Genomic DNA, 115,343 nt, shown 5'->3' with positions numbered 1-115,343 from the left:
TCTATCAAAACAACATGCCTATTATTTTTCTTAAGATAACTGGCTATCAGTCTAGGTACCTTGGAGGCGCCTATGATGAGGATCCCTTCTGACTTTTCCAAGAACACCCCGAGCAATTTGGCCATGAACCTTGCTGTGGATGCATTGAGAAGTACGGTTCCCAATACAATCATAAAGACCAAGGGTGTAATATATTCCGCTCCAGGTTCCCCCCGCAGAATTAATTTGGAACCAAATAATGAGGCAATCCCTGCCGCAACGATTCCCCTGGGGCCAACCCAGCTAATAAATAATTTTTCCCTAAAATTAAGATTGGAACCCATGGTACTCAAAAATACCCCCAAAGGCCTAACCACAAAAACAACAATGGCAAAAAGTATCAAGGTATTAGGGCTGTATAATAATTCCAGCTCGGGTAAATTCATACTTGCCGACAGCAAAATGAAAAGCATAGATATTAAAAGTATACTTAGCGACTCCTTAAAATAGAGCAGCTCCTTAATATTGGGCAACTGTGTATTTCCCATGACCATTCCCATAACCACCACTGCGAGCAGCCCGGATTCATGTGCAAAAAGTTCGGAGATAACAAAAACCGAAAGTACCACTGACAAGGATACCACATTTAACAAGTAATGAGGTACGTAATTCTTTTTGATAGCCAAGGTTAAAGCATGGGCAAAAGAGAATCCAAAGGTGAAGCCCAATAACAATACTTTTACAAACTCCAAAAGTCCGGTTTGGGTATATCCTTGACCTTCCCCAATACTGATAAACTCAAAGACCAGTACAGCTACAAGGGCACCAATGGGATCAATCAAAATACCCTCCCATTTCAATACTGCCGAAAGATCTTTTTTCAAAGGTATATTTCTAAGGATCGGGGTAATTACGGTTGGACCTGTAACAATTATGAGCGCCGAGAACAAAAAAGAGATTTGCCAAGGCAAATTAAATATAAAATGCGCAGCTGTCCCCGCTAAAAAAAAGGTAACTGCACTACCCAAGGTTATCAACTTGGTAATAACCGGACCCACTCTAGTTACCTCAGAACGTTTCAAGGTAAGTCCGCCCTCAAATAGTATAACACCTATAGCCAGGGAAACAAAATGATAAAGGCTCTCCCCTAGAAACAAGCCCTCTGTCTTATTCCATATAGGCCTTATTAGTTTGGTGCCGTCCTCTGTAAACAACGTAGAAATAGGCCCTACCAATAAACCTATGATAATAAGAGGCAAAATGGCCGGTAATTTAAAGCGCCAAGCCACCCACTGTGCAATGATACCAAGAACAATTATTCCCGCTAGTTCTACCATAAAAAAATTTAAAGCAATATAAGTTTTAATATAGAAAAAATCCATCTAAGGCAAAAAAACCTTGGCTCCTTATTAAAAAATACCCATTTTACCGTTACAGAAAAGGCTATTCATTTTAAAGATTACAACAAAAAACCGCCTGGAAGGCATAATAATTCAAAATCTCCCATTGCTTTGGGATCTACCATCTTTTAGTTATTGATCATCGGATTTTCACAAAATTTAATAATTCTATGGAGGAATAACCTACTGCGACCATTGGCGATCGCAAGGATTAAGGGACTCTGGCAGAACGCGTGGGTTCCCCTGCATTTAAAGCCAACTATTGATAGGGACCCTACGGGGTCTCGCCTTATTGCCCCTACTGGCAATTTAAGAGCACCTAACCCTTTTGCTGGAAGTGGGGATACAATAAGGTCTGTATTGGAACGGAAAATTACATGGACATTATAAAACCCATGGAAAGAATAGATTAGCCCCAACAGATAAACGCAAAGAAAAATTGGTGATAAAGTGTTAAAAAACCTCTAATAAAATCAAGTTTAAAGAAATATCCCTAGTCCTTTTGTTAATTTGCACCTTCTTTACGCTAGGTTATCTATGAAATTATACCCTATTGAATCTGGAAATTTTAAATTGGATGGAGGAGCCATGTTCGGTGTGGTACCGAAATCTATCTGGAACAGGACCAATCCTGCAGATTCCAATAATATGATAGATATGGCCGCAAGGTGTCTATTGATCGAGAATGGCGATCGGCTTACCTTGATAGATACTGGAATGGGCAATAAACAATCCGATAAGTTCTTTGGTTATTACTATAGGTGGGGGGACCATTCTTTGGATAAATCCCTTAAAAAATACGGCTTTCACAGAGATGATATAACAGATGTTTTCCTGACCCATTTACACTTTGACCATTGTGGGGGAAGTATACAATGGAACAAGGATAGAACCGGATATGAACCTGCTTTTAAAAATGCCATCTTTTGGACCAATGAGGACCATTGGCAATGGGCCACAAAACCCAATCCACGGGAAAAGGCATCCTTTCTGTCGGAAAACTTAATGCCCATGCAAGAAAGTGGTCAATTAAGATTTATTGAAAGAACGAAAGAGACTTTCATGGAAAAATCGGAATTGGACTTTGGAATTTTATTTGTGGACGGTCATACGGAAAAACAAATGATACCCCATATTGCATATAAGGGCAAGACCCTGGTATTTGCGGCAGACCTACTGCCCACCGCAGGTCATATTCCTCTGCCCTATGTTATGGGTTATGATACAAGGCCGCTATTAACGCTTTCTGAAAAAGCCCAGTTTTTGGAAAAAGCCGTAACAGACAATTACCATCTGTTTTTGGAACATGATGCCCACAATCAAATCTGTACCCTTCAAACTACGGAAAAGGGAATACGTTTAAAAGAAATACATAACTTTGCCCAGCTTTTTGAATAATATGATCAATAGTAGACTCCCATACATAGCAGGTCAAGACTGCACAGCAAGCTTTCATGCAAAATTACCTGGAAATCCAATTAATAAGACATTTTAATCTAACACTGTAAATATAATGACACTAACATTGAACAGATCTATTTTAGCCATCTCGGCCTCTATTTTACTTTATGGCTGTGGTAGTACTGCCCTAGTTTCCACCCCAATTGAGAATATTGATACCCTACCCCTAAAAATATCGGAATTAACCGATGCTGAAAAAAAGAATTGGGGACATGCCGATTTAATTACCGATACCATTCCAGGAATGAGTGTAGACAAGGCCTATACCGAAATAATCAGGAATAAAAAAGGGGAAAAGGTAGTCGTGGCGGTATTGGATTCAGGAATGGACCTTACCCATGAGGACTTGGTAGACGTCCTTTGGGTGAATAAGGGAGAAATTCCAGGAAACAATAAAGACGATGACAACAATGGCTATATAGATGACATACATGGTTATAACTTTTTAGGGGAGTCCTATAATGAGCAATTGGAAATGGCAAGAATTGTAGGCAAAAAATTAGGGGATGCCTCCCTTCAGGCCAAGGCCAAAAGCGACCTGGACAAAGACTACCAAAAAGCACTTCAAAACAAAGGGCAGTACGAACAAATATTGCAAGCAGTCCAAAATGCGGATGCAGAGGTCAAGGAACTCCTAGGAAAGGATAACTATACCCAAAAAGACTTGACCGAAATTAAATCGGATAACGAGACCATGCAGAGAAATGTTAGTATTCTAATGCAAATGTTGAGCATAAAGGATACTATTCCAGCAGTAATTTCAGAACTAAAGGATGGTATAAAACATTTTACCGATCAACTGAACTATAATCTAAATGTGGATTTTGACGGTAGAAAAATAGTTGGGGATGATCCTTATAATTTTGACGATAGGGGCTACGGAAACGGTAATCCTAAAAACAGGGTTGATGATGAAAGTCATGGAACGCATGTGGCGGGCATTATAGCAGCAAAAAGAAACAACGGACTTGGAGCCAATGGGGTTGCGGACAATGTAGAAATTATGAGTATCAGGGCAGTGCCCAATGGAGATGAATACGATAAGGATATTGCTTTGGGCATACGTTATGCCGTAGACAACGGGGCCAAAATTATTAACGGAAGTTTTGGAAAAGCCTACTCGCCAAACGCGGAATGGGTTTATGACGCCATTAAATACGCAGCAGACCATGATGTTCTTTTTGTGCATGCAGCAGGAAATTCGGGCGAAGATCTTGATGACCCCAATAACCCCAATTTCCCCAACGATCAAATCAATAACGGTCCTGAAATGGCTGATAATGTGATTACTGTAGGAGCTTTAACAAGTAAATACGGTTCTGAAATGGTAGCCTCATTTTCTAATTATGGCCTTATAAACGTAGATATTTTTGCCCCTGGCGATGATATCTATTCCACAATGCCCAACAACGAATACGATTTTCAGGGAGGAACTTCCATGGCCGCACCGGCTGTTGCAGGAGTTGCTGCCCTTGTTAGATCTTTTTATCCAAAATTATCAGCTTCCCAGGTAAAGGCAATTTTGTTGAATTCCGGGCTTACCACCAAATCCAAAGTAGTGGTTTCCGGGGATTCTTCTATGGCATTGGATTTTCAAAAAATCTCTAAATCAGGTAAAATGGTCAACGCCTATAATGCCTTAATTATGGCCGATGCCGTATCCAGAGGGAAAATAAAACTATAATGGAATACTTCTCATGGGTTAGCCTCTAAACATTGGCTGCCCTTGACCTGTAATAAATAGATGCTACAAATTAAAGGTATGGAACATAACAAAGGACTTTTTTTTGGTTTAATGATTGCCGTTCTAAGCTTAACAGCACAGATGGAAGCACAAAACAATACTTCCTATTGGCAACAGCATGTGGATTATTCCATGGACGTAAACGTGGACGTTGAAAAATATCAATACAGCGGAACCCAAAAATTGGTGTATACCAATAACTCCCCCGATGAATTAAGTAGAGTGTACTATCATCTTTTTTTCAATGCCTTTCAACCTGGCAGTGAAATGGACATGCGTTTACAAAGTATTGCCGACCCGGACGGTAGAATGATGGCAGACGGGAAAAGCAGGATTGCAAGTCTTAGCCCTGAAGAAATAGGATATCTTAGGGTTACTTCCCTAACTCAGGACAACCAAGCCGTTTCCTATTTGGAAGAAGGTACCATTTTGGTGGTCGACTTAAATAAACCTATTCCCGCTGGTGGGAAATCCACCTTTGAAATGACCTTCAACGGGCAAATACCTTTACAAATAAGGCGAAGCGGTAGAAACAGTAGTGAGGGAGTAGCGCTCTCCATGAGTCAGTGGTACCCAAAATTGGCGGAATACGATTTTGAAGGCTGGCATGCCGATCCTTACATTGCCCGCGAATTTCATGGAGTATGGGGCAATTTTGATGTGAAGCTCACCCTGGATAAAAAATATGTGGTTGGGGGTACAGGATATTTACAGAACCCCGAAGAAATAGGCCATGGTTATGAAACCCCGGGATCCAAAGTAAAAAGGACCAAGGGCAAAACCCTTACATGGCATTTTAAAGCTCCAATGGTCCACGATTTTATGTGGGCTGCAGATCCGGACTACCTGCACGATACCCTCCAAGTAGAAAATGGGCCTATGCTCCATTTTTTCTACAAAAACGACAAGGAAATTATAGAAAATTGGAAAAAGCTTCAGCCTAAAACGGCCGAAGCCATGCAATTCTTCAATAGCAATATAGGCGATTATCCCTATAAACAATACTCTGTTATCCAAGGAGGCGATGGTGGTATGGAGTACGCCATGAGCACACTGATCACCGGTGGTAGAAACTTTGGAAGCCTAGTAGGTGTTATGGTACATGAAATGGCGCATTCCTGGTTTCAACATGTACTGGCCAGCAACGAATCCAAACACGAATGGATGGATGAAGGCTTTACCTCTTTTATCTCCAGTCTATGTATGGACCAGATCATGGATCAAAAAAAAGAAAATCCCTTTGCAAGTTCCTATCAAGGTTATTACAATTTAGTGGCTTCCGGTAAGGAACAGCCACAAACCACCCATTCCGATAGATATGAACTCAATTTTGCCTATGGGATTGCAGCCTATAGCAAAGGAGCTATCTTTCTATCACAATTGGGCTATATCATAGGGCAGGATAAGCTAATGGAAACCCTGAGAAAATATTATCAGGATTTTAAATTTAAACACCCTACCCCTAACGATATCAAAAGAACCGCCGAAAAGGTTTCCGGGATGGAATTGGACTGGTACCTTACAGATTGGACCCAAACGACAAATACCATAGATTATGGAATTAAGGCGGTTGAGGCCGATGGACAAAAAACCAAGGTAAGCATGGAGCGTATTGGCCTTATGCCAATGCCCATAGACATTTTGGTGCTTTACAATGATGGTACCCAAGAAACATTTTACGCGCCCTTGCGTATGATGTATGGTGAAAAAGAAAACCCATATCCCCATTTAAAAAGAACCGTATTGCTCGATTGGCCCTGGGCACATTCCAACTACGATTTTATCTTGGATAAGGAGCTGAATAACATTAAGGCCATTGTATTGGACCCATCCCAACTAATGGCAGATATAAATGAGGAAAACAATGTTTGGCAAGCCCAGGAATAAAAGGTATTAAACTTCAGGACAGGCCTGCCTGCCGACAAAGGCAGGCCCTGAACCCAATAATAGGAATCGACCCTAGGGTCCAGGTATTGAACCGAGATTCCGCCGAAAAAGGCGGGATTAGTTCAACTTGCAATTTTTAGTGCATCCTACTGACTTCCCAAAATTGAGTTTCACTAATAAAAAATAAGATCATGACCAATTGTTGTGTTTATGAAAAAAAGGGATTAATTTGATCAGTCGTTTTTTTTTTTGATAAATAGTTTTTATTAATAGGTGCGATTTAGTAGAACCAATGATTAAATTATTCTTTCATTTTACTCAATTGGGTGTTATTGTTTTTTATCGGATTTCGTGAATCTTCGATTTCTTTGCCTGTCCAATGAAACCGACGTAAGAGGTTCATGAATACCTTATTACAAAATAACCAGCCATGAGCTAAACAAACCTGCCTTCCGGCAGGCAGAAGAAAAGACCCTTCTTCGCTAGGTGGTCCCTAAAATCTCTGGTTTTTAATAATGGAAAAAGACTTATCCCCACATGAAGGTTGACGGAACGTAAGGACCGGCCTATTTTCAATTTACTTAAGTGGTTATTATTGCCTGCCTTCGGCAGACAGGTTTTTTATAGGTTTTCGTGAATCTTCGATTTCGTATTAAATCAAGTGGTTTCCACATTGGGTTCAGGTAGCCGTCCAAAGAGCATTTCACCATAGTGAAAGCGGCCTGGACGGCGCGGCTGTGGAAATTGCGTAGATTTAAAGAAATTTAAAATCAGCTTGGCCATGGCTACAGCTGGCTCCTCCTAACCAAGGTACACCGTACCTTGGTTATTCGGCCCTGGTCGTTTTTTATTCATCGGCTGGTCTATTGATTTTTAATGGTATTCATGAATGCTACGCATTTGGGCGATGCAAAAAATGAACAGGACACAAACTTGAGGTAGTAGATTATATCTTTTTGTAATTCACACGCAACTTTTGGGATTGATCCAAAAAATATTAGACGTTTAAATCCGTTTTAGATGGCATACCATTGCTGTTTTAAACGGATTTTTTATGGCTATAGGACCAAGGTGGAACATGTACCTCGAAAATAAGGGGGATCCTTCCCTAATTTTATAGCATGTAATACTCCCATAAACCCCTTATTTAAAGTTTTGTAAAAAACATAACCGTAGGTAATGGCCAAATGGATTTTGAACTATGGTGATTGTCATATCCAATAACTGTGGTTTTTATTTTACATTTACAGCAAAATGTCATTTAGCTTCCCAAAAAAAGAAAAACTAAAGAGCAAAAAACTAATTGAACAGTTGTTTGCGGAAGGGATTGGTATTACCAATTATCCCATAAAACTTGTTTATCTAAAAACCAGCTTTGAAGATAATTCCAAATGCAAAGTGGGGGTAACAGCATCCAAAAGAAATTTTAAAAGTGCCGTAAAAAGAAATAGAATCAAGAGATTGATGCGGGAGAGCTATAGGTTGAACAAACACCTAATTTTTAACAACATAGAGGGTAACTTTGCGTTTATGTTTTTATACCTTGGTAAGGAGATGCCCAAGCAATCCAAAATAACAGCTGCCATGATTCCTTTAATGCAGAAATTTGTCGTTGAAATTGCCAAAACAGGCAAATAATTTGTGAACAGATGAAAGAGATAGTAAAAAAAAGGGTGCTTATTCCCATTATCGCCATTGCCCTACTTATTGCAGGAAGTAGTTTTAAGGGCGATTTTTTTGAAATTGCCAAACAGATCGAAATTTTTACAACCCTGTTCAAAGAGCTGAACATGAACTATGTGGATGAAACCAATCCTGCGGAATTAATGGATACGGCAATTAAGAATATGTTGGAAGAGCTGGATCCCTATACCAAATTCCTTAATGAGCAAGACGTTGAATCCTTTAAAATAAATAATGCGGGCGAATATTCAGGTATTGGGGCGGTGGTACGGAGCTACAAGGATAAAATAGTTATTGTTGAACCTTACAAAGGTTATCCAGCAGATAAGGCTGGCCTTAAGGCCGGGGATGAAATTATTAAGATCGGTGACATTAACATTGCGGACATTACGGATGACGCCGATGAACTTTTAAAAGGGGCCAATAACACCAGTGTGGACATTACCTACCTTAGACAGGGAGAAACCAAATCTACAACGGTGAACAGGGAATCTATAGAAGTGGATGCCGTTCCCTATTACAAAATGATCAAAGGGAACACCGGTTATATTGTCTTGTCCAAATTTAATAAAAAAGCTTCTGAACAAACCAAGGAGGCACTCCTTAATTTGAAAAGCGATGGCGCCGAAAAAATTATTTTGGACCTAAGGGATAATCCTGGTGGTCTTTTGACCGAAGCCATTAATGTAACCAATCTTTTTATTCCAAAAGGAGAACTTGTGGTAACCACCAAGTCCAAGGTCAAAAAGTTCAACAGGGAATATAAAACTACCAAACAACCCGTAGATACAGAAATACCCTTGGTAGTATTGGTTAATGGCAGAAGTGCTTCGGCCAGTGAAATTGTTTCTGGAAGTCTACAGGATTTGGACCGGGCCGTTATTGTGGGTGCAAGAAGTTTTGGAAAAGGACTGGTACAACGCCCTTTAAAACTTACTTATGGTACCCAATTAAAGGTCACTATCTCCAGATATTATACAGCATCCGGAAGATGTATACAATCTTTGGATTATTGGAATAGGGATGAAAATGGAAATGCCGTTAAAAACACCCAATTCAGGGATTTTAAAACCAAAAATGGGCGAAAAGTCCAAGATGGTGGTGGTGTTTTACCAGACATAGAAATTGCTGCTGCCAAAACAAATACACTTACCCAAGCTTTATTATCGGACAATATTATTTTCGACTTCGCCACCGATTTCTATTATAATAACAAGATAGAGAATGTATTGGACTTCCATTTCAAGGATAGTGATTTTGACTCTTTCAAAACTTATATCTCCAAAAGTGATTTTGCTTTTGAGACCAAGGCGGAAAAAGCCCTAAAAGAGGCCATGTCCGGAGAAGACAGTACCATATTTGGCAATGAGGTCACGGAACAATATAAAGCGCTGCTGTTGGAGATGGATAAAAACAAACTTATGGCATTGGATAAATACAAAGCGGAAATCCAAAAGAATTTGGAAGATGAAATTCTTAAACGCTATTTCTACAGGGAAGGCCTTTATGATTACCATTTACAAAATGACGAAGCCATTAAAACTGCTACCGTTCTGTTAAATGACCATGGCAAATACGCCAATATTCTAAAATAACGGGATTCCGGCCAAATAGGGCCTCGATATTGAAACTCTAAATCTTAAAGTAAACCTTCTTCTGATCCAAAAAGTAGGTAATATACCAAAACATAAAGAGCACAAACAAGGAGTTTATTACCAATATTAATCCTTCCTGTACGCCTAAGGGAGCCAAGATTCCTTCGGTAAAAATAAGACCAAAACCTCTGAACCATTGGGATCCTACTGTTTCCGCAAACAAATAAATAAAAATGGAATTGGTCCCCACGACAGAAAAGACCTTCAACCATTTGTTCTTGTGGTCCTTAATGTCTATCCACCAATAAAACAAAGCTAAGACCAACAAGGCCCACCCCCCTGAAGCCAAAGTAAAAGAGGTTGTCGCTATTCTTTTAATTATAGGTGTTATACCCAGCAGATCCATCCCGTAGCCCAACAAAAGTAGGGCCGCTCCCCACATTAATAAGGGGTTTAACTTCTCCTTAGCGGATTTGTTGGAAAGTAATATTTGACCACACATTACACCCATTACCGTGTGTACGGCAGTAGGTAAAAAGTTGATGAAAACCCATCCCCCACCATTAATTTTACCCATTACCAACATATCTATCCAAGATCCAAAACTTTGTCCTTGATTATACGGATCCTGTGGATTATAAACCCGGTAAAGGATTTCGGTCAGTATTAATATTCCAAGACAAATTATAATTTGGGTACGATGGGGAAAGTTCATTACGGCGTAAGCAATAAGTATTGTAAAGGCCAATTGAACCAAAACGTTCCAGAGTTCCCAAACCAGTGCATGGCTATATACGCAGTGCAGCAATACCCCAAAACTAAAGAGTAAAAAACACCTTCTTAAAATATGCCTGGTAGCGGCCTTTTTGTCTCCGGTAGCCAAACGTTTTCTCAATGAAAATGGCATTGCCACCCCCACAATAAACATAAAAAAAGGCTGGATAAGATCCCAAAACCGCAACCCGTTCCAAGGGTGATGGTGCAATTGTTCCGCCAAAGGATGAAAAAAGGCGTTGTTTTCTGTATAGTCTCCGAAACTACCATGAAACCCGGCAGCTTCCGCAATTAATAAAAACATGGTCAATCCCCGAAATACATCCAAGGAAAACAACCTCTTGGAAAGGTTGGTAGATTCGATTGTCATTTTGTAAGTGGTTGATTATTTTGGAATAACAATGTAGTGATTTTCTATATACATTCATAAAATATTATGAACGATGGCGCATTGTACAAACTCTATTTAAGGCCATTCCATTTTTTGCCCACTAAGAGAAATTTGGATGCCCCAACGTATGTCTTTGTAAGTAAACGGGCCTGTCATGGGATATTTTCTAAACAAAGATTTCGACACTATAATTCCATTACCTTTCTAATTAATTTTATTACTTTTCGCTTTTGAAACCCTCAAACCCATGATAAACAAATTTTACTACTTATTAACCATATGTGTTTTTCTCTGCCTGGGATACAAACCTAAAAAGCCCAAAATTTTGATAATAGGCGACTCAATTTCCATAGGATATTTTTCAAAGGTAAAAGAAGCCCTGGCCTCTAAGGCAATAGTAGTGCACAATCCAGGAAATGCACAACATACCGGAACGGGATTGGAGAAAATTGGGGAATGGGTAGGTCAGGAAGATTGGGATATTATCCAATTTAATTGGGGCCTATGGGACCTTTGTTACAGACATCCAGATTCCAAGGTATATGGAAATAGGGATAAAATTAAAGGAACCATAACCCATGACCTTCAAACCTATAAACACAATCTGGAAGAGTTGGTTAGTTTCCTTAAGGCACATACCTCAGCAAAGTTAATCTTTGTAACTACCACCTATGTTCCTGTTAACGAGGCAGGAAGATTTTCTGAAGATGTAGCCAAATACAACGCAGTTGCAAAATCGGTAATGAAAAAAAACGGGGTTATTATCAATGATATCTACAAAAAATCCATTGCCATCCACCACAAAAATGGTTTGGGGGATAATGACGTACATTATAACAAGGAAGGATATAAGGAATTGGGAGAACTCATTGTTCCTGTGCTCAATAAATCCTTGAAAAAATTATCGTATAAATAAAAGGTATTAAACCTCAGGGCTAGCCTGTCTGCCGACAAAGGCAGGCCCTGAACCCAATAATAGGTATCGACCCTGGGGTAGAGGTATTGAACCTAGATCCCGCCGAAAAAGGCGGGATTAGTTCAACTTGCAATTTTAAGTGCGTCTTTCTGACTTCTCAAAATTGAGTTTCACTAATAAATCCTTGAAAAAGTTATCGTATAAATAAATATTATTTTAGCAAACCACTTAACTTTTGTTGAACTTGAATTGTTGAGGAATAGAAGGATCATATCCATGTCCGGGAATACAAGATTTTAGTACTCAGCAAAATAACACCAAAGTTCTTTAAAAATTAATTAATTTAAGCGATAAAACTACCACCAATGTCGCTTAAAACCAGAAAGCATTTATCAATAATAACCATTGCGGCCATTTGTTTATATGGTTGTAACCGTGATAATTCCCCCAAAACAGACTTCAATAAATACACCACTTGGAACTCTTATTTGGGCGGACCCGATCGCAACCATTACTCCACTCTATCACAAATTACCTTGGACAATGTAACACAGCTTAAGGTAGCCTGGTCCTACTCTGCCCCTGACAGCGGCCAAATGCAAATGAACCCCATTGTGGTGGACACAATCTTATACGGAGTTACGGCGGCTTTAAGGGCCGTGGCACTCGACGCCCGTACAGGAAGGGAAATTTGGCGATTTGGCGATTCACTAAATCTGGAGAATTCTACCAGTAGAGGTGTAGCATATTGGTCAAGGGACAAGGATAAACGTATTCTGTTTACCCAAGGTGCCCATCTTTTTGCCTTAGATGCCAGTACAGGAAAACCTATTTCCTCCTTCGGTGAAAATGGAAAAATTGATCTCCACTCTGGATTGCCAACAAGCGCCAAAAATAAATTTGTCGTCTCCAACACTCCAGGAACCATTTACACGGATTTAATTGTAATGCCTATTCGTCTTTCCGAAGGTAAGGGTGCGGCACCAGGCGATATCATGGCTTTTAATGTAATTACGGGGAAGCTGGAATGGGCATTCCATACCATACCCTATCCAGGAGAGCCCGGTAATGAAACATGGGAAGATCCGGATAGTTATAAAAGCGAAACTGTTGGTGCTGCCAACAACTGGGCCGGTATGTCTTTGGATGAAGAAACTGGAATCCTATACGTGCCAACAGGGTCTGCAGCTCCCGATTTTTATGGTGGCCAAAGAAGGGGTAGTAACCTATATGCCAATACTTTATTGGCTTTGGATGCACAAACGGGAAAACTCCTTTGGCATTATCAATTTACGCATCACGACTTATGGGATAGGGATCCACCAGCACCCCCTAACCTTTTAACTATTACAAGGGCAGGGGAGAAAATTCCTGCCGTGGCACAAGTAACCAAACAGGGATATGTCTTTCTTTTTAACAGGGCCACGGGAGAACCTTTATTTGATATAGAGGAATTACCAGTACCTAAATCCAATTTAAAGGGTGAAAAAACATGGGCAACCCAACCATTTCCAATAAAACCAAGGCCTTTTGCCAGGCAATCCAATCTTTTAACCGATAAAGACCTTAGTCCCTATGCCGAAAACAGGGAGGAATTATTGGCCCAGTTCAATGATGCGGATAAAAGAATTTATGCGCCTCCAAGTGTGGATCCGGTTCTCCTTTTACCAGGATATGACGGCGCTGCGGAATGGGGTGGTGCAGCAGCCGATCCAGATGAAGGTATTATTTACATAAACTCCAATGAAATGGCCTGGTTTCTTCAAATGAAAAAAGACAGCTTGGATACAAGCCTGCCATTGGGAAAACGTACCTATAACAAATATTGCGTTGTATGCCATCAAAAAGACCGAAAAGGTCTCGTGGCAAGTGGCTATCCATCCCTTGTAAACCTAAAATCGACCCATGGCAAAGAAACTGTTGCCCGGACCATAAAAAAAGGAAAGGGCATGATGACAGGTTTTCCCCAACTTGAAAAAGCGGAAATGGACGCTTTGCTTCAATTCCTGTATGGAGAAGAGATTGAACAAACTATTGCCGAGAACGAAACTAAACCTATAGAAACCACCTATAAGCATACCGGCTACAAAAAATTCTTGGACAGCAATGGACTACCGGCCATTTCCCCGCCATGGGGCACATTGCATGCCATTAACCTAAATAGTGGTGATTACCTTTGGTCTGTTCCGTTTGGGGAAACCATGACTCTCAAAGAGAAGGGCTTTCCACAGACAGGCTGCGAGAATTACGGAGGCCCCGTTGTCACCAAAAACGGATTATTGTTTATAGGGGCCACAAAAGATGGGTATTTTAGAGCTTTCAATAAAAAGAACGGTAAGTTACTGTGGGAATACAAACTCCCCGCACCAGCATTTGCAACCCCTGCCATGTATGAAGTAAATGGCAAGCAATATATTGCCATAGCCTGTGGTGGAGATAAATTAGGAACCGAAAAAGGAAACCAAATTATGGCTTTTGCTTTGGAATAAACGATTACTAAATTGTATAAACAAAAAATATGAACAAGTTAAAAACCCTTGTTGTTGGGTGTGGAAATATGGGAATTTCCCATGCTAGGGCCTATCACCATCTTCCTGAATTTGAAATTGTGGGACTGGTAAGCCGCAAACCTCAAAGCAGGGAAAAGTTATCCCAGGAATTGGGAGGCTTGCCAACCTATGCCAGTTTTGATACAGCCTTGACCAACTCCAAACCAGATGTGGTGTCTATTAATACCTATCCGGATACCCATGCCGACTATGTTAGGAAAAGTCTAAATGCAGGTGCCCATGTTTTTGTTGAAAAACCACTGGCCCTCACGGTAGAGGAGGCAAAAGAATTAGTGGCTTTGGCAAAAGCAAAAAACAGGAAAATGGTAGTGGGCTATATACTTAGGGTACATCCATCATGGACCAAGTTTGTTGAGGTTGCCCGTACCCTTGGGAAACCCTTGGTAATGCGAATGAACTTAAACCAACAAAGTTCTGGTAATATGTGGTATACCCATAAACAGTTGATGAATTCCATGTCGCCCATAGTGGATTGTGGTGTTCACTATGTAGATATTATGTGTTTAATGACCCAATCCAAACCCATTAGTGTTAGTGCCATTGGCGTTAATTTGAGCAATGAAATTGATGCTAAAATGTACAACTATGGTCAATTGCAGGTGCGTTTTAAAGATGGTTCGGTAGGATGGTACGAGGCCGGATGGGGGCCTATGATGAGCGAAACGGCTGTTTTTATCAAGGATGTGATTGGCCCAAAAGGAGCTGTTTCCATTTCGGACAAACCCAAAGATAGTTCACAGGATATAGAGGGGCATACTAAAACAGGAAGTCTACAGCTTCATTACAGCGAATTAAACAAAGATGGTGATTTTGCAAAGAAAGACATCTTTATAAAAACCGAAGGAGAGCCGGATCATGACGGACTTTGTTTATTGGAACAGAAGTATTTATTGAATGCCATTGTTAACGACCACGATCTTTCATCCCATTTATTGGATGCTATCAATAGCCTAAAAATCGTATTGGCAGCCGACGAATCGATAAGAACTGGAAAAACTGTTATACTTTAATTAAATATCTTAAAAAAATGAGAAATTCTAAAAATTCATAACAATTAGTTATATTTAATTCCGAATTGGATTATAGAATACAAGGCCAGGGAAAAGGCTTTGATCTACATAAAGACCAACCAATAAATAATACAAACTATTTCCAATATACCCAACAAGAGCCCGTAGGATTTATAAATACATTATGAAGGAACAGCTTATTATTGAAAAGATTGAACTTTTTAAAGTCCCGCCAAGATGGCTTTTTGTTAAAGTGACCACCAAAGAAGGAGTTATTGGTTGGGGCGAACCCGTTGTGGAAGGGAAAGCAGATACGGTTGCCGCCTGCGTAATGGAACTCCAGCAATACCTCATTGGGAAGTCGGCCTCAAATATTGAAGACATATGGCAAATACTCTATCGTGGAGGGTTTTACCGTGGTGGTCCCATACTTATGAGTGCCATTTCAGGTATAGATCAGGCACTTTGGGATATAAAGGGAAAATCTCTTGGTGTTCCTGTCTACGATTTATTGGGAGGGGCCGTACGCCATAAAATGAAAATGTACTGCTGGATCGGTGGAGACCATCCAGAGGTATTATTGGAACAGGCGCACGAAAAGGTAAAGGAAGGTTTCCAAGCGGTTAAAATGAACGCTACTGGCGGCATGGACTGGATTTCAACCTTAAAGGATGTAAAACAGGTATCCAATAACATACGATTATTAAGAGAGGAATTTGGAAACGATTTGGACATAGGTCTGGATTTTCATGGCCGGGTACATAAAGGCATGGTAAAAAGGCTCATAGATGAGCTTGCCCCTTATGAACCCATGTTTATTGAAGAACCGGTACTTAGTGAAAACAATGATGCCTTAAGACATATCTATACTTATACCAGCATCCCTATTGCTACTGGGGAGCGGATGTTTTCGCGCTGGGATTTTAAAAAAATTCTGGAAGAAGGCGTGGTAGATATTATACAACCAGATCTTAGTCACGCCGGGGGTATTTCCGAGGTTAGGAGAATAGCAACTTTGGCCGAAGCCTATGATGTAGCATTGGCCCCCCACTGTCCGTTGGGACCCATTTCCCTGGCTTCTGCTTTACATGTCGACTTTGTCTCCGCCAATGCCTTTATACAGGAAAACAGCATAGGAATCCATTATAACCAAGGATTTGATTTATTGGACTATGTTCTGAATCCAGAAATTTTTGATATCAAAGATGGATATATTGATCTATTTGAAAAGCCTGGATTGGGAGTTGAAATGAACGAAGAAAAATTAAGGGAAGCTCAAAAAATTGGCCACAATTGGTCCAACCCTATATGGCGCGGACCCGATGGAAACTTTACCGAATGGTAAGTATAACAATTTAATAACACCAATAACCAACCAAACAACCATGACTTACCTTATCGCCTTAGTACTGTCCCTTGCCTTATTGATCATAGGCATCATCAAATTTAAAGTGCATCCCTTTTTTGTGCTCCTTTTCTCTGCCATCGCCTACGGCTTTATGACGGGTATGGATATAGAAGCCATCATCAGTTCCATAAATAATGGTTTTGGGGATATTATGGGTAAAATAGGGCTCATAATCTTATTTGGGGTTACCATAGGCAAGGTTTTGGAAAAATCTGGTGGCGCTTTTGTCATCGCCACCAAAATTTTACAACTAATAGGTGCAAAATCCATCCACCTGGCCATGCTCCTTACAGGGTATATACTTTCAATTCCAGTATTTGCCGATAGTGCACTTTTAATAATGAATCCATTAAACAAGGTGCTTTCCTCCAAGGCAGGTGTTTCCTTTGCTGGTACCACTGCAGCCCTGGCATTGGGATTAACAGCTTCACATACCATGGTGCCACCTACCCCTGGACCTATTGCCGCTGCCGGTATTTTGGGGGCAGATTTGGGAAGTGTTATGATTTGGGGCTTGATTATCAGTAGTATTTCATTAATAGCCTGTTATTTCTTTGCAACCAAATTCGCATCCCGAATCCATGTTCCTATAGTCCTCGAGCCTGTGACTACCAAGCAGGAACAACCGGCCCTATGGAAGTCTTTATTGGCCATAGTAATCCCTATTGTACTCATTATCCTTAAGTCGGTCATGGATTATCCAGAATTCACTTTTCAACCATCTATATTTAAAACAATTATATCATTTTTGGGAACTCCTGTAATTGCCCTTTTGGTAGGGGTCTTATTGTCCCTGGTTTTACCGAAAAAGTTAGACGAAAAGATTTTCTCCTCCACGGGTTGGTTTGGAGAATCCTTAAGGGAGGCCGCCCCTATTATTTTCATTACCGGGGCTGGCGGTATTTTTGGAAAAATGTTGCAAAACTCGGGCATTGCCGATACCATCACCTCAGAATTTACGGGAATGGAATTAGGTTTGTTCCTGCCCTTTCTATTGGCAGCCTGTCTTAAGACCACCCAGGGATCCTCAACTGTGGCCTTGGTAACCACCGCATCCATCATAGCCCCGTTAATGCCAGCTTTGGGCCTTAACGACCCCTTCATGGCTACTATGACCGTTTTATCTATAGGTGCAGGAGCCTCAGTAGTTTCACATGTAAACGACAGTTTTTTTTGGGTTCTTACCCAGCTCACAGGAATGAACGTTAAGCAAGGTTATCAAATTCAATCGGCCGGCACATTCGTACTTGGGGGCACAGCTATGACCGTCATTACTATAATTGTTAAAATAATGCACTAAAATGAAAAACTTGATATATACAATTACAGCTGCCATTCTACTTTTTGGGACCTCCTGTAAAGAGACCGGTAAAAATACAATACCCATAGCAACTAATACTTCTGAATTTTCCATTGAAATACTGGATGATGAAGCTCTTCAAATTATTGATCCGAAATCTAAAATTGAAATTCTCGCCAGTGGCTTTGCCTGGACCGAGGGACCTTTATGGATAAAAGAAGGCAATTATTTATTATTCTCAGATATCCCAAATAACAAAATCTATAAGTTGGATCCAAAAAACAACGATACAATCACCTACTTGCATCCCTCAGGATTTTCAGGAACCGATTTTACTGGTGAAGAACCGGGTTCCAATGGTCTATTGCTTAGTAAAGAGGGTGAATTGGTTCTTTTACAACACGGGAATCGCCAAATAGCCAAAATGAATGGACCGCTAAGTTCTCCTTTATCTGACTTTACTACCCTTGTTGATTCCTATATGGGAAAGAAATTGAACAGCCCTAATGATGGCATATTCGACAAAAATGGCAACCTCTATTTTACCGATCCTGCCTATGGACTTCCGAAAAGAATGGATGATGAAGCCAAAGAATTGGATTTTCAAGGGATTTATTGCCTTATGGCTAGCGGGGAATTAATATTGCTCGACTCTATATCCCGTCCCAACGGAATTGGAATATCACCGGATGGAAATGTCCTTTACGTTGCCAATTCGGATCCGGAACATGCCGCGTGGTACCAATATAACCTTCCAAAACCTGGAAAAGTAAGCGGTAAAAAGCTTTTTTATGAGGTAACTCATCTAATTGGAAAAGAAGGTCAACAAGGGCTGCCCGACGGATTAAAAATAAACAATAGTGGAATCTTATTTGCCACTGGACCCGGTGGTGTTTGGATCTTTAATGCTAATGGGAAAGTTTTGGCAAGAATACATACTGGACAGGCTACGGCCAACTGTGCTTTTGATACAGATCAGAAAAGACTCTATATGACCGCAGATGACTTTTTAATGGCCGTGGACCTAAAATAAGTCCACATTAGTCCTTAAAAACAGGGGTTTTTGCCAGTTCTATCAATCCGTCCTTAGATTCCTTAAGATAGCGATTGGATCGTAAATATCTATTGAAGTTATACGCATCAAAATTTGGAGCTTCTTTGTCCATACTACTTATATGCACCCTTCCTGCAGAATGGATAAATTCATTGTTACCTATCCACATCCCAACATGGATTACACGTTCCTTGGTGGTATCTGTTGCCGGTTTTCCAAAAAACAATAAATCTCCTGGCTCCAACTTCCCAAAATCCCTAACCGCATCTATCTCCTTTCCTGTATGTATTTGCTGGGAAGCATCCCTTGGTAGAACAATTCCGTTTAAAAAATAAATGGTTTTGGTAAATCCACTACAATCCACTCCTTTAGTAGAGGTGCCCCCCCACAAATAAGGGACGCCCATTAAGGTTTTGGAAGTACTCACCAAGGATTCCTGATTGGGATCCAATGCTGCCAGCCAACGGTCATAATCCATGGCCTCGGTTTTGGGAACATAAGCCTTTCTTCCATCCGGATAAAGCACATAATAAAAATCCTTTTCCTCTCCTATACGCTCCAATACACCTCCGGCAACCATATCGGATATGACTTGGGTATCCTTACTAGGCGCTGTATAGGAATGACCAATAGTATTCGTATATATAACTTTTGGCGTTGATTTCCAATCCGTATATTTTTCCGTTGATAATGGCATTATTCCCCCACTATCTACCCAGGACAAATACTTATCAGGAGTCTGAATCAAATACCAACTATCTTCTACCTTTAAAATCTTGACAGGGGTTCCCAAAGTAGCCTGTGTAACCAATTCCGCCGAATGGGCGGGCCTACCACGTAAATTAGCCACGGATATAGTAATAAGACCTTGGGTAAAACCATTTAAATTGGAGGATGGCAATAATTGAATACTATCTAAATAATATATATTTTTCCCTGCCAGTTTTTGCTTAAAGCTGGCAACCGCCTCAGGTAGGTTGGACTCTCCCTTAAGAATGGTTTCATTTCCTTTCCTACTGTATTCTATGTTAAACAGGGCGACCCTTTTGTCCGGGGCAAATTCCTGTTTTATATCATCCATCACTGCAGTGATGGTAAGCTTATCCTTATCCACCCTTTGTTCGCAGGAAATGAATAGAAAGACAGTTGCAATAAATATAAAAACTATTCCTTTTCGATAGCAATTCATATAAAACATCTATGATTGTTAATACAAAATTTTATTTGAAACTTGGAAAATTATAAAAATTTAAGGAATACATCAGTAGCGCAGTTGCCAAATTTAATTTTATAATTTCCTTTTTTTGTATTGCACTCCCCCAAAGAAATACTCTGTAAGAGGGTCCCGGACATATACTTGGCCTTATGATTTAATAAAAGGTATTACACCTCAGGGCAGGCCTATCTGCCGAAAAAGGCGGAATTAGTTCAACTTGCAATTTTAAGCGCGTCTTACTGACTTCCCAAAATTGAGTTTCACTAATAAAAGACTTTCCACACCAGCACCTTCTAAAACGAAAACTACTTTAAATTTTCCCATCCAACTTAATCCACCACGACCAATTACAATTCTCCATTCCATTTTATATCATTTCCACAAAGCACATTAATTTGTTAAAATCTATTTAAATATCTGTTAATCAGCGTATTTATTTGCTTTTAATCGATTTTTTTCGTAAATTACGATTATGATAAAAACTGAAAAATCAGCAAATGAGGAGTTCATAAAGAAGTCCATTTCCCACTTGGAAGCGCACGGTTTTGAAAAAATCAAGGCGGATATTGAAGGTTATGACTGTCCTAAGTCCTATTTAAAAAAAGGTAGCGACACCAAAATTACCCCTGATATTGTGGCTTTAAAAAATGGTAAAAAATACTATTTCGAGATTAGTTTAAAGTCCGACAGGCCATTGTTATTAAAATCCAAATGGTTGTTTTTGGATACCCTAAGCCGAATGAATTCCAATCGTTTTAAAATTATCACCACTAAAGGACATTATAAATTTACCGACAATATGTTGGAGGATATAAATTTAAGTGATAAAACACCTATTAAAATATAAATTGGAATACTAATATCACATACATTGGGAGCTGTATTTTACAGCTCTTTTTTTATGGGATAAAAGGTATTAAACCTCAGGGCAAGCCTGTCTGCCGACAAAGGCAGGCCCTGAACCCAATAAAAGGAATCGACCCAAGGGTCGAGGTATTGAACCTAGATCCCGCCGAAAAAGGCGGGATTAGTTCAACTTGCAATTTTAAGTGCATCTTACTGACTTCTCAAAATTGAGTTGAACTAATAAAATTCAACTGAGCTATTCCCTGATCATGCCAACATGGGGAATACCATCCTCCAAATACTCCTCACCAACAACCTTAAATCCAAGGGAAGTGTAGAACTTGGTCAAATATTTCTGGGCTGAAATATGTATTAAGGTAGTACCAAAATTTTTATGAATTGCTTCAATGGAAGCCTTCATTATTTCCAATCCATATCCATACTGTCGTTGAGATTTTCGTACCACTACCCTACCAATACTTGCTTCCTTAAAATAGTCCCCTTGTTTAAAAACTCTGGTATAGGCCACTATTTTACTATTCTTATAACCCATTATATGAAGGGCAAGCTGATCTTTATAATCCATATCCTGGTACACACAATCCTGTTCCAAAACAAATACTTCGCTACGCAATTGCAATACATCATATAACTCCTGTGCATCCAATTCCTGAAATCTTTTTATTTCAATTCTCATACTTCACATCTCCACAATTATATAAGTAATAGTCAAGTTTAAAAAATAATATGGATTACAAAATACAGATACCTCATTAGATAAAAAATCCATTAAACAATAGTGTCATATAATATACCCACTATGACTATTCATATAGAAGAAATAATATTACTTACAGGGAATTTTCTCTATTCTTCTTTCATGACGACCACCTTCAAAGGAAGTATTCAGAAATGTTTTCACCATTTCCAGCGCCTGTGGCAAAGAAATAAATCTGGCAGGCAAACTTAATATATTGGCATCATTGTGCTCCTTGGCCAATTTAACTATTTCGGTTGTCCAACATAAGGCGGCTCTTATTTTTTGATATTTGTTGGCCGTCATTGAAACTCCATTACCACTGCCACAAATAATAATCCCAAAATCTGCATTTCCTTTTTCCACTTCAATGGCTACAGGATGTACAAAATCCGCATAATCAACGCTGTCAGATCCATCGGTACCATGATTTATGACTTCTATACCCATAGATTTCAACAATCCGATTATGGCAAGTTTATATTCTGTACCTGCATGATCGTTACCAATAGCTATTTTCATTGTTCAAGGATGGTTATTGATGAATAAAAATTATAAAAATAAGTAGTTCTATTCACACAAATGTACAAATACCTATGGTTTCACCACAGAAACTAGGTTGTTAACAACATAAATTTTTAAAAAAACCAAAAGCATTGTTATTTAGTCGTTTACTCATAATACCTCATTGTTAACAAACTACTTATAAAAAGTAAATATTAAATTTTTATTATCCGTCTTAATTTTGCTTTACAAAATCTTATCGTAAAAGAATAATTTACTTCTTAGATTCTTATAGAAAGATATTAAATAATTAAAAGAAGTAATTAACACTCCCGTAACATTAACTTTTCAATAATTTCATGTTCATATAGGTTGTCAACAAATATTAATAACCCATTTAAAAGCTTGATTTATAATCTTTATTCACTGTATAAATTGTCAATAAACTTATTTAATGGTTTAAAGCAAGTTTAAAGGTAAATTTTTATATCCACTATAAACAAGCCATCATAATCACCATTTTATTTTAAATTTTAGAAAAAAGAAAACATATATATAATATAAATGTTGATAACAATATTTATTCAAGAAAAGGGAAACTTAAAATTGGAATCTAAGGACAATGGATTATAATTCGTAATTTTCCAAAAATAAAAGTGTTAATGTCAAAGAATAACAAGAGAAACAAAAATCAAAGAAAAAACGAAATAACCAGAGGTATTTTTACGGTTCTTGAAAAGGAGCCGGAAAAATCTTTTAATTATAAACAAATTGCTGCTAAAATAGGAGTTGTAGATACCAACGATAGAAACACCCTAATTAAAAGATTGGTAGAATTAAAGGAAAAGAAAAGAATATTGGAAGAAGGAAGAGGTTCATACAAAGCTATAGCTTCCACTAAGACTTACCATACCGGAACTGTTGATATTACGGGAAGAGGAAATGCCTACATTGTAGTTGAAGGTTTGGATGATGATGTTTTTGTTCCGTTCAATAAATTAAAAAAAGCTTTTCACAGAGATGTTGTAGAAGTATATATTTTTCCCAGAAGAAAAGGAAAAAAATTGGAAGGGGAAATTACAAAAATCGTTTCCAGGGATAAGACTTCTTTTGTAGGTATCGTAGATATGCAAAAGGATTTTGCTTTTGTGCGTCCTACGGATTATAGAATGTATACAGATATTTTTGTACCAAAAAGTAAGTTTTCCAACGCAGAGGACGGTGATAAAGTAATTGTAGAAATAAATGAATGGCCGGATAATGCGGATTCTCCTTTTGGAACCATTACCCAGGTATTGGGGAAACCAGGAGAACATAATACAGAAATACATTCAATTTTGGCCCAATATGGTTTGCCGTATGAATTTCCAGTGGAGGTGGATATGTTTGCCAATACATTGGATACCAGTATAAAGGAAGAGGAAATAGCTAAAAGAAGGGATCTAAGGGAAACATTGACTTTTACAATTGATCCCAAGGATGCCAAAGATTTTGATGATGCACTTTCCTTTAAAATATTGGAAAATGGGAATTATGAAATTGGAATCCATATTGCAGATGTTTCCCATTATTTACAACCTGATACTATCTTGGATGAAGAAGCCTATAACAGGGCAACTTCAGTGTATTTGGTAGACAGGGTTGTACCTATGTTACCAGAAGTATTATCCAATAATGCCTGTTCCCTCCGTCCAAATGAAGAAAAATATACGTTTTCGGCCATTTTTGAATTGGATGAAAACACCGTTATAAAGAATGAATGGTTCGGTAGAACCGTAATTAATTCCGATGAACGATTTGCATATGAAGAGGCACAACATATTATAGAGAGTGGGCAGGGATCAATTCCTTCGGAAATATCCATAAGGGAAGATGCTTATAACGTTAGTGATGAGGTGGTTGAAGCCACCTTGACCATGGACCGGCTGGCCAAGATAATGAGGGATAAACGTATGGAACAAGGCGCAATTTCTTTCGATAAAATTGAAGTACGTTTTAATCTCAATGAAAAAATGGAGCCTCAAGGGGTTTATTTTAAGGAGTCTAAGGATGCCAATAAACTTATAGAAGAGTTTATGTTATTGACCAATAGAAGGGTAGCACAGTTTATTGGAAAGCAAAAGCCGGTTAAAACCTTTGTTTATAGGGTACATGATGAACCCAACGAGGATAAATTAATGGCTTTAAATGGTATAATATCGCGTTTTGGGCATAAGCTTGATTTTAAGGATAAGAAGTCCATTAGTAATTCCTTGAACCAACTATTGGAAGATGTAAAAGGGAAGAAGGAACAAAACTTAGTGGATACTTTGGCCATACGAAGTATGAGCAAGGCAATTTATACGGTAGAGAATATTGGCCATTATGGTTTAGCCTTTGATTACTATACGCATTTTACCTCGCCTATTAGAAGATATCCGGATGTAATGGTACACCGGTTATTACAGCATTATTTGGATGGGGGGGAGACCCCGAAGGCGGAACCCTATGAAATAAAATGTAAGCATTCTTCCGATATGGAAAGTTTGGCGTCAAATGCTGAACGCGATTCCATAAAATATATGCAGATAAAATTTATGGAAGATCATCAGGATCAAGAATTTGCAGGTGTAATTTCAGGGGTTACGGAATGGGGACTTTATGTTGAGATCATTGAGAATAAGTGCGAAGGAATGGTAAGGATTAGTGATATAAAGGATGATTATTATACCTTTGATGAAAAGGAGTATGCCATAGTTGGTGAAAAAACCAAGAAAACCTATCAATTGGGAGATGAAGTTATTGTAATGGTTAAAAGTACAGATTTAATAAAGCGCCATTTGGATTTTTCCTTGATTGGAAAAAATGTCTAAATTTTTGTTTTGGAACGGAATTTGTTTAACTGAACTGGATTAGTTAATAAAACGTTGCCATTTCATAAATATGTTATACGGAATTAGTCCGGAAAAATGTTTTTTGGTTAATAATAATTGGTCAAAAAACTATAGCTCTAAGATAATGGATCAGAAATTAATAGTAGTACTTTTGTTATTGGTTGCTACCCAATCACTAAGGTCGCAAAACGAAAAGGTAACTCAAAATTTACAGCCGTTCAAAGAAGTCAAGGCTTTTGATGGATTGTCCGTGAACCTTATAAAATCCGATGTTAACAAGGCCGTAATAACTGGTGCCAATACTAACAATGTTGCTATTGTAAACAATGACGGTGTTCTTAAGATTAGAATGGAAGTAACTAAACTATTTAGTGGCTATAGAACCTTTGTAGATATCCATTATACGGAAAAACTTGTTGTTATTGATACGAACGAAGACGCCAGGATTTCGTCTAAGGAGCCTATTAAGCAAGACATATTGGAATTGAAGGCTCAGGAAGGTGGAGAGTTGATTATCAGTGCCCAAGTAGATCAAATGCTTATAAAAAGTGTAACTGGAGGTATTATTTCTGCTTCGGGATCTTCCAACATTCAAGATGTTCAAATAAATACAGGAGGTGTTTATAAGGGTAAGGATTTCAAAACTAAATTTAGTACTATTAATGTAAATGCCGGTTCAAGGGCAGAAGTATTTGCAAGTGATTATGTAAAGGCTGCCGTAAAGGCCGGTGGTGAAGTTATGGTGTATGGAAATCCAGCAAAAATGGAAGAGAAAACGGTTTTTGGAGGAAAGATTACCAGAATGTAAGTTATAAAGTTTTATGATCGAAGATATTCAGGCAGCGATTCCATTGGGCTTATTATTGAGCTTTATGATAGGGCCTGTTTTTTTCGTACTTCTTGAAACTAGTGCCCTTAAAGGGTTTAGAGCTGCACTTTGTTTTGATGTGGGTGTAATTGTTGCCGATGTTGTTTTTATTTCCTTAGCCTATTTTAGTAGTTTTCAATTGTTGGAAAATCTTAGTAATCATCCTGGACTTTATGTTTTTGGTGGGACCATTCTATTGGTTTATGGGCTTAGCAATGTATTTAAGAAAGAGTCTGTTAAACAGGAAAATGAAATAAGGATTACCAAGGGAGATTATTTTAGTTTGTGCATCAAGGGATTCTTGCTAAATTTTATAAATATTGGTGTTTTGGTATTTTGGTTGGGTATTATAATTGTAGTTGGGCCTAGCTTGGATAATGATCCCAATAGAATAATAATTTTCTTTTCCGCTATGATAGGGGCCTATTTTGTTACGGATATCTTTAAAATTTTATTGGCCAAACAATTGCGCAGAAAGTTGACCAAAAGAAGAATTCTTCTAGTAAAAAAAGGAATTGGCATTGTCCTGGTTATTTGTGGCATTGTTCTGATTATAAAAGGTTTTCTCCCTAAAGATCAATTGAATATTGAAAAAGGAATAGAACTTATAAAGTAGTTAAACAAAAGTATTGAGGAACCAGGGCTTGTAATATAAATGTTTCTCAATAACCCGGCCTATTCGTATATGATCAAATAATGCATTAATAATGGTTATGAAAATTATATATGGACAATTATTGGTGAGCTTATTATTTCTTGGTATGGTTTAACTAACCCAAAGTATTGATACTCTGTTTAGTCTCTTTCACCACAAATTTTTATACTGACATCCTTAAGATGATAATACTACCTTAAATTGCAAGGAAAGCTTGGGTATATAATCCCGTTTTGGGGTATAAAAACATATGCCATATATAGGAATTAAAATTTCCTAAGGCATTATTCAAAACAATTTAGGCCACAGGATCCAGTGATATTGGTGGATTTATGCTTTATAATTATGGGAAATTCTGTTCGTTATAACGTTATAAGTTAGCGGGAGCTATTAACGGATCAATCTCAAAAGTTGTGTGTGAATAGAAATAAGATAGAATTTTCTATTCCAAATTCCTTTTCTGTTCATTTTTTGTATCGCCCAAATACGTAGCATTCATGAATAACATGTATAGCTATTTTAGGACGGGTCATGTCCGGGGATAAGCCATAGATACTCCATAGATACTCCATAGATACTCCATAGATAGTCCATAGTTAGGCCGTATATGAAAATAGGGGAAAACAGGCTGGATCCACCCCTTTTTGGCGCGCAAAAATAGCTCCTTTTCAAGCCACTTTTTACCTTTCATGGACGGCACAATACGCTCCGGGATCCCTTGCGGAAAACGAAGCCAAAATGCAGTGTCTTTATTAGTGAAACTCAATTTTGAGAAGTCGATAAGACACAATTAAAATTGCAAGTTGAACTAACCCCGTCCTTTTCGGCGGGATCTAGGTTTAATACCTTTTATGTAGCTATTTTTTTCCAAAAGAATATTTGCCTAAACACAACAATTGTTCCTGATCCCTATTAACATCAATTTGCGTATTGGTAAAAGAAAAAACCTTCATCTGTTAAGATGAAGGTTTTGGAGGCATCGAGCGGATTCGAACCGCTGTACAAGCTTTTGCAGAGCTCTGCCTAGCCACTCGGCCACAATGCCTATTTGCTGTGCAAAGGTAATACTTTTTTTATCTTACAAAAACTAAAAGTTTTATCTTTTGGATTTAAGTATTATGGTCACTTCTTGGACATCACCACCAATAGGTGGATTTATTTTTGAGACAGCAACTTTCACTTTTTTAGCGATGGAAATTTCTACAAATATTCTATTTAGAATTCGCTGTGCCACATGTTCCAATAGTTTGGAAGGAATAGACATTTCTTCCTTTACTATAGAATTTATATGTACGTAGTCAACCGTTTCCGATAATTCATCGGTTTGTGATGCTTTTTTTAAATCGGCATCCACTTCCACATTTACTAGGTAATCGCTTCCAATAAGAGTCTCTTCCTTAAGACAACCATGATTGGCATAAATTTTAATATTGCGTACCCTTATTTTTCCCAACACATCAATAATTTGTACAAAATTAAATCAATCCAAGCTTAAAAGAATGGATTTTACAAATAATTTAGCGTTCAAGTCGCCTGTACTAAGACATTTGGTTAATAGGTACATCTACAATTACTGATACCCTGAAATAGGTCTACCCCAATGGTTACTACGTGGGTACCGGTACTATAGCCCAATATTTCATTAAGAATGATCTGATAGGAATATCCGAAATAGAAATTACTTTTTTTAAGACCGGCCAAAGGAGCAATGTATAATGGCCGTCCTATTTGATCGTTTAAAAAACGGTAGGTAACACCAGCATAATAGTAATCCTCAAAATCATACCATCTAAATTTTAGATTTAAATCGGCTTCCGATCTACCGTCACTTTCAAATATTTTGTACAAAAGGGAGGGTTCTATTTCCATATTGCTATTTCTGGATTTCTTATATCGGTATCCAGTATAGGCATAGAAGTTTCTAAGTTTGTTGGGTTCAAAGATGGGATCGAAAATATAAACATCCTTATTGATGACGTTGGAGGCATTTACACTGAAATAAAAGGAATTTTTTCTGTATAAAAGACCTACGTCGAAGTTATGGTTGGAGGTTGATCTATCATCGGTTACACCTGGATCAAAACCGGCATCTATAAATTCTTCTACGTCCAGTCTAAATTGATTGAAATTATAGGAGATACCAAATGATAAAAATTCGTCCTCATAGCGATCTAAAGTTAAATGGTGGGCAAAGGATATTCGTGCACCTTGTTGCTTTGTATATCCGTTGGAATCGTTGTATAAAAACAATCCTATTCCCGATTTTTCCCCTAACCTCATATCGGCAGCCAAGGATTGGGTTCTAGGTGCATCCTTAATTCCAACCCATTGGGCAAGTCCGTTCAACCTAATTTTTACATGATCACCAATACCCGCATATGTTGGGGATAATACAAAAGGATTGTCTGCCAAATATTGTGAAAGCTGGGGTGAATTAAGTTCTTGGGCACTAGTGATCAAGGTACTTAAAAACAACACAAAAGTTAATAGTTTACTGCGCATTGTATTTATGGTTAAGTTTTTTATCGATATAATGTAAAATGTCCAACAAATTCCCTATCATCCTCTTCTCCTTTGAGTTTTATGACATACCAGTAATCTCCGGTTGGAAGTTCGGTATTATGGTATAGTCCATCCCATCCTTGGTCATTGAGACCCATTCTGTAAACCTCCCTACCATAACGGTCAAATATTATGGTTAGTATTTTTGGGAAGCCTTCTTGATTTTTAGGGCTCCAGAAATCATTTTGTCCATCACCATCAGGGGTGAAGAAATTTGGGATTTCAATATCAATGAATTCCATAAAGATTTCTGCGATGGCCTCACAGCCATTCTGGTCCACTACCCTTACGATGTGGGTTTTTGTTTCGGTTATGTAATGGGTATTATCCGTACCATTGTCCTTATCATTAAAATAGAAGGTGTACTCCTGTTGTCCACCAGTGGCAACAGCTGTAATTTCGTTTATGTTCCCGGGGTCCAGGGTAAGAACCAAGGGTTCAAAGTTCTCTATTTCAAAATCTATGGTCAGTACACAACCATTGGCATGTGCTATTGAAATATAATGGTTTCCAGGTGCAATATTGGTAAAATTGGGTTCCAAGACCATGTCATTGGGATCGGTGGAGTCCAATGCATACATTACATCCGGGGCAACCGTTGGATCTTCAAGTACCAGATCAATGAAATTGTTGGGGGTGTTACCCGTACATTCATATATTGGTGTAGCGGTAGCATTTAAGTTTACTCCGGGATCAATGGTTACAGCCATGTTGATCATACATCCCTGTGCATCCTTAACGAAGATGGCATAAGTTCCGGCAGCCAAATTGGTAAACATGGTTCTGTCCATGACAAAATCGCTATCTGTAGTAGAGTTTATACTAGTACTATAGGGTGCGGTTCCTCCGGAAATACTTAAGGAAATAGTTCCATCCTCACTACCTATACATATTTCGGGTGTGGTAGTAGGCACTGCAGTTATAATGGCAGGTTCTGTTATCGTATATCTCAATTGCTCAAAACATCCATTTATATCCTGGGCAATAACGGTATAGTTTCCTGGAGCCAGATCGGTAAATGTATTTACCGTATCAAATTTGTCCAAGTTGGGTGAAATGGCATATTGATATCCACCAGAACCACCACTTAAGGAAACGGTTATACTACCGTCATTGGCCCCGTTACAGGTGACATCCATAAAGGAATCGTCCACCACCAGCGGGGTCGGTTCCGTTATTCTATTTTCGTTGGATACCACAACACAGTCATCACTAGTAACCCTAACCCAATAACTGCCTACCGTAAGGTTACTAAATTGACGGCTTGTTTGTGGTCCTGCAATACTATTGGTCAAAGCAGCATCCGTGAACAGTTCATAACGATAATTACCCAATCCACCATCTGCCTTTGCAATCAATATAGCGGTATTGTCACCGCTACAGTTAATAACTGCTGCGGAGGTATCCATAGTAACGGTTAAAGGCACTATAGGATCTTCTTTGATTTCATTTGAAAGTATGGATTTACATCCAAAGGAGTCCCTTACAAAATAACGGTAGCTACCTGCTGCTACGGTGAAGGTATGGGTATTTCCGCCGCTCATTGGGAAATAGTTATTTCCGTCCAAGCTATATTCATAAGGACCTGTTCCTCCATAGGCCGTTAACAACAATTCTGCGTCGTTTAAGCAAGTTAATGGACTTGTTCTTATTAAAGAGGCATAAACTTCGGTAGGATCTATTATAGTGGCCTGTACGGTTTCAATATCACATCCCCAACTATCGGATACGGTAATGGTATAGATACCGGATTTCAGGTTGTTGAATATTGGACTAAATTGTCCTCCAGAGGTATATTCAATGTTAGTGCCTGTGGCATCATAAACATTTAATTGGTACTGGTATATACCTTCACCCCCGGCTATATTTATAGCAGTCAATGTTCCATCACTATCTCCGTAACAATCCAAAGTTGTGGATAGTGGTGTGATATCTGCCGTAATAGGTGCCGGTTGTACCAAGGTTTCAACATCATTTAGGATACAACCATTGGCATCGGTAATCTGTATGGTGTAATTCCCGGCAGAAAGGTCGTTGAATACCTTCACATTAACAGCAGTGGCATTGTATACCTGTGAGGTTGTGGTATTGGTAAGTACAATATCATACGGACCATAACCTCCGCTTGGGTCTACTATTATTTCACCTTTATCATTGGAACAGGTAACGTTGGCTATTTGATCAACAACGGCAGTCAGTGCCCTATCTGGAGAAATAATTTTTACAGTATTGGAATTTTCATGACACATAGGAACATTGGTCTCTGTTACCCTTACATAATAATTCCCCCCTGTTAGTCCATTAATTATCAATGGGTTCGCCGAGGTGTTGGCCGATCCCGTAATGGTGGTAGCAATACCTGTACTGGTATATACCGTATAATTATAAGGACCTGAATAGCCGCTTACATTTATCTGCAGGGAACCATTATTATCTCCAAAACAGGTTACAGGAGTATTTGCTGTAGCACTCACCTTGATTAGATCGTAAGGAGCTATTGTGTATGTGGCGGTATCTACATAACATCCGGTAGTGGTATCGGTAACCCTAAAGGTATAACTTCCCACAGCGGTCAAATTAAAGGTGGCACTGTTATAGGTTGGAGTTCCTGTTTGGGTAGCATTGGTATTACCAACGGGTAATAACTGATAGCTATAAATATTGGCCCCATTTCCATTGTCATTTACGGTTATGGTTACTTCCTCCGGTCCTGCGCATGATATTGCAGCATCCTGGGTCAGGGTAGCCGTAAACTTGTTCAAGGCACTAATGTTCACTGTGGTTACATCTGTACATCCGTTATCGTCCTTAATAGTAACCGTAATAGTTCTATCAGACCCGTTATCGGTTATATTAAATGTATTTGAAGTAAAGAAGTTCACCCCGTTTATACTATAGGTATATGGAGCTGTACCTCCTGTTCCTACAGCGGTTATCACAGCCTGGGATGCCTGATTATTGGCATTACAGGCAAAAGTGGTAGCAGTAGCGGTTACGTCCACTGGAGTAGGTTCATCAATGGTTACGGTCTGTAAGGTAAAGCAACCCCTATCCGAGGTAACGGTAATGTCGTATGTACCTGCGGTCAGGCCAGTGAAAAGGCTTCCGTTCTGTGTGGTTGTCGGGTTTGTACCGTCGTCGATGGTAAAGGTATATGGCGGGTTGTCGTTGGAGGCGTCCAGGATTATCTGGATGGAACCGTCCGCTCCCCCGTTACAGGATACGTCCTCTTTGTTATAGGTGAATATTACCGGAGTGGGCGTTTCCAGGGCAACGGGCACCTGTGCATCACAATTGGATCCGGAGGTATCGTATACCACGGCGGTATAGTTTCCTGGCGCCAGTCCATTGAAAACGTTGGAGGCCTGTGGGACTCCCCCGATAACACTGGTCCCCCCATTGTCCAATAGGTCGTACTCGTAGTTACCTGGCCCGGCCCCCCCGCTTGCGGTGATGGTGATCACGCCGTCGTCCACGGGACATGATGGCTGAGTGGTGGCCACTGCTGCTGCTGCCAGTGGGGGCAGTATGTCAATGGTATCGGTAACGGTACATCCGTTGGCGTCACGAACGGTGACGGTATAGGTTCCCGGAGCGGACACGGTAAAAATGCCGCTGCTCTGGAATCCGTTTCCGATGCTGTATTTTAATGGTGCTACCCCTGTACCGGTCGCGGTAAATGTATAGGATGTTCCGTTGGAGGTACACTGGTCGTCGGCATAGGCCGGAAGGCTTACCGTGGGCATGGGATCCTCGGCTATAACCACATCGATCTTATAGGTACAGTCCTTGGCATCCTTCACCCAAACGTCCCAGTTAAGGTTGGTGGCAGGATCGAGTATGTCACTTGCACTTGGGGTATAGTTTCCAAGGGGAGAATCCCCGTCCTGTACGAAGGCATAGGTATACCCGCCGTTCCCGCCAGTGGCGTTGACGGTCACCTGGGCACCGATGTTACAGTTGGCGTTGATATTCTTGGTCAGTGTCAGGTCCAGGTCCGCTGCTGGCGATGCAATGGTCACGGTGTTCGTGGTATCATCGCAGAAGGGGGTATCCGTAGCGGTAAGTACCACATAGAAGTTCCCTGCGGGCAATCCGGATATGGTTCTAGGGTTGGTGGATGTATCGGTGCCGATAATGCCTGTAACGTTGGTTCCGCCAGACTCGAATACCTGATAATCGTAATCGCCCAGATAGTTGTTCACCTGGATCTGCAATTCCCCATTGGAGTCCCCATAACAGGTCACCGGGGTAACGGCCGTGGCCACCACTTCTATAATGTCGTATGGAGCAATATTATAGGGAGCTGTGGTAAAATAACACCCGGTCACGTTGTCGGTCACCCTAAAGGTATAGTCCCCTGGGGCGTCAAGGTTGAAGTCGGCCGTATAGGTCGCTGCACCAGGTGCCTGTACGGCGGCACTTCCCGTTGGCAAGAGCTCAAAGCTGAAGTCGCCCGATCCTCCTGTCACGGTCACCCTGGCCACCTCATCATTGTTACAGGTAATTTCCGTGATCTGTGTAACGGACACATCCGTGATGGTAGGTAGTGGATTTATAGTTACGTTATCTGTATCGGTACATCCGTTGCTATCCCTAACGGTAACTGTAAAGTTTTGTACTACACCAGTATCGCTAATGTTAAATGTATTGGTAGAAAAGAAATTTATTCCGTCTATACTATACGTATAAGGTGCAGTTCCAGTGGTTGGAATATCTGCTGTTATTACGGATTGGGCTACTGAATTATCCGGGGCACAGGCAAAATCGATGGCCGTTGCGTTAGCCACTAATTCACTAGGCTCGTTAATGGTGAATGGAATATCAATTTTACAGAATAAGGATGATCTGATTCGGACAATATAATCGCCCTCATCCAATCCTGTAAATACATTTGAGGACTGTGGCAACGCTGTAATTGCAGTTGTACCTGCTGCATCCCACAATTGATAGTTGTAAGGCGGATTGTCCATGCTAGGGTCCAAGTTTACCACTATGGAACCATCACTGGCACCATGGCAACTTATATCGTTTATTTCCCCAATGGCAGCAACAACGGCTGTTGGAACATCCAAAGTGATATCTATAAAGGCGTCACAACCTGTAGCTACATTGTCATACACATATATTCTATAAGTTCCAGGGGCAAGGTTACTGAAAGTATCCGAAACCTGCTTTGCTCTAATAATATTGTCCGAGGTATCCCTAAGCTCATACCTATAGTTGAATAATGAACCGCCATAAGCAATTACCTTAATCTCGCCATCGTCCTGCATTATGGCATTACATGATGGGGTAACCGTTATTTCGGCCGATAAAGAAGTTGGGGTATAGATGTCTATATTTTCACTATTGCCACAACCATTGGCATCCCTTATTTCTACAGTATGGTTTCCTGAGCTCAATCCAGTGAAGTCAAATGTGTTTGGAGCTCCTCCAGAAAAAGTCACTGCCTGAAATGCGCCTCCATCCAAACTTAGGAAATACGGTTGTATGCCAGGAGTGGCCAAGGTAACTTCTATGGTAAAATTACCTTCGGTTGTAGCACATTGATCCGGCACGTTCAAACTAATGACCGGGGTTGGATCTTCCACAATAGTTACTGCAGCCGATTTTATACAATCATTGGCATCCTTAACATATACAATATAATCTTCTGCATTGGCATTGAAAAATCCAGTAGTATTGGTTCCTGTCCATGTGTCAGCGTCAGGGCCTGATACCGAGGCCAACTCCAATTGGAACAGATATGGGGCCTTGCCGTAACGTGCATTGGCGGTTATGGTACCTGCATTGGGTACACAATTATCATTCGTGGAAGTGGCCGTTATCTCCAATAGTGCTGGAGACTGTTCTATCACAAAGGGATCCGATGCGTTGACACATCCCGGATTGCTTCCGTCTACTTCTGTAAAGAGTATGTAATATTCACCTGGCACCAAGCCTTCCAGTGAATCTGGATATGGAGTTCCTAAGAGTCCAGTGGCGCTTCCGGTTATACCAGTGGTGGTGTTGGTGACAAAGGTAAAAATCTCGTAATCTACTTGTGTGGCAGTATATCCACTAATAGTAAAGTCTACTGACCCATCCACTTCACCAAAACAACTAACATTAGTGGTTGCGTCTATTACTGAAGTTAAAGTAGAATTAGTTGTTACAGGAGCGGTAGCCTCTTGTATATATTCACACCCTGTATCCGAATCATAAACGATAAAGGTGTAGGTAACACCCGGATTTAAACCTGTAAAATTATAGGTGTATGGGGGAGAACCAATTCCGCCATCCTGAAGATGCCATTCTGGGTTTGCTGCTGTCCAAGTGGTGGCAGGATATATGGCAAAATAAAAGGTGCCTGTACCCAATGTTCCATTACTTGCTGCAGCTTCTACCAACATTTCACCAGTTCCAGGAGCACATCCAGGTGTAGGTGAGGTTGTAATAAGTACGTCGGGACCAGTGGTAATGGTAACGGTAGTAATACTTTCACAGCCATTATCGTCTATTACCCTAACAGTATAATCCCCAAAGTTTAATCCTGTGAAGGTATGGTCATTGGTACCCGATGAAGTATCATAGGAATCCGTATAGGAATAATCATTGTTATTTATTTCATATATATATGTCGATGTACCACCACTGGCATTTACCGTTATAGTACCCAGTACATTTGTTGATGCTGAACAGGACAAATTGGTATGGCTTATATTGGCATTTATGGCAGTGGGTTCTGTTATGGTTTGGGTGGTCGTAACAGCGCATTCATTGTCATCGGTCAATGTTATTTCATAATCCCCTGCCGGTAATCCCGTTGTTTGACTACCGTAATTGGTTCCTGAACCCGTTTCAACTATAGTAATTGTGTATGGAGCTACGCCCACACTGGTATCCACAATGATATCCAAAGACCCGGTGTTATCGCCATTACAAAGAACATGGGTTGGGGTAACGCTAGTAAATGCCGGTAAGTCTGCTGCAGTAACGGTAATTATGTTACTCTCTGCAGTACAACCTTGGGAATCGGTTACTCTAAACCTATAGGTTCCAGCATTGGGGGTCGTATAGGGAAATCCGCCTGCATAGGCTGCATAGGCTCCACCGTTATAGGCAGCTTCATAGGTATAGCCAGGATATCCTCCGTTAACGGCTACATTGATTTCCGCATTTGGACTAACGGAACAATCCAAGTCCTTGGTTAAAACGGCATTGGCCGTAAGTTCCGGCTCAATGGTAAACTGAACGGTGTCTGTACATCCATTACTATCAATTACATTAAAGTCATAGGTGGCCGGTGTTAAGTCCACAAAAGTATTGGAGGTTTGGGTAGGACCTGTGTTCAAACTGTAATAATAGGGAGCCAGTCCACTTGAAGCATTAACAACAATAGTTGCCAAGCCTGTAGAGGTATAGCATAAAGATGACGCAGCAATATCAATACTGGCTACCGGATTGGTAGGGGTAACAATATCAAAGGTATCGGTTACGGTACATCCACCTGCATCGGTAACACTAATGGTATAGGTTCCCAATTGGTTAAGTTCGTTAAAAACGTTGTTGGCCTGTGGGCCTTTTACATTGGTATCCGGTTCAGTAATTTGATAGGTATAACCTCCCCATCCATCGGTTGCCGATATGGATACCGATCCATCAGTGACACAGGTCAATGGGCTCAACGTAAAGGTAAAGGCCAATGGATCTGCTGGTTCATTTACCGTAACGGTTGCGGTATCGGTACAATTGGTGGTATCATCGGTAACGGTAATGGTATAATCCCCGGCCAACAGACCACTGAAGTTCAATGGGTTGGTAGTAATTCCACTTTGTGGCGCTATGGCCGTTGGACCTGTTACAGTAAAGCTATAATTCCCGGCAAATCCAGACACGTTGTATTGAATGGCGCCATCGGCACTTCCCTGGCAGGATACATTCTGGGTCAAGGTGCCCAGTACATTTATCTTTGTAACAGGGTTTAGGGTGTAATTTTCGTCATAGGAGCATCCCTTTGCATCTGTAACTCTAAACGTATAGGTGTCCGGAACCAGATTGTTGAATATTCCTGTTGCGTTTGTTGCGGCTGATGCAGCAGGTGCAATGATTTCATAAGTAATCGTTCCACTACCTCCGGTTGGGGTTAATGTGATATTGGAGGTTTCCGCTGGACAATTGGCGGCCGTAGCACTGAACGATATGTCTGTGGGAGGTGTAAGGGGATCAATGGTGATAGGCCTAGTGGCGGTACAGCCATTGTCATCCTTTACTGTAAGCGTATAATTTCCATCTCTGAGACCTGTAAAGCTATTGGTGCCAAAATTGGTGCCGTCAATACTATAAGTATATGGGGATGTGCCGCCAATTACATTTTGCGCCTCTACACTGGCATCCTGTAGACATGTATATTCTTGGATGATTACAGCATCGAAGGTAATGGCTGCTGGTTCTCCTACAGTAACCGAATTGGTTACTGTGCATTCTTTGGCGTCCTGAACAGTATAGAAATAGGTTCCTGCTGCAAGTCCTGAATAGGAAGTATTGCTGCTCAGTCCTCCCCCATCAAAATTTATCAGGTAAGGAGCCGTTCCAAAATCGGTATCCACTACAATTTCCACTACGCCATCACTGCTGCCATTACAGCTTACATCGGTCACCGTTTCGGAGGCCTGTGGGTTGATGGTAGGTTCTATAGTGATATCGGTTGTTTGAACAGTACAGCCTTCACTGTCGGTAATTTCGAAAACATAGGTTCCTGCTGTGGTTGCCGTGTAGTTAAAGTTGGTCACTGTAGCACCTAAGGCTGTTGGCGCACTGTAGGGCGCAGCATCAACTTTAACCCTATAACTATAATCCGGGTAACCTCCATTTATGGTAATAGCGATTATGGCATCAGGTGAAGCGGTACAATCCAGTTCCTTGGTAATGTTACTTGCAACACTAAGTTGTTGTTCTACGGTTATTGTATTGGTAGTAACGTTACAACCATAGGCATCGAGTACTACAACGGAATAAGCTCCGGGGCCAAGGTTGTTAAATACGTTTCCATTTTGTGCCGGTGCGCCGTTTAGGCTATAGGTATAGGGTGCAATTCCGCCAGCCGCAGTTGCGGTAAGGCTAACCCCTGTTCCGGGAATGTAACATAGGTTGGTAGTTGCGGCCAGGGTCGCTGTAGGATTTGCCGGCGCAACAATATCAAAGGTATCGGTAACGGTACATCCACCAGCGTCGGTAACACTGATAATATAAGTACCATTCTGATTTAAGCTGCTAAAAGTATTGCTTCCCTGTGGTCCCAAAACAACAGTATCAGGTTGTTCAATTTGATATGAATATCCTCCCCATCCGTCTGTTGCGGATATGGTTACCGATCCATCTGTAGCACAGGTCAACGGGCTCAACTCAAAGGTAAAGGCCAATGGATCTGCTGGTTCATTTACCGTAACGGTTGCGGTATCGGTACAATTGGTGGTATCGTCTGTAACGGTAATGGTATAATCCCCGGCCAACAGACCACTGAAGTTCAATGGGTTGGTAGTTATTCCACTTTGTGCGGCTATGGCCGTTGGACCTGTTATAGTAAAGCTATAATTCCCGGAAAATCCAGAAACGTTGTATTGAATGGCGCCATCGGCACTTCCCTGGCAGGACACATTCTGGGTCAAGGTGCCCAATGCATCTATTTTTACAACAGGGTTAACAGTATAACTTTCGTTGTACGAGCAGCCTTTGGCATCCGTAACTCTAAAGGTATAGGTGTCCGGAACCAGATTGTTGAATACTCCTGTTGCGTTTGTTGCGGCTGATGCAGCAGGTGCAATGATTTCATAGGTTATCGCTCCACTCCCTCCTATCGCTGTTAAAGTGACATTTGATGTTTCGGACGGACAGTTGGCCGCGGTACTAATAAAAGTAATATCGGTTGGTGGATCTAAAGCGGGTACATTTACAGGAAGTGTAGCAAAAGTACATCCACTCGCATCACGAACGGTAATTGTATAATCGCCATCGATAAGTCCTGTGAAAGTATCCCCTGCAACAAAATTTATTCCGTCTATACTATAGGTATATCCAGGTGTTCCTCCAGTTATATTTTGGACTTGTATGCTGGCAGTCTGTAAACAGGTATAAGGTTGTGTTAACACGGCATTGGCAGTAATGGCATTTGGTGCTGTCAGGGCTGCACTACCGTTGAATGTACAACCTTTACTGTCCTGTACCACATAGTTATATGTTCCCGAAGCAAGTCCGGAGTATGTGGTTTGATTGCTAAATCCTGCTCCATTAAAGTTTACTTGATAAGGTGCGGTTCCAAAGTTTGGATCTATTACAATTTCAACACTACCGTTGGCCGCACTATCACAATTTGGATCCGTAATATTATTTGTTGCTACGGGATTGGTAATTGGGTCCACAACAACAGTGGTTTGTGCTGTACAGCCTTCGTTATCGGTAATTAGGAAAGTGAAGCTACCGTCTACTGCCGTGGAATAGGAAATGGTATTTCCTACAATGGCCGTGCTTGCTCCACCATTTATTTGATAGCTATAGCCGGCATATCCACCATTTATGGTTATATCAATGATAGCGTCAGGAGAGGCAGAACAATCCAATTCTTTGGTAATAACATTGGACACTGTCAGCTGCGACTCTATATTGACTGTATTTGTAGTAACATTACATCCATAAGCATCCCTTACCACAACGGAATAGGCGCCAGGGCCAAGGTTGTTAAACACATTGCCATTCTGTGCAGGTGCGCCGTTAAGGCTGTAGGTATAGGGTGCAATTCCACCTGCTGCTGTAGCAGTAAGGCTAACTCCCGTACCAGGAACATAACATAGGTTGGTGGTGGCATCCAATGTTGCAGTAGGATTTGCCGGGGTTAATAGATCGAAGGTATCGGTTATCGTACATCCACCGGCATCGCTAACGCTGATGGTATAAGTGCCCGTTTGGTCTAGAGCTGAGAATGCATTGCTTCCCTGTGGTCCTAAAACACTGTTATCTGGTTGTTCAAGTTCATATGAATATCCTCCCCATCCACCGGTTGTGGTAATTGTTACAGAACCATCTGTGGAACAAGTCAAAGGACTCACAGAAAAAGTAAAGGACAATGGGTTAACGGGTTCACTAATGGTTATGGTGTTGGTATCTGTACAGTTCGTGGTCTCATCGGTAATAACAATGGTGTAATCACCTGCCGATAGCCCAGTTAAATTGATTGTGCTGGCAGATTGTCCTGTAATGGCCGAGGCGCCGTTGACCGAATAGCTATAGGTAGTGCTAAAATCGGTTATTTCAAAATCTATGGCCCCATCTGAACTTCCTTGACATAATACGTTATTTACCAATGTGCCTACCACTTGGATTGGATCAACAGGGGAAATGGTATACGTTTCATCATAGGAACAACCTTTGCTATCCGTAACCCTAAAGGTATAGGTGTCGGGCGCTAGGTTATTAAAGGTGGCCGTTTTACCGGCTATAGAATTTGAAGCAATGGCCGAAGGGGCTATGATCTCTATGGTTAGGGGATCAATTCCATTTACCGCAGTTACCGTTACATTGGATGTTTGAGTTGGACAGTTTGGGGCTGTTGAGGTAAAGGTGAGGTCCGTTGGCTCATCCAGCGGATCAATTACAACAGAATTTGTAACAAAGGTACAAAGGGTTGCGTCCCTTATAGTAATAGTATAAGTCCCGTTGGTAAGATTGGAAAAAGTTTCTGCGCCAGGACCTGAAACAAAATTGACTCCGTCAATACTATAAGAATATGGCGCCGATCCTCCCGTAACATTTTGGACTTCGATGGTGCCTTCCTGAAGACAGGTATAATCCTGTGTTAAAACAGCATCCCCAGAGATTCCCTCTGTGGGGCCACCTATGGTAAAATCCTCAATATAGTCACAACTAACCGATCCTTTTGTTTGACTAATCGTTAAGCTGTAATCACCTTGTGTTAAATCGGTAAAAGTCCCTGAAGGATTGATGTCAAATGAATTATCCGGATAAGTTAAGGTATAGGAAAGGGTGTACCCATTAGTATTGGTGACATTCACGGAAATGGATCCATCATCAGCTCCAAAACAGCTCTCATCCGTTATTGTAGTGGTATATTCTACGGACGGAGCAATGGTTATGGTTGCAATGTTGGAAAAGGCGATACAGTTATTGCCATCTACAACTACAAATCCATAATCACCCTCTTCCCCTACACTGAAGGTAAAGTTGGCGTCATTTTGATAAGCAGATGGTGGAATGGCCGCAACACTTGCATATAGAGGAACTCCGTTTTTGCTCCAAATAGCATAGTTGTAGGCAGGGTTGGGAAATCCACCGGTAGTGGTCAAGGTAATAATTCCGTCTTCGCAACCAATATTAGCCGTAGTTGTAGCTGTTAAGGAGGGGTCAGGAATTTTTGTTACAGTAACATTTTGGGAATCCAAACATCCGTCATCCGTTCTGGTAATTATGATATAATCTCCCGGGTTTAAGTTTTCAAAGGTATGATTATTGTCCGGTTGGGCGGTTTCGTTGTCCAGCAAGGTACCTTGTCCCCCATTGGAACCATCATCGATACGAATTTCGTACTCATAATTGGCTTCAACGTTCAATGCTTGTAAATTGATATTCCCCAAGTCATTACAGTTGGCGGGGGTGGAAGTAATATCGACCCGGAAATCCCTATCCCTGATACCTATGTCCGGGGTGCTGAATTCACAGGAGCCATCTATGGGTTCCCCTGTATTGTTATCCAATTGCATAATCCCTACTCTGTAAGCCCCATTGGTGTTAATGGTGAAGCTAGGACCGTTATTGGCACTATAAGGGACTACTATGGTATTGTTGGCAACATCATAAAGTTGATATCCATATCCCAAACCTAGATTGGTAATGGTGATATTTCCCGGAGTGGTACAAATAATATCATTGGCATTGTATTGTACATCCAAATTGTTCTGGAAGACATTGAAATAGAACCGACTAAAGCAGCCATTTTGATAATTGATGACCAATCTGAATTTTCCGGCAGCGTTGGCGGTGAAGCTAGAGCCAGTAGCTACCTGGTTCCAGGTACAGGTGGCATTTTTATTTCCACAATCGTCACCTGCATCCGTACAGCTACCCTCAACTAATTGTTCCCAGACCATGCTTTGGGCATCCGTAATATTGACTTGTATTAACTGTGTATCGTTTACCCCGCAAAGGAATATCTTGGGTAACGGACTTCCATCAACGGAACAATTCACAATTTCACCTTGTACATCATTGGTGGGATCGGCATCATTATTACTGTTGTTGAAAAAATCAACAATAGGGTTTGTTTGGGTGGTGCCAAAGCGTTCCACTACCAATATCTCCTTAAACCCTTTACACGGATCGGCAACAATTTTATCTACTATATAGGTACCAACGGCGTTGACCATAAAAGTACTTGGGTCATTATCCGAATCACCATCGGTTATAAGGGTATCGGAGGCATCCAACTCTTGATTTCCATTTTCGTCCTTGTACCATATGTATTCGTCAAAACCATTACCGGCATCCAAAAGTACTTGATCACCACATAGTTGCACAGTTCTTGTGAAGTTGCAATCCTCAAGATCGTCCAATAAGAAGTTGGTGGCACCGGGGGTTACAAATCCGCAATTATCGAAGTCTGTTACACTGGGGTCATCACTTATTTGGTTACTGTTCAGTACTCCACGATAGGTAGAATAAGCCAAATTTTGTATAAGATCGGAACAGGCATCAATAAAGTCATAGCAGTTTTCAGCTACTTTAACCCGCATACGGATAGCATATTGTGGGTCGTTTTTTTCAACCAAGTTATTAGGAATATTGAACAATACGGTCCTAGTAGATGGGTCAAAGGTATAAGTGACCCCTGTTGGTAAGGTAAAACTTCCTTCATCCAGGGTAACATTTACTGGAAGTACGTCCTTGATGGTATAATTATCCGCACTATCATTACCTACATTTTGAAATTCCAAGACATAATCCAAGGTTTGGCCAAGGTTTACCCCTTGACCGGTGATATCGTTTCCTGCAATATCTTCAACCCTTTTTATTAAATTAATAATGGGCTCTATAATTTCCACATCAAAGGAAGTAAAGAAGATATCGTATTTATCCTGTGAAGAGCTAGCTCTAAATACGGCACCTGTTTCATTATTGGGTATAACCCCGTTCAACGGGTTATTAATGTTGAAAAAATCAACATCCCAGCCCAGTGTATTTATAGAGTTGGGCGTTCTGTCCGTAACTATGGCATTGGCTCTGGTAATATTACTATTAAAGAAATTATTGGTAGGGTTTACCGTATTTCCCAATGCGGTAAAGGAAGGGTTGGAGTTGGCTTTAAAGGAAAGTCCGTCGCCACTTATTCTGTTATCTCCCTCCAAGGTAGCAACGCCCAATTGTGCAATTACGGGAAAAGGGGCGGGTAGGGTAGTAAAACCGTTAACAGGAATATCTACGGTTTCCCCCGATTTAATTCCTGCGTATCCATCAAAGGTGGTGATATATTTTCCGGGTAAATTTGGATCTTCATAGACCACGACCATTTTCCATCCCCCGGAAACACCCCCGGAAATACTGCTTCCGGAGCTGGCTCTTATGTTGGCTGCAAAATATTCCCCATTGGGGTTTGCCATGCCCGATACAATTGCGGTAACGTCTTTATAACACGCGTAGGGGCTGTAATAACCGAAATCGGCATCCCCTGCCCCGTCAAATAGTATTTCATCTGCCGTTAAGTCTTGGTACGCACCTCCGGGAATCTTGAATTTAAGTTGATCAAAACCGGTTCTATCATCTTCTTTGAATACAGCAGACCAGTATAACCCGGCGTAACGCACTTTGGCACAATCGGGGTTGGGTACGGTTAAAACAGCACTACTGGAACTGAAAGTTGTAGGATCACCGTCAATATCAATGTATTGCATATCCAGGTCATCGTTGTAATCCGATGAGTTTCCTGTAGCATCGTAGGGTTCATCTGTGGTAATAGCAGGAACCCAGACATCTCTCCAGTAACCGCTCCAACGTCCTGTTCTCACCCATTCCCTTCGGTTATAGCCATCAACATGGCGGTTCACAATATTATTGGCTATAAAGGTTATATCACCTCTTAGTTCATTTTCATAACGAACATCAAAATTATTTTTTACCTGTGAATAGGCAGAGAAGAAGCCTAATAGTAAAAAATAAGCCAGCAGTAATTTTTTAGTATTTTTTGATCCCATCAGGTAGATTGGTTTGGTATGGTATTCATCATTTAGGTTATCACGCCATTAATAATGTTTACTTTTAATGGGAGGTTTTGTGAAATTTTATCTTAAATTGTTGAACAACCTCTTGATAATTTTCTGAAAACCTGACATTCATAACAAATATTAATCTTAATCCTGAGCTGGGAAATTTAATGTTGTAGCGGTGTAATATTCTGTTGTGAAACGCTTTTATTGTATGGTTAGCAATTATTTTATTAGCAGCTTATAAGAATTTAATTATGAAGGAACTATGTATTATTGCTAGTCCATATCCAGCATAGCTGGGTTTTAATGGGACTAAGGAATTATTGGAGCAGGAATCAATAAGGGTTGCTCTATCTAAATTTGGGTAATTTGTAAGAATGGTGGTGTTGTTAAAGCAACAAACCGAATTGCACCCGGATCGGCCAAGACATTTTGTTTTGCTTAGATTGATGGGCAATTGAATCTAGGGTCCTCTGGACTCATGAAATAAACGGCTCCATTTTTTTTAATGTTTCACCATATTGTCCAGGGTTGTTATTTGCGGAAGGGTCATCGCAGTAATGCAATAGTGGATATTTTCCCTAGACTTGTAGGCTAGTAATCTTAATAGCTTGTTGAGTTATAGGTTGCAATTGAAGGTATATGACCATTATTTGCTGATTTGATGGCTTTATCTTTTAGGAGTATGTCCAGCTAGGTCATTTGATTTGGCGTTACCCTCATGATCCACATTTTATCGGTGTAAGTATCATTTATCCTAGAGTAATAGGAAACCAGGGCATTGTTCCAGGATTCGTGTCTCTTGAGATAAACATACCTATAATTATTTTCGGGGTTGATAAAATAGCTGGCACTTAATCCTTGGGCATTCAGCATTTTTACAAATCTGTTGGCATTGTTGGCATTGGCAAACACATTGGCAATGATGTAATAACCTGTTCCCAGACCATTTATTTTGTACACCTTGGCGGTGGGGTCGTTGGAAGTAACATTGTCTTTAACCACAACATTTTTCTGAAGCTTATCAAGGGCATATTGTGTTGATTTTTCCTTGATTTTGTTTACGTTATCCACATAGGCCTTATCCGCGTCAGAATAGCGGGTGTTGTCCACATTCATAATCCACATATCCTTGGAATAGGTACCATTGATGTTGGATTTATGGGCGGCCAGGGCCTCTTGCCAGTTATCATACCTTTCTAGATAAACATATTTAAGACCATTGTTGGGGTTTTCAAAATAGTCTGCCCTAATTCCATTATTGGCAAGTTCCGTTACGAACTTATTCAGGTACGTCTCGCCTTTATACACATTGGCAACAACGTAATAACCATCCGCTACCCCATCCAAATTCCTGAATTTTTTACTTTTAATGTTGTTCTGTTGGGCTACCCTTGTAAACTCATCCTGTTCAGTTTTACCCTTGGTTGCTTTTGGGGTAATTTTGGTTTCAACCTTCCTAGTGGCTATGGCATCTTTTGGGGTAGTAGCAGAATTTATAACGTTTGGTTTATTTTCTTTTGGATTGGCTTTGGAATTGTTGGCCAGTGCACCATTTTCATTGTTAACGAGATACATTTTTTTGGCTTTTTCCTCAATGTCCGGACGCTTGCCTTGGGTTTCTTCACGGACCATTTTCATCACCATTTCGAATCTCCTTTCCAAATCTTTTTGGCGATTGTTTTCCGTTGAATCTTGACGGAACATTAATTCGGCCAATATAGCATCATTTTCTGCGAGTGCTTTCTTCAGTTTTTCTATCTCCAATTCCTGTGCAGTAAGGGTATCCTCCTGTTCTTCTTCATTTTCTGCCAGTTCCTCATAACCCTCTTCGAGCATTACGCGGTCTTCGGTAAGGGTTGGGGTTATGGAGTAGGCAAATGATATTTCATGCGTTAGTCCAAAATTATCAAAATTATTGGACAGGCCTTTTTCCATAGTATATCCTAAAGAAAGTCTACGGTTTATATTAAAACCAATCCCTGCCGAAGCACCATAAAAACTATCATAACCACCTTGTAGCCATCCTAATTTTGGCAAGTCGAGAATTAGGCTACCTCCGAAAACTACTTCTTCATTTCCTATTTTACGTACTCTGGCCAAAGGCATTAAACGCCCGGCTTCCAAAATGCCGGCACCGTTTTCGAATTGATGGGTATATTGTAGATGTCCTGAAAAGGTTTTATCCCCGAATTCGGTAATTGTTTCACTGGTCTTTAAGTTATAGTCGAATAGGTTTTCAGCGAATATTCCAAAATCGAACTTCCCAAAGGAAATATTGAATCCGGGTTGAAAGGACAGAAGATTGGAATCCTGTAACCCATTTAATGCTGGGTCATTTGGATCCAATGCATTGGCTCGGTTCCTATCAAAGCCACTGTTGTAATAGGCTAAATTTGCGCCAAAGGTAAAATTACTTTTTTCACTTAATTTAATACCGTAAGCGTAGTTGGCCATAACGCCGTAGTTGGAAATTAATCCTTCCCTTTGGGTGTATAGGCTCAGTCCCAAACCACTGCGGTCGTTGACACGCCCACTGTAACTTAAAAAATAGTCTTGGTTGTTATCATCGAAAGATACCGATTGGTTTCTGTGTAATAGATTTATATAGGATTTGTCTTCCCTTACTGTAGAAAAAGTGGGGTTTATTAGAAACCTATTGAATTTTAGGAGGTTCTGTGAGGGAACATCGTAAGAAACAAACGGACTTTCTTCCTGTCCGGTAACCTTGGAAAGGCAGAGTAATAAAAAGATGATATATAAAAAGTTTTTCTTAAGCATGGTGCATTAACGTATTACTGTAATAGTACCCTTCTTTAAAGTTTCCTTGGCATTTTTAATGGTATAATAAAATACCATATTTTGCTTTGGGAATTTCATGGAGGCTTCTGGCCAATTATTCTTGTATTGGTTTTGGTTTAGTACTTCCTCTCCTTTGTCATTATAAATAATAACTGATATATTGGGGTCTTTAGTATATGTATTTGGAATTATCCATTGGTCGTTATAGCCATCGCCATTGGCGGTAATTACATTTGGGATACCAAAAGTGTCTTGATAGGAGGCTGAGAATGTTTTGGAAATCTCGCAATTATCAACGGTAGCAGTTACCATATAACTGCCTTCCTGGGTAATTGACACGGTGTCCGTATCACTCAACAATACGTTGTTTTGGTCGTACCATTTATAGCTTGTTGCCCCACTGGCAGAAATTATTTTACTGCCTCCTTCCGGAAAGACCACTTCGTTATTGGTTATGCTAAGCGCTATCAATGAATCGTCCAAAGGAGAGATAACGATCTCGTTGGACCGGTGGTCACAACCGTTTTTCTGTACCACCAATTGATAGGAGCCTGGAGCTGTAACCGATAGAGATTCGCTCAGGGTATTTAAATTAACCCCATCTTTAAACCAATCAAAGCTTTCGCCGGTCAAGGTGGTGGTGGTTGAAATATCAATCGTCTCGTTTGAATTGCATATTACGGTAGCTGTGGAGGATATGGTTAGGTTTTCGTTGGTCAACAAACGCACTGCTAATGTATTGGAGGTTGATGTAAAGCTATCCAAGGTTGCTTCAACTTTGTATTCTCCGTTTTCCGTGGTATTCGTTAGACTTATGTTGCTTGCATTGGCAGCTGGGATATCTACACCATCCTTTTTCCATTGGTAGGCAAAACTGCTTTTTAAATCTGCAGTTACATCGGTTTTGGAACCGTCCGATAGTACAGCGTTGATTTTACTTATTTCAAGGGCTACGCTTGTATTGACGCAATCGGTATATTCTGTGGTATAATTTGTAATTAATTCAAAGGAATCGGGATTTACCACTGTAGTTGTTTCTGTGTTCTTTACGGCAGAGGTACATGCACCACCGCTTAGTGTTATTTGTGCATGATAGCTACCTACTGCATTGGCCAAATAGGAACTATTTGTGGCTCCCGCAATGATAGTATTATCCTTATACCACTGGTAGGTAACGGATGCGGCATCGGAAGAGGCTATTAAATTGGCAGTTTCTCCTGGTAAAATAACCATGTTGGCAGGATTATCCCTAGAGACGGTAAAGAGTCCGGCATTGGTAATATTTACGGTATTGGAGGTTTCTGTACAAATACCATCACCTTGTATCTTTACGGAATATTCGCCTGGAAAATTAGCGTTATTGGTATCAATGGTATACGTATAGGCGCCTAAGGTACTGGGTTGAACTATCGTGGACCCTTTGTACCAAGTATAGGAAAGGTCCGGATAATTCATATTGGCCTCAAGTGGCGGATAACTTTGGCCTGAACATAAGGCTGTTTCGGCCGGAGGGTTCAAGGCTAAACCTACACTTGTTCCGATTTGAACCTCTATGGATAGCGACTGTGTATTGGCCGATCCTGAACAGGTGGATCCGTAATCCAGTTCAACCACATAATAACCGCTTTCGGAAACTTCAATGGTTGGACCATTACCACCACTGGTGAATGGTGATGTATTCTTATACCAATTATATCGATAGGTTTCTGCATTGGGTACATTGTAAACTTCCAAGGTAGTGGTTCCCCCATTACAGAGTTGTACTTTTTGCACCGGCGGTGTTCCAGAGTCGCCCAATTCCCTAATGGCTATTGTGGTATTGAAGTCTATATAATACATCTCAAAGGCATCCGAAACAGGACTGGTTTTGGCCGGACTGGTACTTCTTACCCTAAATCTATAGCCATCTCCCCTTGTATCTGTGGGCAATGCAAATGAAAAGTCAAAATCGAAGTCCGAATTCTTATCAGCTACCCTTGCCAGTTCCTTTGGACTGCCAAAGGATCCGGCGGCATCGGATAATTCCAATACAAATTCATTATCGCTGTTTACAGTAGGTAACCATGTGAAATTTATGTAGTATTCGTTAAAAGTTGCAGATGCACAGGCAGCGGTCCAAACCGAATTACCCGCTAGATTTGGGTTGTCGGCAGGAGTAGGTTTGTTCAGGGTCTGGGCCGAAATTGAGCTTGCACCCAACAGCATCAAAGTTAGAACGAAAAGCAGTAGGTTATTTTTTTTGTTCGGGTTCATGAGATGTTGTAGTTAGGGGTTACTACCAGCATTTATTGTTGATAAATATCAGATAACTTTTTTTGAAAATTGGGAACACCTTGAATTACAAAGTATTCAATTACAAATATGTTATATAATTACAATACTGGAAATTTAAAGTTGTAAGGGTATTTAAATCTGTTGTGAAACCCACTTTATTGTATGGTATGCGTATTTTATCGTAGGCTTTACCTGCATTTTCCCTACATTTGCGCATCAAAATGGAGAATATGAGTGAAGCACTGAAATCGCTAAATTTTATTGAGCATATCGTTGAGGAGGATTTAGGGAAGGGTTTTCCTAAAGAGAAACTTAGGTTTAGATTTCCACCTGAGCCCAACGGGTATCTACATATTGGACATGCGAGCTCAATTTGCCTGAATTTTGGGTTAGGACTCAGGTATGGGGCTCCTGTTAATTTGCGATTTGATGATACCAATCCGGCCAAGGAGGAGCAGGAATATGTCGATGCCATTAAGAAGGATGTTGCCTGGCTTGGTTATGAATGGGATACCGAATGTTTTGCTTCTGATTATTTCCAACAACTGTATGATTGGGCCGTAGAGTTGATAAAGATGGGTAAGGCCTACGTAGACAGCCAAAGTGCTGAAGATATTGCCGTGCAAAAGGGAACCCCCACAGAGGCGGGAAAGCCTAGTCCTTTTCGCGATCGTTCCGTTGAGGAGAATCTGCGGTTATTTGAGGGTATGAAGGAAGGTAAGTTTAAAGAGGGGGAACATGTTCTAAGGGCAAAAGTGGATATGTCCTCTACGAATATGTTAATGCGCGATCCTATAATGTACCGCATTTTGTACAGGGCACACCATAGAACAAATACCGATTGGTGTATTTATCCCATGTACGATTGGACGCATGGGGAGAGCGACTATATTGAACAGGTTTCCCATTCCCTGTGCACACTGGAATTTGCTATGCACCGGGAGCTATATGATTGGTTTTTGGACCAGGTGGTGGATAAAGACATGGTGAGGCCCAAACAAAGGGAATTTGCTAGGAGAAATTTTAGTCATACCGTAGTGAGTAAGCGCAAGTTGCTTCAATTGGTGGAACAAGGCTTTGTAAAAGGTTGGGACGATCCCAGAATGCCTACAATTTCTGGATTGCGAAGAAGGGGCTATACCCCGGAATCCATCAGAAATTTTGCAGATACTATTGGGATAGCCAAAAGGGATAATGTGGTGGATGTTTCCTTGTTGGAATTTCATGTCCGCGAACATTTGAATAAAATTGCACCTAGGGTAATGGGTGTTTTAAATCCGTTGAAGGTGGTACTGACCAATTATCCCGATGGAGAGGAGGAGTGGCTGGATGCGGAAAATAACCCCGAAGACGAGTTGGCAGGCTATAGAAAGCTTCCGATTTCTAGGGAAATCTACATTGAACAGGAAGATTTTAAGGAGGAGGCAAATAGAAAATTCTTTCGGCTAAAACTTGGAGGCGAGGTACGTTTGAAGAATGGGTATATTATAAAGGCCGAATCCTGCACTAAAGATACCGATGGGAATATTATTGAGGTGCAATGTACCTATGATCCTAAAAGTAAAAGTGGAAGTGGTACCGAAGAAAGTTTAAGAAAAGTTAAGGGGACCTTGCATTGGGTTTCTGCCAAGCATGCCCTTAGGGCGGAAGTGAGATTGTATGACCGTCTCTTTACCGACGAAACACCGGATGCGCATAAGGATAAGGATTTCTTGGATTTTATTAATCCTGATTCCTTGCAGATTATTTCGGCTTATGTTGAACCTAGTTTGGCCGATGCCAAGGTTGGTGAGCGTTTCCAATTTCAGCGCATGGGGTATTTTAATATAGATCCGGATAGCAGACCGGAAAAATTGGTTTTTAATAGAACGGTAGGCCTAAGGGATACTTGGGCCAAAATTCAGGATAAAAATTAGTATAAATTAAGTTTATAGCTACTGATGTAACAATTGGTATTTTCTATAAAAATTGAAGGCCACAGCTTGCGAATGCTGTGGTTTTTTTTTGGTCTAAGGTTATTCCATAACAATTGGTATTTTGGATTGTTATAGGGCCTTTAATTGGTTTATTACTTTAATATTACCCAATTGGGGAGTTAGGATCAAAAGTTTGATGGATAGCGTTAATCTAAAATCTTCCTTTCCTTTAAATTTGATTTTTAGCCTTAGGAAAATTTACATAGGGCTGCTTAAATTATAATTAGTAACAATAAAAGAAAGAATTATGACAAACGATAGCGGAAATACTTTATTGGCATTATTAACCGGTGCTGCCATAGGAGCGGGAATTGGAATATTATATGCACCCGATAAAGGGACTAAAACTAGAAAAAAGATCAAGAAAAAAGCTATGGAGACGACAGATGATATTACGAGTAGAATATCCCAGGCGAAGGAAGAGCTTACCAAGACTGCAGAAGAAAAGAAGGTCGATTTTGAGCAAAGGTTGGAAGAGACGATTTCCAACATGAGCTATAAAGCCGATGATATTATAACTGCCTTGGAAAAGAAGTTGGTAGATCTGAAGAATAAGAATGCACAACTACAAAAATAAAAGGGAATTATATGGCCTTAGAGCAATTTAGGGAAAACATTTCTGAAGTGGATAGTGATATCCGATCCTATTTGGAAAATACCGGGGAGTATTATAAGCTTCAGGGATTTAAGATAGGTATGCGGACTATGACTTCTTTTGCCAAGATGTTGATGCTTGGAAGCATAGCCTTACTTGCTTTATTTATGTTGTCTTGTGCAGCGGCATATGGTATTGGCCTGTGGTTGGGAAACACCTTTATGGGGTTTTTGTTGGTGGGGCTGTTTTATATTTTAATTGGTATTATATTTTATGTATATAGGGATATAATGGACAAACCAATGTTAAGGAAATTTTCAAAATACTATTATGATTGAAAGGTTATGGCAAAACAGGTTTTTACTTCTTTTGAGGAAATAGATCAAAGGTTGACTATTTTAAAATTACAGAGGGAAATTGATAAGGAGCAGTTACGACTGCACGTCAATAGAACAAAGGCGAATTTTTATCCTACAAAATTGTTGGGTGGGGTTGGTGGAATAGCCCAGAAATTATTAATCTCCTTTGTTGCTAAAAAGTTATTGAAAAGATTTAACTAATTCCCTTTATTTGGCTTAATTGAAAAACCTTTTATGATTTGTGTAGAGCAGATCATAAAAGGTTTTTTTATCTAGTGTTAATTGTACTATTTGGGATCTATCTTTTTGTTTTGCGTTTTCATTGATTCTCCTATCATGTTACTGGCAGTAAAAGAGGCCACCATATTATTTAGCATGTCACTTCCAGCCTGAGGTGAGTTGGGTAATAGTATTAAATTGGTGTTGGTAGCTTCCCCAATAGATTGTAGTGTATCATAATGTTGGGTAACCACAATAAGGGCAGAGGCTTCTTGGGAATTTATACCCACTTTGTTCAACACCTCTACCGATTCCTCCAAACCACGAGCAATTTCCCTGCGTTGATCGGCTATACCTTGTCCCTGTAGTCGTTTGCTTTCAGCTTCGGCCTTTGCCTTTTCAACTATCAGGATACGGGCTGCATCTCCTTCAAACTGTGCTGCAATCTTTTCCCTTTCTGAGGCATTGATGCGGTTCATGGCTTCTTTAACCTGTGCATCTGGATCTATATCGGTTACCAGGGTCTTAATGATGTCATAGCCGTAATCCAACATGGCATCTTGTAGTTCTGTTTTCACTGCTATGGCAATATCGTCTTTTTTTACGAAGACATCATCCAACTTCATTTTAGGAACTTCGGCACGGACAACATCGAACACGTACGAGGTTATCTGGTCATGCGGATATTCCAGTTGATAAAAGGCTTCATACACTTTGTTCTTTAAAACAACATATTGTACGGATATTTTCAATTTTACAAATACATCGTCCAAAGTCTTGGTCTCAACAATGACATCCAATTGCTGGATTTTTAGCCCAACTCTGGCTACGATGCGGTCTACCAGCGGAATTTTCATTCCCAAACCGGAAGTACGTACGCTATTAAATTTTCCAAAGCGCTCAATAATTACCGCGGTTTGTTGCTTGACCGTAAAGAAAGAAGAAAAAAGGATAATAAGACCGAAAAGTAATAACGGTATAAGTAAAAATGAACCCATGATTTAGTATTTAAGATTAGCTAATGAATTTACAAAAGTCTTTGTAGATAAGTTGCAATTTTGGCAAATATGTTACAAGGCTTAGGTTATTCACTTAAAATTGTGTTCCAATTTTCAATTACTGTTAATCACGGGGCATCTATTAGACTTAGTATTTTAAAGTATGGAGGTGGCCGTTTTTATTCTATTGATACTATCTGTTTTCCCTATTAAAGCTATAATATCGAAAATATGTGGGCCCTTCATCTCCCCAACAATGACCAATCTTAAAGGGGGCATTACTTTTCCAAATGATAGTCCATTTTGGGAAATCCATTGTTTAACTTCGGTTTCGAGTTGTTCAGATCCAAAGTCTTCCAGACCTTCCAGCAGGGATAGCAATTGTGTCATAATGCTAGGAGTGTTTTCTTTCCATTGTTTTTTCACTACTTTTTCATCATATACGCTGGGAGCTAAAAAGAAATAATTGCCCAATTCCCAAAAATCATTTACGAAAGTGGCTCGCTCTTTAATTAGGGCCACTACTTTTTTTACATATTCGGCATTATTTTTGTCATTTGGGATCTCTATGCCCCTTTTATCCAAGTTCAGCATAAACTGATTGGCAAGGTCCGTATCGTCTTGGATTTGAAGATAGTGTTGATTGTACCATTTGGTTTTTTCCGGGTCGAAACGTGCTCCCGATTTGTTAACCCTTTCCAAACTGAAGGTAGAAACTAGTTCCTCTAGGGAAAATATCTCTTGTTCCGTACCGGGATTCCAGCCTAATAAGGCCAAGAAGTTTATGACTGCCTCCGGAAAATATCCTGCCTCCTTATACCCTATGTAGTCGTTCCAAGTAAGTGGAAATACAGGAAACCCCATTTTCTCCCCATCCCTCTTGCTAAGTTTTCCTTTGCCCACAGGTTTCATGATTAAGGGTAAATGGGCAAATTTTGGTGCTTCCCAACCAAAGGCATCGTACAATTGCTGATGGAGTGCTAAAGAAGGCAACCATTCTTCACCGCGGATAACATGGGTAATGTCCATTAAATGGTCATCAACTATATTGGCCAAATGGTAAGTGGGCATGCCATCGCTTTTAAACAATACTTTATCATCCAGGGTATTGGTATCTATTTTGATGTTGCCCCTTATTATATCGGTTAAATGTAATTCGGCATCTTGAGGTGTTTTAAAGCGTATAACATAATCTTCCCCGGCTTGTATTTTTGCATTTGTTTCCTTTGGGCTCAGGGCCAAAGAGTTGGAAAGCTTTAGTCTGTTGTGATAATTGTATATAAATGTTTTACCTTTTTCTTCATGGTCCTTTCTGTGAAAATCCAATTTTTCACTGGTATCGAAGGCGTAATAGGCATGGCCTTTTTCAATAAGAATATCGGCATATTTTTTGTATAGCTCTTTTCTATCGCTTTGTCTGTAGGGCCCGTATCCAGCATCTTTACCAGGGCCTTCGTCGTAAGGTATATTACACCAATTCAAGGCGTCTATAATATATTGTTCTGCCCCTTCAACATATCTATTTTGATCGGTATCCTCAATTCTTAGGATAAAGTCGCCCTTATGTTTTTTGGCGAACAAATAGTTAAATAAAGCGGTTCTTACACCACCTATGTGTAGAGGTCCTGTTGGACTTGGGGCAAAGCGAACACGTACTTTCTTGGTCATGAAGTATTATTTTGGCGCAAAGATACATAAAGCGTTCTATTTTGGGATTGGGTTTTGTCTCCTTTGGGACTAGTTGTCTTTTTTGTACCTTGGTTATAAAATGGTCTGTTTTGGATAATTATAATAAAATACTTGAAAAGCTTAATGCCTTTATTGCAAAGTTCTACTCTAAGATGTTGCTTAAAGGTGTGCTTCTTTTTTTGGCTTTTGGATTGCTTTTCTTTTTGGTAGTATTGGGTGTTGAGTATTTTTTGTGGTTAAATTCTTCGGGTAGGCTCGTTCTTTTGATCTTATTTGTAAGTGTTGTATTGTTCCTGGTTTTGAAATTTATCTTTAGGCCTTTGGCCTTTTTGTTAAAATGGAAGCGCGGCTTAACTAATAAGGAAGCATCCCTTTTAATAGGCAAGCATTTTCCTGAAGTGGACGATAAACTTTTAAACCTGTTGGATTTGGCAGAAAGTAAAACGGAATCGGAATTGTTATTGGCGAGTATACAACAACGATCAACGGATTTGAGTGTATTTCCTTTCGTTAAGGCTATTGATCTTAAAGATAATATAGGATACGCCAAATATTTATTGCTTCCTCTTTTTGTTTTTGGTATAATCTGGGTTTCTGGAGATGTAGTTTCGTATTTCAGTTCCTATAAAAGAGTAGTTAACTATGATCTTGCCTATGAACCGCTGGCACCTTTTAGTTTTAAGTTACTTTCTAAAAATTTGGATGTTTTGGAAGGAAGTTCCAAGATTGTTTCTGTGGCTACAGAGGGAGGTATTAGACCAGAAAGTATGTCTATTGTGGTGGGGGATAATGAATTTCTTTTACAGCTAAAACAGGGATTTTATCAGTATGAATTTACGCAACCTTTGGAAAGTGTACCGTTTTATTTTGTTGCGAATGGTTTTAGGTCCAAGGAGTACCTTTTAAATGTACTTGCTGCGCCTAGTATTGTGGATTTTAATATGATTCTTGATTATCCGGACTATACCAATAAAGGGGATGAGGTAATAAGAAGTACTGGCAATGCTGTTTTTCCTGAGGGTACGCGTGTATCTTGGAAGATGAAGACTAAGACAACCGATGAAGTACTTTTTCATTTGGGGGATAGTATTCTGAATTTTGAAAGATCAGGGGATACTTTTAGTTTTGATAAACGTGTTTATTCCGATTTGGATTATGAATTGTCCATTTCCAATGCCAACATTGACAACTATGAGCGTCTGGGTTATAGTTTTACTGTGGTAAGGGATGCTTATCCTAGATTACGGGTGGATCAGGTTCTTGATTCCTTAAATCCTAATCTGTCTTATTACGTAGGGGAGGCAACCGATGATTACCAATTGAGTACTGTTAGATTGATTTACTATACTAGAGAACAGGTTGATAAAAATGTAATGGTCCTGTCCAATCCTAATACCAACTATAATAAATTTTATTACACCTTTCCTTCCGGTTTGGAGTTGGTTGAAGGTGAGATTTATGATTACTATTTTGAAGTGGAGGATAATGATGCTATCCACAAGGGTAAAATCACTAAAAGTCAGGTGTTCTCCTCTTCTTTGTTAAATGATAATCAATTGAGGGAGAAGGAGTTGGCCTTTCAAAAGTCTATTCTTAATAATCTGGATAGATCCTTGGAAATGTCCAAGGAACAACAGAAAACTTTACGGGAGATTAAAAGGCAGGAAAGGGAAAATAGTACCCTAAGTTTTTCAGATCAGAAGCGTATTAAGGATTTTCTGAAGCAGCAGGAGGTACAGGAAGATTTAATGAAAAGATTTAGTGGCCAATTGAAGGATAATCTTAAGAAGACAGAAGATAATAGTAAATTGAAACGGCTTCTTGAGGAAAGGTTGGAAAGGCAGGAATTGGAGGCGAGGAAGAATGAAAGTTTGTTGGAGGAGTTAAACAAGTTAGCGGAAAAATTGAACAAGGATGAATTGGCACAACGGCTGGAAGATCTTGGAAAGAAGCAGAGGAATGCTGATCGAAATTTGGAACAGTTGTTGGAGCTCACCAAAAGATATTATGTCCAACAGAAGGCACAGCAATTGGGGGAAGATTTGGACGTTTTGTCCAAGGAACAGAAGTCTTTGGTAGATAAGGAGTTGGGTTCCGAAGTGGAGCAAATTGTACAGGATAGTTTAAGTTCTAAATTTGAAGAAATTAGTAAAGAGGTGGAGGAATTGGTGAAGGATATTGCTCATTTAAGGAAGCCTATGGATTTAAAGTTGGATATGGGCAAGGTGGAAGCGGTGAAGAAGGATCAAAAGGATGCAATGGAGGAGCTTGCCAAACAGCCTAATGGGGATAAGTCTTCTACTGATAAGGTTAAAGCCAAACAAAGGTCGGCTGCCAAAAAAATGAAGGAACTTTCTGAAAATTTGATGTCAGCCGGTTCTGGTGGTGGAGGGGGTTCATCTACTGCAGAGGACGCCGAAATGTTGAGGCAGTTGTTGGATAATTTGATCACCTTTTCTTTTAAACAGGAAGGATTGTATAATAGTATGGTACAAACTGAGTTGTCCGGTTCTGTAAATACTGCTGGTATAAAAAAGCAACAAGAATTAAGGGAATTGTTTGGGCATGTAGACGATAGTTTGTTTTCTTTATCCTTGAGGCAGGCTGAACTTTCTGAATTTGTTAATGAACAAATTACCGAAGTGTATTATAATTTGGATAAGGCCTTGGAAAGTATGGCTGAGAGTGAAATGTATCAAGGTGCTTCTTATCAAAAGTATGTTTTAAATGCCTCTAATAGCCTTAGCGATTTTTTGGCCAATGTTTTGGAAAATATGCAAGAGAGTATGAGTCCAAGTATGGGTGAAGGAGATGGAGAAGGTTTTCAATTGCCCGACATTATTTTGGGACAGGAAAAGTTAGGTGAGAAATTGGGAGAGATGGGAAAAAAGGGCTCTGAAGGCGGTAGTTCTGGTGAGGGAAAGAAAGGCAAAGGAGAGGAAGGTAATTCTGGGAAGAATGGTAATGATGGTAAAGATGGTGATGGAGAGGGAGGAGATAATGGTAAAGAAGGCGCTAATGGCAAGGGTAAGGGTTCTAAGGAAGGGCAAGGCTCTAAAACCGGCCAGGGTGGCGGAGGTCTAAGCGAGGGTGGTTCTGCTGGCAATCAGTCGGGGCCTAGTGAAGAGGAACTAAATGAATTATATGAGATTTACAAAGAGCAACAACTATTGCGAGAACAACTTGAGGATCAATTAAAGAGGCTTATCAGTAACGATGATCGTAAGTTGGGTGAAAAGTTGGTGAAGCAAATGGAGGATTTTCAAAATGATTTATTGAGAAATGGAGTTACCCAGCAAACTATTAATAAGATGAACAACATTAATAGGGAAATGTTGAAATTGGACAATGCCGCTATAAAACAGGGGAAGACAAAAGAAAGGGAAAGCAACAGTAGTAATGATTCCTTTGAGAACCCTATTCTTACTAGGCCCTCAATATTAGATAATTATCGTAATGATGTGGAGATTTTAAATAGACAAGCACTACCTTTGCAGCAAAATTTTCAAATAAGGGTTAAGGAATATTTTAGAATTGATGATTGATTTTCACTATGAAACTGATTTTAGCATTGGTGCAGAAACCAACTTTACCGATTGGATTAGTAGGATAATACTTTCTGAGGACAAGCGTTGTGGGCAATTGGATTTTATTTTTTGTGATGATGATTATCTTCTAAAAGTAAATCAGGACTATCTTAATCATGATACCTATACTGATATTATCACCTTTCCTTATGGAGATATTGATGTAATTGCCGGGGATATTTTTATATCTGTTGAAAGGGTAAGGGATAATGCTTCGGAGTATGGTGTTGATTTTGAAAACGAGTTAAAACGAGTGATGGCTCACGGGGTTCTGCATCTTGTTGGGTATGGGGATAAAAGTGAAGAGGAATCCGTGCAAATGAGGTTAAAGGAAGATGAAAAAATTAAATTGTTCCACGTGGAACATTGAAAATTATGTTTGAAAAGGAATACGATGTTATAGTAGTTGGTGCAGGTCATGCTGGAGCGGAAGCTGCTGCTGCTGCCGCCAATTTGGGTTCTAAAACCTTGTTGGTTACTATGAACTTGCAGACTATTGGACAGATGTCCTGTAATCCTGCCATGGGCGGAATTGCTAAGGGACAAATTGTTCGGGAGATAGATGCTCTTGGTGGATATAGTGGTATTGTTAGCGACAAGAGCGCCATACAGTTTAAAATGCTTAATAAAAGTAAAGGCCCAGCCATGTGGAGTCCTAGGACTCAAAATGACAGAATGCGGTTTGCCGAGGAATGGCGTATGGCTTTGGAGAATACTCCAAATGTTGATTTTTATCAGGAAATGGTTTCTGGTCTTTTAGTTGAAAATGGCCGTGCTGTTGGTGTTAAAACATCTTTGGGAATCGACATAAGGTCCAAGTCTGTTGTGCTAACGAATGGTACTTTCTTAAATGGTTTAATTCATATAGGAGACAAGCAATTTGGTGGGGGTAGGGCTGGAGAAAAGGCAGCTACTGGTATTACCGAACAATTGGTGGAATTAGGATTTGAAAGTGGCAGGATGAAGACTGGAACACCCCCTAGGGTGGACGGGAGATCTTTGGATTATTTGGTTATGATTCCACAACCTGGTGATGAGGTTCCTGAGAAATTTTCATATTCCGACACCAAGGCTTTGACCCATCAGAGGGATTGTTATATGACCCATACCAGTCTTTTGGTTCACGATTTGTTACGGGAAGGTTTTGATCGTTCTCCTATGTTCAATGGTAGGATTAAGAGTCTTGGGCCTAGATATTGTCCTTCTATTGAGGATAAGATCAATAGGTTTGCAGATAAGGATAGTCATCAACTTTTTGTGGAGCCTGAGGGCTGGAATACGGTAGAGGTTTATGTAAATGGTTTTTCAACTTCCTTACCCGAGGATGTTCAGTATAAAGCTTTAAAATCTGTAAAAGGGTTTGAGAATGTAAAGTTCTTTAGACCGGGTTATGCCATCGAGTATGACTATTTCCCCCCTACACAGTTGAAGCATACATTAGAAACCAAACTTATAGATAACTTGTATTTTGCCGGTCAGATTAATGGAACAACTGGCTATGAGGAGGCGGCATCCCAAGGGCTAATGGCTGGGATAAATGCTCATTTGAAAATTAATGGGAAGGAGGCTTTTATCCTTAATAGGGATGAAGCTTACATTGGGGTATTGGTGGATGATCTTATTACGAAGGGCACGGAAGAGCCTTATAGGATGTTTACATCAAGAGCTGAATATAGGACACTTTTGCGACAAGATAATGCTGATTTAAGGCTTACTCCCAGAAGTTTTGAAATGGGATTGGCTAAAAGGGATAGGTTGGAAAAGATGGAGGAAAAGGAACGGAAATCCAATTCTTTTGTTGAATTTTTTAGAGAGACTAGTTTTAAGCCTGAAGAGATAAACCCTATTTTGGAGAAGCTGGATTCGTCCACTGTTAAGCAACCGGATAAGATGTTTAAGGTATTTTCTAGACCCAAGGTAACCATGCACCACATGATGCAGTTGGATGGTGTTTCTAAGTTTATTAAAGATAATGATTTGGATAGGGAGATTCTGGAACAGGCAGAGATTCAGGTAAAATATTCAGGTTATATAGCCAAGGAAAAGAACAACGCGGATAAGTTACAGCGACTCGAAAATATAAAAATCCCTAAGGGTTTTGATTATAGTAAACTAAAATCCCTTTCCTATGAGGCCAGGGAAAAGTTAAAGGCAATTCAGCCTGTAACTATTTCCCAAGCCTCAAGAATAAGCGGGGTTTCTCCAAGTGATATTAGTGTTTTACTGGTCTATATGGGGCGATAAATTTGGATTGAGAACTAAATGTTCCACGTGGAACATTTAGTTGATTTTATGCGTTTTAATTACTATTTAGGGAACCAAAGATTTGGTATTATAGATAGGTGTTTGTCAAGATAAATTGGCAAGCACCTTTTTTTTGTGTTTCTATTGTATATTCTGTTGGGTTAAGAAAATTAATTAAATGCTAAAACTACTGATGAATATTATCTCTGAAATATCTAAGTGCGATCATGCTATTATTTGTATTTTCTGACTTGGGATTAGCTCGTAAAAATGACATTTAGGGGTTGCAGTTTTATACGTGTAATTAATTTATTCGTTCTATTATTTTTAGAGGTTTAAATTTTATGTTGTGCTCATGTTAATGTTACTTTAAGTAAGAAAGAGAGAATATAAATTTGATTTCTTATTTACCTTTTGGAAACTAGTCGGACCAAGTCTATTTTGAATTTGTTTTCACCTTTAGAACAATTAGGGCCTAAAATTTTAGTTATAAAGTTTGTTTTAAATGGAAGTTAATGAACATTTTTTTTGGTTAGGGTAGTGCAGTTATAATAGCTAAAATCTTCCTGCCGATTCACTTTTATAGACTACGGTTTTGAAGTATCTTCGTTGCTTATTAAAATAATTATTATCGGCCTAACAGAATTATGAAGCTTTATTTGGAAACTAAGGATTATACCGTCTCTGGAGAGTCGTTTAAATTATTACATGATCCTGTGCTGGATATGTTGGTTACTGAACCTCAACCGGAAAATCTTGGGAAGTATTATGAAAGTGCTGATTATATTTCCCATACTGATGCGAAGAAGTCTGTGGTGGATAAAATGTATCATACGGTAAAATCTTTCAATTTAAGAAGTAAGCTATCGCTAATTAGCTCTTATGCAGATAAGTACAAAACACTTTTAGATGTTGGTGCGGGTACTGGAGATTTTCTGGTCACGGCAAAACAAGAGGGTTGGAGAATTACTGGGATTGAACCTAATGAAATAGCAAGGCTTAAAGCAGGGGAGAAGGGTGTATTGCTTTTGGATGATTTGTCCGCTATACCAATCGATCAAAAATTTGAGGTGATTACCCTTTGGCATGTTTTAGAACATTTACCCGATCTTGATTTGCAGATAGCCAAATTGGTCGGACTCCTAACTGAAACCGGAACCTTTGTGGTGGCGGTACCCAACTTTAAATCATATGACGCCAAATACTATAAAGAATATTGGGCGGCTTTTGATGTACCAAGACACCTTTGGCATTTTTCCCAAAAGAGTATTGGAGATATCTTTGGAAAATATGGAATGAAATTGGTAAGGACCAAGCCCATGATTTTTGATGCCTTCTATGTGGCTCTTCTTTCCGAAAAATATAAGAAGGGTAAACAGAATTTTTTAAGGGCTTTTGCCATTGGATTAATTTCTAATCTACTCGCTTTGAGATCCAAGGAGTATTCCTCCCTGATCTATGTGATGGAAAGGCAGTAAAACACGTTTTAAGGACTTTTAAGGGTGTTTTTACATGCTAATGGAGCAAGTACCTTCTGTTTTTGGGATATGCCTATTCCAGTCAATTTAAGAGGTCCTACACAATAAGTTACATCTATTGTTTTTTATTTTAGTATCAGTTTAAATTATTGTTTAGGTATACGGTAGTTTCAATTGATAAATTGATATTTGGCGGGTGAATTGATTTAGGGGTTTGCTGCTATGAATAATAACAATTTTTCACTTATTGTAAAAAAGCTTTTCTATTTTTGCCCAAATTTAAATTATAGAGAAAATGAAAAAATTTATTTTGGCGTTGGTATTTATCGGAACAATATCTTGCCAACAAGAAAAAATAGCTTTCGTTGATAATGTGAAGTTGATGGATACCTATCAAGAGAAAATTGATATTGAAGCTAAATTTAAAACAAGGACTGAAACTTTTGGCAAGAAGAGGGATAGTATATCCCAGGCTTTTCAAATGGAGGCTCAGGCCTTTCAGGCCAAGGCGCAAAAAATGGCACAAGCTAAAGCACAAGAGGAGTATGGTCAGTTACAACAACGAAGCCAGTTTATCGGACAACAGTTGCAACAGGAAGAACAACAATTACAGCTGCAGGGCCAAACTGAAATGGATAGCTTGGTAACCAGGGTAAAAAAGGAAATCAAGGCTTATGGCGAATCAAACGGGTACTCTTTCATCCTGACCGGTGGGGACGGGGGAAGTGTACTATACGGTAAAGAAGCGCATAACATAACCGACGCTATCGTTAAAATTTTGAACGATAATTATAAGCAATAGGAATTTATAATTTCGGCATTTTACATTAAAGTATTTAAAAAACCTTCGAGATATACCTCGAAGGTTTTTTAATTTTGTGTCCGTTATCCTCACGTATTCTTTTAAGTACTTATAATTTCAATATTTAAATCTATAACCTGGCCAACTTGGTGAATGAATATTCATTTTTTAAGACAGCCATGAGCTTATGACAACTTTTTCATAGGGTTCCATACTAAGGCGAATCTTTGATTTATTCTAATATTCCCTTACTAATTTACCAATACTTCTCTTCAAATTCCATTGTTCTGTCATTTCTAGGTGGACCATATAGAGCCATAAATTGAACTTCTGATTTTTATAAGTTTATTAGCTCAATGGTCAAAGTAAACGCTTTATACCGGTATCCAATCGCCATAATTCCAATTCCTTCACGAATCATGTAGTGGGTTTCAGGGAAGAGGGCCCTAATGGATATTTTGGGTTGCTTCAGCTGTAAACTTAAAGTGGAAAGTCTTTAATTCCACATGGATAACCAACTTATTAGTTTAATTTTGAAATAATGGCACATTGAATTATGCCCTTCCCGTAATGAAATGCGAAGGTTGGCGACTAAACTTGGATGTAGGTTTTTGTTGAAGGATGAAGTAATTTTAGGATTAATGCTCGAACATTATAAAATAGATAGGACCGCAATTTTAATATTTGCCAATTCCTCCAAGGAGGAAATGAAATATAAGGCTATTCCCAAAGGAAACATTTTGTTTGATGTACTTACGGAACACACCTTGAATACGGCACGGAAAACGGGTCTGCCCTATTTTTTAATGTCGGAAAAAGAGCAAATTGGAAGTTCTTTTGGTGAAAGGTTTGTAAATGCCATTAGTTCCATATTTGAGTTGGACTTTGATAAGGTGATAACCATTGGCAATGATACACCTCAATTGAAGTCCTCCGATATTGTAAGGGCTTCCAAATTGCTTGGTGCAAAGAAATCTGTTTTGGGACCCTCAAGGGATGGAGGCTTTTATTTAATGGGGATCCATAAGTCCCAGTTTGATGCCAAGACATTTAGGGAATTACCATGGAAAACAAATGCACTTGCCAAAAAAATAACAACAGTAATTGAAGCCTCTAAGGTTCATGTTATTCAGTTTCGTATTTTGTTGGATTTGGATACCCATGCAGATTTAAAGAGGATTCTAAAAGGATTGAAGGATAGTGCCGAAAAGATCTTTCAAATAATCATCTACTTGGTAACACCGAACATAAAAGTTCTTTTTCTGGAGCATCTTCAGTTTAGTCTTAAATTTTACCGCATTTATTTCAATAAAGGCTCACCTTTTCCTATCATCTACCGGTAAAAGGAAATCGATTTACAAAACACTCATATCCCATAATCTGGAAAGCATTGGGTTCCGGACAACGCCCCGGTGTAAGTGCTTATTGTCCTAATCACGGACTTACGGGAACTTTGTGGGAATAAAACAAACTACTAAAAGGGAAGCCAACACAACTTTGGGTTCCCATATTAACTATTCAAAATTTATATTATGGCAGATTCTTATTATGACCCAGCAGATTTACGGAAGTTTGGAAAAATTACGGAATGGAGCGAAGAATTGGGAAACAAGTTTTTTGATTACTATGGAAAAGTATTTGAGGAAGGAGCCCTTAGTGCTAGGGAAAAATCCTTGATAGCCTTGGCGGTGGCCCATGTAGTCAAGTGCCCCTATTGTATTGATGCCTATACCAAAGATGGTCTACAAAAGGGAATAACCAAGGAAGAAATGATGGAAGCGGTACACGCAGGCGCCGCTATTGAAAGTGGAGCAACCTTGGTACACGGGGTTCAAATGATGAATAAGTATAACAAGCTTTCTATGTAAGACTAGGGGCATCTCCCTTACTATTCTAGCTAAGTCTTGCTGGGGATTTTTGGGATTTTTAGCGGAAAGGCCCCAAGTTTTGTAATCTTTTATGGCTATGACGTACTAACAATTGAATACACTGTAAGAATGGCAACAAAATCTTTAAAGGCAAGGCATAGTGCGCTTGTCACAGAAAATAAACAATTGGAAATCCTTGAAGGTGGTATTTTCCACAAGGGGGAATTGCCCTATTTTATGGATAAAATTGCCCAAATAGGGCATTTTCCATTACGTCCAAAAAAATTGGAAATTCTGCAGATCAATGTGGGCTATATGTGCAATCAGGTTTGTGAACATTGCCATGTAGACGCAGGTCCTGATAGAAAGGAAATAATGACCAAGGAAACCATGGAGCAGTGTTTGGAGGTGATCCGCAACACAGGTGCCCATACCTTGGATCTAACGGGAGGTGCCCCAGAGATGAATCCCAATTTTAGGTGGTTTGTGGAAGAGGCGGCCAAAGCGGGAATAAAGGATTTTATTGTGCGCTCCAATCTAACTATTATCAGGGCCAACAAGAAATATTATGACCTTCCCCATTTTTTTAAGAAACACAATATACACGTCATATCCTCTATGCCACATTACACACGTGGAAAAACGGATAAACAGCGGGGAGAAGGAGTTTTTGACCTGTCTATACGGGCGCTTCAAGAGTTAAATGCGGTTGGTTATGGAATGCCGGAAAGTTCCTTAAGGTTAGATCTGGTCTATAATCCATCCGGGGCCTTTTTGCCAGGAGATCAAGTGGCAATGGAACGCGATTTTAAAAAGGCGTTGAAGGTAGATTTTGATATTGATTTTCATAATCTGTTTGCCATTACCAATCTGCCCATTGCCCGTTTTTTGGATTATTTAATAGCATCTGGGAACTATGAGGACTATATGTATTCTCTTGTGGAGGCGTATAACCCTAAAGCTGTTGCCAATGTAATGTGTACCAATACCATTTCGGTGAGTTGGGATGGTTGGTTGTATGATTGCGACTTCAATCAGATGTTGGGGCTGAAGGTTGCCAGTAAAATTAAACACATTAAGGATTACCATGAGGATATCCTAAATGACAGGAACATTTTAATTTCACAACATTGCTACGGTTGTACGGCCGGAGCGGGGAGTAGCTGTCAGGGGTCTGTTGCCTAAGCTTATGTTAATTATAACGCTTAAGAGACTGCTTTCGAATTTGGAAAAGAAAGGACCAATTGGTTTGTACAAGCAAAAAAATGGGTCTCACTATAGTTTTTTGGAGCATTTTATCGATTTAAACTTATTTTTAGCACTATTTTTTAAATAAATGGCCATAATTGGAGTTAGGGTAACAGACCAAAAAGTCTGTTTACGGAAAACCCAATCTTATGGAGAAACAATTAAAGCGCATGGCTACCATGCAACGCATACAAACCACCGGCTTGGAGGTTTTTTACCAAAAGGGCTATTTTAATACAAGTATAGATGATATTCTAAAGGAGCTCTCCCTTTCCAAAGGAGCTTTTTACTACCATTTTCAATCTAAGGAGGAGTTTTTTATAAGTATTGTTCAGAATCTACTTTTCAGAAAGGTCTACAGTAGTTTAATTGAACCGATTGAAGGCCAAGAAGATCCCTTGAACAAGATTGTTGCCTGTTTTGACGAAGCCCTGGAAACGGCAGAACACAACTTCCTTGATTATGGATTCGTTTTGAGTAATTTCATTACAGAATTTAACGGGAAGAATCCTGACATAATGAATTACCTTCAGGACATTATGAAGGTTTGGGAAGTTAATTTGGTAACCGCCTTACAAAAGGGAAAAACAGACGGATTTGTAAACAGGCATATTGATAGTGAAGCGGTGGCAACATATTTAATTTCATCTTATATCGGGATACGTACCTTAATGGTTGAAGGCAATAGTAAGATGTTGCGATATAAATATATCCAACAGCTTCGTCAATACTTTAAATTAATTGAGTATAAGGAGCCGGCCTAGTATGTTGTTTTGGGAAGCGATTAGAGCCCGTTGCGCAAAATCGCGCGGCCATTTGGCGTTATAATTAACTATTTAAAATTTCCTCAATTTTAGAAAGAACTTCCTCAGGAGCAATGGTGCGCATCACATTTTCATAGCCTGGGGGGTATTTATTTCCATAAACTGAAGTTGGAATTAGAGGATATTGATTCCTATCTGCCAACAAGGCATTTTGGGGATCTTGTTTAAAGGGATAGAATCCCGCATAAGGATGTGTAACTCCCCACAAAGTCAAGGTAGGAATTCCAAATAATGCCGCTAAATGGGCATTGCCACTATCCATGGCCAACATCAGATTTATCTGTGAGATTAAGGCCAATTCCTCTTTGAAGGTTAATTTACCTACCAGATTGATACTATTTTTGTAGTTGATTGCCCATTTTTCCAATAGGTTTTTTTCCTGTTCTCCCCCTCCAAACAACAAAATTTTATAGCCACCGGTCTTATTTAGGGTATGAACTACCTTTTCCATCAAATCCAAAGGATACATTTTACCAGCAAAGGCTGCAAAGGGAGCAATACCAATCCACTTTTGTTCTTTGCCATTTACCAGTTCTTTTGTGGAATTGGCTATGGGCCTTTTAGGAAGCAAACTTGCCATTTTCAAATCTATAGGCAATCCAAGATTACCAAAAACATCGGCATAGCGTTGGTGGGTAGTGGTTAAGGGTTCAAAGATTTTATGGGTCAGGGAGGTCAAGGCTTTCTTTGCCGTCCTGCCCTTATCTATTTGGTTAAACGGAACGGATCCCAGCCTAAAATACTGTTTTAGGATATTGCTTCGCAACACATTGTGCAGATCGGCAACCATGTTTATGTTAAGGTGGTTAAGCTCTTTATAAAGCTTCCAGAGCCCAAATAGGCCCTTGTGTTTGCCCTTTACATCCGCTTCATAAACGGTTACATTTCTGATATTGGAAAAAATGGGACTAAAAAACCCTCTTGTAAGTACGGTAATTTTAATTTTGGGATATTGTTCCGTTAGGGCCGATATAACAGGAGCGGTCATGGCTACATCGCCCATGGCGGACAACCGAATGACCAGAATATGTAGGCCTTCCCCGGTTAAAGTGGTATAATTTCCAATGCTACTTTCAGGAGTTTTGGCGGAGGTAGTTGGAGTTTTGGACACTCTTTCCATTTATTTATTGGTTGATTCCGAAAATAGGGAATGGCCATTTGTGGCGTTAGGGGGTTTTACGGAGAACAGGGTTTAGTTCGTTATCATTGTACATTTTCATCTGCTTGTAGACTTTCATATATTTTTTGCCAGATTCGATGTCCAATAATAGTTGGTCTATGGCGGAACTTAAATCCCTCTTCTGTTCCAATAGAATGTTAAGTTTGGCGCTACATTTTTGTATATGCTCCCGGGTGGCATCCTTTCTATGCACTTCTTCTTGCATATGGTATATCTTCAATGCCAAAATTGAAAGTCGGTCTATGGCCCAGGCAGGGCTTTCCGTATTAATACTGGCATTTTTGTCTTTTTCAACCGATTGGTATTTATTAAGAAAATAACTGTCAATAAATTCCACCAAATCTGTTCTATCCTGATTGCTGGCGTCAATCTGTCTTTTTAATTTTAATGCTGCCACCGGTTCAATATTGGGATCCCGTATAATGTCTTCATAATGCCATTGCACGGTATCTATCCAATTTTTTCGATATAAAAGATGCGATATATCGTCCTTTGGATAGGGGTTGTTAAACTCTTGGGACACGTCGTCTATTTGATGGTATTTTTCAATACTTTCTTCAAATATTTTGTAAGCAAAATCACTGAACATAATGACATTATTTTAAGGCAAAGATACCGTTTATTTAAAAACGGATTTTATTAGTGAAACTCAATTTTGAGAAGTCAGAAAGACGGACTAAAAATTGCAAGTTGAACTAATCCCGCCTTTTTCTGCGGGATCTAGGTTCAATACCTCGACCCTAGGGTCGATTCCTATTATTGGGTTCAGGGCCTGTCTGCCGACAAAGGCAGGCCTGCCCTGAGGTTTAATACCTTTTATTTATTCAAGGGTGGTTTTTTTTGATATTCCTTCCGGCTTCTTCGGCGTTAAGATGGATATTTTACTTCATGAATGCATTGGTCAGAAATACAATAAAAGGAATAATTATGGATGCCATTAAGACAATTTCCCGGACACTATCCTTTTTAATGGATTGTACATAAGTGGTTATAAAAACCACTGCTGGAAAAAAAGTAATTAAAATAGGGTGGGTATCTGGGGCAGATTTCAAAACCTTTACCAGCAATCCAATAATAAAGAACAGGACTATGAGGCGCATTGTCACTATTTTCCCTACGCCTAGGCTGCCCAATTTTAAAAAGGCCAAAAAACCGCATAACAATACTACGGATATATAAAGAAATAAAAGGGAACTATTGCTCCAGTCATAGAAATAAACTGCATTGAACTGAAAATCGAAATAATAATGACTCAACAAAAACTCTGTATTGTTGCCCAGAGACAGAATTGCCAACATGATAAGAACCATAGCTATTACGGCAGTGATCGGGACCAGCCAGTTTTTAATATTTTTTGGTTCATAAAAGTAAATGGCAACAATTACGACCGCGATATAGAGAATGGCCCAGTCATAGAATAAACTGGCTATCATTATCCAAAAAGTGGCATCAAAAATTTTTAATTTAATGTTTTTGAGACTACGGAAACTCAGTATTCTACGTATAGAGAGCAATAAAAAAAAATTGCAGAGAATGGCATTGGCGTCAATAAGGACCTCAGGAAAAAGTACAATTAACAGGGTGTAAAACAGTATAGCCAGTGAATTTCCACCAGTAATCTTATTTCTTAACACTATAAAATTAACGACAAATATGCTAAACGATAAAAACCCTAGAATCGCTGTTTGTCCCAATAATTGCTCTGGTGTATACGATTTGTGGAAGATAAAAAAGTGGACAAACCAATAGAAGAAAAATAGAAATACTAGCAGTATTATATAATTTATTGGTTTTGTTCTTCCAAAAATGCTTGAAATCATCCTAGGTTTTTATATTTTTGCATGGTAAATATAATTAAGATGGATTCATTTTTTTACGGTATAGAGGATTTATTTGTAAATGTGCTTTTTGCACCCTTCGATGCTTTGCGTGCTATGGAGAATTGGTGGGGAGCCAATTCTTTAAATTGGATTTTTATGCTTATAGGCGCTGCCGCCTTTGTGTATTGGATGTTGGAGTTGAAAAAATACAATGATAGTGGCGAAGAAAATAAAGACGCAACAGCACACTCATACCTATAATGGTCATATGGTTTCCGCTGGGAACTTGGCTTTATTTAGAAGCTGTGTTGTTGCCTGAGATCAACTTTAAGGACTAAAAGAGATATGGGAAAGGGGATAGCAAGTGCTATCCCCTTTCTTATTAAAACAGAATATCGCTTTAAATGTATAATGGATTATTATAGATCGAATCCTAAATCTTTACGATAATACATTTTATCGAAATGTAGTTTCTCCATGTTATTATAGGATTTTTTTAGCGCTTCCTTAAAGTTGGAGCCGTAGGCGGTAACCGCCAAAACCCTGCCTCCATTTGTTAAAACCCTACCTTCTTTTAATTCGGTTCCTGCATGGAATACCACGGCATCTTCCAAAGCATCAAAACCTGTTATTTCCATTCCCTTCCCATAAGCTTCCGGATATCCTCCGGATACTGCCATGACTGTAGTTGCGGCACGTTCATCTATTTCTAGGTCGATGTTATCCAGGCTTTGGTTTGCTACGGCCTCGAAAATCTCTACAAGATCATTTTTTATCCTTGGAATAACAACTTCGGTTTCTGGATCGCCCATTCGCACGTTGTATTCAATTACTTTTGGTTCATCCCCTATTTTGATCAAACCGATAAAAACAAATCCTTTATAAGGCAAATTATCCAATTTAAAGCCTTCTACGGTAGGCTTAACGATTCGCTCAAGTACTTTGTCCATGAAAGCCTTATCGGCGAAAGGAACCGGGGAAATGGCTCCCATACCTCCTGTATTCAATCCAGTATCGCCTTCTCCTATTCTCTTATAATCTTTTGCAGTAGGTAAGACCTTAAAACCTTTTCCGTCGGTAAGCACAAAACAACTCAGTTCAATGCCATCCAAAAACTCTTCAATGACCACCGTAGTACTGGCGGCCCCGAATTTGGAGTCGATCAGCATAGTTTTTAGTTCATCCTTGGCTTCCTGTAGGTCATTCAGAATCAGTACCCCTTTACCTGCAGCCAGTCCGTCCGCTTTTAATACATATGGTGGTTCCAAGGTTTCCAAAAACGCGTAACCTTCGCCCAGGGTTGCGGCGGTGAAACTTTCATAGGCCGCTGTAGGGATGTTGTGACGCATCATAAATTCCTTGGCAAATTGTTTACTGCCTTCAAGGGTAGCCGCTGCTTTTTGTGGACCGATGACGGGGATATGCTTAAGGTCCGCATCGTTGAGGAAATAGTCGTGAACCCCATTTACCAAAGGATCTTCAGGACCTACTATAATCATTTCGATGTTCTCTGAAAGGACACATTTCTTAATGGCTTCAAAATCGTTTACACCAATGGGTACATTTTTGGCAATGCCAGCAGTTCCGGCATTGCCGGGAGCCACATAAAGATTTTTCAGTTTTGGACTTTGCTTTAGCTTCCAAGCTAAAGTATGTTCGCGCCCACCGGCACCAAGGATCAGGATATTCATTCTTAAAAAATTTCCCCAAAAATACGGTTTGAAGGGGAAATATCCAGTTATTTACTCAAGAATTCCCGGTGTTCTTTTTTCTGAAGTTCCTCTTGGGATAAGGATTTAAAATAATCGTATACTTTCTTAAGGCCTTCAGCCCTGTTCACTTTAGGCTCCCAACCCAATATTTCCTTGGCCCGGGTAATGTCCGGTTCACGTTGCATGGGATCATCCTGCGGCAAGGGTTTGTATATTATTTTTTGGTCGGTCCCCGTTAGTTTAATAATTTCTTCTGCAAACTCCTTGATCGTAGTTTCATGTGGATTGCCAATATTTATTGGATCTGTGTAGTCGCTCATCAATAAACGATAGATGCCTTCCACCTGATCGTCTATATAACAAAAGGATCTAGTTTGGGAGCCATCCCCAAAAACGGTAAGATCTTCACCCCTTAATGCCTGTCCCATAAATGCAGGAACCACCCTGCCGTCGTTCAATCTCATTCTGGAGCCATAGGTGTTAAAAATACGAACGATACGTGTATCAACGCCGTGAAAGCGATGGTAGGCCATGGTAATGGATTCCATAAAGCGTTTGGCCTCATCATATACCCCGCGAGGTCCAATTGGACTTACATTGCCATAATAATCCTCACTTTGGGGGTGTACCAAGGGGTCACCGTATACCTCCGATGTAGATGCTACCAATATCCTGGCTTTTTTTTCTTTGGCTAGACCCAATAAGTTTAAGGTGCCAAGGGAACCAACCTTTAAGGTCTCTATAGGGATTTTTAAGTAGTCTATGGGACTTGCCGGGGAGGCAAAATGCAAGATATAATCAAGATTGCCGGGAATATGTACAAATTTGGACACATCATGGTGTTGAAACTCAAATTGCTCCAAAGGAAAAAGATGTTCTATGTTCTTGAGATCACCAGTAATGAGGTTATCCATGGCAATAACGTAATAACCTTCCTTAATAAAGCGATCGCATAAATGCGATCCCAAAAATCCAGCTGCGCCGGTGATAAGTACTTTTTTCATTTGTTGTTTACTTTATGCACCAATTCTGTAGGCATGCCTTTGTGATGAAACTTCATTTTAATATGCCTTTTTCTCACCGGATATAGCATTCATGATTGTTTGGACTATAATTTTCAAATCCATGAACAGGGACCAGTTTTCGATATAGAAAATATCAAATTTGGTGCGGTTTAGGATGTCGATATCCGTTTCAATTTCACCCCTATATCCCCTTACCTGTGCCAAACCGGTAATTCCAGGTTTAACGAAATGTCGTAGCATATATTTGTCAACCCTATTGGCAAACTCATTGGTGTGTTTTACCATATGGGGTCGAGGGCCAACCACCGACATATTTCCAAAGAGTACATTGTAAAATTGTGGAAGCTCATCTATACTTGTCCTGCGGATAAATTTGCCCACTTTGGTAGTTCTCATGTCATTTTTAACGGCCATCATGCTATCGGCGTGTTCATTGGGGGCCATGGATCTGAATTTATAACAGTAGAATTCCTTGTTGTCTATGCCATTTCTTTTTTGTCTAAAATATACCGGCCCTTTGGTTTCCAGTCTTATAATCAACGCAATAATTGGTGCCAGCCATGAAAGAATACCGATGACCACCATTAATGAAAATACAATGTCGAAACCTCGTTTTAGGGCAGAATTCAGCGGATTGTGCAGTGGAATATCCCTCAGTGATAAGATGGGAATATAATCGTAGTATTCAAAGGTGAGTTTCTTGGAAAAAATATTTTTGTTGTCCGGAATAAATTTGAGTGTTTTCAAATTGTTATCTGCAAAATTGATGAATTCCGTTATTTGATTATTCTTTAGTTCTGAAACGGAGCAATAAATTTCGTCGACATTATTTTCAACAATGTAAACGAAAGTCTTGTAAATATCGAAAAAGGGGTCCGATGGGCAGAACTGTTTCATAAAATGATAACCGTATTCCCGACGATCCTTAAAAACGTCGATTAACTGGTCGGTTTTTTTGTTCTTTCCTATGACCACTACGTTTCTCATATTCCCTTTAACCCTTTCCCTGTATTTCATTAAAAGGACATAGTTTAGGAACTTAATGGTAAAAATGGCCAGCCCAACAAAAATAAAATATTCCCCAAGAGCCAATCGGCTCATGTTGGGTTGCTTGAAGAAGCCAATAAAAGCATATAATATTAAAAAGAAAAAGACGAATTGGTTGAACAAAAGCTTAAGAAGGTATGAAACTTTAGTATATCTATAAATTACGTAAAAGTTGTTTTTAAACGACAGAATAATCCACGCAATGGTTAGATAAGAGTGAAAAAGAACGGGGTACTGAAAGTTGATAGGTAAAAAATAGGCAAAAAGATTAATCACCAATAAATCGGCACCATAAGATATGGGGGTAATAAGGTTGGAATAACGGTGTTTTTTGGAAAACATTAATTTGAGTCCGTACTATTTAAGTTATAAACTTCGACAAAGATAAATTTTATAATTGTAAAGAGAATTAAGATTCTCTAATTAGCTAATATGTTATTTCCAATTTAGCTTTATTAATGACATATATTTGGGTTTCTAAGTAAATTTTTTTTAAAAAGAATTGCTTTACAGAGGTGTAAGAGTACGTGGGTTATGAAACTGGATCGGACTCAAATAAGCGCCTATTATAATCAGGTTATTATTTATGCAAACCAACTAAATATTGCTCGTATTTTTTATTGATAATATCCCAATTAAATTCACGGTCAATTTTTTCTTTATTTTTCAGCGTATTTTTATCGTTCAGCGAAATATATTTATCCTCATTTAGAATTTGGGTAATTTGGTGCGAGGTGTCAAAATAAATTGCTTCTGTGTTCAATATGCTTTTATTAAATATATTATTGTGGGCTATAATAAGGGCACTGGAGGCCATTGCCTCTAAAAGTGAAGGGTTGGTGCCACCTACTGAATGTCCGTGAAAATAATAGCGTGAATAATGTCTTAAATTGTTAAGATCTTCCTGATTGTAATTGGGACCAACAAATTGGATTCTTACGTCCTCCCTGTATTTTTCCTGTAGTCCAAGCCCATAAGCATTTAAGCCCCCAACAACAATAATGGGGTTAGTTGTATTGGACTTCCTATAACCGTCCAAAATAGTTTCTATATTGTTTTCAGGCTCCAATCTTGCCAAAATCATGGAGTAATTATATTCTTCTAAGTTATATTGGGTTAAAACGGCTGGATGGGGATTTTCAAAATTGGTAGCCCCATAAGCAATATACTCGGAGTCTTTTTGATATGTTTTTTTTAAATGTTCCTGTATACCCAAGGAATCCGCAATTAAATAATCAGAATATTTAGCACCGAGCTTTTCGGCATATTTTAAAAATTTACGTACAGCAGGTTTATATTTGGAACGTTTCCATTCCAATCCGTCCATATTGGTAACAATAAGGCTCTTTTTAGGCATCAACCAGTGCCAAATGGAACTTGACGTGTACCCTAATTGCAGAACGATGTCGAAATTTTTTTTTCGGGCATCGAGAATACAGTTTAAATCATATATAAATTGCCCGGCCGTGCCAATCTTATATTCTGGGTCATAACTATGAATAATACTTACACCCTTGAAACTTTTTTCTTGATAGGGGTGATTGTGGGAATTATAAACATACACTTGATGTCCTTTTTCAGCCATATACACCGAAAAATACTCCGCGAATTGTTCAAATCCACCGTGGTTGTTAGGCACTCCGCGTGTTCCTAGAATGGCAATTTTCAAAGTATTTTGCATTTAAATGGTAATAAAAAATAAAATTTACAAATAGAAAAAAAATAATTCCATATTGCCGATTTAACAATGATTCCGTTAAACCCGCGAACATGAATATAATCAGGAAAATTAAATATGGTTTGTTTTTTGAAACAAATCCATTATATAATGAAGCAATAAAGATTGTAATTAAGATCATTGCCCCTATAAAACCCATTGAAAATAATGATTCTAAATACATATTATGAATATTAAAACTATCCACTTCTGCCCAAGGAAGACCAGCATTTACATAGGCTTGATTATATAAATCCTGGGAATCACCAGTACCAAATCCCAATAGTAGACTATCCGGATAAAACTCTAAAAATACAGCTTTCCACTGATACAATCTGGAATATAAACCTCCAGAAAAGTATTTTGTTTCCTCAAATGGTTGAAAAATTCCCTTCAACCTCAAAAATAAGACATCATTAAAGGCAATAAATATACCCAAAAGGGCAGCTATACCAATAAATCCAAGAATAAATGGGAATATCTTTTTTTGCTTATAGAAATATATTCCAATGATAAATAAGGTAATTATGGTATAAGTAAATAAAATAGTTCTAGCTGAAAGTAATATTAACCCTAGGCTTAAAATGAACACAATTGGATATCTAAATTTATGGGTCCATTTATTATCCAAAACATCTTCAATGAACGTACTATATATCAAAATCACAGCAGCAAAAGATATGTATAGGGAAAAATAAATTGCAGTAATGTTAACATTTCCCGCGAGATAATGATATGTGAAAAACCAAGATTTAAGCTTGGTAATCTCTATTTCATTGCTAAAGTTATAGATCAAGTTTTTGGATAATGCGATTAAAAAGGCAACTATTATCATCCCTGATAATACCCATATAAATGCGTTTAGGACCCATTTGAACACTCTACGATCCCGCATCATGAATCCTACAGCAATTGGCAGGAATGGAAATGCTATACTTCTTTCCAATAATTTAATTGCTTGATGGTTGTTAGTACTAATAAAGCAGTTAAGGATTAGCAGTATAAAATAGCTTACAAAAAGTAGATAGTATTTGTCTTTTATTATAAGAAAGAAGAATTCTTTATCCCAAGACAGACATACATTGAAAAAAAAAAGTGCAAAAAGACAGTAAGAATTTAAATTATTCGAAAACACCAATGTAGCACAAAAAATGACAATCAGTATCAAATTAATGATACCATGATATTGTTTAGGCAATATTTTCATAAATTATATTTCGTATTCAATTTATATCACAGGACAATGGGTTGAATATTATATTGCCCTTATTAACCTGAATAATTTATTAAAAACCATAAGAATACCCTTAATAATAAAGGGATTAGCTTAATATATCCGTGATTTTTATAGAGTATTAGGAGGCAAATTTAACTAGTATTAATTTAATAAAATAAAATTATATATTTTACCTTGGCATTTTTATAAATTAATTATTCCCAATGGTTTTTAGCTCGGCTTTATTTTTATTTATTTTTCTTCCTATAGTTATTATTGGAAATTTACTTTTAGCGCCAAAATTTAGGAATTTTTTTTTGTTGCTATCCAGTTTATTTTTTTATGCTTGGGGAGAAGGTGTAATAATCATTCTTATGATATCTTCAATATGTTTGAATTATATCTTTGGAATAGGGATTGAGTATTTTTTGACAAAAATGAACAATAAAAATGCTGCAAAGTTAATTCTTGTTTTAGCAGTGTTAACAAATATTTCCTTTCTTATTTATTACAAGTATTACGGATTCATTTTGGAGAATATCCAGGGGCTGGGTCCATTTGACAATATTACTATCTCAGAAATTGCCTTGCCAATTGGAATATCTTTTTATACTTTTCAAAGCCTTTCTTATTGCATTGACGTCTATAGAAAAGAAGTCTCGTCTCAAAAGAACCCTTTAAATTTAGGTCTTTACATTTCATTATTCCCTCAATTAATAGCTGGTCCAATAGTTCGCTACCATGATATCGATAAGCAGATCACCAATAGAACGATAGAAAAGGATGTGTTCGTTGATGGAATATTGCAATTTGTAAGAGGTCTTGTGAAAAAAATGATTTTCGCAAATACTGCTGCAATCATAGCAGATCAAACCTTTGCCGTTGCGGCAGAGAATCTTCCAACATCCCTTGCTTGGATTGGTATTCTGTGTTATGCCCTACAGATTTATTTTGATTTTTCTGGTTATTCGGACATGGCTCTTGGTTTAGGAAAAATGTTTGGTTTTAAATTTGCGATTAACTTTGATTACCCATATATATCTAAATCCATACAGGAGTTTTGGCGACGTTGGCATATTTCTTTGTCTACATGGTTTAGGGATTATTTATATATTCCATTGGGTGGAAGCAGAGGAAAAAAGTGGACGATATACCGTAATTTGATAATTGTTTTTTTAATAACTGGTATATGGCATGGAGCAAGTTGGAATTTTGTGATATGGGGATTGTTCCATGGTACGTTTTTAATTCTGGAAAGAGTTGGAGGCAAGAAGATTTTGAGTAAAATGCCAACATTTTTACAGCATTTTTATGCTGTTGTTGTGGTTCTATTTGGATGGGTTTTCTTTAGATCCGAAACACTGGCTTATGCCATGGGTTATTTCAAAAGTATGTTGGGGTTCACCAATGGCACCGATTATACGCCATTTGCCGAATTAGATAATTTTGTACTTACAATACTCATTTTGGGTGTTATAATTGCCACACCAATTCGAGGTAAAGTAATTAACCTGGTCAAAGAATTTGAGTCAGGAAAATTCTTTCAAGATAATCCAATCTACTTTGGATTCAAAAAGTTTACTATTCTTATGCTAATGGTTGTTGCCTTTGTAGTTTGCGCAATGCAAATAGCGAGTAATAGCTATAATCCGTTTATTTATTTTAGATTTTAAGTAGAAATCATGATCAATCCTATAATTAAGAAAATTATTGTCGCTTTAGCTGGAATAGGTATTTTTTGGGTATCCAATTATTTATTGGAAAGTCTAGCGACTAAACTTGGCTATGAAAACACTATAAATATAACTTTTCAAACGGAAGTTTTAGAGGATGATACATTTCAATTGTATTATAAAAATGAATTTGACAAAGGATTTTCTGGTGTAAAAAGTGTAAAAAAGGATGTTTCTGGAAATTCTTTTCTACAGAATGTTGAATTTGAAATACCGTTGGATTCCGTCAGAACCATTAGGCTGGATATTGGGGAAAATAGTAATCAAAAATCAATACATTATGATAATATTATTATTTCCAGATATGATGAGGAATTTCGGATAGCAAGCAGGGATTTATTAAAATATTTTAATCTGAATGGCTTTATAGACATCGATACCGCCAATCAGCTTCTAAAAACGAAAACTCGAAACGACCTCTGGTCTCCATATGACCCTTTTCTAACTTCTAAGAACCTTGAGGAAGTTTTTTCGAAAATGGCGAATATTTCGCAGCCTAAAGGAAAATTCCATTCGTATATTGCTCTCTTGTTCACCTTGTGTTTTCTATTGTATTTTCTAATATATTTTCCAAAATATAATGGATTGGCAACCATATCAAATATATATTCATATATATTAATATTTTGTTTTCTATTAATGCTAGTGTTGCCCACACTAGTTGTTAAAAATGATTCACAAAACATCAACAGCGAAAATAGGATATTAAGCGCCAAACCTGAACTCAAATGGGAAAGCATTCTATCATATCCAGTATCTTATGATAATTATTACAGTGACAATTTTGGTTTTAGGGAGACCCTCGTAAGCCTTTTAAGTTATTTAAAAGTAAAGGTATTTAATGAATCTTCCGTTCCGGATAAAGTTATAATTGGTCAAAAAGGTTGGATGTATCTCTGGGGAGATTTTTATAAAATTAGACAAGATTACATCAGGGAAAATTTACATTCTCCAACGGAATTAAAAGAAATATTCGAGACTTGGGTGCAAACCCAAAATCAATTAAAAAAGGATGGTATAAAGCATTATATTACCTTCTACCCTAATAAACACACTATTTATCCGGAATACCTGCCATACAGAATTAAATTGCTTCAGAAAGATACGATATCTAGGGCCGACCAAGTTCTCAATTATCATGTGGAAACAAATTCTGGGCTTAATATTTTGGACATTAGAAGTACATTGATAAATGAAAAAAAAGATAATATTCTATATCATAAACACGATAGCCATTGGAATGATTACGGAGCATTTTTCGCATACCGAGAACTTATTCCATATATATCTAACGGTTTAGAGGGTATATCCCCGGCTAAAGATAAATTGGACTATACTATTTCTTTTAAAAACGAAACAGGTGGGGGGTTGTTAAAAGCATTAGGCCTTGAGGATGATCCTGAGTTTATGGAGGTAAACCCACATTTCGAAAGTAAGGAAGTACTAAATATTCAAAATGGAAACACAAAAGGTTTCCCTGCAAGAACAGTAATTGATATTAATAATAATGCAATGAATAAAACAACAGCATTATTTTTTCGTGATTCATTTACCATCGCGTTAAGACCTTTTATTTCCCAACATTTTTATAAAACAATATATATATGGAGCGGGTATGATTACGATTTGGTTAAGAAAATAAAACCAGACATTGTGGTAGAAGGCAATGTAGAACGGTATTTTAGTAGTTACATTGTAAAGTGAAAAAGCTACATATAATTAGATTTTATTTTTAATTAATATACCAGAAACAATACCGGGTATAATGAAACTGGTAAAGTTAAAAGTGTTTTCCGAAATAGCTGCAATTATCAATTGAGAAGTCAAAATTATAGCGCCGACATGATTGGTTCTGGACAATATTATACTTTTAATTTTTGGCAAAAAGAAACTAATCCAAAAAGCAAATCCTACTAGTCCTATCTGACCAATTACCGACCCAATAAAAGTATCGCTTATTTCAAACTTATAATAAACGGATAAATCTTCTGCAAACATTTTGGCGTAATTTCCTACCATTCCCAGACCGTGCCCAAATAGGTTTAGGTAAACAATCGCATTTTTGAGACCAAATAGGTGTATGAGAATCCCTTCTATATTTAGTGTCAGCAGGGCCAGGGCAACAAATACGGATGGAATTAAAAACCGTGTTGTGGGGGATAAACTTTTATTAAAAAAAAATAAGGCCAATATTACTTGTAATATGGCTCCTTTTGAGAAAGTCAATATCAATCCTATTGAAAGCAGAAAGAAAAGGATTTTCCTTTTTTTACCTTCAGTAAAGACAGAGTAATAGCATAAAATTATAGGAGCGGCCAACATGTGACCAAGACTTATCGGGTCCAATACCGTTGATACCAATCTTTCAGTGTAAGATAATGCCGGCTCATAGAACATATAGGACAAGCCCCTCTTGTCAACAGGTATCCCTTTAAGGTTAAAGTAATTGGTAAGATCTAAATAGCTCCATAAGTCGATTAACTTAAATAGCACCCCTAGAAAGACCACCCAAAGAGATGTCTTATATAGAAAATGTACTATTGAAGATATTTTGTTTTCGTCCTCTATTTTTGTGTAAAATCCAAAACCAATAATTAAAATGGGCACTATTAATTGTCTAATATTGTAGATTACCCATGAGTGAAGTTCAAAAAATAGAGATGTGGTTAGGAAAATATATAGTAGAAAAGCCAAAATTTTTATTATATAGATATATAACCCCTTGGATCTTCCAATAAAAAATACCAGTAGTAGGGAGGAATAGAATACAATATCCTTAAGTATGAATAATCCTCGAACACTAACGATAGAAAAAATTACAGCAAGAATTATTGGTGCAAAAAAAGCCCACCAAATATTGATTTTGATGATTTTTTCATAGAATAGTTCTCGTGATATTTTTAAGTGCATTTTAAAGGTTTAAATCGTGTATCAGTTTGCTATAAATAAGTTTTGAATACCCTCCAAAGGGCACATTAAAAAGACTTTTGCCGAATTCTTCATTTTCATCACAAGAATTGTTCTTAGTCAGAGCCAAAATTAAACTATCTATCGTCTCTACCTTTTCAATATTATGAACATGGTTATAAATGAAATCAAAATTGTAGTACAACCCCCTGTCTTTGGACGTGTATTCTTCAAAATCAAAAGGAAATACAATTATTTTTTTATTTAGTAATTCATAATCAAAGATAACACTTGAATAGTCTGTAATTAACATATCGGTGGCTCCCAAAAATTCATATAAATCAAATGGGAAATCATATCTTATAAGGATATTGGAACTTTCTTTAATTCCATTTAGGCTATCTTTTTCATAAAAATGGGGCTTTACTATTATTTTAATTTTATTATTTAAACCTTCATTTTTAGTAATTAATTCGTTGAGGACACTTCTAAATGGATTTAATCCTTTGCCTTCATTTCTATGTGTGGGCAAATAGGCCACCATTTTTTCATTATTTTCAATACCAAAATAGTCTCTTATAAATGTCTTCCTCTCTGGATTTACCTTTAAATTTTCGTTCCTTGGGTATCCAGATCTAAAAATTTTTGTGTCACTTATGGCAAAGGCACTTTGATATATTTTATCAATTGTTTCAGAGGGGGATGTAATCAACGAATAATTGTCAAGGGTATTAAATCTTAATTTATCTATGGTTCTTCTTATTTTATTATTTCTAGAATCTAACCCAATATATTTAATTGGACTTCCATGCCATAATTGTACGAAATAATTCTTTGGGGTTATTAAGAAGGGTATAAAATCCGAAGAATTTACAGAAGTTATAAAGACCTTAGCACGAAGTTGTAATAATATACCTCGAAATGAATACGCAGATACGCAGTTATAACCATTTAATTCAATGGTTTTTTTCAATAATGGGTTTTTATATATCCAATAATGCTTTATTTCTTTATCCTCTATTGAATTCGCAAATTCAAAAAAATCTTTTGAATTATCACTGTACCTTTCCCCAAACCATGCACCATAAACCCAAATGGTCTTCTTTTTAGGGGTTAAATAGGAAATAATAAACAACAAAGGTGCAAATAGGACAATTAATATTTTCATAGCACTTTTTTTAAGCTAATAAGTCTTTTCCATGAAGGAATAAATAGTGTTTTATATTCAATATATATTGTTATAATATAAAATGTTGTAATAAATAAATGGGCTAATAATAGAATATAGGCAGCCATTTTGTACCCATAATCCGGAATTAATAATAAATCACATATAACGATTATTGCAATGCCTATTGCGCCTGCAATAGCTCTCATGGCTTGTTTGTCCGATATTGTTAGTAAAATCCCGTAAGATGCGCCTATTATGCGCATTCCAACGATTAATGCCAATATCCAGAAAATTTCCTGTAGTTCTAAAAACTTATTTCCGAATAATATAATGATAATGTATTTGGAAAAGATGAGCATACCAATTATAAATATAATTGAAAGTCTAATAACACTGGCATTGAGTTTTAAAACATTCGCTTTAAAAAGCTTTTTGTTTTTATTTAAATTTTCGTTCAATAGTGGCAAGTAGACAGAGTTTATTACTGTAAGTAATATTCCAAGGCCTATGATAATTCTAATTCCCGATTGATAAATACCTAAATCTTCAGAAGAAACCATGGGCTTCATTAGAATCGTATCTATATTTAGATATAAATTACCCACCCAATAATGAACGGCATAGGGCAATGCCTGTTGTAAATCTTTTAAAACATCTTTAATTGTTGGTAAATATATGTTGTTTTCCTGTTTATAGAGCCAAAAAGAAAAAGCTAACCCGATTAATTTAGACAGGAAAAAGCTAATTGAGGTGGCCTGAATGCTTCTTGTTAACAATGCTACTGCAGGGACTATTAAAATAGTGATAATGTTATCTACTAACACTACCCTTAAATCCAGCATGTATTCTTTTCTGCCTTTGAATACACTCAAAATAGTATTGGTAAATGAAAAAGCAACCAATGATAAGAATAGGAATAACCCTGTTATCAGTAGCTCGTTGGTGTTTTTTGTTATAGCATTGACAAGGAAAAAAGCAGGAATGGTCAATGTAAGCAATAAAAATTTGCTTAGGAATGTTCTGGAAACAATGGTATTAACATTATCATGGTTTAAAGAAACATCTTTTATTACTTTAATATTGTATCCATAATCAACAATTAAAGCAAATACAGTTCCTAAAGTTAGTGAGTAGGTGAAATTACCAAAATCACTTAAGGTGAATACTCTGGCCAATATGGAAACAATACCAATTCCGCCTACTATTTTGGCAGACGCACTAAAAAAGGAAAGGATTAAATTTTTCTTAATCACTTAATTACTAGGTAAGTGGTTATTGTCATTTTCATATGTCGAAAAACTTTTAATAAAATAATCCTTCGTCATGGTACCCAGGGTTCTGTCTATAGAAAAATCACCTCTTGTTTTTATAGAAGTGTTTAAAACCCATAAACTCTTACTAAACTGATAATCGCAATCCAATACAAAATTACTATTATTGGAAATAGATAAAACATTGATGCCCAATACTGGATTTTTGCAATCTGAATTTTTAAGTATTGAAGCCTGTTTAAAATGACCATTAGTACATAAAGAATATTGTCTGGCTGATTGAGAAGTAGTTAAGGTAATAGTTTTATCGGTAGGGGTACTGTATAGCGTTTGATCAAAAAATCTTTGATTATACCAATTTATTGTAATACTTTCTGAAAAACTTAGCTGTACAACTAACCCATTATATTCTTCCAAAGTATTTATATAGATTGGGACATTATTGCAGGGGATAACTACAATTGTAGTGGTTTTACTATAAAGCCCCTGTTCTAAAAGATTATTATTTATCATTAATTACCGACTAAGAATTTCAAGAAGTGGGATCGTTTTCACAGACCACTTACATACTTAAAAGTATATTAGTATGAGTTTCAAATATAATGAGAAAACTTCGTCGGTCACCCGATTTTCAAACAATTAGTACACTTTCTTCCAAAAAATTGATTTGATGCACATGGGAAGAAACATAAAACAGACGGTTACTAAAAGTAGTTTTAAACCACCCCCATCCCAAAGATGTATTAAAGATATTTATTTAGGATGCTAATTTTAAGTTTAATAAATTGGATTGGGTAGAACTTTTCCTATCCCTCTATGTATTCTTTTGGTATTGTAGAATTAGATGTACTCCCTTACCTCTTACTGGAAACATAGCCTTTCGTGTGCATGATTAAGATATCTATTAACATGTTTGCACTATTTCCAGATGCCCTCCATGTAAATGTTATCCAAATCTCTAATGTGCTAGTATAAAATTGGGATGGATAAGGATATTTTGACCATTGATATAGGTTTGTTAATCAGGTATTTCAGTCCAACTATTTATTAGTGTTGTACTGTTAATATTGTATATCATTCTATAGTGGTTGAGAATTGTAGCCTTTTCAAGATCGGCTTCCATCGACTGGCTTGGGGCCATATAAGCAAGGTCATTGATGATATATGGTTGAGGAAGGTTCCTCACCAATTGATACCTGCTTTTGATATATAAGGGAAGAACACCGTATTTACTCCAAATTATTTCGTTATTCAAATAATTTCCCGCATAATACAGGTTTTATATTTTCTTGTCTCTAAGAAATTTACTGAAGTTTTCAGGAGCTACTTCCTCTCCCTGGAAAGTTAAAGTGCCTGTTTCCACGATACCATATTTCACTTGCAAGGTATCGAGTTCTAGTTTGAAGTTTTCTAAAGCTTCATCGGTATCATTATTCTGGAATATTACTATAAAACTGTTCCATTTGGGACGGGCACTGCTCTTTGTTTTGGCATGTATGTCGGTTAACGTTTGCTGAGGGTAAGTTTTATCATCACCATCATACGGTATTATTCCTACTCCATTTTTCTTTAATAACTCCATGGAAGCCTCCATCATTTCCTTTGTATAAGAAAGTACGCCACGCTCCAGAACAAATGTTCGAAAACTGTCATTGCGCATTTTTAGATTATAAATACCATTGGGCTTATCAAGTACGCAATAAAATGTATCAAATCCAGAATAAATTAAGTTTTGAATGTTATTATCCCGCAAATAAGAATCCATTGTTTCAAAATCATAGAAATGAACACCTTCATCAATGACCAATAAATTTTTGTTTTCAGGCATTTGGGAAGGAGCGTAAATAATTTTCATTCCCTGGGCACTGAATTCTTCTATTATTGGGTTGATATGGTCAATGACGAATGGATCTAAAAACTCGTCTCGCCAAACATCTATAAGCACCAATGCACTTCGCTCTGGAATTATTCTGGTTGTTTGAAGCGTATCCTTATATATTCCATTGTCATATTCCGATACCATATAATTAATCCATTCACTGGGTCTTTCCATTACAGGGTCTATGTTGGCTACATGATATTCAAGGTCATAAGTACACCCAGAAGCTAATAGACACAACATATACCCAATTATAGTTGTTAAAAAACCTTTTTGGAATACATGCTTTATTTGAAGACTGCTCATTTTTCCTTTTATTTTGTATATCGTAATTATTCTATTAAATAAAAATTATCTCAATACCTTTGCACACTAATAACGGCTCTGAATAAAGAATGTTGTATTGGGACGAGAGTTGGTTTTTATTCTGAAAATCCGAAAAGGTCTAAAATGTGTTTTAGCGGCCTATATCTCTTATTACACTTTGTTTTATTGGGTTTTTATGTTTATGAATGAGCCCGTTGTACGGTCATCATAATCGTCCTACAGAAGGTGTAGGTCCAAGGTTAATCTTTTTTTCTCAGCTCCATTAATGTTTGGTTAATTAAGGTTGAAGAAGTACCTTGTGTATAAGGAAAATAGATGATTTTGACCCCAACAGCCTTGAATTGCTCATCAAGCTCCTTCCATTTGGGTGTATTTAACCAATCATCCCCTACAAACATGACATCAAACTTTAATCGTTCCCACATCTTAAATTTGTCCATGTCATTTTGTGGAACAACGGCGTCAACAAACTTAATATTTCTAACAATCTCCATTCTCTCCTGGTGATTAATCACGGCCTTTTTGTTTTTATAAGAAACTAATTCATCACTGGTTACCCCAACGATTAAATTGTCGCAAAGGCCTTTTGCGTTTTTAAGTAAGTTTAAATGTCCGATATGAAATAAATCAAATACTCCAGACGTATATCCTACAATAGCTTTTTCGTCTCCTCTTTTGTACATAAGTTAAAATTTATTACCATCTCCAATCTTTTTGGAAATATTGTTTTCTAAATAATTCTATATTGATAAACATCCATAAAATTTGTCCTGCCCTTACTTCGGTTTCACTTTTCAAAATTAAATCGGAGACTACACCTTGTTTCAGCCACGAGCAATTTTGCAGCAGATCATGTGCCATATCCGTTAAATTAGCAAACCATTCGGTTAGGGGAACGGGAAATCCAACCTTTTTTCTAGTGATTATCTCTTTGGGAAGGTACTTATAAGAAACCTCTCTTAGTAGGTATTTAGGTACATCCAATACTTCACTATATTCCTCTGCCGACATTGATTCGGCAGCTTCCATCGCCTGATCATTAACCCACTTTAACTTAAGGGAGAAGGGTATTTGTTTATAGGCAAACTCTATTAATTTGTGATCTAAAAATGGCACCCTTGCTTCAACGGATGTTTGCATAGTTGTCATATCTACCCTCTGAAGTAGTCCTTTTACGTGATAACGGTGAAAGAATCTGAAGATACTCGCTTCTTTGCTATTATTATCAAAATCATTACGAATGGATTTGTCGAACTCTTCTCGATAGTCAAGTGGAGTATTTATTAGTTGATCTCTCATTTCCCGAGGTACATAATCATATTTTTTTATGAAATAATCATAGAAATGTTCCTCTCTCCCTTCATTTTCATAATCAAAGGGTGCACGGAAAATCCTACCATACCCTCCCATGAGTTCATCAGCACCTTCACCTGAAAGAACCACAGTGATCTTCTCTTTTAGCTTTGATGACATAATTGCCAAAGGGATTTCATTAGGAACACCTAATGGAGCATCTTTGTAGGATATGAGCCTTTCCCAGTTGGCAAGATAATCCTCCTTGTGCATCAATATTTCATGATGGGCTGTTTTATATTGGTCTGCAATCTTCTTCGCATACTCAAATTCATTGAGTTCTTCAAATCCAATGGTGTAAGTATTAATTTGATCCTTTTTAGAAATAGCGGTGATTGCAGTAATAAGACTTGAATCCACACCACCACTTAAATATGTACCTAAAGGCACATCTGCAATCAACCGATATTCTATTGCCTTTTTTATTTCTTCTTCGAATTGATTCTTTATCTCTTTTTCATTATAGACATTAGAATTATTAAAAGTTTTCGGTATATCCCAATAGACAGTTTCTTTCACGGATAAATCATTCCCATATGTTTGATAGGATCCCGGCTGAACTTGCATTATATCTTGAAAAAAAGTATAAGGTGCTCTTATGTAGCGATTTGCTAAGTACTCGTCTACAGCCTGTTCATTGAATTTTGCATCAACCAATCCACTGGATAAAATCGCTTTGTTTTCAGAGGCAAAAACCAATTGTGTTCCATTATTGAAATAATACAATGGTTTGATACCTAATCGATCCCTGACCAAATGAAGTTCATGGGTTGCGGAATTGAAAAGAGCAAAGGCAAACATCCCATTGGCTTTTTCCAAGAACCAATCTATTCCTTTTTCTTGTACTGCAGCCAAAATTACCTCGGTATCCGAATCAGTAACAAATTGATAATGAAGTTCTTTTTTAATTTCCTTGAAATTATATATCTCACCATTGTACACTATGTGCCATTTTTGGTTAGATGAAGTCATTGGTTGATTTGCAACCTCTCTAAGGTCGATAATACTTAATCTTCTATGGCCCAACGCAACCTTATTTTCAAGTGAATATGTCGCCCCGGAATCCGGTCCCCTATGAGTGATAGAGGAATTCATTCTTTCAATGCGCTCTTTTATATTATCTATTGTGTTAGTTGAATAAATTCCTGTTATTCCGCACATGAATATTTATTTTATAATTGTTTTTATCTTTCAATTGGTCTCAATAGTCTTAATACAATTTCGTAAACTATTTTTCCAATTTGGAATTTCAATTTTGAATGTATCCTTTATTTTTGACTTGTCTAATACGCTACAACTTGGCCGCTTTGCAGGGGCGGGATATTCTTCTGTTTTTAGGGGTAGAAGTTTAATGGATATATTACTTACCTTAAAAATTTCACTGGCAAAATCCCACCAACTTATTGCTCCGTCATGGCTATAATGATATAGTCCGTAATTGGTTGAATTTGAGTTAATTATACTCATTATTGCATTAGCCAAATCCCCTCCATAAGTAGGTGACCCTTTCTGATCATTTACTACATTGATCTGTTCTCTTTCAGATCCCAATCTCAACATGGTTTTCACAAAATTATGTCCATATTGCGAATATACCCAAGAAGTACGTATAATAAAATGTTTATTTACTATTTGCTGTACGTATTGTTCCCCTTTTAATTTGGATAATCCGTATATATTAATAGGGTTGGGAATGTCTTCCTCGACATAGGGTGTTGTCTTGGAACCATCAAATACAAAATCCGTTGAAATATGTATTAAAATGGAATTCTGGGTCTTGCAGGCCTCTGCCAAATACTTTACCGCTTCTGCATTCACCAAAAAAGCGTTTTCTCGGTCTGTTTCTGCCTTGTCCACTGCGGTATATGCGGCACAATTAATACAGTAGTCGAATTCTTCCTCGGCAAATAGAATATTTATCTGCTCCTGGTTGGTGACATCCAGCTCCTTGGAAGTTTTAAAATGGAAATCATAGCTCGGGAGGGTTTTTGATACGTCCTGCAGACATCGTCCCAATTGTCCATTGGCCCCTGTGATTAATAGTTTTAATTTTTTTGGTATAACTTCCTCCATTATAAAAGTGCGTTTTCCAAAACGGGAAGTTCCAAATCTTTTTCGGACACTTTAATTTCATCAACTGCCAACTGCCAATCTATATTCAGGCTTGGATCATTATAAATAATTCCTCCTTCCGAGGCTTTGTTGTAAAAATTATCACATTTATAAAAGAACTCGGCTGTTTCACTTAGAACTGAAAATCCATGTCCAAATCCTCTTGGGATAAAGAGTTGTTTTTTATTTTCGGCAGATAATTCCACGGCCACATGCTGTCCGAAAGTAGGAGAGTCCTGCCTAAGGTCTACGGCAACATCCAATACTTTTCCACTAAGGACACGTACCAATTTGGCCTGGGCGTATTTTCCAGTCTGATAATGTATGGCCCTAATTACTCCCTTGGAGGAATAGGACTGGTTATCCTGAACAAAGTCCATTTTTTGACCAATGGCCTGGTTAAAATTATTGGCATTAAAACTTTCAAAAAAATATCCTCTATCATCTTTAAATACCGCTGGTTCCAAAATAAAACAGCCTTGTAACTTGGTTTCTGTAACTTTCATTAATCCTTGTTCAATATTCCCAATAAATTTGTACCGTAACCACTTTTCATAAGAGGTTCTGCAAGAGCCTTAAACTGTTCCTTAGAAATATAGCCCATCTCAAAGGCCGCACCCTCAATAGCTCCAATTTTAAGACCCTGGCGCTCTTCAATGACCTCCACAAACTGGCTGGCTTGCATCAGGGATGCAAAGGTTCCGGTATCTAACCACGCAGTTCCCCTATCCAAAATACTTACATTTAATTTATTGCGTTTTAAGTATTCTTTATTTACATCGGTGATTTCGATCTCTCCTCTATGACTAGGGGCAATATTTTTAGCAATCTCTACCACATCATTGTCATAAAAATAAATTCCGGGTACAGCGTAGTTGGATTTAGGGTTTTCCGGTTTTTCCTCTATACTTATGGCTTTTCCTTCCTTATTGAATTCGACCACACCATAACGTTCTGGATCATGGACACGGTAGGCATAAATAATTCCACCTTCAGGATCGTTATTGGCCTGTAGTAATTTAGCCAAACCGGAGCCGTAGAAAATATTATCTCCCAATATAAGCGCTACTTTTTCTTTTCCAATAAATTGTTCTCCAATAATAAAGGCTTCTGCCAGGCCATTGGGTTCGGCTTGTACCGCATATTCAAAGCTGCATCCGTATTTCTTGCCGTCTCCTAAAAGCTCCTTAAATAATGGGAGGTCCTTGGGAGTTGAAATGATCAATATTTCCCTTATACCCGCATACATTAAGGTAGATAGAGGGTAATAGATCATTGGCTTATCATATATTGGCATTAGTTGTTTGCTTACCGATAAGGTAAGAGGGTGTAAGCGTGTTCCCGATCCTCCTGCGAGTATAATTCCTTTCATGCTTTATTTTTTACTGGTATTGCTTTTTATAATAGGTTTGATAGGACCCCGAAGTAACACTGGTGAGCCATTCTTCATTGGCCAAATACCAATCAATGGTTTTGGCCAATCCTTCTTCAAAGGTAACGGAAGGCTCCCATCCTAATTCCTTGTTTATTTTAGAAGCATCTATGGCATAGCGTAGGTCGTGTCCAGGTCTATCTTTAACATAAGTAATCAATTTTTCACTATTCCCGGAAGGCCTTCCCAGCCTTTGGTCCATTTGTTTGCAGAGCAATTTCACCAAATCAATATTTTTCCATTCATTAAAACCACCAATATTGTAGGTTTCGGCATTTTTTCCTTTGTGGAATAAAAGATCTATTGCCCTGGCATGGTCCTCAACATATAACCAATCCCTGGTATAATTTCCGTCTCCATACACAGGTAAAGGATTGTTTTGGATGATGTTATTAATAAATAAGGGAATTAGTTTTTCCGGAAAATGGTTTGGACCGTAATTGTTGGAACAATTACTAATTACATAGGGCAAGCCATAGGTCTCCCCATAAGCCCTAACAAAATGATCGGAACTGGCCTTGGAGGCCGAATAGGGAGAATTAGGGTCATAGGCCGTCGTTTCTGTAAACAATCCTGTTTTCCCTAAAGATCCGTAAACTTCATCTGTGCTAACGTGGTAAAAGCGTTTATCAGCAAAATTATCCTTCCAAATAGATTTGAAGGAGTTCAAGAGATTTACGGTGCCAATTACATTGGTTTTTACAAACGATAGGGGGTCGGTTATTGACCTATCTACATGTGATTCCGCCGCAAGGTGAATTACGCCATCAAACATGTTGTTTTTAAAAAGGGCATCGATAAAATTGGCGTCTGTAATATCGCCTTTAATAAAACTGTAATTGGAATTGGATTCTATATCCTTTAAATTCTCTAGATTTCCGGCGTAAGTAAGTGCATCCAAATTATAAATATGATACTTTGGATATGACCTTACCAACCTTCTAATTACATGAGATCCAATAAACCCAGCCCCACCTGTAACTAATATTTTCATAGATTATTCCTGTTTATATTTTTTTAAATAAGTGTTTAAGTCCAGTATACTTAACATTAGCAGGGCAATCCCAATAAATCCAAGTGGAATCCAAAACTTATAGCTATTAAAAACACCCTTGATTTCCACCCCTCTTCTTGGGAATGCTGAAATTACATTGAGAATACTTGATTTATTGGCCCTTTCTTCGTTTAATAGAACAAGGTTTTGTTTCAGTTTGTCAACTTGGTTGATCAAGGCCAATTCTTTGTTTTCCTGGCTGCCATTTTCACCTAAACTAATGTTGGTGCCTTGTAGGGGTTTGTCAGCTTCTTTTTCCATTACCCTTTTGTATAGCCGCTGTAGGGAATCTACTTCCATCAATTGTTTTTTATACAAACTATCCTGTAGGCTTATGTTTTTATCACTTATGCTTTGTTGCAACTGAAAATACTCGTTTCTGGAAATAGATTTAATAATGGAGGGCTGAATCTTTTTTGCGACTGTATTATTTGTCGCAGTTACGGAAATGGTATGGAATCTGGCATCCATGGAGTTGAAGTTTTTCAAATAGTTCTCCATATCAATGGCCTTTTTGGTGGTCGAGTCCAAACTACGTACAAACTTATCGAACAATTGTACCTTTTGGTTTTCATCCGAATAGGACTCCACAACAAACTTTTTTAGTTTTGCCGCCTCTTTTACGGTTACATCCAAGGCTTCTGCCAAAGCTATTGAGTCTTCTGCCTCGGCCAACTCATTATAAAAATTTACATTGTTGTACAACTGTTGTACACTATTGAAATTTGGTTCAACAACCATGGTGGAGATATATTTTGGTTCTTTAACCATATCCAAGTAGATTCCTAAGGCTAAACCTACCACAGCAGCAATTGCAAATTTTATAAAATGCTTTTGTAAAAAGAGCAGGAAGAGGATAACCGCATGAAATATTCCTTTGAATATATTTCCTATAAATAGGAAAAATTTTCTGAATCCGTTTCCAATTACTTGAAACAGTTGACCTAAATCTACTTCTTCGGAGGATGAATGGTTAGGAGTTGGTTGCTGAGTGGCCATATTGATTTAAGAATTAAATATTTGTGTTAGTATTTTGTCAGTGATCAAATAGGTAGGTTTCACCCCTGTGGTACCCAAACCACCCGAAGCAAGGGTACTACCGGTTTCCAATGGATTGTCGGAAGCGTAATACGCATAGCGGACTTTAACATCTTCCCGTATACTTTTTCTAATTTTGGAAGCGGATTGTATGGCTTTCTGATAATGCACTCCCTCCATTTCCAAGCCAATTACGTTCCAAGTGGATTCATGGAAAAATTTCAGGATATCCCTATTCTGCAAAGAAGTTCCCAAAACTGTTACCATCGCTCCTTGAACCACTTTGAGTCCGTTACCTTCAAAATCTTCCTTGCTCAATTCATTTTCGAAGGGATAATTGTCTGCCGTTCCCTCAAAAATATGGGCATCCGGGATCATAATATCTCCCTTTCCACCTTCCAGAATTCCTGCTTTTCCCATAATGGTAATAGAGGCTACATTTAAAAATACCTCTTGGTTTTTTTTGATTTTATAAGGTTTCAGCAATTCATCAATGGTTTCATAAGCCTGCTCCCCAAAGGCGTAATCCATTACAAATATAACAGGTTTTTCATTTTCTGGACAATTTGCCGGCAATTCATAACAACAGGCGTCTTTCCCCAATTTGGCCATGTCAAAAATTTGTACATCTATATTGGTGCCGGAAACATCGTCAATGGTGATCATCCCGTTCTTTTCGGCTTGGGTAATTACCTTTTCCCTTAAATGGGAATTTTTAGGGATGCTTAGGGCCTCATATATCTCCAATTTTGTTTTGCCTACGAAGGTTTTGGACAATGCTTTTTTGGCAAATAAAGAATTCATTACACTGTGCATGTTGGCACTAATAATGTGAATGGGACGTTCCATAAGTCCGTTTTCCTTTAAAACCCCTTTAATCCTATTGGCCCAGCGCTCTCCATGAATGTGATGCCCCAAACGCTCCCGTAACATGGGACTAAAGGTAATAGCCCTTTTGTTCCCTGTGGTTTCTTCCTCAATGGCCAGTTTTCCCAACCAATAAATGATTTTTAAAAAGCGTTCAGGATCGGAGGTCGTTGAAAGTTTTTTGTGAATTGCCATTACTTCTATGAAGGATCTTCCCAAAATATTGGCTGTATGTATCAAAGCTACCTCCCTTTCCCTTTGGCTAAGCTCTTCTTTATTGGCTGCCTGTTCCAATTTAACCCAGTCCCTAATAGTTTTATCCGTATCTTCTATAAGGATCTTTTTGCTAAGTTTCTCGGATTCGATGAACAAAAAAGTAAGATGGGTTAGAATATCGTAGATATCCGATCTGCCCCGTGTTATTTCAATGTTCATTTGTTCTTCGTCTATCCTGTAACAGTTTCTTCGTCTTTTAGGGGGGATAATCGGTTTAAATTGGGAACCTGCATAGCCTTCATCGGAAGTAAGGTTTATAAACCGGCATTGTTCTATACCTTCCGGCAATCTTTCCAAAACATACATAAGGCCATTAAGTTCGGCTTTTTCCTCCGCAATGGAACCGTATATTTCCGGGCGTAATTGTAAAAGCGATTGTCTTAGGGTTGCTCCGGAAACACCTGATGGCTTGTAAAATCCACGGTTAAAAAGATGCCGCATTGTTATATACAAGCGCTCAATGGCATTGGTGGAATCTTGTGCCCTAGTCGTGTTAACCGATTTGCTCATAAGCAGATTTCGTGCAAAACTACAATTTAAATTGTTTATTTCATTTCCCGAGAAGGTTTTCTCAGCTTTCTTATTCGCATCAAAATTATAAATTTAGACTTTTAAGGAATCAATAATTGTAAAAACTGAAAAATAATGGGGGGTTTTATTGTGATTTATTCAATGTTGACCAACTCTTTAAGGCATCGGCTACTTTTCTATCATTGGATAAACGCTGCACTTTATTCTGACCTCCCAACTTTCCAATAGATTTCATATATTCTTGAAACCCATCTTTTTTTATTTGTGTAACCTTTAATGTCTGCAATATTTTTCCTTCTATGAGGTCAAAGTAATAACTATTTTGCTTCTGTAAGGAATTATCCAGTAGGTCTATAAATTTTTTTATGTCGGAAGGGGGGTGTTCAAATTCGATCAGCCATTCGTGATATGGCAGTTCTTTCTCCTCAGGATTAATTTGGGGCGCTACGGTAAATTCGTTTATGCTGGCATCTGTGCCTTCGATGGCTTGTTTCATGGCTTCTTCCACTTCCTTACCTATAACATGTTCCCCAAAGGCTGAAATAAAATGTTTAATTCTGCCCGAAACAATGATTTTATAAGGTTTCAAAGAAATAAACTGAATGGTATCCCCGAGGTTGTAACCCCATAATCCGGCATTGGTAGATATTATCATGACGTAATTAATACCTACTTCCACATCTTTTAGCGTTATACGCTGGGGCTTTTCAACAAAGAATTCATCGGCCTTCACAAACTCATAAAATATTCCCGAATTTAATAAGAGGAGCATCCCTTTTTCTTTTTGTGAATTTTGGTAGGCAAAAAACCCCTCACTGGCCGGGAAGAGTTCAATACTATCTATTCTACGTCCGATGAGGTTTTCAAACTTTGCGCGATATGGCTCATAGTTGACCCCACCATAGATGAAGAGTTGAAAGTTTTTGAAAAGGTCGCCAATTTTTAAATGGGTCTTAGCGTTTAATTTTTCAAAATACATTTGAACCCAGGAAGGTATGCCTGCAATTACGGTCATGTTCTCTTGTACCGTTTCCTCTACAATTCTATTCACCTTGGTGTCCCAGTCTTCCAAACAATTGGTTTCCCAACTTGGCAATCTGTTTTTTTGGAGATAATTGGGTACATAGTGGGCAGATATTCCTGATAATCGACCAATCTTAATGCCATTTTTTTCTTTCATTTCAGGACTGCCTTGGAGAAAAATCATTTTTCCATTTACAAAATCGGCATTACCCGTTTCATGAATATAATTTAAGATGGCGTTACGCGATGCTTCCACTTGGTATTTAATGGATTCGTGGGTAATCGGGATGTATTTAACTCCGGACGTGGTTCCTGAGGTTTTAGCAAAATAGGCAGGTTTTCCGGGCCATAATACGTCTCTCTGGCCGGCAACCACCTTTTCCACATATCCCTTTAATTCTTCATAGTCCCTAATGGGAACGTTGGCTACAAAGTGTGAATGGGTTTTGATCTCTGAAAAATGGTGATCCTTACCGAAGTCGGTATGTTGGGCACGGGATATCAAAGATTGGAACACCACTTCTTGGGTTTGAATTGGATTATTAACCCATTTGGCAGTTTTTTTCGCAATATTCTTAGCGAATATTTTTGCTGCAAATGATTTTAAACTCATCTGGAATTATTTAAAATCTATAAAATTTAAGGGGTCAATCGGGCTGCCATTGCTCCACAGCTCAAAGTGAAGATGTGGTCCTGTGGTCAATTCCCCTGTATTTCCTACCGAGGCAATTACCTCCCCCGATAGTACCACATCGCCCTGCCCTTTGTTCAAAGATCCATTGTGCTTGTAAACACTTAATAGTCCATCCATGTGTTCCAAGATTATTACATAACCAGTTTCAGCTGTCCATTCCGCAAAAATTACGGTGCCGTTGGCAACTGCCTTTATTGGACTGCCCATTGGGGCAACCACATCTACGGCAAAATGCTTATTTTCGGTATTAAAATCTTGGGAAATAATTCCGGCAAGGGGAGAAAAAAGTACTTGTCCGGGACTATTTATGTTTCTTTCGAACAAATTGTATTTATCCTCCAAGGCTACCTGTGCTCTCAGAAGGGAATCTTCCTTGATCGGGGTTAAATCGATGGTAGAAGGGTCCAGTTTGTATTGGTCAAATAGAGAATCCCTATTAATTTCATTATTCTCAATATCCCCCCGCAGCACCTTTCTTATGTTTTCCAAATACCTATTGGTATAATTTAGTGTGGCAACCAAGGAATCCGTTCTGTAGGTAAGTTCGGTTGCCTGTCGCTTTAATTTAGTGGAAGAGTATCCTGGAATATATTCGCGTAATGGTGTAAAGGCTATTAATAATATGGTGAATCCTATCAATCCAATAATAAACAGGGAACCGGTTACAAAAACGTTCATTCTGCTTAGTTTAAATGAAATTTTTTCCTCAAAGGTACTTTCATTCAAAATCACCAAACGATACTTGTGTAGGAGTTTCTGCTTAATTTCCTTTCTTTTCTTTACCTTTTTGGCCATAATGAACAAAGATAAGGTTAGTATTTAACTTTAATTCCTTTATTGGGAAAATTGATTTTCCACATTGATTTCAATGCAAAAGTATCTATAAGTACATTATATTCTAATTTAGAATAATTAAAATATATTATCGACGTTAAAATTAACAGCATTCTAACATCTTTTTTAGTACATTTGTTGTTCTTAAATTATTATACCATGATAACTTTAAATACATTTTTAGCCATTGGGCCTATGCAAATTGCCTTGGTTGTGGCCATCGTCCTACTATTGTTTGGAGGAAAAAAAATTCCAGAATTGATGCGTGGATTGGGAAGCGGCATTAAAGAATTTAAAGATGCTTCCAAGGAAGACGACAAATTGGAAGAGAAAAAGGAAAATTAGATTTTATCTGAAATATTTACAAAGAACATCTGCCGTTGGGTAGGTGTTTTTTTGTTTTATACCCAATTGAATTGGGCATGTCCTTTAAATAGAGCTGGCTGGAAGAATCATACTGCTGAATCAATATTTGATATGTTTTTACAAAATAGGTCTGATCATCTTTCTTGAAAGGGACATTCCTTTTTCATTTCTACATAAAAACACCTAATACCAATCGGAATTTTAATATAGGGCGTTCTTCACAACAAGGGTGACAGGGCTAATAATCAAATCCTTTACCTTCGGCCATGGGTCAACATTGGATGGAAATGGAATTTATTAAAGATTTTATACTCATTATTCCTATTTGTAAGGCTCTGACTTTTCCACTTAAATCCTTTTAAACAGCCATTACACCATTGAAAACAGAGGATTCACAACAAATAATTTTTTCGCGGCACTAACCGCTTTAGTTTTAGCGTTGGTAATAAAATATAAGGTATCTGTAATTCCCTAGGGTAGTTTACTATGATAATAACATATGCCGTTATTTTTTGAATATTGGATTCCCAAGATTTTTTAATAGAATAAACATGAAACAACTTCTAACAGCCTGCTTGCTCTTTTTTGCTATTAGTGGCAGTGCCCAAGGAATTAGAAATAAGGCTGCCTCCGATATGGATAAGCGGTTTTCCAATATAGATATAAGTACCAATAATAATTTCAATTCCACTAGCGATAGGGTTTCCCCAGAGGTGTTTGGAAAAAGGGCCTCTGCAAACCATATTAAAAGTAGAACGTTTAAAAACATCAAAGGGGCTGACGAAGGTTTTTATATTGTTTCTGGAGTATTCTCCGATGTGGGCAATGCTCAAAAATTAGCAAAGAAATTGAAGGATAAAGGCTTTGAGGCGGGATATATTAGCAATTCCGGCAATGGTCTTAACTATGTATACCTGAGTAGGTATGAAACACTGGATAGTGCTATAGCTGCTTGTAACTCCAAGTTGGATGGTGCTTATACCGATCCATTTTGGTTGATGAACGTGGATAACGGTGGAAAATCCAAAAAAATAGAAATAGACGGACTTGGTACTATTTCAAGTTTACCTTTGCCCAATACCGCATTGGACAAGAATTTGGATCAAGAGGTAAAGGATCATCCCAAAGGGGCCAATGCTCCTGATCAAGATAGGAATTTTGAGCCCAAGGAAAATAAAACCTCGTCCAGGGAGGAATTATCTGTTGAAGAGGTTACTTATGATATGCTGAGCCCCATTGAGGAAGTGGACTTGGCAAGTAATACCAACACCAACTTAAACGCAAATGCGGCACGGCTGATTAAAAAAGCGGATGAATATTTTAATAAAATGTGGTATGCGCAGGCGGCCGAATTATATGAAGAAGCTATAAAAAAGGATGCCAATAATTATTCCTTGGAAATACTTCAAAAGGCAGGGGATGCCCATTACTACAATACCAATATGGCAAAGGCCTATTATTATTACAATATCATTTTTGAAAGATATGAAGAGGAGGTATCACCGGATCAAATTTTCAAATACGCCCATACCTTGAAGGGTACGGGTAAGTATGCCAAATCCAAGAGAATGATGAGACTCTATGACAAAGAGGTTCAAAAAGGCAATGTAGGTTCCAAATTGAATTTAAGCGCAAATCAAAAAGAAACTGTCTTGGACAATATCCTCAATATGGAACTTAAATTTGGACTTAAAAATTTAGCCATAAACACCAAGTATTCGGAATTTTCGCCCATGTTCTACAATGAGGATGAGATTGTATTTGCATCTGCCAAAGACTCCTCCATCTTTAATACCAGACGGTATAAGTGGAATAATCAACCTTATTTGGATCTTTATGTGTCCAAAATAAATAAGGAATCCCAAGACCTCAAGGAGGCCATTAGGTTTTCTAAGAAAATAAATACCAAATATCACGAGGCATCGGTAACGTTTAGCCCGGATAATTCAACTATGTATTTCACTAGAAATAATTATGGTAAAAAATTAAAGAGGGACAAAAATGGGGTTAACCATTTAAAGATATATACTTCCAGGAAAATTGATGGGGAATGGACAGAAGCCGAAGAAGTACCCTTTAACAGTGATGAATATTCTACGGGACATCCTGCATTGGGCCCGGATGGGAAAAAACTGTTTTTCGTTTCAGATATGCCGGGAACCATAGGGGATACTGATATTTTTGTGGTTGATGTCCTAGGTAACGGAAGATACTCTGAGCCCAAGAATTTAGGCCCTGGAATAAATACCGAACAGAAGGAAATGTTTCCTTTTATCAATGATAAAAAGTTGTACTTCGCGTCTAATGGGCATGTAGGACTCGGCGGATTGGATCTTTACGAAGTTGCTTATGACGAGGAAGGATTTAAAGAGGTAAGCAATATGGGCCAGCCCATTAACAGTAATAAGGATGATTTTTCCTATATCGTGAATGAAGAAAGTCAAAAAGGATATTTTGCCTCCAATAGACGTGGGGGTAAAGGGGATGACGATATTTATTCTTTCGAAAGACTGGTGCCTGAAGAAGTGGTAAAGAATGCTATTTCCGGGGTAGTTACCGAAATGATTACCGGCGATATAATGCCTAAGGCCTTGGTTACCCTTTTGGATGAAAATAATATTAAATTAAAGGAAATGGTTACGGAAGATGACGGTTCCTTTGTCTTTGAAGATTTGGATTCCGATACCAAATACACCATTAAAACAACGAGGAGTGAATTCTTTGAAAATGTGGTTACTGCAGAAACGAAGAAAAATGAAGTTGTAAATGTGGATATTACCATGAAAAAGCTAAAGGAGCTCATAGTAATTGAAGATGGTATAAAAAAGCTTAAGACCGATATGATTTTCTTTGATTTTGATAAATCCTATATAAGAAAGGACGCTTCACTGGAATTGGATAAATTGGTTCAAGTGATGAACGAGTACAAGGATATGGTCATTAAGATTGAATCCCATACCGATTCCCGAGGTCCCGATGTCTACAATAAATATCTATCCGATAAAAGAGCCAAGTCAACTAGGGCGTATCTTATTTCCAAGGGTATTTCGGAAGATCGTATTGAAAGTGCCATCGGGTACGGCGAGGAACGTTTGATCAATGAATGTGGGAATGGAGTTCGATGTAGCAGGGAGAAACACGAACTCAATAGGCGTTCCGAATTTATAATAGTAAAGATGTAATTTTAAGACATACCCATAAACAATAGGGTTATAGCCGCCTTTCTTTTTTTGGAACAGGCGGTTTTTTGTGCTTTCAATTTAATGAGAATACTCATTATTATATAGTTCCATTCAAAGATGCCGGTTAAAAATCCGGTTGTCCATTTATTGGATATTTTTGATTTTGGTTGGAGGTTCTTTTGTTGTTCAAGCCACTGAATTTTACAGTCGGCTTTAAGTAGTAAGCTATCTACATATATATTTAGTTGGATTATTTGGGTTATAGAATTGTAGTTGGCTGGGCGTAGCGGCTTTGATTAATGGTTCAATCCACTTTCACAACGTTTAAACGCCCATTTACAACAAAAAAGTCCGATGAAATACCTAATCATAAAATTTTGAGTTATATATATCTAATAACCAACCATTTAACCAAACCAAATATTATGAAAAATGTTCTATTAATCAGAGAAATTTATTTAGAGGCATTTAGAAACTTGGGTCACGCTTTTATAAAATCCTTTTTTAAGGTGATGAGCTGGTTTTGTTTCGCTAGTTTTTTAATTGTACTCTATGCTTTTATTTTCAGAATTACCACGGGTTTTGCCTTTGATTAAAACCAACAAACCAACCAAACCAGAAAACGCCCGTGAGGGCGTTTTTTTGTTGCCTATAAGCCATTTTAATCCCTGTACAGATTAGGACCAAATCGGGAAACTGGGGCCAATGCTGTTTTAATGCGTTTTTATGGCGTTGGTAATACTATTGAACGATAAGTTGAGTTAAAAAAAATAGGGCCCCTAAAAGGGCCCTAAACAATATTTGTTTGCAATATGATTATTTGCTATCCTGGAACTTTACTGTTTTTAAAATAGCCTCGAGCTGAAACATATCGTCCCTTTTTTCCGTAGCAGGGGCAAAAACAAAACCTTCAATGACCACTTTCCTATTATTTTTATCGTCGTTTATGATATATGTCAGAAAAGGTCCCGCCATAGGATATCCGTTAATCTCCCATATTCCCCTAACTTCGGCAGCCTTTCTATCGGCAACTTCCACAGGAAAAACATAAGGGGCAAAAGCTTTCTCGGTCATCATATAGGTTGTTTTTCCGGGTACATCGGGTCCCGGAATATATTGCTTGCCTATAGAATCGCGCATGGCCACAATATCCTTGACAAAGGTGGAATCGTTTTTAAAATAATTATTGGGAATATCATAGGCAATAATATTCATGCTCCCTTTTTGAATTTGTCTATCGATCCAAATAAAATTATTCTCTTGCTTACCAACTTTATAAATAGAGGGTAGGGACAGGGTTATGCCCAACTTGTCGTTCAATACCGTTTCCTTGCTAAGCGATTTTAAGAATCGCTTTTGTGATTCTTGGATTTCCACCTCCTTAAAAGCTGCAATAATCTCATCGGCTTTGGAATCCAAATTGGAAATAATTTCGTCATCCGTACTCCCTTTGATGACTCCAACCTTTTGGGGAGTGGCATAAACATCGGTTTTAATGTGGGCGAGGCTCAATGTGTCCTTGGCAACAAAAAGTACCGAACGGGTTTGTATAATTGTACCGGAGAATACTTTTTGGGGCATTTGATTAATGGTAAATAAGGGCTCTTCCCAGGAAAGGCCCAGAACAGGTGCTGCAAAATGCTGCCTTACCCGGTCACCAACTTTCCCTTCCCATAACTCATTGTCCATAACAACAGCCAAGGAATTTATGGCACCGATGGATTCTGGTAGATACTTCTTTTTTTCTTTTTCTCCACAGGAGACAATGATTAAACAAAGTAATAATACTACTGCGCCAATTTTTTTCATATAGTTATTTATTTACGAAGAACAATCGCACAATTTTAACTTTGTGCCCGGTTTTATGTCATTACCACTAATACCGTTCCATTTTCGCAAATTATCTATACTAATTCCAGGATATTTTTTAGAAATGGTCCAAAGGGAGTCTCCACTTTTAACCGTATGTACCTTGTTTCCTGCCGCAGCCACTGAGTTTGTTGATTTTTTGCTGGTACTTGCCGAACTTATTGATGAAGGAATTTTTCTTGGGTAAATGGTCAATCTTTGGCCTATTCTAAGATTGTTGCTTCGTAGTCCGTTCCAATTTTTGATCTGGCTAACACCAACTCCGTATCTTTCCGCTATCTTTCCCAAGAAATCACCACTGCGAACCTTGTAGGTAATTTGATCTTTCGACTGCACTATTTGTGGTAAGGGCTCTTCCTTGGATTTCAATTGATTCTGTACATGTGCATAAATGGCCTTCTCATTGGCCACAAATTTCCCCAATGCATCCACTGGGAGCCGCAAGGCATAATTTTTCCCCTTTACATACGGTATAACCTTTAGTTTGTATGCAGGATTTAAAAAGAGCAATTCCTCTTCGCTAACATCTACCAATTCCGAAATTTGATTGAAGGTAATAGTGCTCTTCACATGTATGGTATCGGTCTCAAAATATGGACGGTCCGTAACCTGTCTGGTGAATCCATGTTCTTCCGCATATTCAAAAATATACATCGTAGCTAAAAATGCTGGTACATATCCTGCAGTTTCCCTAGGTAGATTTCTTCTTATATTCCAATAATTCTTGTATCCTCCAGATCTCCTAATAGCTTTGTTTACGTTGCCGGGTCCTGAATTATAGGCCGCCAGGGCCAAATCCCAATCATCAAAGATGTCGTGTAGTTTTTTAAGGTACAAACTTGCCGCCTTGGTCGAATTAATGGGGTCGCTACGTTCATCAACATAACTGCTAACATCCAAATCGTACATTTTTCCTGTGCCATACATAAATTGCCATAATCCAGTGGCACCTACCCTGGAGCGGGCCCTCGGATTTAGTGCCGATTCCACAATAGCCAAATATTTAAGTTCCAAGGGTACATTTTGATTGTCCAATTCTTGTTCGAACAAGGGAAAATAAAACTGGCTAATAGTCAACATCCTACTCATCATATCCCTTTTACGGGTAAGAAAGTATCGTATTACATTTTCCAGGGAAGGATTGTATACAATATTAAAGGGTGTCTTTTGATTTAGGATCTCTAATCTGGCCTTTAAAGTATCCGTGTCTACATTATAATGATATACAGAATCTATTTCCAAGGTGGTAATGTCCTGATAAATGGAATCGAATAAAGAGGAGCTGTCGTACAGTTCCTTCATCCATAGACTATCAAATTTAGCGGTTTCTGGACGGTCCTTTAAATCGTATTTTTTTTGGCCTTTTACCAGAAATAACGGATTGTCCTGAATATCATCCTTGGCTTCCATAGTTTCCATCTGCTCTACACCTTCCATATCCATGGCAGTGGTATCCACCGGAATTTCTTGTGTTTTTAGGACATTAAGGCCTTGCTTGGTACTTGGTATTGAATCAAATTCCTGTGCTACACCTGTAGCCAAGAAACCCATAGACAAAACTCCCAATACAATATATTTGGATGTATACATAAGGTTTGTTTTTTTAAGCGGGGCGGACTAAAATCGTGATTTTTTTCTAAACTTTAAAATTTAATTTTTAAAAGCAGATCAAAACGCAGATAACCCTTATTGGATAACGTTGTATTTACGCCAATATTGCTGCTATTCCAGGTAGTGTTTTACCTTCTAGGCTTTCCAGCATAGCCCCTCCGCCGGTGGAAACATAGCTTACCTTGTCTTCAAAACCAAATTGCTTTACCGCGGCAACGGAATCTCCGCCACCCACTAACGAAAAGGCACCATTTTTAGTTGCTTCATCAATAAAATTACCAATGGCAATGGTACCCTTGGCAAAACTTTCCATTTCAAAAACTCCTATAGGACCATTCCATAAAATGGTTTTCGACTTTAAGATTACTTCCTTAAATATTTCCAGAGTTTTGGGTCCAGCATCCAAACCTTGCCAACCATCCGGAATTTCGTTGGAATTGACCACCTTGGTGTTGGCATTGTTGTTAAAGTCGTCCGCTGCCAAAACATCAATTGGGATGTGCACTTCTACTCCTTTTTTCTTGGCTTTGTCAAGTATTTCCAAGGCCAATTCCATTTTATCATCCTCGCATATGGAATTTCCGACTTTTCCTCCTTTGGCCTTAACAAAGGTGTAGGTCATTCCACCACCAATAATCAGATGGTCTACTTTATCCAAAATGTTTTCGATGATCGTAATTTTTGAGGACACTTTTGCTCCTCCCAAAATGGCGGTTACAGGCTTTTCCCCTGTTCGCATTACCTTTTCTATGGCCTCTATTTCTTTGGCCAACAAGAATCCAAAACATTTACTTTCTGGAAAAAATTGGGCAACTATGGTAGTGGAGGCATGGGCCCTATGCGCTGTTCCAAAGGCATCGTTTACATAAATATCCCCTAGATTGGATAATTGCTCGGCAAAGTTTTTATCTCCTTTTTCCTCTTCAGCATGGAACCTGAGGTTTTCCAATAAAAGAACTTCACCGCTTTTTAATTCCGCCACGGCCTTTTCGGCTATAGGTCCAACGCTTTCGGTTGAGAATTTAACCTTTACACCAAGTACTTCGGATACCTTGTTACAAATGTGCTTAAGGGATAAATCAGGATTTACTTTTCCGTCGGGTCTTCCCAAATGGCTCATTAGTACGGCACTTCCGCCATCTTCCAATATTTTTATGATTGTGGGCTTTGCAGCTGCTATTCTATTATCGTCGGTTACATTAAAATCCGCGTCCAATGGTACATTAAAGTCTACCCTTATTAATGCCTTTTTACCTTTAAAATTAAAATCGTTGATGGTTTTCATTTGCCACTTATTTTTAGAGAATGACAAATGTAAAGATTTATGGGTAGTGTTTAAAGAGACTGTTCCATTTATTTGCATGGCTTATGGGCCAATGTTGATTTTAAAATTGTAAGTGCCTAATGGACAACCTAAATGTTAAGTTGGATTTTCAAAAAGGAACGGCCTGCTTTCTTATAATTTTCAAAGACCCTGCATCGAGTTATTTTCGGATAAAAACCGCTATATTTGGGTCATGCTATTCAAGGATATTTTAGGACTTTCCCATATAAAGAACCATCTAGTTTCCAGTGCAGATGCTGGGCGTATACCCCATGCACAATTATTCGTTGGCCCAGAAGGATGTGGTACATTACCAATGGCCATATGTTATGTACAGTACCTGCTTTGTGGCAATATTGATGGGGAGAATATTAACGGCAATAGCGCCTGCAACACCAAGTTTAACTCCTTGGCACATCCAGATGTGCATTTTGTCTTTCCGGTATCCAATTCGGATAAGGTAAAGAGCCATGCCGTTAGTGATCATTATATGGAAGATTGGCGCCAATTTGTAAAGGAGCAGCCCTATGGAAATCTTTTCGATTGGTATAAATTGATAGGGATAGAGAATAAACAAGGACAGATAGGTGTGGACGAGGCTCAGGATGTGGTAAAGAAACTGTCCCTGAAATCATATGAAGGCGGATATAAGGCCCTTATTATTTGGATGGCCGAAAAAATGAATACCGCGACCGCCAACAAACTTCTGAAATTAATCGAGGAACCGCCGGACAAAACGGTATTGATTTTGATTGCAGAAGATGAAGAACAAATAATTCAAACAATTAGATCTAGATGCCAAATATTGCATTTCCCGAGGCTGGCAGATGAGGCTATTTCACAGGCTTTGATAGACAGGGGAGTTTCCAGGGAGGACGCCCATAGAATATCCCATGAAGCCAATGGCAACTTTAATAAGGCCCTCGATTTCATGAACAACGATTCCGAGGATTTGGTATTTGAGAAGTGGTTTGTCCAATGGGTCAGAAGCGCCTTTAAAGCCAAGGGCAACAAGGCTGCTATCCATGATCTTATCTCTTGGAGCGAGGTGGTGGCAAAGACGGGTAGGGAGACCCAGAAAAAGTTTTTGAATTACTGCATGTCCGTAATGAGGCAGGCTCTTTTGATCAACTACAGTACCCGCGAACTGGCTTTTATGAGGATTCATGTGGAGGGATTTCAATTGGAAAAATTTGCCCCATTTGTTCATGAAGGTAATATTGTTCCCATTGTGAAGGAATTGGAGGACGCCATTTATCATATTGAAAGAAATGGCAATTCCAAACTGATACTCATGGATCTATCCATAAAATTAACCCGATTGCTGCACAAAAAGGCAGCTTAAATTAATGGTATAACAAAAAGCGACATATATGACCAACGTATTAACTTATTCTACAGAACTTCTTCTTCTCCTTTTTTTGATCATTACCTTTCTTCAAAGTGCATTGGATAAAATATTGGATTGGAAAGGCAATTTATCATGGTTAAAAGAGCATTTTTCCCAAACCTCTTTTAAGAATGTGGTTCCCTTATTAATGGGTACTGTCATGGTTGCGGAAATTATGGCGGGGATTCTTTGCACCATAGGATTTTATATGCTCATCGTGCAGGGCAATGGATCTGTTGCCTTGGCCGGTGCCATTCTATCATGTATGGCCTTGTTGATGTTGCTACTGGGGCAGCGTGTGGCCAAGGATTATGACGGGGCAAGGACCATAGCCATTTACTTTATTCCGGCTATTTTTTTGGTATTTCTATTGAACACTTAATGATTAACGGTTACTTGTTGTACCGGGGCCAATAAAGGGTATAAAGTCATATCAATTAGCTGGATTTATTTTGTTTCCTATAGACTTTTGGGATAGTTCATTCCCATAAAGTAGGGGGTGTTGCTTTTTAAGCCTAACCTACCGATCGGTTTGTTTTGTTCCCGATAATGATTTGGTTTTGTGACCATAAATCCGACTTATGGAACCAAAGGGTCGATAAAAAGTGGAAATCCAGTAAAATTGGCCCCGACCTGGAACATCCTACCAACTGGGTAGTTTGTAGATCAGTATTTATTAGTGAAACTCAATTTTGAGAAGTCGGTAAGACGCACTTAAAATTGCAAGTTGAACTAATCCCGCCTTTTTCGGCGGGATCTAGGTTCAATACCTGGACCCTAGGGTCGATTCCCATTATTGGGTTCAGGGCCTGCCTTTGTCGGCAGGCAGGCCTGCCCTGAGGTTTAATACCTTTTATTTCTGATTGAAATTTTAAAATATGAGGTGATATAGGTAATTTTGAGCGCCTGATTAGTGGTTACTTTGCTGCTGTTAAACTCTGACAGAAATGGATTTATCGGAAATAAAATCAAAATCGGTAGGGCTGGTGTTGTCCGGAGGGGGTGTAAAGGGTATGGCACATATAGGGATGATTCAAGCCCTTAATGAATTTGGCATTAGTACGCGAGCCGTTTCCGGTACCAGTGTCGGGGCCTTGGTTGGGGCCTTGTATGCCAATGGTAATACTGTTGCGGAAATGTTACAGTTCTTTAAGGAAACCCCCCTCTTCCGTTATCATTTTGTGACGATTTTGAAGCCCGGCTTGTTGGATACGGACAGGTATTTTGACCTGTTGGCACGCTATTTTCCTGGAAATGCCTTTGAATCCTTACAGCGCAAGCTTTATGTAGTGGCTACCGACTTGCAGAAAGGGGATGAGAAAATATTTTCTAAAGGGGAATTAATTAAACCGTTGTTGGCTTCAGCGGCATTACCCCCGGTTTTTAGTCCTGTGGCCATTAATGGGCGCCTATATGCCGATGGCGGTATAATGAACAATTTCCCTTATGATGAGGTTGCCCTTACATCAGATTTTGTTATTGGGAGTAATGTTTCCGGAATCAAGGAAATTCCCAAAGAAGGAATAAAATCGTCCTTGCAGTTGGCCAATAGAACCACTTCGTTGATGATCTATGCCATTAATCGGAACAAGGTAAATAAATGCGACCTGTTGTTTGAGCCAAAAGCCTTGGAGCTCATAGGCATATTGGACAAAAAAGGTATTGAAAAAGCCTATACCATTGGTTACGAACATGCTGTAAGGGTAATGGAACAGGTATTTAAGCAGACTTAGTAGTTTATGTAGTAGGGACTTGACAATAAACAAACAACCCTAAGTATTTACACATCGTCATAATCCACTGTTAGAGTAGGGGTTGTGGGATGCGCCTGACAAGTGAGGATCAATCCTTCCGCTATTTCACCGTCCGTTAGAATTTGGTTCTTTACCATGTCGGCCTTTCCTTCCTTGATGCGGGCAATGCAACTGCTGCATACTCCGCCTTGACAGGAATAGGGAGCGTCTATATTCTCCTTAAGGACGGCATCCAATACCAAGGTACCTTTGTCCATGGACAGGGAAAATTCCTCATCGTCCACAATAACGGTTAGTTGTGTTTTTCCTTCCAATTTCTCAGGAAGCTCATCCTTTATTTCCGTGGTGGTAAACAATTCAAAATGAATCTTATCCTCTGAGATGCCCTTTTCCTTTAAATTTTCGGTCACCAACTGTATCATTGCCTCCGGACCACACAGATAGTAATCGTTAAAATCAAGATCTTTATGTTTGTTTTTTAAAACATAGTTTACGGTAGAGGCGTCTATACGTCCAAAAATGGATTCGTCCTCTTGGGTTTGGCTCAAAATAAAATAGATGTGAAACCTATTGGTATATTCTAGTTGAAGCTTCACCAAATCGGTATAAAACATGGTTTCTTTATAGGATTTATTCCCATATACCAGCACAAAATTGTTTTTGGAATTGGATTCCAATACGGTTCTGGCAATACTCATGATCGGAGTAATACCGCTACCCGCAGCGAAGGCCACAACGTTTTTTGGATTTGGAGAGGGTTTAAAAACAAATCGGCCTTCCGGCGGCATTACTTCCAATACGTCCCCTACCTTAAGTTTATTATGTGCAAAATCTGAAAATCCCCCCTTGTCCACTTTCTTTACACCAATGGTAATGCCCTCACACTTGGGAGAGGAACTAATGGAATAGGCCCTGCGCAATTCCTTGCCCTTAATTTCCTTTTTAATGGTGATGTACTGACCTGCCGTAAAGGTAAAGGTCTGGATCAGTTCTTTAGGAATGGCAAAGGTTATTGCAACTGAGTTTGGAGTAAGCGGTTTAATTTTTTGAACGGTAAGCGAATGAAAGTGGGCCATATTAAATCTTTGATGCAAAATTAAGCAAAGCAGGGAGGATTTAAAACGTGAAATTAAAAAAATACCAGCTGTTTGTAACAAATACTCTAAATTGGGCACTAACCTAACAGGTTAAACTATCCAAAAGCATGTTAAAGCTCTTTCTTACGCTTGAATGGAAATCCTTTTTTAGATCTGCCTCTTTTAAAGCCAACCTTGCTATAAAGATTTTTATGGTTTTTGGGGCACTTTATTTTATGGCCGTGTTCCTGGGTCTTGGAATAGGGGCTTTTTATATTATTGAAAGGCAAGGATGGGGAGACCCGCTCTTGGTAGTCAATCGGTTCATGATCTATTATTTGGTGGGGGATCTTTACATTAGGTATATGCTGCAAAAAATGCCAATTACCAATATAAAACCATTGCTGTACCTTCCTATAAAAAAAAGTAGAGTGGTGGCATATTCATTGGGGAAGACGGTATTTTCCTTTTTTAATTGGTCACATGCCTTTTTCTTTATTCCCTTTTCCGTGGTACTATTGGTAGAGGGCTATTCCCCTCTGGGCACCATGGGTTGGCATTTGGGTATCATGGCCTTGTTTTTCTGTAACAATTTTATAAACGTACTGGTCAATAACAAGGACAATGTTTTTTATATGCTGCTGGGCCTTTTCTCGGTCTTGGGAATTTGTCAGTATTATGAAATGTTCAATATTACGGTATACACCGCTCCATTTTTTAATGCACTTTATCAGCTACCATGGATGGCTTTGTTAGCATGGGGATTGCTAATAGCATTGGTTTCTAATGCCTTTCTTTATTTTAAAAGGCATATGTATCTCGATGCCGGATTGGCCGGCAAGAAAACTTTGGCCAAAACCGAAGACTATGTTTGGTTGAACCGTTTTGGGAATCTGGGTACATTTTTAAAGAACGATATAAAATTGATTAAAAGGAACAAGCGGTCCAAAACCGCTGTTATTATGAGTTTTTTCTTTATTTTTTATGGACTTTTCTTCTTTACTGGTGCTGTAGAGGCTTATGACGGTCCGATTTGGAAGATATTTGCAGGTATTTTTATTTCCGGCGGGTTCTTATTCAGTTTTGGACAGTTTGTGCCCAGTTGGGACAGTTCGTATTATCCTTTAATGATGAGTCAGAATATTAGGTACAGGGAGTATTTAACTTCCAAATGGTATTTGATAATCATAGCTACCTTGGTAAGCACTATTCTAGCCTCCTTTTATATATACTTTGGTTGGGATGCCTATTTAGCAGTTATTGTAGGGGCCGTTTACAATATTGGGGTCAATTCTTATTTGGTGCTATGGGGCGGGGCCTATATTAAAACGCCCATTGACCTAACATCGAATAAAAAGGCGTTTGGTGATAAACAGGCTTTTAACGCGAAAACCTTGCTATTGACATTGCCTAAGTTATTATTGCCCCTTGGGATTTATGCCCTGGGCCATTATCTGATCAGTCCAACTGTGGGCTATATTTTTGTTGGGATGGCAGGCATTATCGGATTTGGTTTTAGGAATAGGGTATTTGCCTTGATAGAGGGGATATACAAAAAAGAAAAATATAAGACCATAGCGGCTTACAAACAAAAAACATAAAAGGATATATTTATGATCACAGTCCAAAATTTAACCAAAAAGTACGGGGAATCCATTGTACTAAATATTGAAAATTTGGAAATCCCCAAGGGTCAAAGTTTTGGTTTGGTAGGTAATAATGGGGCCGGGAAGACTACTTTTTTTAGTTTAATGCTCGATCTTATCCAGCCGACTACCGGGCATATCATTAATAACGGGGTGCAAATAGATGCCAGTGAGGCATGGAAACCTTTTACGTCGGCATTTATAGATGAAACGTTTTTGATCGGATACCTCACCCCAGAGGAATATTTTTATTTTATCGGGGAACTAAGAGGTAGGAACAAGGCCGATGTGGACATACATCTGGAGGGGTTCAAGGATTTTTTTCACGATGAAATTTTGGGTCAGAAGAAATATTTGAGGGACTTATCCAAGGGAAATCAGAAGAAGGTCGGAATTGTAGCCTCGTTCATTGGTGATCCCGAAGTAATCATATTGGACGAACCTTTTGCCAACCTGGATCCAACCACCCAAATAAAGCTAAAAGGTATTATCAAGGATTTGGCGGCCAGTAAGGAAGTTACCGTTTTGGTGTCCAGTCATGATCTTATCCATGTTACGGAGGTTTGCGAGCGGATAGTTGTGCTTAACAAGGGAGAGCTGGTAAGGGATATCCAGACCTCCATGGAAACCCTGAATGAGCTGGAAGTGTTTTTTGGAGGATAAATGGGCTCTGAGCCTATGAGCCCATTAACGATCCAAACTATTTTAGTATTTCCCTTCATTATAGTTTTGTGCCTGTTTAACGAACGGCAACCTTAAATTGTCTTTTTATCCTGTATTTGGCCCCTGATCAATTCTTTGGACAGGTTCGGAATTATCGAGTAACTAAAAATAATGCAGTTTTTATCGACCAACTACATAATAATCCGGTCGTTTTTAAGTTAAGGATACGTACGAATACATAGAATTTTGAAGCTTCGCAATAGACTTATATTTTCAGTTGTTTTTGGAGGATTGGTTTTTAATGCCTGTTCTACCAAGAAAGATGCCTTTTTAAACCGGAATTGGCACGCCCTAAATACCAAATATAATACTCTGTATAACGGTAACATTGCCTTTGAGGAAGGGCGGGAGGGTCTCAATGCCGTTTATCAGGATAATTATTGGGAAATATTGCCAGTGGAGCGGTTGGAGGTTACAGAGGATATCAAATTGGATTCAGAAGACAATAACCCTAATTTCCTCATTGCTGAGGAAAAGGCGACCAAAGCCATACAAAAACACAGTATGGACATAAAGGACGAGGAGCGAAATCCGCAGACCGATGAAGCTTTTTTGCTTTTGGGCAAGGCCAGATATTTTGATCAGCGCTATATGCCTGCCTTGGAATCCTTTAATTATATTCTAAATAAATATACACAGAGTGATAAGCTTAACGAAGCAACCATTTGGAGGGAGAAGGTAAATATTCGGCTCGAAAATGAAGAGCTTGCACTGAAGAACTTAAAGCGTTTAATTAAGCAGGAATATTTAAGCGACCAGGAATATGCCGATGCCCGGTCCATGATGGGTCAGGCCTACATCAATCTTAAGATTGCGGATACCGCCATTCAGCAGTTAAAGATTGCATCGGCATACACCAAAAAAAATCCGGAAAAGGGCCGCTACCTTTATATTATTGGCCAGTTGTACAATCAATTGGGGTATAAGGACAGTGCCAATTATGCCTTCGATAAGGTAATCGACCTAAATAGGAAATCGCCCAGGGTATATATGATCAATGCCCATTTGCAGAAAATTCAGAATACAGAACTTACCGATGACAATAGGGAGGAAATGTTCGAGTATCTTACGGAATTGGAGGAAGACCGTGAAAATAGGCCCTTTCTAAATAAAATATACAGACAGATAGCAGAATTCCATTTGGCAAATAAATCCGATAGTTTGGCCTTGCTATATTACAATAAATCCTTGCGAGCCACACAAAATATGCCTCAATTGAACGCCTTGAACTATGAAAATTTGGCGATTTATAATTTTGATCATAACAAATACAAACCTTCCGGGGCATATTATGACAGTGTTTTGCAAAATTTAAATGAAAACACCAAGAAGTATAGGGAGGTTAAAAAGAAACTGGACAACTTGGAAGATGTTATTAAATACGAGGAGGTGGTTCAGTACACGGATAGTGTAATTACTTTGTTCGAGTTTTCAATTGATGACAGGGTATCCTATTTTGAAGAGCATATTGCCCAATTAAAGGCCGTTGCTGAAAAAGAAAGAAAGAAAGAGGAAAATATGGCCAATGCCGGTTTTGCCAGTTTTAGTAAATCGAAAGGAGGGAAGGAAAACAAGGGCAAGTTTTATTTTTATAATATAACTACCTTGGGTTATGGTAAGAACGATTTTAGGACTAGATGGGGGAAGAGAACCCTGGAGGACGATTGGCGCTGGTCCAACAAATCCAAAGCCCAAAATATGGAGGAAAATGCAGGGAATCCAGGCAATACGGCATTGAATAGTGTTGCCTCGGTGGGAGATGAGGAAAAATATAGTGTAGCGTTTTACCTCAATCAAATACCAACGGACCCAGAGGTGATAGACAGTTTAAGGACCGAGCGCAACTTCGCCAATTATCAATTGGGGTTGATTTATAAGGAGAAATTTAAGGAAAATCTTTTGGCAGCGGCTAAATTGGAGAGTGTACTAAATTCCAATCCAGAGGAGAGATTAATAATCCCATCCAAATACAACCTGTACAAGATATACGAGGAGTCCGGAAGTAGTCTGGCAACAGATATGAAATACGACATTATTAGGAATCATCCTGAATCCAGATATGCAGAAATCCTTTTAAACCCACAAGCCGTATTAACGGGAAGTGCCGATAGTCCGGATGCCAAGTATCAACGTTTGTACAAAAAGTTCCAGAACCAGGAATTTTTACAGGTAATTACAGGGGCTGAAGAAAATATCAGTAAATACACAGGGGATCCCATAGTGCCAAAATTTGAAATGTTAAAGGCCAATGCCATTGGAAGATTACAGGGTTTTGAAGACTTTAAGGAGGCGTTGAACTATGTGGCCCTAAACTATCCCAATAATCCTGAAGGGAAAAAGGCTCAGACCATGGTGGCGGAGCAATTGCCAAAATTGGAACCGAAGGTTTTTTCCACCGAAACAGAATCTACAGGAACTGGAAATTGGAAAGTCGTATTTCCGTTTAAAATCAGGGACGATAAAAGAGCGCTTAGGCTCAAGGAACTTTTGGAGAAATCTTTGGAGGATCTAAAGTATAA

The 115,343-nt window shown here is 38.5% G+C and carries 79 protein-coding genes and 1 tRNA gene (2 of these 80 cut by a window edge); 40 read left to right on the top strand and 40 right to left on the bottom strand.

Features of this window, described 5'->3' with window-relative positions; translation table 11 throughout:
* Window positions 1–1,316 carry the 5' portion of a cation:proton antiporter gene (locus tag QSE00_RS00670; RefSeq protein ID WP_110356316.1) on the bottom strand. It extends 535 nt beyond the left edge of the window, so the window shows 1,316 of its 1,851 coding nt (coding positions 1–1,316); its start codon is at window positions 1,314–1,316; its stop codon lies beyond the left edge, outside the window.
* A gap of 600 nt (window positions 1,317–1,916) precedes the next feature.
* On the opposite strand from QSE00_RS00670, the gene QSE00_RS00665 reads away from it, so the two are divergent.
* The 5 genes from QSE00_RS00665 (at window position 1,917) to QSE00_RS00645 (ending at window position 9,749) form a co-directional block, all read left to right on the top strand.
* The gene (locus QSE00_RS00665) at window positions 1,917–2,777 is read left to right on the top strand and encodes an MBL fold metallo-hydrolase (protein WP_286104501.1); all 861 of its coding nucleotides are present in this window, start codon (window positions 1,917–1,919) and stop codon (window positions 2,775–2,777) included.
* A gap of 115 nt (window positions 2,778–2,892) precedes the next feature.
* Window positions 2,893–4,524 carry a S8 family peptidase gene (locus QSE00_RS00660; protein WP_286104500.1) on the top strand — a complete coding sequence of 544 codons (1,632 nt, stop codon included), beginning with the start codon at window positions 2,893–2,895 and terminating at the stop codon, window positions 4,522–4,524.
* A 111-nt stretch (window positions 4,525–4,635) separates the two neighbouring features.
* Window positions 4,636–6,471: a M1 family metallopeptidase gene (locus QSE00_RS00655; protein WP_286104707.1), complete on the top strand. Its 1,836-nt coding sequence runs from the start codon at window positions 4,636–4,638 to the stop codon at window positions 6,469–6,471.
* Window positions 6,472–7,725: 1,254 nt separating this feature from the next.
* Window positions 7,726–8,109: a ribonuclease P protein component gene (rnpA, locus tag QSE00_RS00650; RefSeq protein WP_110356281.1), complete on the top strand. Its 384-nt coding sequence runs from the start codon at window positions 7,726–7,728 to the stop codon at window positions 8,107–8,109.
* Between the two features lie 11 nt (window positions 8,110–8,120).
* Complete coding sequence (locus QSE00_RS00645; RefSeq protein ID WP_286104499.1) at window positions 8,121–9,749, top strand: S41 family peptidase; 1,629 nt, start codon at window positions 8,121–8,123, stop codon at window positions 9,747–9,749.
* 37 nt (window positions 9,750–9,786) lie between these two features.
* On the opposite strand, the gene QSE00_RS00640 is transcribed toward QSE00_RS00645, so the two are convergent.
* Complete coding sequence (locus tag QSE00_RS00640; RefSeq protein ID WP_286104498.1) at window positions 9,787–10,893, bottom strand: acyltransferase family protein; 1,107 nt, start codon at window positions 10,891–10,893, stop codon at window positions 9,787–9,789.
* Between the two features lie 268 nt (window positions 10,894–11,161).
* Here QSE00_RS00640 and QSE00_RS00635 point away from each other — a divergent pair, with 268 nt between their 5' ends.
* The 6 genes from QSE00_RS00635 to QSE00_RS00610 all read left to right on the top strand — a co-directional run bounded on the left by QSE00_RS00635 (window position 11,162) and on the right by QSE00_RS00610 (window position 19,151).
* On the top strand, window positions 11,162–11,830 hold the full coding sequence (locus QSE00_RS00635; RefSeq protein ID WP_286104497.1) for an SGNH/GDSL hydrolase family protein: 669 nt from the start codon (window positions 11,162–11,164) through the stop codon (window positions 11,828–11,830).
* A 365-nt stretch (window positions 11,831–12,195) separates the two neighbouring features.
* Complete coding sequence (locus tag QSE00_RS00630; RefSeq protein ID WP_286104495.1) at window positions 12,196–14,319, top strand: outer membrane protein assembly factor BamB family protein; 2,124 nt, start codon at window positions 12,196–12,198, stop codon at window positions 14,317–14,319.
* A gap of 29 nt (window positions 14,320–14,348) precedes the next feature.
* Entirely contained in the window at window positions 14,349–15,410 is a 1,062-nt protein-coding gene (locus QSE00_RS00625; RefSeq protein WP_286104494.1) for a Gfo/Idh/MocA family protein, read from the top strand.
* Window positions 15,411–15,594: 184 nt separating this feature from the next.
* On the top strand, window positions 15,595–16,755 hold the full coding sequence (dgoD, locus tag QSE00_RS00620) for a galactonate dehydratase (protein ID WP_110356275.1): 1,161 nt from the start codon (window positions 15,595–15,597) through the stop codon (window positions 16,753–16,755).
* 40 nt (window positions 16,756–16,795) lie between these two features.
* Complete coding sequence (locus tag QSE00_RS00615) at window positions 16,796–18,118, top strand: GntP family permease (protein WP_286104493.1); 1,323 nt, start codon at window positions 16,796–16,798, stop codon at window positions 18,116–18,118.
* Between the two features lies 1 nt (window position 18,119).
* Entirely contained in the window at window positions 18,120–19,151 is a 1,032-nt protein-coding gene (locus QSE00_RS00610; RefSeq protein ID WP_286104492.1) for an SMP-30/gluconolactonase/LRE family protein, read from the top strand.
* A 7-nt stretch (window positions 19,152–19,158) separates the two neighbouring features.
* Here the strand turns inward: QSE00_RS00610 and QSE00_RS00605 are convergent, their stop codons facing one another.
* Entirely contained in the window at window positions 19,159–20,361 is a 1,203-nt protein-coding gene (locus QSE00_RS00605; RefSeq protein WP_286104491.1) for a C40 family peptidase, read from the bottom strand.
* A gap of 499 nt (window positions 20,362–20,860) precedes the next feature.
* On the opposite strand from QSE00_RS00605, the gene QSE00_RS00600 reads away from it, so the two are divergent.
* Complete coding sequence (locus tag QSE00_RS00600; RefSeq protein WP_110356272.1) at window positions 20,861–21,235, top strand: hypothetical protein; 375 nt, start codon at window positions 20,861–20,863, stop codon at window positions 21,233–21,235.
* A gap of 255 nt (window positions 21,236–21,490) precedes the next feature.
* Here the strand turns inward: QSE00_RS00600 and QSE00_RS00595 are convergent, their stop codons facing one another.
* Both QSE00_RS00595 and rpiB read right to left on the bottom strand, forming a co-directional pair.
* The gene (locus tag QSE00_RS00595; protein WP_286104490.1) at window positions 21,491–21,931 is read right to left on the bottom strand and encodes a GNAT family N-acetyltransferase; all 441 of its coding nucleotides are present in this window, start codon (window positions 21,929–21,931) and stop codon (window positions 21,491–21,493) included.
* 150 nt (window positions 21,932–22,081) lie between these two features.
* A complete protein-coding gene (gene rpiB / locus QSE00_RS00590) occupies window positions 22,082–22,513 on the bottom strand; it encodes a ribose 5-phosphate isomerase B (protein ID WP_031446098.1) in 432 nt (143 codons plus the stop codon).
* Window positions 22,514–23,157: 644 nt separating this feature from the next.
* Between rpiB and rnr the strand changes: the two genes are divergently transcribed.
* The 3 genes from rnr (at window position 23,158) to QSE00_RS00575 (ending at window position 26,852) form a co-directional block, all read left to right on the top strand.
* Complete coding sequence (rnr, locus tag QSE00_RS00585; RefSeq protein WP_286104489.1) at window positions 23,158–25,347, top strand: ribonuclease R; 2,190 nt, start codon at window positions 23,158–23,160, stop codon at window positions 25,345–25,347.
* 145 nt (window positions 25,348–25,492) lie between these two features.
* A complete protein-coding gene (locus QSE00_RS00580) occupies window positions 25,493–26,176 on the top strand; it encodes a head GIN domain-containing protein (RefSeq protein ID WP_110356313.1) in 684 nt (227 codons plus the stop codon).
* 13 nt (window positions 26,177–26,189) lie between these two features.
* Complete coding sequence (locus QSE00_RS00575; RefSeq protein ID WP_110356268.1) at window positions 26,190–26,852, top strand: LysE family translocator; 663 nt, start codon at window positions 26,190–26,192, stop codon at window positions 26,850–26,852.
* 1,010 nt (window positions 26,853–27,862) lie between these two features.
* Here the strand turns inward: QSE00_RS00575 and QSE00_RS00570 are convergent.
* The 6 genes from QSE00_RS00570 to QSE00_RS00545 all read right to left on the bottom strand — a co-directional run bounded on the left by QSE00_RS00570 (window position 27,863) and on the right by QSE00_RS00545 (window position 49,756).
* A tRNA-Cys gene (locus tag QSE00_RS00570) sits at window positions 27,863–27,936 on the bottom strand.
* Between the two features lie 51 nt (window positions 27,937–27,987).
* On the bottom strand, window positions 27,988–28,344 hold the full coding sequence (gene folB, locus QSE00_RS00565; protein WP_110356312.1) for a dihydroneopterin aldolase: 357 nt from the start codon (window positions 28,342–28,344) through the stop codon (window positions 27,988–27,990).
* Between the two features lie 98 nt (window positions 28,345–28,442).
* Window positions 28,443–29,393, bottom strand: coding sequence for a PorP/SprF family type IX secretion system membrane protein (locus QSE00_RS00560; RefSeq protein WP_110356267.1), 951 nt, complete (start codon window positions 29,391–29,393; stop codon window positions 28,443–28,445).
* A 20-nt stretch (window positions 29,394–29,413) separates the two neighbouring features.
* Window positions 29,414–44,689, bottom strand: coding sequence for a T9SS type B sorting domain-containing protein (locus QSE00_RS00555; RefSeq protein ID WP_286104488.1), 15,276 nt, complete (start codon window positions 44,687–44,689; stop codon window positions 29,414–29,416).
* A 705-nt stretch (window positions 44,690–45,394) separates the two neighbouring features.
* Window positions 45,395–47,482 carry a PorP/SprF family type IX secretion system membrane protein gene (locus tag QSE00_RS00550; RefSeq protein WP_286104487.1) on the bottom strand — a complete coding sequence of 696 codons (2,088 nt, stop codon included), beginning with the start codon at window positions 47,480–47,482 and terminating at the stop codon, window positions 45,395–45,397.
* A gap of 6 nt (window positions 47,483–47,488) precedes the next feature.
* Window positions 47,489–49,756 carry a T9SS type B sorting domain-containing protein gene (locus QSE00_RS00545; RefSeq protein WP_286104486.1) on the bottom strand — a complete coding sequence of 756 codons (2,268 nt, stop codon included), beginning with the start codon at window positions 49,754–49,756 and terminating at the stop codon, window positions 47,489–47,491.
* A 251-nt stretch (window positions 49,757–50,007) separates the two neighbouring features.
* Here QSE00_RS00545 and QSE00_RS00540 point away from each other — a divergent pair, with 251 nt between their 5' ends.
* From QSE00_RS00540 to QSE00_RS00525, 4 genes are all read left to right on the top strand, one after another.
* A complete protein-coding gene (locus QSE00_RS00540; protein WP_110356263.1) occupies window positions 50,008–51,693 on the top strand; it encodes a glutamine--tRNA ligase/YqeY domain fusion protein in 1,686 nt (561 codons plus the stop codon).
* Window positions 51,694–52,000: 307 nt separating this feature from the next.
* Window positions 52,001–52,330, top strand: a complete 330-nt coding sequence (locus tag QSE00_RS00535; protein WP_110356262.1) for a YtxH domain-containing protein — start codon at window positions 52,001–52,003, stop codon at window positions 52,328–52,330.
* A gap of 11 nt (window positions 52,331–52,341) precedes the next feature.
* A complete protein-coding gene (locus QSE00_RS00530) occupies window positions 52,342–52,686 on the top strand; it encodes a phage holin family protein (protein WP_286104485.1) in 345 nt (114 codons plus the stop codon).
* Between the two features lie 6 nt (window positions 52,687–52,692).
* Entirely contained in the window at window positions 52,693–52,908 is a 216-nt protein-coding gene (locus QSE00_RS00525) for a DUF6327 family protein (RefSeq protein ID WP_110356260.1), read from the top strand.
* Window positions 52,909–52,994: 86 nt separating this feature from the next.
* Here QSE00_RS00525 and QSE00_RS00520 read toward each other — a convergent pair whose 3' ends face one another.
* Together QSE00_RS00520 and gltX are read right to left on the bottom strand one after the other, a co-directional pair.
* Window positions 52,995–53,924 (bottom strand): SPFH domain-containing protein, encoded by a 930-nt coding sequence (locus QSE00_RS00520; protein ID WP_110356259.1) that lies wholly within the window; start codon window positions 53,922–53,924, stop codon window positions 52,995–52,997.
* Window positions 53,925–54,080: 156 nt separating this feature from the next.
* Window positions 54,081–55,592: a glutamate--tRNA ligase gene (gltX, locus tag QSE00_RS00515; protein ID WP_286104484.1), complete on the bottom strand. Its 1,512-nt coding sequence runs from the start codon at window positions 55,590–55,592 to the stop codon at window positions 54,081–54,083.
* A gap of 110 nt (window positions 55,593–55,702) precedes the next feature.
* On the opposite strand from gltX, the gene QSE00_RS00510 reads away from it, so the two are divergent.
* The 9 genes from QSE00_RS00510 to QSE00_RS00470 all read left to right on the top strand — a co-directional run bounded on the left by QSE00_RS00510 (window position 55,703) and on the right by QSE00_RS00470 (window position 67,604).
* Window positions 55,703–59,158 (top strand): coiled-coil domain-containing protein, encoded by a 3,456-nt coding sequence (locus tag QSE00_RS00510; protein ID WP_286104483.1) that lies wholly within the window; start codon window positions 55,703–55,705, stop codon window positions 59,156–59,158.
* Complete coding sequence (ybeY, locus tag QSE00_RS00505) at window positions 59,151–59,570, top strand: rRNA maturation RNase YbeY (RefSeq protein ID WP_286104482.1); 420 nt, start codon at window positions 59,151–59,153, stop codon at window positions 59,568–59,570. The genes QSE00_RS00510 and ybeY overlap by 8 nt, the downstream gene beginning before the upstream one ends.
* Window positions 59,571–59,575: 5 nt before the next feature.
* Complete coding sequence (gene mnmG / locus QSE00_RS00500; protein ID WP_286104481.1) at window positions 59,576–61,444, top strand: tRNA uridine-5-carboxymethylaminomethyl(34) synthesis enzyme MnmG; 1,869 nt, start codon at window positions 59,576–59,578, stop codon at window positions 61,442–61,444.
* 647 nt (window positions 61,445–62,091) lie between these two features.
* On the top strand, window positions 62,092–62,922 hold the full coding sequence (locus QSE00_RS00495; RefSeq protein ID WP_286104480.1) for a class I SAM-dependent methyltransferase: 831 nt from the start codon (window positions 62,092–62,094) through the stop codon (window positions 62,920–62,922).
* 295 nt (window positions 62,923–63,217) lie between these two features.
* A complete protein-coding gene (locus QSE00_RS00490) occupies window positions 63,218–63,724 on the top strand; it encodes an OmpH/Skp family outer membrane protein (protein ID WP_110356254.1) in 507 nt (168 codons plus the stop codon).
* 584 nt (window positions 63,725–64,308) lie between these two features.
* Window positions 64,309–65,067 carry a TIGR04282 family arsenosugar biosynthesis glycosyltransferase gene (locus QSE00_RS00485; protein ID WP_286104479.1) on the top strand — a complete coding sequence of 253 codons (759 nt, stop codon included), beginning with the start codon at window positions 64,309–64,311 and terminating at the stop codon, window positions 65,065–65,067.
* Between the two features lie 189 nt (window positions 65,068–65,256).
* The gene (locus QSE00_RS00480; protein ID WP_110356252.1) at window positions 65,257–65,592 is read left to right on the top strand and encodes an arsenosugar biosynthesis-associated peroxidase-like protein; all 336 of its coding nucleotides are present in this window, start codon (window positions 65,257–65,259) and stop codon (window positions 65,590–65,592) included.
* 129 nt (window positions 65,593–65,721) lie between these two features.
* Window positions 65,722–66,777: an arsenosugar biosynthesis radical SAM (seleno)protein ArsS gene (gene arsS / locus QSE00_RS00475; protein ID WP_286104478.1), complete on the top strand. Its 1,056-nt coding sequence runs from the start codon at window positions 65,722–65,724 to the stop codon at window positions 66,775–66,777.
* Between the two features lie 212 nt (window positions 66,778–66,989).
* A complete protein-coding gene (locus QSE00_RS00470; protein WP_110356251.1) occupies window positions 66,990–67,604 on the top strand; it encodes a TetR/AcrR family transcriptional regulator in 615 nt (204 codons plus the stop codon).
* A 64-nt stretch (window positions 67,605–67,668) separates the two neighbouring features.
* Here QSE00_RS00470 and QSE00_RS00465 read toward each other — a convergent pair whose 3' ends face one another.
* From QSE00_RS00465 to QSE00_RS00455, 3 genes are all read right to left on the bottom strand, one after another.
* Complete coding sequence (locus tag QSE00_RS00465) at window positions 67,669–68,784, bottom strand: glycosyltransferase family 9 protein (RefSeq protein ID WP_353477428.1); 1,116 nt, start codon at window positions 68,782–68,784, stop codon at window positions 67,669–67,671.
* Between the two features lie 46 nt (window positions 68,785–68,830).
* Window positions 68,831–69,433, bottom strand: a complete 603-nt coding sequence (locus QSE00_RS00460) for a DUF4254 domain-containing protein (RefSeq protein WP_110356250.1) — start codon at window positions 69,431–69,433, stop codon at window positions 68,831–68,833.
* Window positions 69,434–69,725: 292 nt separating this feature from the next.
* Window positions 69,726–70,664: a hypothetical protein gene (locus QSE00_RS00455; RefSeq protein WP_286104477.1), complete on the bottom strand. Its 939-nt coding sequence runs from the start codon at window positions 70,662–70,664 to the stop codon at window positions 69,726–69,728.
* 39 nt (window positions 70,665–70,703) lie between these two features.
* On the opposite strand from QSE00_RS00455, the gene QSE00_RS00450 reads away from it, so the two are divergent.
* Entirely contained in the window at window positions 70,704–70,925 is a 222-nt protein-coding gene (locus QSE00_RS00450) for a DUF6341 family protein (RefSeq protein WP_110356308.1), read from the top strand.
* A 158-nt stretch (window positions 70,926–71,083) separates the two neighbouring features.
* Here QSE00_RS00450 and purD read toward each other — a convergent pair whose 3' ends face one another.
* The 5 genes from purD to QSE00_RS00425 all read right to left on the bottom strand — a co-directional run bounded on the left by purD (window position 71,084) and on the right by QSE00_RS00425 (window position 77,111).
* Complete coding sequence (gene purD, locus QSE00_RS00445; RefSeq protein WP_110356248.1) at window positions 71,084–72,355, bottom strand: phosphoribosylamine--glycine ligase; 1,272 nt, start codon at window positions 72,353–72,355, stop codon at window positions 71,084–71,086.
* Between the two features lie 47 nt (window positions 72,356–72,402).
* Window positions 72,403–73,380, bottom strand: a complete 978-nt coding sequence (locus QSE00_RS00440; RefSeq protein WP_110356247.1) for a UDP-glucuronic acid decarboxylase family protein — start codon at window positions 73,378–73,380, stop codon at window positions 72,403–72,405.
* A gap of 57 nt (window positions 73,381–73,437) precedes the next feature.
* Complete coding sequence (locus tag QSE00_RS00435) at window positions 73,438–74,790, bottom strand: exopolysaccharide biosynthesis polyprenyl glycosylphosphotransferase (RefSeq protein WP_110356246.1); 1,353 nt, start codon at window positions 74,788–74,790, stop codon at window positions 73,438–73,440.
* Window positions 74,791–75,028: 238 nt separating this feature from the next.
* Window positions 75,029–76,129: a DUF1972 domain-containing protein gene (locus QSE00_RS00430; protein ID WP_353477427.1), complete on the bottom strand. Its 1,101-nt coding sequence runs from the start codon at window positions 76,127–76,129 to the stop codon at window positions 75,029–75,031.
* Complete coding sequence (locus QSE00_RS00425; protein WP_286104476.1) at window positions 76,080–77,111, bottom strand: O-antigen ligase family protein; 1,032 nt, start codon at window positions 77,109–77,111, stop codon at window positions 76,080–76,082. Before QSE00_RS00425 ends, QSE00_RS00430 begins: the two co-directional genes overlap by 50 nt.
* A 494-nt stretch (window positions 77,112–77,605) precedes the next feature.
* Here QSE00_RS00425 and QSE00_RS00420 point away from each other — a divergent pair, with 494 nt between their 5' ends.
* Window positions 77,606–79,054 (top strand): MBOAT family O-acyltransferase, encoded by a 1,449-nt coding sequence (locus QSE00_RS00420; RefSeq protein WP_286104474.1) that lies wholly within the window; start codon window positions 77,606–77,608, stop codon window positions 79,052–79,054.
* 9 nt (window positions 79,055–79,063) lie between these two features.
* Window positions 79,064–80,818, top strand: coding sequence for an alginate O-acetyltransferase AlgX-related protein (locus QSE00_RS00415; protein WP_286104472.1), 1,755 nt, complete (start codon window positions 79,064–79,066; stop codon window positions 80,816–80,818).
* Between the two features lie 15 nt (window positions 80,819–80,833).
* On the opposite strand, the gene QSE00_RS00410 is transcribed toward QSE00_RS00415, so the two are convergent.
* The 15 genes from QSE00_RS00410 to QSE00_RS00340 form a co-directional block, all read right to left on the bottom strand.
* Window positions 80,834–82,024, bottom strand: a complete 1,191-nt coding sequence (locus QSE00_RS00410; RefSeq protein WP_286104470.1) for a hypothetical protein — start codon at window positions 82,022–82,024, stop codon at window positions 80,834–80,836.
* Window position 82,025: 1 nt separating this feature from the next.
* On the bottom strand, window positions 82,026–83,189 hold the full coding sequence (locus tag QSE00_RS00405; protein WP_286104469.1) for a CDP-glycerol glycerophosphotransferase family protein: 1,164 nt from the start codon (window positions 83,187–83,189) through the stop codon (window positions 82,026–82,028).
* Window positions 83,186–84,445 (bottom strand): oligosaccharide flippase family protein, encoded by a 1,260-nt coding sequence (locus QSE00_RS00400; RefSeq protein WP_286104467.1) that lies wholly within the window; start codon window positions 84,443–84,445, stop codon window positions 83,186–83,188. The genes QSE00_RS00405 and QSE00_RS00400 overlap by 4 nt, the downstream gene beginning before the upstream one ends.
* Window positions 84,446–84,976 (bottom strand): hypothetical protein, encoded by a 531-nt coding sequence (locus QSE00_RS00395; RefSeq protein WP_286104466.1) that lies wholly within the window; start codon window positions 84,974–84,976, stop codon window positions 84,446–84,448. It lies immediately after the preceding gene.
* A 766-nt stretch (window positions 84,977–85,742) separates the two neighbouring features.
* Window positions 85,743–86,648 carry a cysteine hydrolase family protein gene (locus QSE00_RS00390; RefSeq protein ID WP_286104465.1) on the bottom strand — a complete coding sequence of 302 codons (906 nt, stop codon included), beginning with the start codon at window positions 86,646–86,648 and terminating at the stop codon, window positions 85,743–85,745.
* Between the two features lie 260 nt (window positions 86,649–86,908).
* The gene (locus tag QSE00_RS00385; RefSeq protein ID WP_286104463.1) at window positions 86,909–87,352 is read right to left on the bottom strand and encodes an adenylyltransferase/cytidyltransferase family protein; all 444 of its coding nucleotides are present in this window, start codon (window positions 87,350–87,352) and stop codon (window positions 86,909–86,911) included.
* A 13-nt stretch (window positions 87,353–87,365) separates the two neighbouring features.
* Window positions 87,366–89,183, bottom strand: a complete 1,818-nt coding sequence (gene asnB / locus QSE00_RS00380) for an asparagine synthase (glutamine-hydrolyzing) (protein ID WP_286104462.1) — start codon at window positions 89,181–89,183, stop codon at window positions 87,366–87,368.
* 30 nt (window positions 89,184–89,213) lie between these two features.
* On the bottom strand, window positions 89,214–90,095 hold the full coding sequence (gene rfbD, locus QSE00_RS00375) for a dTDP-4-dehydrorhamnose reductase (RefSeq protein WP_286104461.1): 882 nt from the start codon (window positions 90,093–90,095) through the stop codon (window positions 89,214–89,216).
* Complete coding sequence (gene rfbC / locus QSE00_RS00370) at window positions 90,095–90,640, bottom strand: dTDP-4-dehydrorhamnose 3,5-epimerase (RefSeq protein WP_286104460.1); 546 nt, start codon at window positions 90,638–90,640, stop codon at window positions 90,095–90,097. The genes rfbD and rfbC overlap by 1 nt, the downstream gene beginning before the upstream one ends.
* On the bottom strand, window positions 90,640–91,506 hold the full coding sequence (rfbA, locus tag QSE00_RS00365) for a glucose-1-phosphate thymidylyltransferase RfbA (protein WP_286104459.1): 867 nt from the start codon (window positions 91,504–91,506) through the stop codon (window positions 90,640–90,642). The genes rfbC and rfbA overlap by 1 nt, the downstream gene beginning before the upstream one ends.
* 10 nt (window positions 91,507–91,516) lie before the next feature.
* Window positions 91,517–92,560 carry a dTDP-glucose 4,6-dehydratase gene (gene rfbB / locus QSE00_RS00360; RefSeq protein WP_286104457.1) on the bottom strand — a complete coding sequence of 348 codons (1,044 nt, stop codon included), beginning with the start codon at window positions 92,558–92,560 and terminating at the stop codon, window positions 91,517–91,519.
* Between the two features lie 3 nt (window positions 92,561–92,563).
* Window positions 92,564–93,619 carry a hypothetical protein gene (locus QSE00_RS00355; protein WP_286104454.1) on the bottom strand — a complete coding sequence of 352 codons (1,056 nt, stop codon included), beginning with the start codon at window positions 93,617–93,619 and terminating at the stop codon, window positions 92,564–92,566.
* A 6-nt stretch (window positions 93,620–93,625) separates the two neighbouring features.
* Entirely contained in the window at window positions 93,626–95,311 is a 1,686-nt protein-coding gene (locus QSE00_RS00350) for a DUF6909 family protein (RefSeq protein ID WP_286104453.1), read from the bottom strand.
* Between the two features lie 145 nt (window positions 95,312–95,456).
* A complete protein-coding gene (locus tag QSE00_RS00345; RefSeq protein ID WP_286104452.1) occupies window positions 95,457–96,968 on the bottom strand; it encodes a GH3 family acyl-acid amido synthetase in 1,512 nt (503 codons plus the stop codon).
* 6 nt (window positions 96,969–96,974) lie between these two features.
* Window positions 96,975–97,844 carry a M23 family metallopeptidase gene (locus QSE00_RS00340; RefSeq protein WP_110356226.1) on the bottom strand — a complete coding sequence of 290 codons (870 nt, stop codon included), beginning with the start codon at window positions 97,842–97,844 and terminating at the stop codon, window positions 96,975–96,977.
* A gap of 198 nt (window positions 97,845–98,042) precedes the next feature.
* Between QSE00_RS00340 and QSE00_RS00335 the strand changes: the two genes are divergently transcribed.
* From QSE00_RS00335 to QSE00_RS25140, 3 genes are all read left to right on the top strand, one after another.
* A complete protein-coding gene (locus QSE00_RS00335) occupies window positions 98,043–98,228 on the top strand; it encodes a twin-arginine translocase TatA/TatE family subunit (RefSeq protein ID WP_110356225.1) in 186 nt (61 codons plus the stop codon).
* A 572-nt stretch (window positions 98,229–98,800) separates the two neighbouring features.
* Window positions 98,801–101,431 (top strand): OmpA family protein, encoded by a 2,631-nt coding sequence (locus tag QSE00_RS00330; protein WP_286104450.1) that lies wholly within the window; start codon window positions 98,801–98,803, stop codon window positions 101,429–101,431.
* 299 nt (window positions 101,432–101,730) lie between these two features.
* Window positions 101,731–102,027: a DUF6747 family protein gene (locus QSE00_RS25140; RefSeq protein ID WP_110356223.1), complete on the top strand. Its 297-nt coding sequence runs from the start codon at window positions 101,731–101,733 to the stop codon at window positions 102,025–102,027.
* A gap of 220 nt (window positions 102,028–102,247) precedes the next feature.
* On the opposite strand, the gene QSE00_RS00325 is transcribed toward QSE00_RS25140, so the two are convergent.
* The 3 genes from QSE00_RS00325 to QSE00_RS00315 form a co-directional block, all read right to left on the bottom strand.
* On the bottom strand, window positions 102,248–103,240 hold the full coding sequence (locus tag QSE00_RS00325; RefSeq protein WP_110356222.1) for a DUF4837 family protein: 993 nt from the start codon (window positions 103,238–103,240) through the stop codon (window positions 102,248–102,250).
* A 12-nt stretch (window positions 103,241–103,252) separates the two neighbouring features.
* Entirely contained in the window at window positions 103,253–104,890 is a 1,638-nt protein-coding gene (locus QSE00_RS00320; protein ID WP_286104448.1) for a lytic transglycosylase domain-containing protein, read from the bottom strand.
* 115 nt (window positions 104,891–105,005) lie between these two features.
* Window positions 105,006–106,196: a phosphoglycerate kinase gene (locus QSE00_RS00315; protein ID WP_110356220.1), complete on the bottom strand. Its 1,191-nt coding sequence runs from the start codon at window positions 106,194–106,196 to the stop codon at window positions 105,006–105,008.
* A gap of 232 nt (window positions 106,197–106,428) precedes the next feature.
* On the opposite strand from QSE00_RS00315, the gene QSE00_RS00310 reads away from it, so the two are divergent.
* The 3 genes from QSE00_RS00310 to QSE00_RS00300 all read left to right on the top strand — a co-directional run bounded on the left by QSE00_RS00310 (window position 106,429) and on the right by QSE00_RS00300 (window position 109,358).
* Entirely contained in the window at window positions 106,429–107,580 is a 1,152-nt protein-coding gene (locus QSE00_RS00310; RefSeq protein ID WP_110356219.1) for a DNA polymerase III subunit, read from the top strand.
* A gap of 28 nt (window positions 107,581–107,608) precedes the next feature.
* Window positions 107,609–108,007 carry a DoxX family protein gene (locus QSE00_RS00305; protein WP_286104447.1) on the top strand — a complete coding sequence of 133 codons (399 nt, stop codon included), beginning with the start codon at window positions 107,609–107,611 and terminating at the stop codon, window positions 108,005–108,007.
* 565 nt (window positions 108,008–108,572) lie between these two features.
* Window positions 108,573–109,358: a patatin-like phospholipase family protein gene (locus QSE00_RS00300; protein ID WP_110356217.1), complete on the top strand. Its 786-nt coding sequence runs from the start codon at window positions 108,573–108,575 to the stop codon at window positions 109,356–109,358.
* Window positions 109,359–109,405: 47 nt separating this feature from the next.
* Here QSE00_RS00300 and QSE00_RS00295 read toward each other — a convergent pair whose 3' ends face one another.
* A complete protein-coding gene (locus QSE00_RS00295; protein WP_286104444.1) occupies window positions 109,406–110,455 on the bottom strand; it encodes a ferredoxin--NADP reductase in 1,050 nt (349 codons plus the stop codon).
* Between the two features lie 128 nt (window positions 110,456–110,583).
* Between QSE00_RS00295 and QSE00_RS00290 the strand changes: the two genes are divergently transcribed.
* The 3 genes from QSE00_RS00290 to porW all read left to right on the top strand — a co-directional run.
* Entirely contained in the window at window positions 110,584–112,056 is a 1,473-nt protein-coding gene (locus QSE00_RS00290) for a DUF5687 family protein (RefSeq protein WP_286104442.1), read from the top strand.
* A gap of 12 nt (window positions 112,057–112,068) precedes the next feature.
* A complete protein-coding gene (locus QSE00_RS00285; protein ID WP_286104441.1) occupies window positions 112,069–112,764 on the top strand; it encodes an ABC transporter ATP-binding protein in 696 nt (231 codons plus the stop codon).
* A 246-nt stretch (window positions 112,765–113,010) separates the two neighbouring features.
* Window positions 113,011–115,343 carry the 5' portion of a type IX secretion system periplasmic lipoprotein PorW/SprE gene (porW, locus tag QSE00_RS00280; RefSeq protein ID WP_286104440.1) on the top strand. The gene runs 211 nt beyond the window's last position, so the window shows 2,333 of its 2,544 coding nt (coding positions 1–2,333); it begins with the start codon at window positions 113,011–113,013; the stop codon falls past the right edge of the window.

Source organism: Arenibacter flavimaris, from assembly GCF_030291335.1.
Taxonomy (GTDB): Bacteria; Bacteroidota; Bacteroidia; order Flavobacteriales; family Flavobacteriaceae; genus Arenibacter.
This window is presented reverse-complemented; position numbering and strand designations above follow the sequence as displayed.

Excerpts from the sequence above, each read along its gene's own strand:
- QSE00_RS00600 (WP_110356272.1), top strand. The coding sequence starts at position 20,861 with ATGATAAAAACTGAAAAATCAGCAAATGAGGAGTTCATAAAGAAGTCC.
- QSE00_RS00530 (WP_286104485.1), top strand. The coding sequence starts at position 52,342 with ATGGCCTTAGAGCAATTTAGGGAAAACATTTCTGAAGTGGATAGTGAT.
- QSE00_RS00335 (WP_110356225.1), top strand. The coding sequence starts at position 98,043 with ATGATAACTTTAAATACATTTTTAGCCATTGGGCCTATGCAAATTGCC.
- gltX (WP_286104484.1), bottom strand. The coding sequence starts at position 55,592 with ATGACCAAGAAAGTACGTGTTCGCTTTGCCCCAAGTCCAACAGGACCT.
- QSE00_RS00520 (WP_110356259.1), bottom strand. The coding sequence starts at position 53,924 with ATGGGTTCATTTTTACTTATACCGTTATTACTTTTCGGTCTTATTATC.
- QSE00_RS00315 (WP_110356220.1), bottom strand. The coding sequence starts at position 106,196 with ATGAAAACCATCAACGATTTTAATTTTAAAGGTAAAAAGGCATTAATA.
- QSE00_RS00295 (WP_286104444.1), bottom strand. The coding sequence starts at position 110,455 with ATGGCCCACTTTCATTCGCTTACCGTTCAAAAAATTAAACCGCTTACT.
- QSE00_RS00480 (WP_110356252.1), top strand. The coding sequence starts at position 65,257 with ATGGCAGATTCTTATTATGACCCAGCAGATTTACGGAAGTTTGGAAAA.
- QSE00_RS00660 (WP_286104500.1), top strand. The coding sequence starts at position 2,893 with ATGACACTAACATTGAACAGATCTATTTTAGCCATCTCGGCCTCTATT.
- QSE00_RS00430 (WP_353477427.1), bottom strand. The coding sequence starts at position 76,129 with ATGCAAAATACTTTGAAAATTGCCATTCTAGGAACACGCGGAGTGCCT.
- QSE00_RS00405 (WP_286104469.1), bottom strand. The coding sequence starts at position 83,189 with ATGAAAATATTAATTGTCCTATTTGCACCTTTGTTGTTTATTATTTCC.
- QSE00_RS00555 (WP_286104488.1), bottom strand. The coding sequence starts at position 44,689 with ATGGGATCAAAAAATACTAAAAAATTACTGCTGGCTTATTTTTTACTA.
- QSE00_RS00460 (WP_110356250.1), bottom strand. The coding sequence starts at position 69,433 with ATGTTCAGTGATTTTGCTTACAAAATATTTGAAGAAAGTATTGAAAAA.
- QSE00_RS00560 (WP_110356267.1), bottom strand. The coding sequence starts at position 29,393 with ATGCGCAGTAAACTATTAACTTTTGTGTTGTTTTTAAGTACCTTGATC.
- QSE00_RS00310 (WP_110356219.1), top strand. The coding sequence starts at position 106,429 with ATGCTATTCAAGGATATTTTAGGACTTTCCCATATAAAGAACCATCTA.
- QSE00_RS00495 (WP_286104480.1), top strand. The coding sequence starts at position 62,092 with ATGAAGCTTTATTTGGAAACTAAGGATTATACCGTCTCTGGAGAGTCG.
- QSE00_RS00420 (WP_286104474.1), top strand. The coding sequence starts at position 77,606 with ATGGTTTTTAGCTCGGCTTTATTTTTATTTATTTTTCTTCCTATAGTT.
- QSE00_RS00550 (WP_286104487.1), bottom strand. The coding sequence starts at position 47,482 with ATGCTTAAGAAAAACTTTTTATATATCATCTTTTTATTACTCTGCCTT.
- rfbA (WP_286104459.1), bottom strand. The coding sequence starts at position 91,506 with ATGAAAGGAATTATACTCGCAGGAGGATCGGGAACACGCTTACACCCT.
- purD (WP_110356248.1), bottom strand. The coding sequence starts at position 72,355 with ATGAATATCCTGATCCTTGGTGCCGGTGGGCGCGAACATACTTTAGCT.
- QSE00_RS00450 (WP_110356308.1), top strand. The coding sequence starts at position 70,704 with ATGGATTCATTTTTTTACGGTATAGAGGATTTATTTGTAAATGTGCTT.
- QSE00_RS00605 (WP_286104491.1), bottom strand. The coding sequence starts at position 20,361 with ATGAATTGCTATCGAAAAGGAATAGTTTTTATATTTATTGCAACTGTC.
- QSE00_RS00610 (WP_286104492.1), top strand. The coding sequence starts at position 18,120 with ATGAAAAACTTGATATATACAATTACAGCTGCCATTCTACTTTTTGGG.
- QSE00_RS00625 (WP_286104494.1), top strand. The coding sequence starts at position 14,349 with ATGAACAAGTTAAAAACCCTTGTTGTTGGGTGTGGAAATATGGGAATT.
- QSE00_RS00325 (WP_110356222.1), bottom strand. The coding sequence starts at position 103,240 with ATGAAAAAAATTGGCGCAGTAGTATTATTACTTTGTTTAATCATTGTC.
- arsS (WP_286104478.1), top strand. The coding sequence starts at position 65,722 with ATGGCAACAAAATCTTTAAAGGCAAGGCATAGTGCGCTTGTCACAGAA.
- QSE00_RS00525 (WP_110356260.1), top strand. The coding sequence starts at position 52,693 with ATGGCAAAACAGGTTTTTACTTCTTTTGAGGAAATAGATCAAAGGTTG.
- QSE00_RS00465 (WP_353477428.1), bottom strand. The coding sequence starts at position 68,784 with ATGGAAAGAGTGTCCAAAACTCCAACTACCTCCGCCAAAACTCCTGAA.
- QSE00_RS00645 (WP_286104499.1), top strand. The coding sequence starts at position 8,121 with ATGAAAGAGATAGTAAAAAAAAGGGTGCTTATTCCCATTATCGCCATT.
- QSE00_RS00355 (WP_286104454.1), bottom strand. The coding sequence starts at position 93,619 with ATGGCCACTCAGCAACCAACTCCTAACCATTCATCCTCCGAAGAAGTA.
- QSE00_RS00390 (WP_286104465.1), bottom strand. The coding sequence starts at position 86,648 with ATGAGCAGTCTTCAAATAAAGCATGTATTCCAAAAAGGTTTTTTAACA.
- QSE00_RS00345 (WP_286104452.1), bottom strand. The coding sequence starts at position 96,968 with ATGAGTTTAAAATCATTTGCAGCAAAAATATTCGCTAAGAATATTGCG.
- QSE00_RS00580 (WP_110356313.1), top strand. The coding sequence starts at position 25,493 with ATGGATCAGAAATTAATAGTAGTACTTTTGTTATTGGTTGCTACCCAA.
- QSE00_RS00455 (WP_286104477.1), bottom strand. The coding sequence starts at position 70,664 with ATGATTTCAAGCATTTTTGGAAGAACAAAACCAATAAATTATATAATA.
- rnr (WP_286104489.1), top strand. The coding sequence starts at position 23,158 with ATGTCAAAGAATAACAAGAGAAACAAAAATCAAAGAAAAAACGAAATA.
- rfbD (WP_286104461.1), bottom strand. The coding sequence starts at position 90,095 with ATGGAGGAAGTTATACCAAAAAAATTAAAACTATTAATCACAGGGGCC.
- QSE00_RS00635 (WP_286104497.1), top strand. The coding sequence starts at position 11,162 with ATGATAAACAAATTTTACTACTTATTAACCATATGTGTTTTTCTCTGC.
- QSE00_RS00350 (WP_286104453.1), bottom strand. The coding sequence starts at position 95,311 with ATGAGCAAATCGGTTAACACGACTAGGGCACAAGATTCCACCAATGCC.
- QSE00_RS00655 (WP_286104707.1), top strand. The coding sequence starts at position 4,636 with ATGATTGCCGTTCTAAGCTTAACAGCACAGATGGAAGCACAAAACAAT.
- QSE00_RS00290 (WP_286104442.1), top strand. The coding sequence starts at position 110,584 with ATGTTAAAGCTCTTTCTTACGCTTGAATGGAAATCCTTTTTTAGATCT.
- QSE00_RS00285 (WP_286104441.1), top strand. The coding sequence starts at position 112,069 with ATGATCACAGTCCAAAATTTAACCAAAAAGTACGGGGAATCCATTGTA.
- QSE00_RS00545 (WP_286104486.1), bottom strand. The coding sequence starts at position 49,756 with ATGAACCCGAACAAAAAAAATAACCTACTGCTTTTCGTTCTAACTTTG.
- QSE00_RS00320 (WP_286104448.1), bottom strand. The coding sequence starts at position 104,890 with ATGTATACATCCAAATATATTGTATTGGGAGTTTTGTCTATGGGTTTC.
- QSE00_RS00540 (WP_110356263.1), top strand. The coding sequence starts at position 50,008 with ATGAGTGAAGCACTGAAATCGCTAAATTTTATTGAGCATATCGTTGAG.
- QSE00_RS00615 (WP_286104493.1), top strand. The coding sequence starts at position 16,796 with ATGACTTACCTTATCGCCTTAGTACTGTCCCTTGCCTTATTGATCATA.
- dgoD (WP_110356275.1), top strand. The coding sequence starts at position 15,595 with ATGAAGGAACAGCTTATTATTGAAAAGATTGAACTTTTTAAAGTCCCG.
- QSE00_RS00300 (WP_110356217.1), top strand. The coding sequence starts at position 108,573 with ATGGATTTATCGGAAATAAAATCAAAATCGGTAGGGCTGGTGTTGTCC.
- QSE00_RS00595 (WP_286104490.1), bottom strand. The coding sequence starts at position 21,931 with ATGAGAATTGAAATAAAAAGATTTCAGGAATTGGATGCACAGGAGTTA.
- QSE00_RS00435 (WP_110356246.1), bottom strand. The coding sequence starts at position 74,790 with ATGTTTTCCAAAAAACACCGTTATTCCAACCTTATTACCCCCATATCT.
- QSE00_RS00630 (WP_286104495.1), top strand. The coding sequence starts at position 12,196 with ATGTCGCTTAAAACCAGAAAGCATTTATCAATAATAACCATTGCGGCC.
- ybeY (WP_286104482.1), top strand. The coding sequence starts at position 59,151 with ATGATTGATTTTCACTATGAAACTGATTTTAGCATTGGTGCAGAAACC.
- asnB (WP_286104462.1), bottom strand. The coding sequence starts at position 89,183 with ATGTGCGGAATAACAGGAATTTATTCAACTAACACAATAGATAATATA.
- QSE00_RS00395 (WP_286104466.1), bottom strand. The coding sequence starts at position 84,976 with ATGATAAATAATAATCTTTTAGAACAGGGGCTTTATAGTAAAACCACT.
- QSE00_RS00440 (WP_110356247.1), bottom strand. The coding sequence starts at position 73,380 with ATGAAAAAAGTACTTATCACCGGCGCAGCTGGATTTTTGGGATCGCAT.
- QSE00_RS00385 (WP_286104463.1), bottom strand. The coding sequence starts at position 87,352 with ATGTACAAAAGAGGAGACGAAAAAGCTATTGTAGGATATACGTCTGGA.
- QSE00_RS00490 (WP_110356254.1), top strand. The coding sequence starts at position 63,218 with ATGAAAAAATTTATTTTGGCGTTGGTATTTATCGGAACAATATCTTGC.
- QSE00_RS00415 (WP_286104472.1), top strand. The coding sequence starts at position 79,064 with ATGATCAATCCTATAATTAAGAAAATTATTGTCGCTTTAGCTGGAATA.
- QSE00_RS00410 (WP_286104470.1), bottom strand. The coding sequence starts at position 82,024 with ATGCACTTAAAAATATCACGAGAACTATTCTATGAAAAAATCATCAAA.
- QSE00_RS00575 (WP_110356268.1), top strand. The coding sequence starts at position 26,190 with ATGATCGAAGATATTCAGGCAGCGATTCCATTGGGCTTATTATTGAGC.
- rpiB (WP_031446098.1), bottom strand. The coding sequence starts at position 22,513 with ATGAAAATAGCTATTGGTAACGATCATGCAGGTACAGAATATAAACTT.
- QSE00_RS00470 (WP_110356251.1), top strand. The coding sequence starts at position 66,990 with ATGGAGAAACAATTAAAGCGCATGGCTACCATGCAACGCATACAAACC.
- mnmG (WP_286104481.1), top strand. The coding sequence starts at position 59,576 with ATGTTTGAAAAGGAATACGATGTTATAGTAGTTGGTGCAGGTCATGCT.
- QSE00_RS25140 (WP_110356223.1), top strand. The coding sequence starts at position 101,731 with ATGGTTCAATCCACTTTCACAACGTTTAAACGCCCATTTACAACAAAA.
- QSE00_RS00640 (WP_286104498.1), bottom strand. The coding sequence starts at position 10,893 with ATGACAATCGAATCTACCAACCTTTCCAAGAGGTTGTTTTCCTTGGAT.
- rfbC (WP_286104460.1), bottom strand. The coding sequence starts at position 90,640 with ATGAAAGTTACAGAAACCAAGTTACAAGGCTGTTTTATTTTGGAACCA.
- QSE00_RS00305 (WP_286104447.1), top strand. The coding sequence starts at position 107,609 with ATGACCAACGTATTAACTTATTCTACAGAACTTCTTCTTCTCCTTTTT.
- QSE00_RS00330 (WP_286104450.1), top strand. The coding sequence starts at position 98,801 with ATGAAACAACTTCTAACAGCCTGCTTGCTCTTTTTTGCTATTAGTGGC.
- QSE00_RS00340 (WP_110356226.1), bottom strand. The coding sequence starts at position 97,844 with ATGGCCAAAAAGGTAAAGAAAAGAAAGGAAATTAAGCAGAAACTCCTA.
- QSE00_RS00665 (WP_286104501.1), top strand. The coding sequence starts at position 1,917 with ATGAAATTATACCCTATTGAATCTGGAAATTTTAAATTGGATGGAGGA.
- rnpA (WP_110356281.1), top strand. The coding sequence starts at position 7,726 with ATGTCATTTAGCTTCCCAAAAAAAGAAAAACTAAAGAGCAAAAAACTA.
- rfbB (WP_286104457.1), bottom strand. The coding sequence starts at position 92,560 with ATGAAAATATTAGTTACAGGTGGGGCTGGGTTTATTGGATCTCATGTA.
- QSE00_RS00535 (WP_110356262.1), top strand. The coding sequence starts at position 52,001 with ATGACAAACGATAGCGGAAATACTTTATTGGCATTATTAACCGGTGCT.